The sequence below is a fragment of the Acinetobacter sp. TUM15064 genome, from assembly GCF_008980265.1.
Taxonomy (GTDB): domain Bacteria; phylum Pseudomonadota; class Gammaproteobacteria; order Pseudomonadales; family Moraxellaceae; genus Acinetobacter.
The window spans coordinates 57,672-173,014 of sequence record NZ_BKFU01000001.1 but is presented as its reverse complement, the minus strand read 5'-3'; the positions used below and the strand labels follow the sequence as shown (position 1 = coordinate 173,014).

Sequence of the window (115,343 nt, the reverse complement as noted above, 5' to 3'; positions counted from 1 at the left end):
CGTACGGACAAAACATCTGGAAACATTACGAAGGGATCAAATGATAGTACCTTACGTGATGCTTTTGTGTTTAGCAGTTCTAGTGTTGACTCGATGGTTGGGGATTTAGTTGTTTCTAAAACCAATGGTAAAACTCAAGTCTATTCAGGTGACTCAACGATCTATACCGTTCGTGTGACCAACACTGGGCCTGATACGTATACAGGAACCTTGCTGAAAGATGTAGTCGGGACAGGCTTAACCGCCACAGCTGTGGCCTGTAGTAGTACAGCTGCCAATAATAAATGTACCACTGCCCCAGCTCTCAGTGGTTTGGGCTCGATTGATACTGGAGCTTTAGCTGCTGGTGAATTCTATGAAATTTTAGTTACTGCACGTGTGGATGCGGCCGCAGGCAGTACAGTTACTAATACAGCGACAGTTGAACTGCCAACACTTGGTTCATCCACTGGTGTTAGTTGTACGACCTTAAATGCAAGCGGTATTACCCGTTCATTTAACTCCACCACAGGTGCATGTACAACAGCAGACCAAGATACCGTCCTTGCCTCTGCCGACCTAGAAGTTTCAAAAACATCAGACAAGACCACTTACAATACGGGCGATGTTGTTAAATATACGATTAAAGCTTGGAATAATGGTGCATTGGCAGTTACCGATGCGATATTAACAGATACTGTTCCTGCAAATATTGCGGGTTTAAGTTGGACATGTACCAAGTATGGCACGGCTGTTTGCCCAACAACTGCAAATATGGTCACTTCAGAAAGTAGCAATAGTTTAACTGCGAATGGGTTGAACCTGCCTGCAAATGGGAAAGATGTCAATTATTTAGAGTTCACCATAACAGGGTTGGCTTATAAAGTTGGGGCTGTAGCCAATACGGCATCTATTTCAACCACTGTTTTTGACCGAAACTCTGCTAACAACAGTGCAACTGCGAACATGACCATTACGCAGAATACGCCCATTACAACTGGAAACTCGCAAAATCAGTGTCTATCTAGTCAGGCTGTCAATCTTGTCTCGAATACCGCATTTACCAGCTACGATGCTGATAACACGTTGACCGCTAAGAGTTATGATCTGAAAACGGCGGGGACTAATCCAAGCATACTTCCCAATACGGTGATGTATGGCACAGGAGCAAATGGTGCTTTACAAGTAAAAGGTCGACTCAGTTGGTCTTATGGTAGCCCGCGTAGTAATACGACAGGTGTAACTATGCGAGTGCTGGTTGATGGCGTTATTTATGCAGTGTTGGTTACACCCGGTAAAAGTTCAAACACTACGGCAACTTTTAATGCCTTAAATGGAGCACAAGTTGCACAAGCAGAATATGCTTTGACGTCTTACCAAACCGATCCTGGATCAATTAATTTTACCATTACATTGCCAACGACAGTGACAAGTGTAAAAGTCGTGAGCACAGAGTTTCAGAGCTATGCCAGTTCTGGTGTTGCAGGGGATGATATTGGTATTGGTTTAAATGAAGTCAATGCCTGTTTAAAGCCAACATTTGAGATAAACAAAGTATCTGAAAATGGCACAGATAGCTTCAACTTTGGCTCTTTTACAAATTTGACCAATAGCAATGCTGAAATCATTACCAGTGGTGAGGTGGTGACAACAGTGGTTGGAACGGCACAATCGGTACGCTTAAAGAAAAGTACATCTCCTGTCGAGCAAGGTTCTTTATTGGCTTATGCGACACCAAATACCGCAATTAGTTTTGCTGAATCTGCCTCAACGCTATATTCGCTCAAGACGGTAGAGTGTACGGATACGAATACAGCTGTTTCGGGCAATAGTACAGGTAATTTGGGTAGTTTAAGTGGGTTGACTCAAACGATTCCAGCAGCGAATGTGAAATTTGCGTCCAAGTTTGTTTGTCGTGTGACCAACAGCAAAAATGCTGGCTATGTATTCTCTGGACGAGTGTTTAATGACAATAGCGGAACGACCTCAGATACATCTAAGGCTTATAACGCTGTTGTAGATACAGGTGAAGTGGGCATAGCGGGTAGTGTGGTTGAGTTGCAAGACTGCAGTACCAAAACGGTTCTAGCCTCGACTACAACGAATGCAAATGGCGATTTTAAAATCCAAACATTACAAGATGTCTTTTCTGGAGGTAGTAATGTTTGTCTTGTACAACGTAATGTGACAGGTTTTGACTCGGTAAGTTCTGCAAAAGCAAGCACGGTCACAGCGACCGCTGATAGCAGCAATGATCAGTTCACTATTCCTAAAGCGAATAATGTCACCAGTTATGACGGCTTCTTATTTGGGGATGCCGAGTTGCAGTTAGTTCTCACCCAAAATGGACAAAAAACCATTGTGGCGGGAGATGTTGTGGATTATCCACACGAGTTAACTGCTAAGAGTGTGATGAATGTTCAAACGCTAACGGAAACTAAAGAACAACAGCCCGCTAATAATCAGCCTTGGCAGAGTTTGGTTTATGTGGATAGCAACTGTAATGGGCAGTTAGATCAAGGCGAGAGTTTGCTTGCGAGCCGAACGATGAAAGCCAATGAAAAAGTCTGTTTGATTCAGCGTGTGATTTCTCCGACAACAGCTCAAGGAGGAGATCGTTTCATTGCTAGCTTTAAAGTGAACGCAAAAGCCTCTTATACTGCAGCAACGCTGAAGGAAACGAATAGTGTTAATGATATTACGACGATTGGAACGGCTGGCTTAAACATCAGTAAACTGGTTCGTAAAACGACAGCATGCCCAGCACCGAGTAATGAGACAACGCCATTTACAGTATCGAACCAAGCAGCAAAGGGGGATTATTTAGAATACCAAATCACCTATACCAATAATTCAAATAAAAATTTAGTTGATATTGTTTTAAAGGATAGTGTTCCAATTGGTACGGTCTATGGAACGATGTCTTGTACGGCATCTGGGTGTCAAACTCAGGAAAGTTCAGGGCAGTTAAAATGGACGATTCCAGGTGTGTTAGCACCGAAGCAAAAAGGACAAGTTGGTTTCTGTGTCAGGATTCCAAATTAGTTCATCTGAGCAGTGAAAAGCCCCTTTTCTGAGTAAGATAAAGGGGCTTTTTTTTATCCATCCGTCTTGATATTTTTTCAGTGGTATTTATGCGTATTTGTTTGAAAAATATATTAAATGGAAGATTTGATGTGAATGATTTTAAGACAGGTATTGCTCCTATTTTATGCAATAGAGTGGCACATAAAAAGCACAAATTCAGGCTAGAGTTACACATTTTGTATTTTTTTTATATATGTAAGTTTTTGTATCGCACAGCAATGTTGCCTTATGTAAACTCACTAAAAAAATAAATATTAATAAATAACAATAAGATAAATATTATTGTGTGACTGTATGTATCCCTTTGTATTTTATTAAGGAGAACCAGTTAACATTTTTTTTTAATAATGTATGGTTGTTTGTGTGTTTTTTGTTTAATATTGCATTGAGATTTGTTGCATTAATTTAAAAGAAAGTGATTAGTGTCACAAAAAATTCGCATTGGTTTGCAATGGATAAAATCATGTTAAACAAAAATTCTATGCTGAAAAAAATGACAATTGCTCTGATGTTTGTTGGAGTTGCAGCCAATGCGATGGCTGTAGCTGCAGCAACCAATAATGAGCCAGTCTCTATTCAGCTTAAAGCTTTCAAAAAAGTTGTCGATAACAAAGGGAATGCACAGTTTAAAGCTGCAGACTCGATTAAGCCGCAGGATGTCATTGAATATCGTGCGACTTATACCAACAACACCACAGGGAATATCAAAAGCTTAAAAGCAACATTGCCTATCCCTGCGGATACTCAATATTTGGGTTCAAGTTTACCTTCAGGTGCACTAGCAAGCACAGATGGGGTCAACTTTGCCGCAATGCCATTAAAGAAAAAAGTAGACGGCAAATTAGTCAATGTCCCATTGAAAGAATACCGCGCTCTACAGTGGCAAATTGCTGAACTACCTGCAAAGAAAGCCGTAACGGTTAGCGCGCAAGCCAAAGTAAATACTTCAAACGATTAATTTCTAAATTTCACACACATCATTCTGATGGAGTCGGGGGACTTTCATGTCTATGAATTTGAAAACAACAAAGCGAAATAACCTTTATTTGTCTATTGCGACAGTTCTAGGTGGCTTTGCTTTCTTCGCTACAGGTGCCACGCATGCAGCTGCACCTGCTGCGGGAACGAATATTAGTAACATTGCTACGGCATCGTATGTGGATGGCACATCGACTACACGTACAGTGACGTCAAATGAAGTAAAAACGACTGTATTACAAGTGGGTAGCTTCACACTTGAGCAGAACCGTACCGCAACTGCTAACCCGAATGGTGTAGTGACTTTATCGCACGTATTGACCAATACGGGTAACGGAACGGATGAATTCACGCTAAGTTTAGCGAATGTGACAGGGGATAATTTTGACTTCTCGAACATTGCTATTTATTTAGATGCGAATAAGGATGGTGTGCCAGACAATGGTACGAATTTGGCTGGGCAAAAAGTGACTTTAAATGCTGGTGAGTCTGTAGGCTTGGTGGTGGTTGGTACAACAGCCGCAACAGCTACAGCTGGCAATACGGGTCAATTAGAACTGTCTGCAGCAAGCACGTACATTACTGTCGTAGCAGACAAAACCAAAAAGAATACGGACACCGTAACGATTGTTTCAGGTGCGGTCATTCAAGTGACGAAGTCTGCCAATGTAACGGCAGTGGCACGTGGCGATACTGTAACGTATGAATTAACCTATAAAAACACGGGTAATGCAGACGCAACCAATTTAACTATTGAAGACGTTTTACCTACAGGTGTGACTTATGTTGCAGGTTCAGCACGTTGGAGCGGTCAGACTGCGGCATTGACCGATGCGACTGGTGATGAAGCGGCGGCAGCAGCGAAATACGAATTTACGAGCAATAAAGTGCAGTTGGTGCTTGCTTCTGTGGCGCGCAACAGTACGGGCAAATTAACCTTCCAAGTGACGGTAGATAGTACTGCTCCTGCAGGAAAAATTACCAACATTGCGACATTTGATCCAGATGGTCCAGGCACTGAGACTTCTCAACCAACTAACCCGTATGATGTCACTGTACAGTCTACTTATACAGGTACGATCAACGATAACGCGACCGATACTTATTCGGATGCACAAAAAGTATCTGGTAATACCGCTAAAGATGACTTGATCACTACAACAGCAGTACAAGGTTCTCCTGTTTTATTTGGTGCCTCAAGCTCTACAGAAGATATCTGGATTCACAATCTGGGTAACGTATCTGAAACCTATAACATTACAGTTAATAAATCTGCATTACCTGCGGGTTCTATTGTTGAGCTATTAAAATCAGATGGTAATACCCCATTAACTGATACTAATGGTGATGCAAGTGTGGATAGTGGTCCATTGGCATCTGGTGGTCATCTTGAAATCTCTGCACGTATTACTTTGCCAAATGGTTATACAGGCCCGATTACAGCACCTGGTCTAGATACAATCTTAACCATTACACCTGTACATGCCCCTGCATCTTCAGATACGGTGACTTTAAGAATTACCAATATCACAGCGTCAAAAGTCGATTTAAGTAACGGTAAAGGTAATAAAAACTATACTGAAGACGATACAGGCTTAACGGGTGAGGGTGCTTACGTTTCTGGTAATGTTGTAACTACCGTAACAACTAAACCTGGTGTGGCGGCTACGTTCCCTATTGCTGTAACAAATCATGGTTCAACATCAGATAACTATAATTTTGGTACTGAGCAAGCATTGCCATCTGGTTGGACAGTTGAATACTTTGTTGCGGACTCAAGTGGTGTATGTACATCAACTAAAGTAACCAACACAGGCGCAATTCAGCCAAATGCAACGGCTTATTTCTGTGCCAAAGTAACACCTTCAGCGGATGCGACTCCTACTAATAGCCAAGATATCGTCTTTACGATTAACTCTCCTGCGACAGGCTTAACCGACAAGATGAAAGATCACTTGACGGTAGAAGCAGTACGTGGACTGTCGTTCTTGGCCGACCAACAAGGTCAGGTAGCACCAGGTGGTACCATTGTTTATAAACACACTTTAACCAACAACGGTAACGTTGTGGAGGGTGTTTCTGGTGGTAGCACACTTCCGTTTACAGTTACGCATGATCCATCAAATACAGGCTTTGTAACTTCTGTTTATGTTGATAAAAACAATGACGGTATTGCAGATGCGAGTGAGTTGGTTACAGGTGCTGACCTTAATGCATGGTTAACGGCAACCAACGGTACAGATGGTCTTTCTCCAAAAGAAAGTATCAACATCTTGGTCAAAGTTGAAGCGCCAAGTAATGCAACAGCAGGTCAGGCCGACTTGTCGATCATTACGGTAACGCCGACAGGTGATCTCAATGGTACGGTAGCTCCAACAGCAGTTACTGTAACAGACAAGACCACAGTCAACATTGGTCAGGTACGTTTGGAAAAACTACAAGCACTTGATGCTGCTTGTGATGGTACGCCAGATGGTAGCTTTGGTACTTCGACTCTTCAGGCAAAACCAGGTGCTTGTATCATTTACCAAATTAAAGCGGTGAACGACGGTAACCAAGCAGTAACTGATGTTGAAATTACCGATGCAGTGCCAAGTTACACCACTTTGGGCTCAACGCCAGTTGCGGCTTTAGAACCTGTGTCAAAAGGGACAGTGACGAATACTACAAATAATTTGAAGTCTTCGAAATTTGCCTTGGCACCTTCTGAAACCGTGACGATGAAGTTCAGCGTCAAGGTCGATGGACAATAATTAAGCCATAACATTAATAACAACTTTTGTGGATAGGCATTTTTTCGTGCCTATCCCATTCACTTGCTTTTGCTCGGTATTGGGGTATTTTCGTGATTAAACGAGTTCAGCCGTTACAGAATCATAAGATCAAGCTTATTTTCTCAAGCTTAGCGACCGCTATGGCTTTGGTAAATCACGCTTATGCTGTGATGCCTGCTGCTGGGCAAAATATTACCAATACTGCGTATGCAAGTTTTGTACAAAGGGATGGTTTGATTGGTCAGGCCGTTTCAAATACTGTTCAAGTCACGATTACACCACAGTACGTGATTAGTCTGACTTCACCTACGCGACAAGAAATCAATGCGGGTGATAAAGTCATTTGGTTAAATACGTTAACCAACCATAGTAATGCGCAAGCCGAGATTTCAATTGATCCTACTTCGGTTGCAGAATTATCCAATATAAAAATATATGTCGACAGTAACCAAAATGGTGAGTTTGATCGTTCAGACTTATTGGTAACGGGGCATCTCACTTTAGAAAGTGGTCAAAAAGTTGACTTATGGGTCGTTGCAGACTCATCAACTAGTTTAAAAGACAGTCAAAACGTTGATCTGCCACTTCGTGCTTATGTCATTCAAGAGCCTACAGTAGTTGCTGATGCAGTGAATGGATTGGTGAGTTTCTTGCCACAGCTCATTGCAACCAAATCTGTAAATAAAAGCAGTTTTGAACCACAAGCTGGGCAGTCTTACGATTTAACTTATACCTTAAATATTAAAAATACCTCTGCACGTAATTCGGGTACAAAACCGATTGAGGTCGATGGACAGACCATCAATGCAGTGGTGTTATTAGATGATTTACCTGCCAACACCACGTTTAAATCGGCAAAAGCAAATAATTCCAATGCCTTGATTTTATATCCATTAGGGCAAGATAAATTTACCCAGCAGATTCCGAACGATAAATCACTCATCAATACCTTGGTGGTGGCTTATCCGCAGGCTTTAGCAGCCAATGCGACTGAAAGTGTCGAATTGGTTGTGACCATGAACTCGAATATTAGTCGTACCTCGATTTCCAATATCTTTAGTGTCGAGCATGGCTTAGTTTCAAATATTAAAAAAACGCTGTCGAATGAAGTCGTGACGACTGTGGGGGGAAGTTCTTCCATCAGTAATAACAGCAAAGATTATTCCAGTATTTTAGCAACAGGTAGTTTAAGCAAGCCGTTGTATATCGCAGCAAATAGTGCCATGTGTAATGCAACACGTAGCAGTGCCGATAAAGTTAAAATTAAAGTTCAGTCGACGAAAACGGGTGATATTGAATACGTACAAGGTATTGAAACAGGTATCAATACAGGCATATTTCGGTTCTCTTTAGCAACGCAGGAATCTGCAACTGCAATACAAAATGACCAAATTTTACAGACGGTTAAGCGCGATCAAGTGCTGGTGAGTTTAACTGATTGTTTAGATGAAAATGGTAATTCTACGGCCAGCATCAGTGATGTCGATACCAATGTGTTGATTGATCCATATGGTGTGGTTTTTGACGCGAAAACCAATCAACCTGTTGCGGGTGCAACCGTGACATTATTGGATGCCAATGGTAAGCCTGCTGACAATGTCGCTTATAAACTAGATGAAACGACAGGGGACAAAGTTGCTATTCCTGCAACGCAAGTCACCAATAGCGATGGTGAGTTTGTTTATCCTTATGTCGAGAATGGTACTTATAGTTTATATATCGACACTTCAACGATTGCGGGTGGAACCAGCTATAAATTTACCAGCGATAAAACGGTATATAACAATTTTAACAATCGCGTAGTTGATGCATCATGGTCTTATGGCGGAAACTTCACCTTAAAAACGGGTGATGCGGCACTTAATATTGATATCCCAATTGACCCTGTTGATATTGTGACGCCAATTAATGACAAACTGGTCATCAAGAAAGAAGTGGTGGGCGATAAAACGGCTGAAATTGGTGACTTTAAAGATTATATGGTAACGGTTGCCAATATGGGTGACTCAACGCTATATGATGTCGATATGAAAGATACTCTGCCACGTGGCTTTGTGTATGTATCAGGCACTACGCGTGTCAATGGTCAAAAGAGTAACGACCCACAGGGTGGCAAAGGTCCTTATTTAACTTTAGGTTTAGGGACACTGACACCGAAACAAGAAGCGAAGATTCAATACCGTGTATACATTGGCCCAAATGCTTTAAGTGGCGATGGGATTAACCGTGTTTATGCGCAGGACAATAAAAATACGACTTCAAATGAAGCACGTGCGGCGGTTAAGGTTACGCCTGGAGTATTTAGTCCAGATGGTTTTGTGGTGGGTAAAGTCTTTACTGACTGTAACCGCAACGGTGTGCAAGATGCAGGTGAGCTAGGTGTACCGGGCGTTCGTATTTACATGGAAGATGGGAACTTTGTGGTCACTGATCGTGAAGGGAAATATAACTTCTATGGCATTAAGCCCATTACGCATGTGCTGAAAGTCGACAATACCACTTTACCGAATAATGCTGAATTGGTACTGATTAGTAACCGTCAAGCCGGTGATCCTGCCAGCCGTTTTGTCGATTTAAAACGTGGCGAATTACACCGTGCCGATTTTGCGATTGCGGATACTGCGGGTGAATGTAGCCAAGCTTTGGCTACACAAATTGAGGCACGCCGTAGCAAAATTGATGCGCAACTGGATGCACTTGAACAAACTTTACGTCAGGACTTAACGGTAGATCCGCTCAGTAGTTATGTGACCGATGTTCAAGGTCAACCTGCAAGTGGTTGTATTAGTGCTTCTGGAGCTTCGGCAAACTGTAATATTGAATATAAAAAAGAACAGATTAAAGATGTGAAAACGGTTCAGCTTGAACCAGTTAAAGCGCCCGTAATTTTAGATTTAGAACAGGAATTACAACGTTCTGAATCGAACCAACTTGCCATTTTGAATCTAAAAGAACAACAAGTCTTGCCAGCCCAACAAGCCACCATTCAGGTGAAAGGGGCTTTAGGTACGGATATCCGTTTGTTTGTCAATGACGAGCAAATTTCGGAAAAACGCATTGGTAAAAAAGCCACCTATCAAGAGCATGGCGTTGCGGGTTTAGATTTTATTGGTGTGCCACTTACGGCAGGAAAAAATACGGTTTCTGTGCGTCAGTACGACAGCTTTGGCAATTTACGTGACCAACAGCAATTGACTGTGATTGCACCCGATGCAATGAGCCAATTGGCCACACAGTCTGTAGAGCAAGTGGTCTATGCCAATGGTAAGGACGTTTATCAAGTTGTAGTGAAGATTCTGGATCGTAATGGCACGCCTGTTGCAACGCGTACCCCTATCACTATAGAAACATCGGTAGGCACGATTCAGCTCAAAGATTTAGACCCTGATAAACCGGGTATTCAAGTTTTTGCAGAAGGCGGTTCTATTGTTGTTCCAGTACTCGCGCCATTGGAAGCGGGTTCAGGTGTGCTACGTATTCGTAGTGGTATTTATGAACAGACTGTACCTGTACATTTCTTGGCGGAACTGCGTCCAATGTTAGTTGCCGGGATTATCGAAGGTTCATTTGCACTGAATAAGTTCGACCCAAAAAATCTGTCGAAAAGCTCGACTCAAGATGGCTTTGAAGAAGAACTGAATGATTTATCCAGTTCAGGCGATGGTGAAACGGCCATTCGTGGTCGCGCCGCATTGTTCCTGAAAGGAAAAGTGCGTGGGGATTATTTACTGACTTTGGCTTATGACTCAAGCAAAGAAAATAATCAGCGCTTATTTCGTGATATTCGTCCAGATGAATATTATCCCGTGTATGGTGATGCATCTGCCAAAGGTTTTGATGCGCAATCTACCAGTAAACTTTATGTCCGTGTAGATAAAGGCCGCTCTTATGCGATGTATGGTGACTATGTTACACGTACAGAAAACGATGAAGGGCTTTCATTGGGTCAGTATAGCCGTTCATTGACAGGTCTGAAGTCTACTGCTGAAGGGGAGCGTTACCAAGTTTCTGGTTTTGCAGCTCGTACCAATGCAACGCAAATCGTGAATGAATTGCGCGCAATGGGGGTTTCTGGTCCGTACTCTTTGGGTATAGATAGTGATGATATTTTAGAAAATAGTGAAAAAGTGGAAGTGATAGTCCGTGATCGTAACAATCCTGGCTTGATTATTTCACAGCGCACATTAACCCGTTTTAGTGACTATGAAGTTGATACCTATACCAACAGTATTTACCTGACTTCACCTTTAAGCAGCATTGATGAGAACCTGAACCCTGTTTATTTACGTATCACGGTTGAGTCTGACCAAGGTGGTAAAGAATATACAGTTGCAGGTGTGAATGGTCGTTATAAGCTGAATGATAAAGTGACGGTGGGTGGTTCTTATGTGCAAAATGATGATCCAATGGATCAAGAGAAAATTGCCAGTGCCAATACCGTGATTCGTTGGAATGATAAAACTAAACTCATTGCGGAATATGCCTACTCTGATCACGATGCGTTAAACCTTGATCAATTAACCGATGTGAATGCATCAAATAGTACAGACAAATCTGGCGATGGCACCGCAGCTCGCGTTGAACTTGATTACAAAAATGACAAGGTTGATTTACGGGCTTACCATCAACAGGCGGATGAAAACTTCCGTAACGCCGCATCTTCGATTAGTTCAGGACGCAAAGAAAGCGCAGTGAAACTGAATGCACGTTTAGATCAATTTGGGATTTTACGTGTTGAAGCAGTACGGACTGAAGATATTGCCAACGAAGGTATTCGTTATGGCGTCAGTGCGTCAATTGAAAAAGCAATTAACCGCATAGTGAGCTTGGAACTGGGTACACGGTATTATAACGAATCGGCGAGTGCAGCGAGTGCTTCAACGCAAAGTGTTGAAACGCCGTATGACGGCACCACGGTTCGCGCTAAATTGAAAACAGCGCTCCCTTTTGATGGCTCAAGTGCTTTCTTAGAATATGAGCAAGATATCGCTGATAGTGACCGCCGTGTATTTGCTGTTGGTGGTGATGCTCAAGTCTATAAAAATATTCATGCCTATGCGCGCCATGAGTTCATTTCAAGTATTGGTGGATTATACGAACTCAATGACACGCAAAAACGTAATACGACTGTTTTTGGTTTAGACAGCGAATACATGCGTGATGGCTCAGTATTCAGTGAATACCGTGTACGTGATGGTATGAGTGCACGTGAAGCTGAAGCCGCGATGGGGGTGCGTAACCGTTGGCAGCTCAAAGAAGGCCTATTCTTTAATACCAGCTTTGAAAAAGTGAAAGTGTTTGAGGGTGAAAATAAAAATTCTTTAGAGTCAACTGCGGCAACCTTCGGCTTTGAACATCTGTCTAATCCACGCTGGAAAAATGTGGCACGCATAGAAGGGCGTTGGTCGAATCAAAGTGATAGTTATTTAAATACTTTAGGTACCGCGTACAAGTATTCAGACGAAGTGACTTTATTGGCTAAGAATGTACTGAACATTACCGACAATAAGTCTGCGGACTCTGGCGATCGCATCATTGATCGTGTTCAGGTTGGTGCTGCATATCGTGATTTGGCGACCAATCGTTTTGACTCATTGAGCAAAATTGAATATCGCTATGAAAAGAATGAAACAACGCTTGATGATCCGTATGAACGTAATGTTTATATCATGTCTCATCATATGAATTATCACCCAACACGTTCTATTCATTTATCAGGGCAATATGCTGTTAAATACCTCGATGAAACCTATGATCTTCTACAAACCAGTGGTATGACGCAAATGCTCAACAGCCGGTTTATGTATGACATTAATGAGCGTTGGGATGCAGGTGTCAATGCTGGAGTAATGTGGAATAGTGTTTCGGATGGAACCAAATATATGGCTGGAGTGGAAGTCGGTTATCTACTGGCAGCGAATCTTTGGGTTTCTGGGGGGTATAACTTTGTTGGCTATCAAGATAAAGATTTAATTGATAGTGATACAACGATGGATGGCGCATATTTCCGCTTCCGCTTCAAGTTTGACGAAAACTTATTTAATAAAAATAAAACCTCAGTCAATAAAGCTTTGGAGCCAAAATAATGTTGAGAGTCGCGACTAAGCATCTGTTATGGCTGACAGCAGTGGGTGTTGTGCTGACACATGCTAGCGAAGCCCCAGATCCTTCAACCTATCAGGCTTCGCAGCAGCAGGTGCATGTAGAATTACAAAGTGCATTTGGGCAAGCAACGGATATAAAAGAAAAATATCAGTTAGAAAAAGCGCGAGCGTGGCTGAGCTATGCTGACCATGCCTATAGTGCAAAAGCGAAACGTCAAAATATTGAATTGATTTACCAACAGGTCTTAGACATCTTATATGCAGATCCGCGTGCAAATTTAAGTGTAGAAACAGCAATACTGCCGTTTTCCCAAGTCATGCGTCATGATTTATGGACGCGCGCTGAACGTATCAAAGTACAAACGGGGTTTCAGTGTGCCTATAAAGAACTGGCACAAGCGGAAGTGAATTTGGTTTGGGCGGCTGCTGAGTACCGTCAATTGGGTTGGCGTCATTCGCGTGAGATTTTTGCCTCAGCAGAGCGTCTGATGGATCAAGCGATCTATTTGTCTGAGAACTGCGGTACGCTTTAAGTTTGGTCGGTATTATAACAAGACAAAACGCGAAGATTGCGGTGCATATTGGTATGGGGATTTGCATTTTATCACAATAAAAAAGGAGCCATTTTGGCTCCTTTTTTATTTAAATCTTTTCAATACGGCAATAATAAAAACCATCACCATGGTCAGGTGTCGGGAAAAGCTGACGACCGTGAATCTGCTCAATACCCCAATCTGCGTGAATTTTCACTTCTGTGGCATCTGCATGTTGTGCGAAGAAATGTTGCATCTGCTGTTCATTTTCAGCTTTTAAAATTGAACAGGTGATATACAACAAGGTGCCACCAACTTTCAGCTGTTTCCACATCTGTTCCAAGATCTGCTGTTGTAGTTCAACCGTTTGCTGGATGTCGGTAGATTGGCGCAGTAAACGAATATCAGGATGGCGACGCATCACTCCAATGGCTGAACATGGAGCATCTAAAACGATGCAATCTACAGGTTCAGATGTTTCCCAAGTCGTTGCGTCGGCCGCGAGAATTTCAACCTCGGTGAATTGGTTGAGCTCAAGCCGTTCTAGGTTTTCAGCCACACGGACTAACCGTTTAGCATCCTGATCAAGTGCGATGAGTTTCTTCGGTGTATATTTTTCCAGTAAGTGTGCTGTTTTGCCACCAGGTGCTGCACAAGCATCAACGACGAATTTGTCAGCTAAGTTGGGCAAAAGCGTTGCACAGAGCTGCGCATGTTCGTCTTGAACGGAAAAGCCACCATGCTCAAATCCTGGGAGTGCAGGAATCTGTACAGCTTGTTCTAAAACAATCCCTACTTCAGACAGCTGACAGGCATGAGCATCAATATCTTCTTCAGTCAAAATTTCGAGGTATTCTTCACGGCTGACCACGCGCTCATTGGTGCGTAAGGTTAGAGGTGCAACACCTTTTAAGTCACGGCAAAGCTGTTCAAGTGTGTCGACGCCCCAATCTTTTTTCAGGCGCTTAAATAGCCAGCTAGGTAAGCCATGTGCTTGTTCTAAGCTGTGTTGAAATTCAGATGTTTCACGTGAAACACGGCGAAGAATTGCATTGACAACACCACTTAAGGCTTGATAGCCGAGCTGTTTGACTGCAGTCACCGTTTCTGAAATTGCTGCATGGTCTGCAACACGGGTGCATAAAATCTGATACAGGCCTACATAGAGGCAGGTTTCAACTGTTTCATTGTTCAGCGGTTTGACCAAGAGTGGCAAAGTAATACTTTTTAAGCCGTACCATTGGCGCAATGTTCCGAGAACTAACTCATGAAAAAGTGCGCGATCACGATCGGCGACTTTAAGCAAATGCTGAGGAAGCACGCTTGCTAAAGACTGACCTTGTTGTACAGCTAAAAGTGTGCGAATCACTTGCGCACGTAGGTTTAGGTGAGACGTGCCGGGTTCAATTTTACTCATGCGAAAACTTGTCCTACCTGTAATTTTTGAGTTTGCTGGATTTGTACAGGGTTAAGCGTTTTACCCCCTGGCCATTGTAGTGCGGTTAAACACACCGCTCGTCCATCTCCACACACGACATGCACGCCTTGTTTGTCGATGGCTAAAATACTGCCAGCGGTTTGGTTTTGGGGGTTTTCTGTAGACAGTACTGAACCCCAAACGCGTAAATTATTATTTTCATCCAGTGCAATAAATGCCACAGGCCATGGGTTAAAGGCACGAATATTACGGTCGACTTGCGCTGCAGTTAATGACCAATCAATATGCGCTTCTGCTTTTGACAACTTATGCGCATAAACTGTTAACGCTTCGTCTTGTACTTCACGTTGCTCTAAATGGTGCTGTAATGTGCTTTCAGAGGCCAACACTTTAACGATAGCTTCTGCCCCTTGAATCGCCAATTTGTCATGCAAGCTTGCAGATGTATCTGTGGCTTCAATTGAGCAGTAGGTTTTATACATCATATCGCCAGTATCCAATCCTGCCGCCATTTTCATAATGGTGACCCCAGTTTCTGCATCTCCAGTAGAAATTGCGCGTTGAATCGGGGCAGCACCGCGCCAGCGCGGCAGGAGCGAACCGTGAATATTGAGACAACCATATTTAGGCGTATCTAAAACCACTTGTGGCAAAATAAGACCATAGGCAGCTACGACCATCACATCGGCATTTAAGGCTTTGAGTTCAGCCTGAGCCGCCAAACCCTCTTCCGTTGAAGACTTAAAGTGCAGTGGTTGATAGACAGGAATTTGATGCGCTAAAGCCAGCTGCTTCACGGCTGAGGCAGTCAGTTTTTGCCCACGACCTGCTTTACGGTCAGGTTGTGTATAGACCGCGACAATCTCATGTTCTGTTTTTAGCAACGCGTCTAAGGCTACAGCCGCAAATTCGGGCGTGCCTGCGAAGATGATTTTCAATAAAGACTCGAAAAAAATGACAAGATTAGATCAATTATAACAAAACTGGAGCAGTTACTGATTTTACCATTATAAAAAGCTGACTAAGACCGTCTAAATGAATGATGTATTAATATTTTTATGAAGAAAAAAGTTGCGGGTATTCGGCACAGATCAAGGGGGGATTTGCATTTTATATAAATAAAACTCATGCAAAATTTAAAAATTATTCATAGAAGTTTTGTATTGAAAGGTCAGTGAACGGGTTATAGTAGCTTCAATATGCAATTGAATGTCAACTCATTGGTTAAAATGTAGTGTCTAGCCTAGATGCCTGATCTGTTTTCGGTCGAGATGCCTAGAAACGATATTGGGAAAGAATACGGAGATGCTATGTTTAACTGCTTGACACTCATCGAACTCAGATTTTAGCCAGAGTGAATGTGCACATTCATCTCAAGCACACTTTGTTGGAAAATATAATGCCTGACTATCGTTCAAAAACATCGACACACGGAAGAAATATGGCGGGTGCGCGTGGCTTATGGCGCGCAACGGGGATGAAAGACGAAGACTTTGGTAAGCCGATTATTGCAGTGGTTAACTCATTCACTCAATTTGTACCAGGTCACGTTCATCTTAAAGACTTAGGTCAACTGGTGGCTCGTCAAATTGAAGCGTCAGGTGGTGTAGCCAAAGAATTTAATACCATTGCGGTCGATGATGGGATTGCGATGGGACACGACGGCATGTTGTATTCATTGCCTTCACGTGACTTAATCGCAGACTCGGTGGAATACATGGTGAATGCACACTGCGCTGATGCCATGGTGTGCATTTCAAACTGTGACAAAATCACCCCGGGCATGTTGATGGCGTCTATGCGCCTAAATATTCCTGTGGTTTTCGTCTCTGGCGGACCAATGGAAGCGGGTAAAGTGAAAATTCGTGGCAATGAACACGCGATTGACCTTGTCGATGCCATGATTGTCGCAGCAGATGACAGCTTTACTGATGAAGAAGTAGCTGAGTATGAACGTTCAGCATGTCCGACCTGTGGTTCATGTTCAGGCATGTTCACTGCAAACTCAATGAACTGTTTAACTGAAGCTTTGGGTCTATCACTTCCAGGCAATGGTTCAACTTTAGCAACCCATGCGAATCGTAAAAAATTATTTGAAAAAGCGGGTCAGTTGATTGTTGAAATCACCAAACGTCATTACGAACAAAATGATTACAGCTTATTGCCACGCTCAATTGCGACTAAAGCTGCCTTTGAAAATGCCATGACCCTTGATATTTCAATGGGTGGTTCAACCAATACCGTTCTTCACTTATTGGCCGCTGCGAATGAAGCAGAAGTTGATTTTACCATGACAGATATTGACCGTCTGTCACGTAAAGTGCCTGTACTGTGTAAAGTTGCCCCTGCAAAACAAGATGTACACATGGAAGATGTACACCGTGCAGGTGGCATCATGTCGATTTTGGGCGAATTAGATCGTGCAGGATTGTTGGATACATCTGTACCGACCGTTCATGAAAAAACGCTAAAAGATGCTTTGGATAAGTGGGACATCATCCGTACGGAAGATGAAGAAGTGTATCAATTCTTCCGTTCAGCACCGGGCGGTGTACCGACGCAAACGGCATTTTCACAAGACCGTTACTACTCTCGTTTAGATGGTGACCGTGACAATGGCGTCATTCGTAATGTGGAACATGCTTTTTCTCAAGATGGTGGTTTGGCTGTCCTGTATGGAAATATTGCACTTGAAGGCTGTATTGTCAAAACAGCAGGTGTGGATGATTCCATTTTGAAATTCAACGGCACCGCACGTGTTTTTGAAAGCCAAGATGCTGCGGTAGAAGCGATTCTCGGTGGAAAAATCACTGCTGGCGATGTGGTAGTGATTCGTTACGAAGGTCCACGTGGTGGTCCGGGCATGCAGGAAATGTTGTATCCAACCAGTTACTTAAAGTCGAAAGGGCTTGGTAAGGATTGTGCTTTACTTACCGATGGTCGTTTCTCAGGTGGGTCATCGGGTCTATCTATTGGTCACGTGTCTCCTGAAGCAGCTGAAGGCGGTGCGATTGGCTTGGTTGAAGATGGCGACCGTATCGAGATTGATATTCCAAACCGTACCATTCACTTAGCTGTGGATGAGGCAACCATGGCTACGCGCCGTGAAGTGCAAGAAGCTAAAGGCTGGCAACCTGCTGAACAGCGTCCACGTAAAGTCTCTAAAGCCTTAAAAGCTTATGCGATGCATACCACCAGTGCGTCTAAAGGTGCGGTTCGTGAAATTTAATCGCTAGTCTTTGACTGATTAAAAAGAGCACTCCATTTGGGGTGCTTTTTTATTGATTGATGAAAATAGTACAGTCGCATTTTACATTACGATTTGCACTTTTATTGCGTAGACGAGGTTTTACTTTTGACGGCACAAAAGTAACAAAATGCCTTTGTTTCACTGTATGGCATCCCTGCCATACAGTGAAACAGCGACATCCATGTCGCTTCATCATGTGACTTGATTTGTGTAAAACAACAATAAATGGGTTCATGTAATACCTAGCGAGTCGCTTTCATGTGTAGCCTGCTTTCTATACAATAAAAACAGAAAAAATTGCCAAGACTGTAGAGCAATACGCAGCCATCGCTAAGGACAAATACAATGAGTAAAGACAATATCCGCGAACATTCAGCTCCTGTTTATGAGGGCATTGAAAATGCGCCTGCACGTTCCATGATGCGTGCAACAGGCTTTAAAGATTCCGACTTTACCCGTCCCTTTGTCGGTATTGCGTCTACGTGGGCCAATGTCACGCCGTGTAATATGCATATTAATGAACTGGCGCGTGAGGCTGAGAAAGGGGTCAATCAAGCTGGCGGCAAAGGCATTATTTTTAATACCATCACCATTTCAGATGGTATTTCTAACGGCACCGAAGGCATGAAGTATTCATTGCTGAGCCGTGAAATTATTGCTGATTCGATAGAAGCTGTGGTGGGGTGTCAAGCCTATGATGGGGTGATTGCCATTGGTGGTTGTGACAAAAATATGCCGGGTTGTATTATGGGCTTAGCCCGTTTAAATCGTCCAGGTTTGTTTGTTTATGGTGGGACAATCAAGCCGGGCGCAGGGCATACTGACATGATTTCTGTCTTTGAAGCAGTGGGTCAGCACGCCAAAGGTGAAATCAGTGCCATTCAAGTCAAACAGATTGAAGAAGTGGCGCTGCCGGGGCCAGGATCATGTGGCGGTATGTACACTGCAAACTCGATGGCTTCTGCGATTGAAGCCTTGGGCATGAGTTTGCCGGGTTCCTCTGCACAAGAAGCGGTTTCAGATGACAAAAGGATCGACTGTCAAAAAGCAGGTGAAGCGGTGATGAATTTGCTGCGCTTAGATTTGAAACCACGCGATATCATGACCAAAGCTGCATTTGAAAACTCGATTAAAGTGCTGATTGCCTTGGGGGGGTCGACCAATGGCGTGCTGCACTTACTGGCAATGGCACATACTGCTGGGGTTGAACTGAGTTTGGATGATTTTGTCCGTATCGGGCAAGATATTCCCGTAGTGGCCGATGTGCGCCCATCTGGTAAATATTTGATGTCTGAGCTGATTGCGATTGGGGGCATTCAACCGTTGATGAAACGCATGCTGGATGCTGGCATGCTCGATGGTTCATGTTTAACGGTAACGGGCAAGACCTTGGCAGAAAATTTGGCGGAGGTGGAAGATTACCCTGAAGGTCAGCAGATTATTTTACCCTTCGACGCGCCTATTAAAAAAGACTCTCACTTGGTGGTGCTTAAAGGTAACCTATCTCCAACAGGTGCTGTGGCTAAAATCACGGGTAAAGAAGGCCTGTACTTTGAAGGGCCAGCGCGTGTCTTTGAGGGTGAAATTGGCGCGATGCGCGGCATTTTAGACGGCGAAGTCCAAGCGGGTGAAGTGGTGGTGATTCGTGGAGAAGGGCCTAAAGGTGGGCCGGGTATGCCAGAAATGCTGAAACCGACCTCAGCGATTATTGGTAAAGGTCTCGGTAAATCTGTGGCCCTGATCACCGATGGTCGTTTCTCTGGCGGCAGTCATGGTTTTGTCATTGGTCATGTAACCCCAGAAGCCTATGAAGGTGGGCCAATTGGTTTGGTGCAAAATGGCGATAAAATCTCGATTAATGCAGAAACCCGCGAAATGACGTGGCATGTTTCGGCAGATGAGATCGCTGCGCGTCAAGCGGCTTGGGTGAAACCGCATCCGAATTATCGTTATGGGGCCTTGGCCAAGTTTGCAAAACTGACCACTGGCGCAGAAAAAGGCGCGGTAACTGATCTAAATTTAGATGTCTAATTGATCATTTTGCTGTGAATTGATATAAACCCTTGTAGTACTTTCAAGGGTTTAATGTAGAGGCTTTGCTCATGTCACTGTTGCGTCGATGGTTCGATCCGATTCGATCGCGTTGGTTTTACCAAAAACCGATTCGTCAAACGGTCGTATCTACAGAACAAGGCTTGAGTATTCATTTACGCCTCGACGATGTATACAGCTATTTAGCCGTTCAGCAGTTACCCCAAATTGAAGAAATTTTAGCGGATGAACTAAAACCATTGACGGTGGTCATTTCTCGTCAGGCTGCTGAACCGCCAAATCAGATGTCGGCATTGGAATGGCAGACCTATTGTTTAAATGATGCCAAAATTCTGTCGCGTCAGCACCGTTTTAGCTTTCATGAAACCCCGGAGCAACCCAGTATAGAGGCATTAAGCCAAGCAGAAACTATTTTGCGACTTACGCCGCTACGTGGGCAGGACTTTTTGTATTTGCTCGAAGACGTGTTTCATATGTTATGGCAAAAGCAAGAGGGGAAACTGCGGACTTTATATGCGATGGCCAGTCGTCATCATCAGGAGCAAAACTTTCCAGAACGTATTTTTAATGATGATGTGGTACTGGCGAGCTACTTTCAACTCGGTGACCGCCAATATCATGCTGTTGATGATCTACTACGTTTAACCCGTCGTTTAAAACAACAAAAACTATTTACCGATAATCCGATTTTCTTAATCAATCATATAGATTGGCGTGAGCATTTGATTAGTGATGCGGAAGAGTTAAATGAAATTCAGGCACTTGATCCTGAGTTGGATTTATACGTTGCACTTGAAGATCCGATTTCATGGTTATTGTTAGCTTATATCAAAGAAGAGCTGGCAGATTATTATAATATTCAGCTTAATGTTTACCCACTGAGTTATCATGGTCGAGACTGGTTTGACTGGAGTTTGGCAACGCGGTTGTCTAAGCGAACAGAAGTACAGTTCACGCCGTTTTGTCGCCCGACCCAAGTGGCAACTTTGGCGATGGCACAGTTATTTTATAGTGTGCCCGAAGAGCAACGTATTGATGCCATGTATCGGATATTGAAAACGGTTTGGACTCAAGGTAAGGATTTATCTTATAAAGCACATTTTGATCATTTGATGCAGGAGCTCGATATTACAGCGTTGAGTGTTGACAATGTAGAGACCAAGCTCAAAGAAAACGATATCTTGTGTGAAATGAAGTCTCAACCCGATTTTCCCGTGCTTGAACTGCGTGTTGATGGTCAGAGCTATGTCTTTAATAGTCTGTATCGGGTTTGGATGATTGAAAGTATTTTCAGTAACGTACTGGAAGACCAGTACAAAGCAGATAGTGCTGATGAACAGCAAGGTTAAACGGTTTATTGTGTTTAAGTTGGGTTCAAAGTGCGCTTGAACCTGCATGATAAAATTTATCTTAAAAATAAATACTTAGTTTGCTAATGCTGAAAACGTTTTCAGTTGTCTTGAGGGCATGCTTGTTTAATCTGTGTGAAGGCAAGGCCCCTACGATATAAGCAACATGCTTAATCTGGATCATTATTTTTCAGGCACTTGAATTCTTATTTATAAATTTAATGAGTGTTAACAGTTTAAATCATTGTTAAATTCTATTAATTAATATGTTTACAAATGAAAATGATTATAATTGAGATTCTTTCTGTTTGTTGATTGATGCTATGCGTTTTCATATTTCTTATCTGAGTTTGTCCATTCTTGCTGTAATGACCACGCCGACCTTTGCTCAGAGCGAGGTAGAGGAAACGACATCATCGAAGGTTTTGCCCACTTTACAATTTGAAGCTCAAAAACAAGATGCGAAAGACGCGTATGCGGCAAAAACTGCATCAGCTGTTTTGCGTTCAGATGCCCCACTTTTTGAAACGGCACAATCAATCAGCGTGATTAGTGCAAAACAACTCGAACAAAAACAAGCGAAAACACTGTCTGAAGCCTTGCAGGGTGTAGCAGGGGTCACTGCAGGACAGTATGGGCGTCGTGGCTGGGATGACTTTATTATTCGTGGACAAGTTTCCAGCGCGCAGACTTATGTCGATGGCTTGCGTATTCAAACTTCGGATAATGCCCTACGTTCAGAAGACATCACTGGCTTGCAGTCGATTGAAGTGGTGAAAGGGCCAACATCGACAGGTTTTGGCTTTGCCTTACCAGGTGGTTTAGTCAATTTAACCACTAAGCGTCCTGAGGCAAAGACTTCTTATCGTGGCAGTGTAAGCTATGGTAGTAATGCTTTGATTGATGGAACATTTGACATTAACTATGCACCAAATGACAGCGAAAAGGGTGCGTTTCGTGTAGTGGGTCATGCCTCTGATCAGGATGATCCAACAGATTATGTTTATTATAAAAATTATTATATTGCGCCCTCTTATAATTTTGATTTAGGCGAAAAAGATGAGTTGTCTGTGATAGCGAGCTATCAACATCGTGATTTTATTCGTCAGCAAGGGATTCCTTATAGTAATGGTGCTTATAAAAATTACTCACAGAGTTTGTTTTTTGGCGCGCCGAATTTAAGCAATACGGTTGATGTTTTGCGCTTAGGTTCGAACTATGCACATTATTTTGATAATGGCTGGACCTTTAAGCAAAATTTTGCAGTCACTAAAACCGATGCAGATAATAATCCTGTATTGGCGGGGAGTAATAACACATTACCCACCATCAAACGGACGGTGGAAAGACAGATTAAAGATGATGTAAATTTTGCATTAGATAATAATGTGTCACGTCATTTCGACTGGGGCAAAACCCAATATGATTTAATGATTGGTTTAGATATGATGCATGAGCGTAGTGACTATGAACGCCGTCGCAATAGTTTGTCATCTTTTAATGCCAATAATCCTGTTTACACTGCAATTCCAAAAGCAACAACAACAATTGCTCACCAAATTACCGACACCCAATATATGGGTGTATATCTACGTAATAATTTTAAAATTGATGATCATTGGATCTTGGGCTTATCAGGTCGTCATGACTGGACTCAAGTAGAGGTCGATGATCTTTTCAATGATACGAAATTAAAAAATTCAGATAATGCCTTTACGGGTAATGCATCTTTGATGTATCAGATTAATGATATGTTTGCCCCTTACGTGAGTTATGCAACCTCTTTCTTTCCTGTGAGTGATGCTGGTGCAGATGGTACGCTGCTGGACCCAGAAGAAGGGGAACAATATGAAGTTGGTGTGAAGTTCCAAGGGCTGAATCAAAGACTGCAAGGTTATGTAGCTTATTATGATTTAACCCGTCAAAACGTAACCGAGACGGATACAACAGGTGATTATTCTGTACAAATTGGCGAGCAAAAGACCAAGGGTTATGAAACAGAGTTATCAGCAGCTTTAACTGATCAATGGAACCTGACCGCAACCTATAGTTATATTCCTACAGCCAAAATTACTGAAAGTGAAACCAGCAGTGATATTGGCAAGCGAATTAACCATGTGCCTAAAAATGCGGCCTCTTTATCAACTCAATATTTCTTTGGTGGTGATCAACTGGGCTGGAATGTTGGTGCAGCTGCAACTTATCAGGGTGAGCGTACAGCGCAACGCGGGACTTATTATGTACCGTTATCGAGTTATACACTCTACGATGTCAGTGCAGGTTATGAAGCGAAAAATTGGGGCGCAAAATTCAGCGTAAAAAACCTGTTTGATAAAGAGTATTTAGTCGGAACCACGCCAAATGCACAATTGGTGAATTGGGGTGATCCACGTACTTTCCGCTTCAGCCTAAATTTCAAATACTAAGCAGAATCACAGCGCATCACATCTGGATTCAATAACAGTTGAGTCCAGAGCATGCTTTCCAGTAAGCCTCAATCTTTGATTGAGGCTTACTTCTAAAAACAGTGATATGACCCCGCATTCAAATTTTATAGCATGGCACTAAGTGTTTAGAGAGAATCGTCATGCTTGCTTTTGTTATTTTTGTTTTTGCTGTCGCAGGTATGATTAAAGGCACCATTGGATTGGGCTTGCCCGCCGTATCGATGGGACTTTTATCTTTGGTGATTAGCCCATTTCAAGCGGCAACTTTGCTCATAATCCCTTCCATGGTCACGAACGTTTGGCAATTGTTCGCAGAAGGGCGTGTACTGCGACTGCTACAGCGCTTTTGGCCCTTGTTGGTGGGCATGATCATCGGTTCAGTTTGGAGTGTTTTTCCTACGCTCGGACATGGCGAATTTCAAAGTGAAGCGTTGTTGGGCGGAATGCTGGCCATTTATGGTCTATATGGTTTGTTTGCCAAAAACATGCCCAACTTAGCCCCCTATGAAAAATATCTATCGCCGATCATGGGCTATTTGGGTGGTGCTTTGACAGTCGCGACAGGGGTGGTGGTGATTCCTGTGGTGCCGTATTTGCAGTCTTTGCATTTAAAGCGGGATGATTTGGTACAATCGCTTGGCCTTGCCTTTACCGTTTCAACTTTGTGTCTAGCTGCATATTTACATCTGAATCCTGTTGAAGATACCCCAATTGACTATCAATTGTCGTTGATCGCACTACTGCCTGCATTGCTCGGAATGTGGTTGGGCACTAAAATTCGCTACCGCATCCCTGAGCAAGCCTTTCGTAAGGTGTTTTTTGTGGGCTTAGTGCTATTTGGCAGTTATATGGTTTTACATCAATTGGGCTGGCTTTAATGCGCAATGAGTTGATCATGTTGGCTCAAGAGGAATTGACTAAAGCGTTGGTAATCTGCGGGGAGCTGATCAAAATACCGTGTCGCTAGCAGCAACTTGCGGTTGGCCCATTTGCCTAGTAGTTCAATCTGCTGAAAGTCATACTGCACGTTTAAACGCTGTGCTGCCCGTTTGGGAATAATGGCAATGCCGACGCCATTGGCAACGACTTGTGCGATTGCGGCAAAGTTCGGGACCCGTAGCCGATAGTGAATCTCATAGCCTAAGCGTTTGGCTTGAGCCTCGATTGACTGTTGTAGGGAATGGTATGGCATGAGGCCTACAAAAGGATGTTGCACTAATTCACCCAGTTCCAGTTGAACCACAGTGGCAAGTGCATGCTGATTTGGACAGATCAGCACCAACGGATCGTCAGCAAATTCTTGGGTTTCAAGTTGTCCTGCATCGAAAAAACTGGAAATCAGTCCCAACTTCGCCGTGCCTATGCTGAGGGCCTGAATAATGTCATTGGTTTCAGCTTCCTTTAATTCGATATGAAGTTTTGGATTTTCCATCAAATACTGTGGCAATAAATGGGGTAAGTACTCACTTTGCGCTGATGAGTTGCACCACAGAATAATGTTACTCGTTGCACTGTGGGCAAAGGGCAACATAGCCTGTTGTAATTGTTGCTGCTGTTGTAGCAAATGTTGTGCATGTTCAGCAAAAGTTTGTCCAGCAAGGGTCGCTTTTACCCCTGTTGCATGGCGGGTAAATAGACTGACTTCAAAATGGTGTTCTAATTTTTTAATCCGTTCACTGGCGGCCTGTAAAGAAATGGCGGAACGTTCCGCACCTTTGGTGAGACTGCCTGTACTCAGGATATTGATAAACAATTGCAGATCAAAAAAATCAAGGCGCATGGCAGGGTCAAAGCGGAAAATGTTGCTTTATCTTAGTCCTTTTTGCGTTTTGAGACATCCCTTTAGCAGAGTGGCATATGAAATTGAAGGTAGCGCATCCGACCAAAAAAAAGCAGCCCGAAGGCTGCGATCAAAAACGAATACTCAAAAATAAGGCCGATTAATCTTTTTGCCCTAAGCTGAAGAACCAGTTGAGGAACAAAGCTGCAAAGGTTGCAGTACCAATACCACCCAAGTTAATACTGCCAACTTGTAAGGCAAAATCACCCGTACCTAAAATGATGGTTACCGCAGCCACCATCAGGTTTTTGTTCTGTGAGAAATCAACTTTGTTTTCAATCCAGATTTTTGCACCCGCGATGGTAATCAAGCCAAAGACCACAATCGACGCACCGGTTAAAATTGCAGTCGGAATGGTATGGATAATCGCACCAAACTTTGGGGACAGACCCAAGAAAATGGCAAATACACCTGCGATGGCAAAAATGATGGTCGAATAAACTCGTGTGACTGCCATGACCCCGATGTTTTCACCATAGGTGGTCATGCCAGGAGCACCTACACCCCCTGCTAAAGTTGTTGCAATACCATCCGCAACAAATGCTTTACCAATCTGTGGATCAAGATTTTCACCTGTCATCGCACTTACAGCTTTAATGTGACCTAAGTTTTCCGCCACCAATATCAAAGCAATCGGTGCAATGATCATCATGGCATTGGCATTAAATTCAGGTGCATGGAAAGTCGGTAAACCAAACCAAGCGGCTTGTTGAATCGGGGCAAAATTAATCGCTGTGCCATAGCCCATGACATTGGTCACAATAAAGTAGACTAAATAAGACATTAACAGACCAATTAATAACAATAGGCGTTGCAATAAGCCACGAGTAAAGACTGCAATTGAGCCCATACATAACACGGTAACCAGTGCCATCCACATATTAAAGGTATTGCCAGCAACGCCTTTGACTGTAACAGGGGCAAGGTTTAGACCGATGATCATGACTACAGCACCTGTCACTACAGGTGGCATCAGTTTTTCAATCCACTTGGTACCTGTTGCCATAACCATAAAGCCAAACAATGTATAAAGTAGACCACAAGCGATGATCCCGCCACCCGCCATGGCTAAATTTGGATTGAGTGCGCCTGTGCCCGATGCAGTATAGCCCGTTGCAGCGATCACCACGCCAATAAAGGCAAAACTTGAACCCAAATAACTTGGAACACGACCACCCGTCATAATAAAGAACAAGATGGTACAAATCCCTGACATTAAGATGGCAAGATTAGGATCGAAACCCATTAAGAATGGTGCAAGAACTGTTGCACCAAACATAGCAAAGGCATGCTGAACACCTAAAATTGCACTTTGTGAAGCTGGAAGATATTCACTTGTGCCAACAGGGCGTGCATCTATGTTGCCTTCGTACGGGCGCCATTTGGGGAACCAATTGGACATTTTTTGAGCACTCTAAAGATAAATTGTGCACATCATACTCTTGTTTTTTAGAAGATTTAATCAGTGATACAAAAAATTGTTCAAACTAATCTTATGACTTTTCAGAACTTTTTACCGCATGGTAAAAGTTTTAATTTTTAAAAATAACGATAAATCAAGGCTTAATTGGTAATTTTTGCCAATTATTTATTCATAAATAATTATGATTAGATTGATAAATTTTTTTAACAGGTTTGACCATGCGGTCAATAAAAAAGCACACCATAGTGATGTGCTGTAAATTAAACAGGCTTAAAATTTTAACCAGTATTTCGTAATCCAGCCGCAATGCCTGCAATACTGACCATCAGAGCATGGTCTACAGGTGTATTGGTTTCTTGGCTACTTTCTAAGTAACGGCGACGACGTTTCATTAACTCTGCCTGAAGCAAATGTAGCGGCAATAAATACGGCTTACGTACACGCATGGACTGGTCTAAAACTTCGTTACTGCTCAGTAGTTTCGATTCACCTTTAAGTGCTAACAGGGTTTGCACTGCATATTTTAAACGTTGACGCAGATGTTCCCCAAGCACTTTCAAATCTTCATCATTGGTCAGGTGTGATTCATAATACAGCGCCACATGACCATCCGATTTTGAGAGCACCATTTCCAACATATCAATCAGGGTTTGGAAATACGGCCATGTCGCCAGCATTTCATCCAAGGTCGCTTTATGCCCTTGATCAATCACTTGGTTAATTGCAGCGCCTGTACCGAGCCAAGCTGGTAGCATCAAACGAATCTGTGTCCACGCAAATACCCACGGAATGGCACGTAAAGACTCAATGCCACCACTGACTTTACGTTTTGCCGGACGTGAGCCAAGCGGCAACATTTGTAGCTCTAGCTCTGGGGTGACTGTGCGTAAATACTTGACGAAGTGCGGGTTTTCTCGCACGGTTTGGCGATACACCTGCACCGACAAATCGGTCATGCTGTGCATCAACTCGCGCCACTCAGGTTTAGGAACAGGTGGTGGAAGTAAAGTGGCTTCTAAAGTAGCAGCGGTATAAATCTCTAAGTTTTGTAGTGCAATACCTTCTAGGCCAAACTTGAAGCGAATCATTTCGCCTTGTTCAGTGACTCGGATGGCACCTGAAATTGAGCCGGGTGGCTGTGAAAACAGGGCTTGTTGTGTTGGTGCACCGCCACGACTGATGGAACCGCCACGACCGTGGAAGAGGGTCAGTTGGACGTCATGCTTTTTCGCAACCGCAGTTAATTCTTCTTGCGCACGGTACTGTGCCCAATTGGCTGACATAAAGCCTGCATCTTTTGCCGAGTCCGAATAGCCAATCATCACTTCATGCTTGCCCTGAATATGCTGTTTATACCAATGCATATTGAATAGGGTATTCATCGTGCTTGCGGCGCCATCTAAGTCTTTTAATGTTTCAAACAAAGGCACCACACGCAGCGGATGTTGGATCCCTGCTTCTTTTTGCAAAAGTAGTACCGCCAGTACATCACTTGGGTACTCCGCCATCGAAATAATGTAGGCACCTAAACTTTCTTGAGGCTGCGCTGCCAAAGTGCGCATGGTGGCAAACACTTCTTGTACTTCGGGTTGTTCAATTAAGCTTTGTGTAGGCTCATTTAAATGTTTCGGCAACAGCGGACGTTTGCTTTGTAGTTCCTGCAATAAAAAATTTTGGCGCGCTTGTTCAGTCCACGTTTCAAAATTACCCAGACCCAGATATTCAGTAATCGCGGAAATCGCTTGGCGATGCCGTCCTGACTCTTGGCGAATGTCCAATTTCAGCAGTTCAATCCCGAAACAGTTCACCCGATGGATAAAATCGAGCAGTTTCCCATTGGCAATTTCAGGTAGATTGCTGGCAATTAAAGAGCGATAACACAGTAGTAAAGGCTGTAACAGTTCATCTTTAGCTTTAATGACACGGCTGTCATCGGCATCGGCACCGCGCAGTTTTTCTGCTAACCAATGGCGCGTAGCTTTTAGCCGTTCGCGAGTATCGCGTAAATATTCACGGTACGGTTCAGGATGGTCTTGACCCAAGGCTTGACGCAGTTCATCGCTACAGCTTTGAATCGAGAGTTCCCAACGTAAATCTTCAATGTCACGTAAGTACAGATCAGCTGCTTTCCAACGGGATAGCCACAGGACTTCTTGAGTAATATTGTGGGTTACATTTGGGTTGCCGTCACGGTCACCGCCCATCCATGAAGCGAAACGAACAGGTGCGACATGGAGAGGCAGACGTTGCCCACAGTGCTCAATCACCATGTCGTCCAGTTCACGCATGAACTTCGGTACGGCATTCCATAAGGTTTGCTCAATGGTGGTGAAGCCCCATTTTGCCTCATCCACAGGGGTTGGGCGATGTTGACGGATTTCATCGGTCTGCCATGCCGAACAGATCAATTGTTTTAAATCTTCAAGGACTGTTTGGCGCTCACGTGGGGTGAGTTTCTGCTGATCCATTTTAAAGAGAGCGTTATTGATACCATCATATTTTTGGATCAGGGTTCGGCGACTGACTTCTGTTGGATGAGCAGTCAGCACCAGTTCAATATTCAAATCACAGATTTGCTGAAATAGCGTATCAGTGGGAATGTCATTATTCTTGAATTTTTCAAAGAGGTGGTCGAGCGGATTGGGAGACGGGGTGTTTACATCAAATTCGCTTTGACGACGGCTACGTACAACGTGATATTGTTCAGCAATGTTGGCAAAATTCAAAAAGTGAGTAAAAGCACGAGTCAGTGGGAGAATTTCATCATCTTCAAGACTTAAAAAAAGTTGTTCGAGCTGTTTTTCAGCTTCAACTTGTCCGTCGCGAGCACCTTTGGATAAGGCACGAATTTGCTCGACCTGATTAAACAAATCTTGTCCAGCATGCTCCTTGAGGGTTTCACCCAACAAGTTGCCGAGTAATCGGACATCTTCACGTAGTGGAGCATCAATTTGTTGAATCATGATTATTATTCCCTCGTTGTTCTTAATTTGACTATACCCCGATTCGGTGACAATCCAAGTAGGGGCAGACAAAAGTAGGGGATTAATTGCTGAATTTAGAAACAAATGAAAGACTTATATCGCTGCTCTCTATTGATTCAATCACATGAATAAGTGACAAATCACTGAATTTGTTATTAAAAAATTCAAAGTCACTCTATTTGCTTTTCGTGTTTTTGTATCGGGTATCTGAATAAAAAAATGCTGATCGCTTCTTGAATGATTTGTTCACATTGTTCTGCACTAGGAACTTCGTTCATCCCCAATAGCATTTCTTGATGACGATAACCAAAGAGCAAAGACATTAATAAGGTGATGGCATCATTGACTTGTTCAAACTGAAGTACGCCTAGTGTTTGGGCCTGATGAAAAAATTGCTCCCAAATAGTCTGCATTTTAAGATGAGATGCTTTATAGAAGTTATGTAAAAGAGGATTTTGCTCTGCCGCTAGTTGTAATAACAAATGTTCCAGTTTAATTGCTTCGGGCAGGTTAATAATATACATCGACAGCGTACAGATTTGTTTGAGCATAGGTTGGAAGTCTTCTGCACATTGCAATTGAAATGAACGACCCAGCATCAGCTTTTCACAGGTTTCTTCTATGGCACAACTAAACAGGTTGGCTTTATCCTGAAAATGATTATATACCGTCAGTTTAGTGACATGGGCTTCTTTGGCAATCTGATCCATACTGGAGCCATGATAACCATGTTGTAAAAACAACTGACGTGCAACATTCAAAATCCGTTGCCGTTTTTCTAAATCCTTTGGACGTCCTGCTGAAGCTTGCACAAGTGATCCTAAAAAAAAGTTCAAAAAGTCATTTACATCTTAGTGTATCTTTAATTAGTGTACTATGCAGTATATTAATTAAAAAATAACCATGTTGCATCTGGATATTGTGCCTGATGAGCAGGTGATTTTGGAAGAAGAGCAGACTTCAATGAGCAGAATTCAGACCCTTGTGGCAAGTATGATGGTGGTGTGTAGTATCACCTTGTGGGGATGCAGCAAAGACACGGCTGAATCAGAACCCATCCCTCTAGTTATGGTGAGCCAACCGAATACCACTCATTTAGAACAAAAAAGTTATGCGGGTGAAGTACAGGCCCGCCAACAAACCGCACTGTCGTTTCGTGTTGGGGGGCAAGTTACAGAGCGATTGGTCGATGTGGGGGATCAAGTCAAAGTTGGACAAGTCTTAGCACGTTTAGATGTGCAAGATGCTCAGTTACAGTTAAATTCTGCCAAAGCCCAACTCGAGAGTGCACAAGCGGCTGAGAAAAATGCACAGGATGAACTTAACCGTTTTAAGCAATTATTACCCAGTAATGCGGTCAGTCGTTCACAGTACGACAGCGTTGAAAATCAATATAAAGCAGCACTGTCGAGCTTAAAACAAGCCCAAGCCAATTTTAATGTTACACAAAACCAAACCAGCTATAACCAACTGATTGCCAATAAAAATGGCGTGATTACCGAGCGAAATATTGAAATTGGGCAAGTGATTTCAGCAGGACAGCCCGCTTTTCAACTGGCGATTTCTGGTGATCGCGAAGTCGTGATCGGTGTCCCTGAACAAGCTATTCCTAAAATTACAGTGGGACAGGATGCCGTCGTTACGCTATGGTCTCAGCCCGATCAGCGTTTTGCAGCCTATGTACGTGAAATTTCCCCTGCCGCCGATCAGTCCCGAACCTTTAGTGTCAAAGTGGCGCTGCGTGAAGGGCAAAATGCGATTCAGTTGGGGCAAAGTGCACGTGTATTCTTTAGCTCCACCGAGAGTAATGTGCTGAGTGTGCCGTTAGCCAGTGTTTCAGCGAGTGGGAAAAATGCCTATGTCTGGGTGGTAAACAGCGATAACAGTATTCGTAAGGTGCCTGTGGTTGTTGGCGAGTATGGTCGCGATACGGTCACTATTCGCTCAGGGTTACAGCCAAAAGACTATGTGGTGGTGGGCGGAGTCCATTTACTACGTGAAAAACAGAAAATTAAACCGATTAGCCGTGATAACAAAGCGGTCCAGATTGCGGCAGGGAGTTAAGCATGAACTACAACCTGTCCGAATGGGCACTTAAAAATAAAGGTTTGATCCTCTATTTTATGTTGTTACTCGGGATCATTGGGGTGGTGTCTTATTCCAAACTTGCTCAAAGTGAAGACCCGCCTTTTACCTTTAAAGTCATGGTAGTGCAGACATACTGGCCTGGTGCAACTGCGCGTGAGGTATCGGAACAAGTCACAGATCGTATTGAAAAAGAACTGATGACCACGGGTAAATACGAACGTATTATGGCGTATTCACGACCTGGCGAGTCCATGGTCACTTTTGTAGCACGTGATGCCATGCGCTCGAGTGAAATACCTGATGTTTGGTATGATGTTCGTAAAAAAGTCAATGATATTAAGCATGAACTCCCAGATGGTGTTCAGGGTCCTTTCTTTAACGATGAGTTTGGTGACACTTTCGGTAATATCTATGTATTGACTGGTAAAGACTTTGACTATGCGGTGATGAAAGAATATGCCGATCGTTTGCAGTTACAACTACAACGTGTCAAAGATGTGGCTAAGGTGAACCTTGTTGGTTTACAAGACCAAAAAATTTGGATTGAAATTTCCAACACCAAAGCTGCGCAGTTAGGTATTCCCGTCACAGCTATTCAACAAGCGTTGCAACAGCAAAATACCATGGCCAGTGCAGGTTTCTTTGAAACGAAGTCTGACCGCATTCAACTGAGAGTCACAGGGCAGATTAAAAGCGTTGCAGAACTGCAACGTATGCCACTCTTGGTCAATGGAAAAACCATCCAGCTTAGTGACGTTGCTGATGTCTATCGAGGCTTTAGTGAGCCAGCTCAACCCCGTATGCGTTTTATGGGCGAAAATGGTATCGGAATTGCGGTCTCGATGCGCAAAGGTGGCGACATCTTGGCTTTGGGTAAAAACCTAGAGACTGAGTTTTCTAATCTGCAAAAAACCTTACCCCTTGGTATGGAGTTGAAAAAAGTTTCAGATCAGCCCGTTGCGGTGAAGCGCAGTGTCAACGAATTTATGAAAGTGCTTGCAGAAGCGGTCATTATTGTCCTGCTAGTGAGTTTCTTTTCACTGGGTTTCCGTACTGGGCTGGTGGTGGCATTCTCCATTCCACTGGTCTTAGCGATGACCTTTGCAGGCATGAATATTTTTGATGTTGGCTTGCATAAAATTTCGTTGGGGGCTTTGATTTTAGCACTGGGACTGTTGGTTGATGATGCCATTATTGCAGTCGAAATGATGGCCATTAAAATGGAGCAGGGCTATAGTCGACTACAAGCCGCAGGGCATGCGTGGCGAACCACGGCCTTCCCAATGCTGACGGGAACATTGATTACCGCTGCGGGCTTTTTGCCAATTGCAACAGCAGCCTCAAGTACAGGTGAATACACGCGTTCTATTTTCCAAGTGGTGACCATTGCTTTAATTGTGTCGTGGTTTGCGGCTGTATTGTTTGTACCTTATTTGGGCGACAAATTATTGCCTGATTTCAATAAGGATCTCATCCAAAAAGCACCGTGGTATAGCCGGTTGTGGGCACGATTGCGCAAGCAGCCTGAGCCACAGTCAACGGTGCATCATCCTGGTGAGCAGCATGATCCCTATCAAACCAAGTTCTATCAAGGTTTTCGTCGTTGGGTCAATCTGTGTGTGACTTATCGAAAAACGGTCATTGCGACAACGGTTGGGATCTTTGTGCTCTCGGTGCTCATGTTTAAATTGGTACCACAACAATTCTTCCCGCCTTCGAATCGCGCAGAAATTTTGGTCGATTTAAAACTCGAGGAAGGTGCATCTTTAACCGCAACTGAAAATGCAGTGAAAAAGGTCGAACAGTTCCTATCGAAGCAAAAGGGGATTGATAACTATGTGGCTTATGTGGGCACAGGTTCACCGCGCTTTTATTTACCGCTCGATCAGCAACTGCCACAGGCAAGTTTTGCACAGTTTGTAGTTTTGGCCTCTTCATTGGATGATCGAAATGAAATTCGCAAGTCTTTAGATACACAAATCCGTCAGTTACTGCCAGATGTTCGTACTCGTGTTTCTCTGCTTGAAAATGGGCCACCTGTTGGTTATCCAATCCAGTATCGGGTATCAGGTGAAGATTTGACACAGGTTCGTGCATGGGCGGACAAAGTAGCTGCGCTGATTGGCACAAACCCGAACACAACGAATGTACACCTTGACTGGGGTGAGCCAAGTAAGGTGATTAGCTTAGAGATTGATCAAGACCGTGCCCGCCAAATGGGGGTGTCTAGTTTAGATTTAGCCAATTTCTTGAACAGTTCTATTTCGGGTGCCACGATTAACCAATACCGTGAAAAGCGAGAACTGATTGAGATCCGCTTACGCGGAGACCAAGCGGAACGGGCTGAAGTAGAGTCCCTTTCCAGTCTGGCTATTCCAACCTCAAGTGGTGGCACAGTGCCACTCGCGCAAATTGCGAAAATTAATTATGGTTTTGAAGATGGATTGATCTGGCACCGTAACCGCTTACCGACCATTACGGTGCGTGCAGATATTCGGACCAAATTACAGCCTGCCACTGTAGTGGATGAAATGGCTGAACAGATGGATCAGCTGCGTGCAGAATTGCCAAATGGTTATTTGGTTGAAGTGGGTGGTACCGTGGAAGAGTCTGCACGTGGTGGTAAATCGGTTGCAGCGGGCATGCCTTTGTTCTTAGCCGTGGTCATGACCTTGCTGATGATTCAACTGCGCAGTATGTCGCGTGCGACAATTGTACTGCTTACCGCACCTTTAGGCTTAATTGGTGTGGTGCTATTCTTGCTGCTGTTCAATAAACCCTTTGGTTTTGTTGCAATGTTAGGCACTATTGCCCTGTCGGGGATGATTATGCGTAACTCGTTGATCTTGATTGATCAGATTGAGCAAGACATTCAAGCAGGGCATGAAACATGGGATGCGATCATTGATGCAACCGTGCGACGCTGTCGTCCGATTGTGCTGACGGCATTGGCGGCTGTCCTTGCCATGATTCCACTGTCCAGAAGTATTTTCTTTGGTCCCATGGCTGTTGCGATTATGGGTGGATTGATTGTAGCGACGCTATTAACCCTGTTCTTTTTACCTGCCTTGTATGCGCAGTGGTTTAAAGTAAAAAAAATTAGCCATAAGCTGTAAATTTATGCCAATATCAGGTGCGAAACATTGAAAATTTCAATATAGTAGCACCTGAAATTTATGGCATTTTTATAAAGCAGTTTTTGCTACACATTACAAAACGAACGATGTAGCAAATGGGGTTAAACGCATGATGCAAGACAATATTACCAAGTATCGCCGCTCTATAGCGATTTCTTATGTCTTCATGTTTTTAGCTTTGTTTACTGTGATTAGTGGCGCATTTTCATATTGGTATGCACGGAAAGTCACGCAGATTGATCACGCTGAGGTCTGGTTACAAGCCCAAGCCCTTTGGGTGATGCGTAATATTGTGATTTATAGCATCTTGGCTTTGTTTGCAGCATTGTGGTTTATTCCGCTCATGTTTTTCACTTGGGATAGCGCATTGTGGGTCACCGCATGTACTGTTGCAGGTGTCGTTTTTAGCTGTATTGCATTTCTTTTTCTTTTAAATGCATGGTTTAAAGGCTTCTCTAAATTTTTGAAAAATAAGGCTGTTTTCTAAACATACTGATTTTTTTTCAAACATCCCCTTGTAAAACTTGGTTTGACCCCCAATTTCAGACCACAGCCCAGTATTAAATAAATTCCGTGAGGAGCATCGCCAGACATGGCTAAACGTGATTATTATGAGGTTTTAGGTGTTGCTAAAACCGCTAGTGATGATGAAATTAAAAAAGCCTACCGTAAGTTGGCGATGAAATATCATCCAGATCGTAACCCTGATAATGCCGAAGCTGAAGAGAAGTTCAAAGAAGCTGCTGAAGCTTATGAAATTTTGTCGGATAGCGAAAAGCGCAGCATGTATGACCGTATGGGACATCAAGCCTTTGAAGGTGGTATGGGCGGCGGCGGTGGCTTCGGTGGTGGTTTCAGCGCAGAAGATATCTTTAGTCAATTTGGTGATATTTTCGGTGGCGCATTTGGTGGCGGCGGCGGTCGTGGTCAACAGCGTGCACGTCGTGGTTCTGACTTACGTTATGTAATGGAACTGACCTTGGAAGAAGCAGTAAAAGGAGTGAAGAAAACCATTACTTTTACTGCACCAGCACCGTGTGAAACGTGTGATGGCAAAGGTTCTAAAAACCCGAATGATGTTGAAACCTGTAAAACCTGTCATGGTGCAGGTCAGGTTCGCATGCAACAAGGTTTCTTCTCTGTACAGCAGACTTGTAGCACTTGTCGTGGTCAGGGCAAGATCATTAAAAACCCATGTAATACTTGTCATGGTTCAGGTGTTAAAGACCGTCAACAAACCCTTGAAGTGACGATTCCTGCGGGTGTCGACAATGGTGACCGCGTTCGTTTAACGGGTAAAGGTGAAGCGATTCGTGACGGTCAGTCAGGTGACTTGTACGTAGAAGTGGTCGTGCGTGAACACGAAATCTTCCAACGTGATGGTGCAGACCTGTATATGGATGTGCCTGTAAGCATTGCAGATGCTGCTTTGGGTAAAGAAATTGAAATCCCGACACTCGAAGGTCGCGTGAGTTTGAAAATTCCTGAAGGTACACAAACGGGTAAAATGTTCCGTTTACGTGGCAAAGGGGTTAAACCTGTACGTACCAGTATGCAAGGTGACTTACTCTGCCGTATCGTGATCGAAACGCCAGTCAACTTAACAGCACGTCAACGTGAGTTGTTAAAAGAGTTGCAAGAAACTCTGGATGGAGATGATCACAAATCATCACCGAAGAAAAAGTCTTTCTTTGACCGTCTGTTTGACTGATAAAACGTCATATCGGTTAAATAAGATTGAAAAGAGCGGGAAAATTTTCCCGCTTTTTTTATGTTACTGCACTTCTGTTGGAAGTTCAGGTTGATCAATCTGATCTACAGAGACGGTCTCTTCAACAGGTGTAACAGATGGTGCTTGTTGTTCAGTATTGACCTTTGGGTGTGTACTGGTGCTAATTTTGACTTGTGACAAACTTTCCAAAGTGTCGCCTGCTTGAACAGCAGGTTCAGCCTGAACATTTGCCAGACAGCCCCCAAACGCGATCGCTAGAAAAAGTACCTTTGCTTTCATTCTATTTTCCTCATTTTAAAGTTGTTTTTTAACGCGAACCTAGTCTGCGTAATATTGATTGCAAATTTGTGAAAATGACGAGAAATGATGTTTGAAAATAAAGCGATTTTTTCGATGAAAATGGCTAACAAAACTTAGTCTGGGCAATGAGTTTTGCTATAGTAAGAACAATTTTGAAGCTACATTAGGAATATATTATGTCAGCAGCTCCACGCATTGGTGTCTTGGGTGCAGGCGGTCGTATGGGTCGCATCCTTATTCAAGCGGTAAACGAAGCAGGCTATCAATTGGCTGCAGCCGTTGAACGTCCTGAAAGTTCATTGATTGGTGCAGATGCAGGTGAGCTTGCAGGAATTGGTAGCCTTGGGGTGAAGGTGGTGGGTAGCCTAGAAGCGGTAGTGAAAGAGTGTGATGTGGTGATTGATTTCACTGCACCAGTAGCGACTGTTCAGCATTTAAAAATTTGTCGTGAAGCGGGTGTAGCCATTGTGATTGGTACTACTGGCATGAATGACGAACAAAAAGCCTATTTGGATGACTCTGCGACTCAAACACCTGTGGTGTATGCAGCCAATTATTCTGTGGGTGTCAACGTTTCGATTAAACTGTTGGAATTGGCTTCTAAAGTCTTTGGTGACACGGTGGATATTGAAGTGATTGAAGCACATCACCGTCATAAAGTCGATGCGCCATCAGGCACAGCGCTGATGATGGGTGAAGCGATTGCTGGAGCTTTAGGGCGTGACTTGAAAACTGATGCAGTATACTGCCGTGAAGGTCATACAGGGCCTCGTGAGCGTCAAAGCATTGGCTTCCAAACTATTCGTGGTGGCGATATTGTCGGTGAACATACCGCGATGTTTATTGCAGATGGCGAGCGTGTTGAAATTACCCATAAAGCGACCAACCGAATGAACTTTGCTTCAGGTGCCGTACGCGCTGCGGCTTGGGTCATCGGGTGTGAAGCAGGTAAATATGATATGAAAGATGTGTTAGGTTTTAACGATATCCAAGTATAAAACCCGTTTCATTCGTAATAAAAACAAGATAAAAACGAAAATAAGACGAAGAATAGAATGAAAAAAGTCATGTATATGGCTTGTGTTGTTGCCCTAATGAGCACAGCACAAGCCAAGCCTATGGATCAAGCCAAACTGAGTATTCATAAAAATAATATTAAAGTTTGGACTTATCAAAATGCACAAAACCCCGTTTTTTTATATAAGGCTGAAACCACGTTTGATGTGCCGATTGAAAAAGCCGTTTCACTGATTTTGGATGTAGATCACGCAGTGAAATGGGTACCGTATATGGGCAGTGTCAAAGTTTTGTCCCGCGATGATAAAAAAGGTGAATTCCAGTTGTATATGGTGCTCGACTTTCCTTTTCCTTTAAAAGATCGCGACTTGGTGGTGCAAGGCAAAATGATCAAGGACAGTCAGGGGGTGATAAGTATTAAAAACAAAGCCATTGATAAAAATATTCTGAAAAATCCAGACTATGTACGCTTAAACCACTATGAGGGCGATTGGACTTTCCAAAAACTCGGACCAAACAAAGTGAGAGTTTCCACTTCGGGTTATGCCAATCCTGAAGGCTCGATTCCACTGAGTATCGTGAACATGTTCGTCCAACAGCAGCCTTATCAAATGCTACAGAAAATGAAAAAGCAATTGCAGGAACAGCGTGATCTGCCTGTGCAGTTACCTGTGGCTTTACGTTAGAACTGCTGAAAGCCTGCACTGCGGTACAGGCAATTGATTTTGATGGTGGTTTTATTCAGGCTGTTGGTAAGTAGTCAGTTGCTGTAAAGTCGACGCCTGAGGTAAATCTAGGTGCATTAAACTCAGCATGACATGCCCTTCACCAGCAAGTGAGATTGTGAAATGTTTGGCACTGCTTTGATCACATTGAAATTCTAAATGTTTCTTATTGGGTAAATTTATCTGCATTTGTCGTTCATCGTTCAACCGATATTCATAGGTTCGCTGTGTTGCTGTTTCCGTCAAGCTCGGCTGTAAACTTAAAAATTGGTAGTCATTTAAGTTCTGTGTTTTGAGAAACCCTTCAATGAGCGCTTTACAAATAAAGTGCTGTTGCTGTACTTGCTGTGAAACCTTTTGCGGTTGGCATGCAGATAAATTCAATACACAAAATAAAGAAATCATTATTTTTTTCATAAAGGCACCTATTGACGTTCGTTGACGGATGACAGGAGCATAATTCTGTGCGCATAATGGATACAGATACATAAAATTTAAAAAAATAGGTACAGATGCATGGCTTTTCAGTATCAGAGCTTGGCGACGCAGTTACTTGAGAAAATTCAAAATGCGGAATTACCCGCAGGACAGAAATTGCTGTCTTTGCGACAGTTTGCAACTTTACAAAAGGTCAGTCTAAATACTGCCAAAAGTTGTTATGAACTGCTCGAATCGCAGGGCTATATTCATGTAAAAAATAAATCAGGCTATTTTGTCAGCTATCAGAAAAAATCCAGTCCCTCTATTCCTGTGCCACAGCATCCAGACTTTCAGTCCCAAGAGCGTGAGATCTCAAATTTAGAACTGCAACTTGAAATTCAACAGTCTTCTATTAACAGTCGTCTCATTCATTTGGGTGCTATTCAGCTTTCGCCTAAACATGTGCCTGTAGAGGCACTCCGCCGTTCAATCCAACGTGCACTAAAGCATAGCCAACCTGAAGACTTTTTATATAGTGATAAGCAAGGTCATATTCGCCTAAGACAAGCTTTGTCGGAGCATTGGGCTGAAGATGGTTTTTACATTTCGCAGGATGATATTTACATCAGCAATGGCTGTATGCCTGCATTGTCGGTAATCATTCAAAACTTAAGCCAAGAAGGGGACAGCGTGATTGTCCCAACACCGAATTTTAATGGTCAGCTGCAAATGTTGGCTGGCTTAAAGCGAAAAATCATTGAAATTCCAGCCGATACTCAAGGTTTTGATTTGGAACGTTTAGAGCAAGTCATGCAAAGTTCAGGTGCAAAAGCATGTTTACTTACGGCCAATTATCAAAATCCCTTGGGATTTTGCCTAAGCAATGCAGAAAAAGAAAAAATTGCACAACTGGCTGCACGTTATCAATGCTATGTAATTGAAGATGATATTTATGGTGAATGTAGTTTCAGCTCGAGTCGTCCGCTGCCGATTAAATATTGGGATCAGCAGGGTTATGTGATTTTCTGTGGTTCGGTTTCCAAGTCACTTTCAACTGCGTATCGGGTAGGTTGGTTCTGTATTCCGCAGCGCTTAGCGCATTTGAAGGCTACTTTGCTGATGCAAAATATCACCGTGAATACACCTTTGCAGTTGGCACTGGCTGACCTGATTTATAGCCGTGCCTATCGCGAACATTTACAGCAGCTTAAACCGATTTTGAAACAGCAAGTTGAACAATATCGACACATGATCATGCATGCCTTTGACGGGGTAGAGTTACGGATCAATCAGCCCTTGGGAGGATATGCGCTATGGCTACAACTTCCCGAAAGTATTGATGGTTTAGACATGTACTATTTTGCGCAACAACATGGTATCAATATTGTGCCCGGAGAGGTTTTTGGAGAAGGGCAACGTTATAAAAACTGTATCCGTCTCAATGCTGGACATGAACTTTCGGTAGATATTCGGGAGGCCGTTAGCTTGTTGGCCGATTGGGTCAAAGCGCAAATTAATCGTTCGGTAGGGGTTAAACAAGCGGTCTAAAAAGCGCCTCTTTTGAGGCGCTCATCGTTTAAAAGTCGGCTTTGAGGACAATACGATAACGTGCTTGTCCTGAATGTAAACGTTCCAGCGCTTCATTTAACTGCGACATGGGATACAGTTCAATTTGTGGCGCAATATTTTTACGTGCAGCGAACTTGAGGAGTTGGCGTAATGCCGCAGGAGATCCTGTCGGTGAACCTGTGATAGATTTGGCTCCACCAATTAGACTACCCGCAGAAATTTGCATCGGTTCTAAGGGCAGTCCCAACATATGTACCGTACCATTCGGAGCAAGTGTGGCTAAATATGCTTGCCAATTGAGCGTGACATTCACCGTACTGAGCAACAGATCGAATTTGCCCCTTTGTGCTTTAAGTGCATCCACATCTCGGCTATTTACGACATGGTCTGCCCCCATAGCCTTGAGCTCTTCAGCTTTGTCTAAATTGGACGTGAATGCCGTAATTTCACAGCCCCATCCTTTCAGAAGCTTAATCGCCATATGGCCAAGCCCACCAATGCCAATCACACCAACATGGTGAATAGCTTGAATTTGGTGCTTTAAAATTGGATCAAAAACAGTAATCCCGCCACACAGCAAAGGCCCTGCTGACTCAGGGTCCAGATCTTCAGGTAAGGGAATAATCCACTGCCAACCTGCCCGAACTTTGTTGGCAAAACCACCTGCATGCCCTACGATGGTTGCTGTTGAACCGCCTGTACAGAGCACCTGCTGCCCCGACACGCATGGGTCACAGTGTTGACAACTTTCAGCGGTCCAACCGATACCTACGCGTTGCCCCAGTTTTAAGCCTTTGGCCTCTGAGCCTAAGCGAATGATAGTACCAATAATTTCATGGCCTGCAACCACAGGGTAGACCGATGAATTCCAGTCATTATTGATGACCGAAACATCAGAATGACACAGTCCACAATATTCCACCTGCACTTCAACTTGATGTGCTTGCAGTTCGCCTGCATCGAATTGATAGGGTTGTAAGGCCTCGCCTGCTTGCATCGCCGCATAGGCACGAATGGTGTTGTCAGTCATATTCGGTGTCCTTATTTATCGTTTGAGATGGTTTTATTTAAAATGACAGCCATTTTCATGATCATTGACCATGCCGACCGCTTGCATAAAGGCATAACAGGTGGTCGGGCCAACAAACTTGAAGCCCTGTTTTTTCAGTGCTTTTGACATGCTTTGGCTTTGAGGTGTTTGTGCAGGTGCTGTGCGGTAGTCAGGAACATCATTGTGGATGGCATGTTGCTCGACAAAGTTCCAGAGCCATTCCACAGGGTTGATGCCTTGTTGTTTCAGTGCAACCCATGCAATCGCATTGTCACGAATCGCAGTGAGTTTTCCGATATGCCGGATTAGCCCTGCGTCTTGGACTTTAGTGGCTAAGTCTGCTTCGCTAAAACTTGCAATTTGCTCGATGGGATGCTGGAAAAAATGGCGATGATAGTGTTCACGTTTTTTCAGGACGGTAATCCATGACAGCCCCGCTTGTTGACCTTCGAGGCAGAGCATCGCAAAGAGCTGCTTTTCATCATGTAGTGGTTTACCCCACTCATGATCATGGTAGTCGATGTAGAGCGGGTCTGAGGAGCACCATCCGCAGCGTTGAGTGGTCATCTGGAAATGCTCCTTTTTTATTTATAGGGTAAACGTTGCCCATTGATCGAGTTGATTATCCCAATAAAATAATTGGGCGTGTTCGAGCTCGGAGAAGTTAATCCAAACATCTTTTCCGGTCTTTTCTGCAAATCCAGTGCTGATTAAGAGTGCATCTTCAGTAATTTCCATGATCCAGCCTTGGTGGCTTTGTCCTGCCAAGATAATTTTTTGTTGATTGCCTGATTCAGCAAATTCGACCAGACGGTTGATCAACGCTTCTGACATGAAAAATTCCTAAAGTTAACGTAAATAAGGATAGGGATTTACTGCACCACGACCTTTGCCTTGTAAATACAGTCCATAATGTAAATGTGGGGCGGTGTATCGTGCATTGCCTGTGTTGCCAACATAGCCAATCACATCGCCTTTTTTAACATAGTCTCCGACCTTTAAACCACGTTTATGATCATCAAGGTGAGCATAATAATGCCATGTGCCAGCGGGTCCCATAATCCAAACCACTTTACCACCCAAATTGTTATTACGTAAGTCCGCGACTAGGCCTTCTGTGGCGGAAAAAACTTTGGTTCCCTTTGGTGCCAAAATGTCGATGCCTTCATGCGTTCGTCCACTGCTGCGTGAGGCACCCCAAGTGTCTTTGAGCGCATGACGTTTGATGCCCTGAACTGGTACCGGGAATTGTTGGGCTAAACGCATATTTTTAAGCTGCTGAACTTGAGCTGCGGGTAATTGGCTACCGCTGGGCACAGGGGGGGTGGTACGACAAGCAGCAAGTAAAAGGAGAAGAATACTTAGACTGCTCATGGCAGAAATGCGAGGCAAACAATAACGCACGAACAATCCTTTCTTATCTCTGTGATCTCATTTTAAAGTGATCTCATTTTAAGTTTTATCATCAATCAAATTGATGACATCACTATGTCACAGTTGAATTGCTGAGATCAATTTTTTCATGGCGGTTGGGATGCCCATTTCTGTGACATTTTGTACATCGAACCACATGCCTGCCAGTTCAATACTTAAATGTTCGAGTTGATCGGCATCGACTTCAAAGCAAAGTGCTTCCAGTTGCCAAGTGAAATGGGTGAAACTATGCGAAATTTCAGCGCGTTGCGAGACTTGTTTTAATCCTAGACTTTGGCACAGTTGCGTGAGTGCATCACAGTTTTCAAAAATAGGTAAACACCATAAACCGCCCCACAGTCCACTATTGGGGCGTTGTTGCCACAGCCATTGATTGTGATGACGCAGCACCAATACTTGAGCCGACTTTATTGGGACAGCTTTTTTGGGTTTTTTAAAGGGTAATTCCGTTTCTAGCCCTTGTGCATGGGCTTTACAGTGTTGCTGCATGGGACAGTAGAGGCACAACGGTTTTTTCGGTGTACAGACGGTTGCCCCCAAATCCATGATGGCTTGGGTGTAGTCATGGTTACGTTCATTTGGGCAAAGTTCGTCAGCCAGTTGCCACATGCTACGCTCATGCGCGGGTTTACTCAGGTCGTCATCAATAGCAAAAAAACGTGCGAGAACGCGCTTTACATTACCATCCATAATGACGCCGTACTGACGTAAACCCAAAGACATCAGTGCCCCTGCGGTAGAGGGTCCAATACCGGGCAGTTCAATCCATCCTTCCAAGGTTTGAGGAAAAGCACCATGGCGTGCCACAATACTAGCCGCTTTATGCAGATTACGCGCGCGTGCGTAGTAGCCGAGACCTGCCCAGTAAGGTGCGACCTCATCCCATGATGCTGTCCCTAAAGTTTCAACCGTTGGGAAGCGTTCGATAAAACGCTCGAAATATTGCAGTACGGTTTTGACTTGGGTCTGTTGTAGCATAATTTCAGACACCCAAACTTTGTAGGGGTCATCGGCCACTTGCCATGGTAGGTCATGTCGACCATGAACATCGAACCAAGTCAGTAACGCATCTGAAAAAGAGAAAGGAGACATCTGAAGCACAAACAAAAAATTCGACTTAGTATAACGGAATGTCTTTTATACGCAGGTATTTTGCCTATAAAAAATGGCGCCGAAGCGCCATTGATCAAATGAGCATTTAGTCGTGTGTCATGCCCCAGCGTGCATCGAGTTTGAGCTCTTGGTCTTTATAGCGTGGAATAATATGAATATGCAGGTGTTCAGACACATTTCCAAATATTTCACCATCATTAAACCCAATATGGAAACCTGACGGTTGATGGCGCAATTGGAGTTCATTACGTGCCAGTTCTAACAAAGACATTAAGCTCTTACGTTCTTTGTCAGTGATATCAAAGAATGAACTGATATGGCGTAGAGGGATAATGACGCAATGACCTTTAGAGAGCGCATTGGGTTCGGGTAAAATCACCCCAAACTCGTTTTTATCAAGCACATCAAATTCATCAAAATTACAATATTGGCATTGGGTCTCAGTCATTGTTATCTCCTCTAAAATCTAATTATCTATCTTACTGGATATGAGCAAGTGATATTTGCTTGCTCGTCTCTAGTTAAGCACTGAGATTGCGTTCTAGCAAGTCATACATTGCTTCAAGACCCTGTCTTTCGGCTTCAGGGTTATAGCCCAAGTCTACACCATTGGCTTTGGCACGTTCATCGGCTAACGGATTACTAAAGCCATGCTTCGCATCTTCAAAAATAATGACTTCATGATTTACTTTCGCTGCATGCATTTCTTCACGGAAGCTTGCAACATCATCCAAGGTGACCATGCTGTCTAACTCACCATGTAAAACTAAAATTTCACCTTGAATTTGACCTTCGACCGCAGGGGCTTTCGGTGCCAAAGTTGCATGGAAGGTTGCGACAGCTTTGAGTGGAGCACCAGAACGTGCCAAGTCTAAAACCACTTTACCACCATAACAAAAACCAATGGCCGCCAGTTGATCGGCATTCACTTCAGGCTGGGCTGCAAGCGTCTCTAAACCTGCTTGAGCACGGTTGACGATGGTGTCTGCATCGGCAAAAGTTTGCATCATCCATTCATAGGCTTGCTTGGCATCAGTGGTGACTTTTTTGTCGCCGTACATATCAATCGCCAGAGCAGCATAACCATGTTCAGCTAGTTCGCGAGCACGTTGTTCAGTATATTCATTTCGACCCCACCATTCGGGTGCAACAATGATTCCTGCATGGGGTGTTTGGCCATTGGGTGCTGCAAAATAACCGACTAAGCGTTGTCCATCTGCTGTGTTATATTGAATTTCCCGAGTTTGAATACTGATCGTCATGCTCAAATCCTGTTAGATAATATGTTCTGATTAAAGCATAAAAACTTTTACAAGGATTTGAAAAACAGCCTGATTTGTAGAAGAAATGTGAGAAATTATTTTTTAAATGCCATAACGAAAAAAGAAGGAAATCATTCCTTCTTTTTTGTCAGTGAAGCATTTAAGCTCCCTATACTTTGCCACGGGACAAGAAGCCGACAATAGCAAGTATGACTGCAATCACTAATAAAATAATTGCAAAGTCTTTCGATAAACCTGCGACACCACCAAAGCCAAGTAAACTTGCAATCAGTGCAATCACTGCAAAAATAATCGCCCAACGAAACATAGCTCTTCTCCATGGATGTTTTTATTGATTACTTATTGAGTATAAAAAGATCCTTCAAACTCACTGTGTTGCTTTTGTTTAAAAAATGTTCTGTTTTTATTTTAAGTTTATGAATATGATGTAAATCTTGAAAATGATCTGACGCTAAAAACTAAGCTGATGATCGGTTATAATAGGTCATTGAGTTTATTGGCAGCCCCCATGGCACACGAATTACGCCCAGAGTTTTGGAAGCATTATACCCTTGCTGAGTTACATCCAGCAGAGTGGGAGGCGCTGTGTGATGGTTGTGGTCTGTGTTGTTTGGTGAAACTTGAAGATGAGGAAAGTCAGGAAGTCGCCTATACCAAAGTGTCTTGTAAGCTGTTGGATTGCCAAACGGCCAGTTGTCGTGATTACCCCAACCGCAAGCAGCATGTACCCGATTGTATCCAGCTCACCCCCGAACTTTTAGACACGATTCATTGGTTACCACCGAGCTGTGCCTATCGTCGTTTACATGAAGGTAAAAATTTACCCAGATGGCACTATCTGAACACGGGTTCACGTGAGAGCATTCTAAAAGCCAAAAAGTCTGCGGCGGGACGCTGTATTTCTGAAGATGAGATCAATCAAGAAGAGATCGAAGACTATATTGTGCGTTGGGTTCGCTAGCGGAGAAAAGCGGCGTGAAATTGCATGAAAAGCTTGTGTCATTTACCTGAATTTGCCATAACATAAGCATTCGATGAACGCATTTAAGTCTTAGTCCTATGTCCGATAGCAATATTCCACTGCCTGAACGTTTACGCCCGCGTGATTTGTCTGAAATTATTGGGCAGGATCACTTATTGGGTGAGCAGGCACCGCTCCGTCAAATGATTGATCAAGGACATTTGCCATCTATTATTTTTTGGGGACCACCTGGGGTGGGGAAAACCACGATTGCTTTACTGTTGGCACAAGCGATCGACCGACCGTTTGTCAGTCTATCTGCACTCAATACGGGGGTCAAAGAACTCCGTGAGATCATTGCCGATGGCGGGGACTTAATGCCACCCGTGGTGTTTATTGACGAAATTCATCGTTTTAACAAATCACAGCAAGACGCGCTACTGAATGCTGTGGAGAAAGGCAAAATTACCCTCATTGGCGCCACCACAGAAAATCCATCTTTTGAAGTGAACAGCGCGCTACTGTCACGTTGTCAGGTCTATACCTTAAATGCACTCGATGCTGATGCGATTCAAACTTTATTATTACAAGCGATTAAGAACGACAAATTTTTAAAAGAGCGCTACATTCAGATCGAAGAATTTGAAGCTTTGGTGCAATTTGCCGCAGGTGATGCACGTAAGGCTTTGAATCTTATTGAGTTGATTGCAGGAACTTTCGAGCCAGACGTTGAAAATATCGTGACCAATGCAATGGTTGTCAAAGTTGCACAGCAAAATATTGCCCGTTATGACAAATCGGGTGAGCAGCACTATGATTTGGTGTCGGCTTTTATCAAGTCGATTCGTGGCAGTGACCCTGATGCTACTTTATATTGGATGGCACGCATGCTCAAAGGCGGAGAAGATCCCGTTTTTATTGCACGTCGTATGTTGATTGCTGCCTCTGAGGATATTGGCAACTCAAATCCGAATGCTTTACTTCTGGCGGGCGAATGCTTCCGCTCTGTTCAAGCTGTGGGTATGCCAGAGTGCCGAATTATTTTAGGGCAGTGTGCGGTGTATTTGGCGACCAGTGCAAAAAGTAATAGTACATATCTTGCAATCAATAAAGCCTTAGATTTGGCTGAAAAAACGGCAAATTTACCTGTGCCGTTGCATTTAAGAAATGCACCAACTAAGTTGATGAAAGAGCAGGGCTATGGTGTCGACTACTTGTATCCACACAACTATCCAGAGCATTTTGTGATGCAAGAGTATTTACCACCTGAACTGAAAGGCACCAAGCTATATGAGTCAGCACGCAATAAGCGTGAGGTTGAAGGAGAGCGCTTACAACAGCGACGTTGGCAACAACAGCAGCAACAACAGTAAACATAGCCCGATTGAAAGATCGGGCTTTTTTGTTGGAGTGGTTTATGTATGCGTTGTAGCCATGTGTAGGGATTTTTATATGCTCATGGCGTTAAACTACTCATCAATCGCAATGCAGTAGGTAAAACAGAGACCAGCAAGGCAATTGCCATCGTGATATTAAAGATAAAAGCAAACTGAGGTTTGATGAGATGCTGACGTAAGAAAAGTCCACTCACCGCCCAAATGCCAACGCAGGGAATCGAAACCAACATTAAAATCAGGGCGGCATAAATGATCTCGCTGACAGGAGGATTTAAAGCAAAATAAGTCGAGACTGTGCTGATAGCGATGATCCATGCTTTGGGATTGACCCACTGAAATAACGCACCTTGCAGAAAGCCCATGGAGGGTTTCTGCTCTAATTCGATGTTGAGTGGCCCACTAGATGCAATTTTCCATGCAAGCCAAAGAATATACATAAAACCAATAAAACCTAAAATAAATTGAAGCTGAGGCAGAGTAAGGAAAATTTGGTTCAATCCGATGCCAATGGTGAAGAGTTGTACGGCAACCCCAAAGGCAATGCCAAGAATGAGCGGTACAGTTTTATATATTCCAAATCGTGCACCAGACAGTATGACCAGTGCATTATTAGGGCCAGGTGTGCTTGTCATAACAATACAAAACAGCAGATAAGGTGCAAAGAGAGACATATTCATAATGGCTGAAAGGTCAAAATAAATATTATTTTATTGTTGATCTAGCACAATTTGATTGTATATTGATCTTTAAAAATGAATTTTATGCAATAAATGATTGAATTAGACCGCTTGGACCGAAAGATATTGTGTGAGCTTGAACGCGATGCACATTTAACCAATATTAAACTGGCAGAACGCGTGGGTTTGTCAGCCTCGGCCTGTTTACGACGCGTGCAAGAACTAGAAAAAATAGGCATTATTCGCGGATATAAAGCGGTGATTGACCGTTCGCTTTTGGGGATTGGTTTAACGGTTTATGTGACTATCGGGTTATCTTGTCACTCAAAAGAAAGTTTGGTTCAGTTTGAGGATGTGATTTCTGCTGCGGATGAAGTGACCGAGTGTCATACCATTACGGGCTCGGTTGAGTATTTACTTAGAGTGGAAGTGGCAGATATTAAAGCGTATAAAAAGTTCCATACGGATGTTTTGGGGACGATTCCTTGCATTACCTCCATCACCAGTTTTTTAGTGATGGAAACCACTAAAAATCAGTATACAAATATATAACGTGTCAATAGAACACCGAATGATCTAGCGAGGTTTTTCACATGAATCGCTATTCGCGAGTTGAACTCTTTCAGTCGTGCGTTGAATGTTGAAGTATTCTTGTCTGTTTGAGTGTACCGCGATAAAACGTTAGCTATCGGCCCTATATATGCGCCAAGTTGAAAGTGTTGGTTTAGGGTTGTAATAAGATGGCCCGATTAAAAAGAAAATGTCAGCCAGTAAATACGCTCCATATTCATTTCCTTAAATTTTTAACTCCTTTTTGCTGAGCCTTAGCGTTTTTAAGTTCAATTTTCGGTCTTTGTTTTGTTTCTGATGAAGCAAGGTTTGGTAAGAAAAAATCTTGCGATGCGATGTGCCCGACCACAGAACTTGTTCAATTTATATATGTAAAACAACTTTTGCTGTAAAAGCAGTCCATTTTTAATGCTGACGACTTCGTCTTGCACCACAGATAAAAGCAATGTTTTTATTTTTTTTTCGGGTGGTGGATGACATTAACCAGTATTAAATAAGATCTAGAGTTTAAAAAGAAAATGCCGGTCAGTTTCGGAACTGACTGGCATTCTGTTTAAAACGGGTTTTTCCTGAACAGAGTTCTGAGGGACATCAATTATTTAAAGTTACCTTCTAAAAACTGTTTTAGGCGTTCACTTTTCGGGTGAATCAAGACTTCTTTCGGGTCGCCTTGTTCTTCAATTTTACCTTGATCTAAAAATATAACATGGTTGGACACATGGCGTGCGAAGCCCATTTCATGGGTGACCACAATCATGGTTCGGCCTTCTTCAGCCAAACTTTGCATCACTTTCAACACCTCACCTACCAGCTCAGGGTCCAAAGCACTGGTTGGTTCATCAAACAACATCACCTCAGGCTCCATTGCCAAGGCACGAGCAATCGCGACACGCTGTTGCTGTCCACCAGATAGAAAAGAGGGGTATTTTGTTTCTACACTTTCTGCGAGCCCAACTTTTCTTAAATATTTACGAGCCCGTTCTTCCGCTTCACTCCGTTTTAAACCTAAAACATGAATGGGCCCTTCAACGATGTTTTCTAATACCGTCATATGTGACCATAAGTTGAAATGTTGAAACACCATCATCAGTTGGGTGCGCATTTTTTGTAGCTGTTTGGGATTTTTTGCTTTGAGATTGCCATTTTTATCCAAGCTCGTCTCTAACTGCTCACCATTGAGTTCAATGCTACCTTGGCTTGGCTGCTCTAGAAAATTGATGCAGCGAAGAAAGGTGCTTTTACCTGAACCCGAGGAACCAATAATACTAATCACATCGCCTGCATGTGCCTCAAGTGAAACCCCTTTTAAGACTTCATGATCGCCAAAGCTTTTACAAAGATCTCGAATCACCAGTTTTGCTGAATTTTCCATTTTTTCTCCTAATGATTCGATGGTTTTAAAAACGCCAGCCAGCGTTGTTCCAATTTACGAAAGATCCAAATGAGGATAAATGCCAGACAGGCATATAGCACAGCGGCAATGCCAAAGGCGTCAAAAGTGGCATAAGTGGCAGCATTAACATCCCGTGCAATTTTGAGAATATCAGGCACGGTTGCAGTGAAGGCAATGGTGGTTGCATGCAGCATCAAAATGACTTCATTGCCATAAAATGGCAGTGCTCGGCGTAGCATAGACGGAATAATAATGCGGGTATAGCGTTTCCACGGCGACATTCCAAAGGCTTTTGCCGCCTCAATTTCACCGTAGGGAATTGAACGTATTGCGCCAGCAAAAATCTCAGTGGTATAAGCCGCTGTATTGAGTGCAAACGCTAAAATGGTGCAATTAAGCCCTTCTCTAAAGAATTCATCGAGCCGTTCATGGGCATGGACAAATTCAAGGCTATAAATTCCCGTGTAAATAATCAGCAGTTGTACATAGAGGGGTGTACCACGAAATACATAGGTGTAAAACCAAACAGGAAGACGTAAAAAAGGATTTTCTGATACGCGGGCAACCGATAAAGGTACAGCTAAAACAAAGCCAATTGCAATAGAAAGCACCAACAACCATGCGGTCATGGCAACGCCAGTCATTTGAAAACCATCGGTCCACAGGTAGGACTGCCAATATTGTTGAATAATCTCAATCATAATTGTCCCTTTTTCACACCAGCAGAATAACGACGTTCCAGCCACATGAGTATTAAATTTGAAAGGGTGGTGATGGCCAAATAAATGACTGCCGCAACGATACTGAAATAGAACACTTGCATGCTGCTTCGACCTGCATCTTGGGTAATTTTGACAATGTCGGTCAAACCAATTAAGGACACCAAAGCGGTGGCTTTGATGAGGACTTGCCAGTTGTTACCAATGCCTGGTAAGGCAAAACGCATCATTTGTGGAAAGAGGACACGCCTGAAAACTTGAAATGGGGTCATGCCGTAGGCATATGCGGCTTCAAGTTGACCTTTGGGGACGGCTTGAAATGCACCACGAAAGGTTTCAGTAAAATAGGCCCCATAAATAAATGCCAAAGTAATCACCCCAGCCACGAAGGGATTGATATCAATTTGCTCCATCTGCAAAGATTCGGTAATGGAGTTCAGTCCAAGTTGCAGGCTATAGAATAACAACAACATGATCACCAGATCGGGAACACTACGAATGAGTGTGGTATAAACAGTCGCAACATAGCGTATGATTTTAATATGGGAGAGTTTGGCACTTGCACCAAACAATCCAATCATGATCGAAAGTACAAGGGATAACAATGCAAGCTGAATGGTCATCCAAGTGCCACTGAGTAATACGGGACCATAGCCAGACAAAAACATACTCAGTTTCTCCGAGTAAAAATATAATATTTTGTAAATCAGCTATATATAAAAAGTGTCGGTATTGAACCGACACTTTATAGGTTAATAAATGCTGAAGGAGAAGTATTTTTTCTCGAGTTTTTTATAGGTGCCGTCGGCAATAATTTCAGCTAAAGCCTTATCAATATTCTTTTTCAGATCGACGTCTTCTTTACGTAAGCCGATGGCAGCCCCTACACCGAGTGTTTTGGCATCGACCACATTATTGCCTGCAAAAGCAAAGCCTTTACCTTTTGCTGATTTCAGGAAACCACCATCAACCATAATTGCATCTTGTAATGTTGCATCTAGACGCCCAGAAACCATGTCTTGATAAAGCACATCTTGGTTTGGATAAGGAACCACATTCACACCTTTAGGTGCCCAATAAGCTTTTGCATAACTTTCTTGGATGGTCCCTTGTTGCACACCTACACGTTTTCCTTTCAAAGAAGCGGGTGTCGGAAGTAAAGGAGAGCCTTTTTTCGCGACCATGCGGGTTGGAGTATTATAAATTTTATTACTAAACGCGATTTGTTTTGAACGATCAGCCGTCACGGTCATGGATGATAAAATTCCATCAAATTTCTTGGCTTTGAGGGCAGGAATCATTCCATCAAAGGAGTTTTCTACCCAAACACATTTGGCTTTTAATTTGGCGCAAATAGCATTTCCCAAGTCGATGTCAAAACCGACCAGCTTATTGTCAGGGGTTTTATATTCAAAAGGAGCGTATGCGGATTCTGTACCAAAACGAATAGTTTTCCATTCTTTGGCTTGAACAGAGCCGCTCAACGCAGTGAGTACGAATGTGGTCGAAAGGAGTAATTTCTTTTGCCAGTTTTTCATTGTAAATATAGCCATCCGTAAAAAATCAAATCTAGAAAATAAGACGAAGATAGAACTTATCCTACTGATTACTTTTGAATAAAAGCAATATTTATACCAATTTTCCGATCGTTGGTGATGAGTTGATCTTTCGCCATGAGATAGGAGGAAATAAGCGTACTGTTTCGGTTGGAAAATTTTTATCTAAAGAACGTCCTGTTCATAAGTTTTTATCATATTCAAAAACATATCTGATACATAGCTGAAATATACCTGAAGTCTTGTGCGCTATGACGTACAGCGTTGTTGATTTTTTAGCAAATTTCGATGTCCACAAAGTGTATTCTGAGTGAAACGTGGTTTGAAAACGAGCAGACTATAGATGAAGTTTAAACAAAAAAACCGAGCGTTTAAGCTCGGTTTTTTTGAATCTGTAATAGATTAGATATCAGAAAGGTCGATACCTAAACGTGCAGCAACTTCTTCGTACGCTTCAACCACACCACCTAAACCTTGACGGAAACGGTCTTTGTCGAGTTTTTTCTTGGTTTCTTTGTCCCATAGACGGCAGCCGTCTGGAGAGAACTCATCACCAAGAACAATACGGTCGTGGAATACACCAAACTCAAGTTTGAAGTCCACAAGTAGCATGCCACCTTGGTCAAATAAGTTTTTAAGCACTTCGTTCACTTGGTAAGTGAGGACTTTCATTTGCTCAAGTTGCTCAGCAGTTGCCCAACCTAAAGCAATCGCTTGAGACTCATTCACCATTGGGTCGCCAAGAGCATCATCTTTGAAGAATAATTCAAAAGTCGGCGGAGTTAATTCCTTGCCTTCTTCTACACCTAAGCGACGGCATAAAGAACCTGCTGCATAGTTACGAATCACACATTCAACAGGGATCATGCTGAGTTTTTTCACTAAAACTTCTGTTGGTGAAAGAAGTTTTTCAAAGTGAGTCTCAATGCCAGCCGCAGCCAATTTATCCATGATAAAGGCGTTAAAACGGTTGTTCACCTTACCTTTTCGATCTAGTTGTTCGATCTTTTCACCATTGAATGCCGAAGCATCGTCACGAAAGACTAAAATCAGGTGGTCTGCACTGTCTGTTTCATAGACAGATTTCGCTTTACCAGTATAGAGCAAGGTTTGTTTTAACATGAGGGAACCTTTTTCAAAAAAAAATGCCTAGTACGACTAGGCTGGCCAATTTTGGTAAATCTGAGTTAACAATTCTGTGGCTTTTTCAGGCGCTGCAAAACTGTTATCGGCATTGAACACTGCAAGGTTATTGCTTGTACCGACAGCGGTTAGTCTTAACACATAGGTCTGTTGATCGACCTTAATGGTTGCTTCATAACCATTTTTGCCTTGGCCAACGATTTGATGGTTGAGACTGCTGAGGGTGGCAAGTGTGTATTGCCAAATTGTAGCAGAATTTCCTTCAACTTTGAGCAGCGGATTCTTATTTCCGTCAATAATCAATTGAGGGCGACCTACGGCTACAGCTACGGTTTCAGTTGATTCTGTTTGGTTGGTAATCTGAGTTGATTCTGGGCGAGGCATTGCGAAACGGTTACCACGCTTGTTTTCAAGTACTGGTGCGTGTTCTACAGCAAGTGCCTCAACCGTTGGAGCTGGATACAACGGCGTTGCAGGTCGAACCATTGAGCCTTCAGGGTATTTAAGAGGTTCCAAGCTTGCTGTTTCTTTATAGTCCAAACTACCGTTATTGACTGCAAGAGAACTACAACCCGCTAAACTGACGACTGAAAGTGCGAGGGTAAGACCTAAACGTAATTGCATATTAATGTGCTCTTTATTGAATGACACCCGCTTTTGTGAGTGCTTCACGGAGCGGTGTGCGATATTGTTCTGCAAGTGGTGTTAATGGTAAACGAATACCCGTTTCGATTAACTCCATTTCATGAAGTGCCCATTTCACAGGAATTGGGTTCGATTCGCAAAATAGAATTTCGTGTAGATTTGCAACTTGAGTATTTAAGCTTTCTGCCTTTTCAGCTTCACCTGCAAGTGCTGCTGCACAAACATCACTCATTTGTTTTGGTGCAACGTTTGCAGTCACAGAAATATTACCTTGAGCACCTGACAAGATCAGTTGGTAGGCTGTTGCATCGTCGCCTGAATACACAGTCATATCTTTGCCAGCAAGACCCTCAAGCAGAGCTTGACCACGAGCAACATCGCCTGTGGCATCTTTAATGCCTACAATTTGTGGGATATCTGCCAAACGAATAACGGTTTCATTTGTCATATCAACGCCAGTACGGCCTGGAACGTTATAAAGGATCTGAGGCAGATCAACCGCTTCTGCAATGGCTTTATAATGTTGGTATAAGCCTTCTTGAGTCGGTTTATTATAATACGGGGTAACAAGAAGGGCAGCATCTGCACCCAGTGCTTTGGCTTCTTTGGTCAACTCAATGGCTTCGCGAGTTGAGTTCGCACCAGTACCCGCAATAATCGGGATGCGTTTGTTTGCTACACGAATGATTTCTTTGATCACTTGTGTATGTTCTTTCATGCTTAGAGTAGACGCTTCACCCGTTGTACCGACAGCAACAATGCTATTTGTGCCTTGTGCGATGTGCCACTCAACGAGCTTCTCTAGACCCTTCCAATCTACGCTGCCATCTTCAAACATAGGGGTGACGATTGCGACAATTGAGCCTTGGATGGTCTGTGCTTGCTGAGTCATTTTAAAAAAATATCCTATTTGTCCATCCAGTTAGGCCAGAAAAACATAAGATTGGATGGGTACGTATTTTAATTTATAGCATTTTCAAAGCGCTGATGCATTGAATAATGCTTATGCAAATTATGAACGAACACAACATGAAGAACAATATGATTTAGTCAAAGTGTATAAAAACTTTATCTTTTGCTACAAAAATAAAGCCTGTTTAAATGCTGTACAAAGAACATGCTTTTCATCCAAAACCTGAAAATAGTATTTCGCAAGGCAGACGTGAGTCGTTTGGAGCCATCGAAAAGTGGTTTTTTAGATGAAAAAGAGGCCTAAAAGTCTATCAAACCTGATATTCCGTGTATAAAAGTCAGAATTTAAGACCTTTTAAAACTCATACAAGATGTAAATGTGATTTCTGCAAATCTGTTTGCTACAAAAGAATCATTGCTAAAAGGCAGTCTAATCATTCATTTCAGCTATCACTAAAAGGGGGAAACTTGCTTTTATTAAATCGGTGATATGCCTATTTTCAGCATTTTAGTCTAAATTTTTTCCTTATTTTTATTGTTTTTAAGACTATATCTGAACGGATGTTAATACAGGACTAATCCACTAATTTCAGCCATTTGTATGATTTCATTCCACCTTTTGATAGTTATTTCTCCGACCTTGCTCATAGATGATGGCGTTTTTGGAACGCTGATTGAACAAGGATTTCCCAATGCAAAAATCAGATAGGCAACATGCAATTGTCACGGTTGCGATTTGCTTCTTAATTGCAGTCATCGAAGGGCTGGATATTCAAGCAGCAGGTATTGCAGCCGCAGGCATTCGTGAATATTTCGGTTTGGATAGTTCACAGTTGGGGGTGTTTTTTAGTGCAGGGATTCTGGGTCTATTGCCCGGTGCACTGGTGGGCGGGCGTTTTGCTGACCGAATTGGCCGTAAAAAAGTGTTGATTGGTTCAGTGGCTATTTTTGCGGTCTTTACACTCTGTACGGTGTGGGTCAACAGCTTTAATAGTTTATTGCTGGTGCGGTTCTTGGCAGGTGCTGGTCTTGGTGCGGCGATGCCGATTTTAATTACCTTAGCCTCTGAGGCAGTTTCACTACAAAACCGCGGTCGTGCTGTTGGATTGATGTACTGCGGTATGCCTGTGGGTGCTGCCATTCTTTCATTGGTTGCAAGTACTGAGTTTGGTGCCAACTGGAAGAATATTTTCTATTTGGGTGGTTTATTACCGATTATTGTCATTCCTGTGATGATGTGGTTGTTGCCTGAGTCGAAGGAATTTTTAAAGACCCAAAACCCAGAATCTGCCACTGAGGCTGCACCTCAAGCCGCGTTTAAAGAGCTGTTGAACGCGGATAATTTATTTAGAACCTTATTTATTTGGGTGAGCTACTTTTTCACCCTGATGGTGGTGTACATCATGCTCAGTTGGTTGCCATCACTGTTTACTGAGTTAGGCTTTTCACGTAAGGAAGGTGCAACGGCGCAGTTCTACTTTATGCTAAGTGCGACAGTGGGGACCGTGATTTTAGGGATGCTAACAGACCGCTGGAAGAAAGCTTATGTCATCGTACTGATGTATGGCGGCATCTTGGCGGGATTATTGGCATTAAATGCGGCTTCTTCACTGAATCAAATGTATTTGGCCGCAGCATTGGTTGGTGCTTTTGTGATTGGCTGTCAGGGCGTATTGTATGCTTTTGGTGGAATTGTCTACCCAACTGAAGTACGTGGCACAGGTATTGGCGTCGCTTCTGCCGTAGGGCGGATTGGCGCAATGCTAGGGCCTGCAATTGCTGGAGCATTACTAAACGCAGGTTTCGGTGCAGCAGGAGTCATTTCAGCAGCGATTCCATGTATTGTGATTTCAGCGGTGATGATGTTGTTACTGACCCGTCGTATGAAGGGCGTATGACATCATCCATAAGCATGAGTTGGAAAATAGCCTGCTAGAAGCAGGTTTTTTTCATCAAAATGACAATGCTGCGTAGCGTACTTGTTGATTTGCTTCAATATCCATTGCACTCAAGGCTACAGTCATTTAATTTTGACCCGCGAGGATGAATACTGTTTTATAAATTAAGCTAAGCTTGGCCTTCGAGCACAGAACAAAAAGGACAGAGAAGAATGCAGAAGAATATGGCACTGATTGTGGTGGATGTACAAAATGGTTTTACCCCCGGCGGAAATCTAGCGGTGGCAGGATCAGATCAAATTATTCCTAAAATTAATCAGTTGGGCGCTTATTTTGACAATATTGTACTCACCCAAGATTGGCATCCAGAAAATCATATTTCTTTCGCAGAGAATCATCCTGAAAAGCAAGCTTTTCAAACCATTGAATTGGACTATGGCACACAAGTGCTGTGGCCACGCCACTGTGTACAAGGCACGCAGGATGCTGAATTACACCCTGATCTCGACCTTGCCAAAGCACAGTTGATCATCCGTAAAGGATGTCATGCACACATTGATAGTTATTCTGCTTTTTTAGAAGCGGATCACAAGACTCAAACCGGACTCGCAGGCTATTTAAGAGAGCGTGGGATTGATACGGTATTTATTGTTGGGATTGCAACAGACTTTTGCGTTGCGTGGACCGCAATAGATGCTGCGCAACTCGGTTTTCAAACTTATGTCATTGCAGATGCCACCAAAGGTATCGACTTACAGGGATCTTTACAGCATGCATGGCAAGACATGCTGGCGCAAGGCGTAAAACGTCTCTATTGCAAAGACATTGCACAACAATATGCACAAAGGATGCATTGATCCAATCGGGACTCTGTAATTATCAACATAGAAATCATAAGACATGCTGTAGGGAAAGGTCATGGGCACTTTTTTAAGATTTACCACTTGGATTCAAAAAACCTTTGCTTTGTGGGTCGTATTATTTGCAGGGATAGCACTTTTGAGTCCTGAAACCTTTGTCTGGATGAAAGCTTATATCACGTGGATGTTGGGCTTGATCATGTTTGGTATGGGCATGACCATGACGTTGAGCGACTTTAAAAGTGTGATGCAGAGTCCAAAAGCAGTTGCGATTGGGGTGGCTGCCCAGTTTGTGGTGATGCCAAGTGTGGCATATGTGTTATGTGTGTTGTTCCGCTTACCCGCTGAAATTGCCATAGGAGTCATTTTAGTGGGCTGTTGTCCAGGAGGGACGGCATCCAATGTGATTACTTACATGGCGAAAGGCAATACAGCTTTGTCTGTCGCATGTACCACGGTATCAACCTTATTGGCACCCGTGTTGACTCCCGCGATTTTCTATCTGCTGGCCAGCCAATGGATTGATATCAATGCATGGTCGATGCTGAGTTCAATTTTGCAAGTGGTCTTGTTCCCGATTATTTTAGGGCTGGTGGTACGTGCTGTATTGAAACATAAAGTTGAAAGCTATATTTCAGTGATGCCTTTAATTTCCGTGGTCGCAATTGTGTTGATTGTGGCAGCGATTATTGGTGGCTCAAAAGCACAAATTTTAGAATCGGGCTTACTGATTTTAGCTGTAGTCATCTTGCATAATGCTATTGGCTATTTACTGGGGTATGGGGCTGCACAGTTATTTCACTTGCCACATGCTGACTGTAAAGCGGTTTCGATTGAGGTGGGTATGCAAAATTCAGGTCTCGGCGTGGCTTTGGCGGCTGTGCATTTTGCTGCTTCTCCAATTACAGCGGTCCCCAGCGCCATCTTTAGTTTATGGCACAACATTTCAGGACCTATTTTAGCCAGCTATTGGGCAACAAAAGCAGACTCAATGCTCAATAAAAAAAAGTGAAAAAGAACATATTTTGGTTTAAATACTGTACGCTGTTCAAGCTTTAAGCATAAAGTCAGGATGAACTTTCTATTTGGGCTGTGATTGTAACTAAACTGTCATAAAGACTGCCTAACATCCCTGCCAAACACTTCATAACAGACTGTTTTAAACAGCATTGAGAGGGTATGGATAATTTTCAGCATTCATCGGTGACGTATTTCAACCGAGAGCTATCGTTATTTGAGTTTCATCAGCGGGTTTTAGCACAAGCATTAGATTTGAGTTTGCCTGTGCTAGAACGCTTAAATTTTTTAATTATTTTTTCACGTAATTTGGATGAGTTTTTTGAGATTCGTATTGCGGGTTTGATGAAACAACGCGATATGAATGCCATTGCCAGAACCCCTGATGCGCTCCCCACAGAAGTCGTACTACAAGACCTGTCTCAATCTATTCATACTGCGGTTCAAAAACAATTTGAAACGCTCAATCATTCGATTTTACCCGAGTTACAGGCTCACGGTATTCAATTCCTTCAGTTCCAAGACATCTTAGAAAAACATAAAACGTGGATTGCAGAATATTTTGCCAAAGAAATCCAACCTGTTTTAACCCCAATCAGTCTAGATCCGTCACATCCTTTTCCTCGTCTTGTGAATAAAAGTCTGAATTTCATTGTGAGTTTACAAGGTAAGGATGCTTTTGGGCGAAGCATTGAGATGGCAATTGTTCCTGCGCCACGTTCTTTGCCTCGCCTGATTTCGATGCCCAAAGCAGTTTCAGGCAGTGTAGACACGCAGATTTTCTTAACTGCGATGATTCAGCAGCACATCAGCGATTTGTTCCCAGGTATGAAAGCTACAGGCTGTTATGCCTTTCGTGTGACGCGTAATGCCGATTTGATTTTGTCGGAAGATGTTGACGATTTGGCGGTTGCGCTAAAAGATGAATTGTCTTCACGTCGCTTTGGGCGCGCGGTGCGTTTAGAAATTGAAGATGACTGTCCCGAAGCAGTGATTGATTATCTGCTCAAGGAGTTTGATTTAACTGAGCAGGAGCTTTATCGCATTGATGGGCCGATCAATCTTTCACGTCTTAGTACCAGTTGTGATCGACCTGAATTGAAACATCCAGTTTTTATTCCCGTTATTCCCAAAGTTTTGCGTAAACAAAAAAGTACCTTTGATACTTTAAAAGCACAGGATGTATTGTTGCATCATCCGTTTGATTCTTTTCAGCCTGTAATTGGCTTATTAAAAGAAGCTGCGAAAGATCCAAATGTGCTAGCGATTAAACAAACCCTTTACCGTAGTGGGCCCGACTCTGAAATTGTACAGGTCTTGGCAGAGGCAGCACGAAATGGCAAGGAAGTCACAGCAGTGATTGAGTTACGTGCGCGTTTTGATGAAGAATCGAATATTACTGTGGCCAATATTTTGCAGGAGGCGGGCGCGGTGGTGGTGTATGGCATTGTGGGCTATAAAACGCATGCCAAAATGATTTTGATTGTACGCCGTGAAAATGCTCAGTTGATTCGCTATGCTCATCTAGGCACAGGCAATTATCATGCGGGCAATGCCCGTATGTATACCGACTATGGGCTGATGACTACACAGCCTGATATTTGTGAAGATGTTCACCGCATGTTTCAAGAACTGACGGGGATGGGTAAGATGGCCAAGTTGAAGGCATTATTACATGCGCCTTTTACTTTACACAGTGAACTGTTAAAGCTGATTGAGCAAGAAATTGAGTTTGCACAAGCTGGTCAGGCCGCACGTATTATCATTAAGGTTAATGCTTTAACTGAACCGCAACTGATTGCTGCGTTGTATCGTGCGTCACAAGCTGGGGTGCGGGTTGATCTGATTATTCGTTCGATCTGCTGTTTGATTCCACAGGTCCAGGGTATGTCTGAGAATATCCGTGTACGTTCGATCGTGGGTCGTTTTCTTGAGCATACGCGAGTTTACTTTTTTGAACATGGCGGTGAGAAAAAGCTGTACTGCGCCAGTGCAGACTGGATGGGACGCAACTTATTTTCACGTGTGGAAACCTGCTTTCCAATATTAGATCGCACTTTGAAAAAACAAATTTATAAAGATGGGCTAATAAGCTACCTGAATGATTGTTTAAATGCTTGGGAGCTACAGGCCGATGGTCATTGGCTTAAAGTAGCCTGTACTGATCCAGAGCAGCGCTATAGTGCACAGCAACATTTGGTTGCCCAAAAGCAACTGAAAATTTGAGTTCGACAGAGAAAAAAAGCCTGACATGTGTCAGGCTTTTTTTCTGCTCGGACGTAATTAAGAGGCTTTAGATTGTTTTGCTTTTAGAATTTCAGTTCTTAAAGTTTGTGCCAATTCGGCAGACTCTGAACCCATACCATTGACCATAAAGGCATGACGGGTCAAGACATTGGTTGGATTCGGTAAATTGATCAATTGATAGCTTTCGGAAATGTCTTTCAATAATTCATTGCTTAAATGCACCGCACTTTCTTTGGCAGATAGTTGTTGCACTAAACGTTCAGATGCTTGAGTGGCAGACAGTTGCATTGCATCAACTGCAGTTGAAATACCACAACGTGTTTGCAAAACAAAGCGCTTTTCTTCGCGGTAACGTTTATATAAAACGTCAGACAATAGCTGGAACACACTGCTGATCATCATGAGACATGGCACGGCATTCGGCGTGTCGGTCGACATGGTGAGGGTTGCACCATGCTCATTAAATGACTGATGTGTGCTGACGTCTGAGCTGTTTAATTTAAAGTGCTTTAAGCAAAGCTCGGTACTTTTATTCAGAAAAATTTGGCACAAGTTAAAATACGGAATTGAGACCGTGGTATTGACTGAGTCCATCAATTGTTTTGGGTCATAGAATTGAATATTGAGTGCGACCGAATGGTTGTCCACGATCACAGGTTTTTGCTCTTTCGGCTTAGCACTGGTTTTGACTTGTTGCTGTGCTTGAGCAATCGCGACCGCAGCATGATGCTTTTCTTGTTCTAGTGTTTGCGTTAACACTTGAATTTCGTGTTTTAAGCGAGATTCATTATTGATCCGTGCTAAGTATTCAGTACGGCTTGGGCGAGCAATCGCACGATAAGCCAACCACAGTAAACCATGAATCGCCAAAGACAATAAAATTGCTAACCATTGCGTCCGCAGAATTTCGCCCATACTTGGTTTGATGAGTGTGATCTCGATACTACCCACTTTCTTTTCGTTTTGTAGCGCATCACGAACAAACACTTCACCATCTCGTGTTCGCACCTGACCACCAGTTGCCAGCACTTGATTATTGGCATCCAATATACGAATGGAAGCTACGCTTGGGTTGGTCGCATAGCGATCCACCAAAAGCGCGAGAGAAACCGTGTTGGCAGGTTCCAGTTCTGTAAGACTGTCTGTCACCAATTGAGAGGTCATCAGTTGACCTTGGCTGGCACGGTTTTCATTCAGTTGATGAGTCGTTGCCAATACCAATAAAAAGGTATGTAAAGCAAAACTTACAATTAATAGGCTAGCAAATAGCCCTTGTCTAGGCGCATTCAACGTAAACTTCCAAAGAAAATATATTCAATTTCGATTATGATTCTAACAATAGTCGTAGCTCAGACCCGAGTCAATTCATGCGAGAAATCATTCTTATTTCATTTTTAGGACCAGACCAGCCTAATCAGTTCACTCGATTAATGCAGGTATTGTCCACTCATTCACTACAAATTTTAGATGTTGGACAAGCAGTTATTCATAACCAATTGACCTTGGGTATAGTTGTTTCTTCAGATGACCAAACCGCAACAGCTTTGGCGATGAAAGAAATTCTAATTTTAGCACATGATATTGGTTTAACTGTACGTTTTAAACCAATCACTACAACTGAATACGACCAGTGGGTGAGCGAAGGTGGACGGACGCGCTATATAGTCACGGCTTTGGCGCCAGAGCTTGAGGCTGCACACTTACAAGCAGTTACAAATATTGTGTCCAACCAAGGTTTCAACATTGAAACTGTGACCCGTTTGTCAGGTCGTCCAGTCTTAAATGGCGAATTGGATGGGCCAAAGCGCGCTTGTGTCCAATTTGGTTTAAGCGGACAAATGCTGGATGCTGCAGCGATGCGTGCGGCTTGCTTACGCTTATCACATGAGTTGAATGTCGATGTCGCGGTTCAAGAAGACAATGCCTACCGCCGTAACCGACGTTTGGTCTGTTTTGATATGGACTCGACCTTAATCGAGCAAGAAGTGATTGATGAGTTAGCTATTGAAGCAGGTGTCGGCGCACAAGTAGCTGAAATTACAGAACGTGCCATGCAGGGTGAGTTGGACTTCCAACAAAGTTTCCGTGCACGTGTCGCACTGCTCAAAGGAATGGATGCTTCTGTTCTACCTAAGATTGCGGAACGCTTGACCGTTACAGAGGGTGCGGAACGTTTAATCTCAACTTTAAAAGCATTAGGTTACCGTACCGCGATTTTATCGGGTGGGTTCCAGTACTTTGCTGAGTATTTACAAGCGAAATTGGGCATTGATGAAGTGCATGCCAATATCCTAGATGTTGAAAATGGCGTAGTGACAGGTGAAGTGAAAGGCCACATTGTCGATGGTGCACGTAAAGCATTATTGCTACGTGAATTAGCTGAAAAGATGGGGATTTCGCTTGAACAAGCCATTGCTGTAGGCGATGGTGCAAACGATTTACCGATGCTGTCAATTGCGGGTTTAGGGGTCGCATTCCGAGCGAAACCATTGGTAAGACAAAACGCTAATCAAGCTATTTCAAGTGTTGGTTTAGATGGTGTTCTGTATTTATTGGGCGTGCATGATAAAGATTTGAATCGTGCCTAAAAGCATTTGTGAGGATAAAAAACGCAGCCCTTGAGCTGCGTTTTTTTGTTGCAAATTTAAGCAAAAAGCGATGAGTGGTCAGTGAAAAATGTTGATAAAAACAACGATCAACAGAATCGAAAAAAATATTTTTAACTGCTGAAATTAAGGGTTTTATTTTGTAATGACACGCCAAGACCGAGCATGTCTTTGTTTTGGAAAAGTTCAAATCTAAAAAAATGTAATGACAATATAATATGGCGACAAGGTATGTCGCATTCTAAAAATACAAGCCTTTTTTTCTTTTCAAAACTGCTCATAATGCATGCATAGAGTTTGAAAGCTACACAATCCATTAATTTTAAACGGTATAGGGGATGGGTTCAGCGCAGTTTATAGATCGCTTGAACTGATCTTAGACGGAGGTTTTTATGGTAACAGCGAATTTAGCTACCATCGTTGGCTTGAGTTTAGTCGCCGCTGCGTTGATTGCTGTTTTCTTTTCGCCTTATCGTCGCTGGTTGAGTTTTATGGTGGCGGGTATGGTGTTTTGGGGAATACTGGAAGTCATTCGCCTAGGTGTGCAAGCAGTCTTTGAAATGCCAATCACTTATAGCTACTTAACTGCTTTAACTTCAGCGATGCTTATTGTGACGATGTTACTTCTACGTGAAGACCGTCGTGCAGAACGTGCATTGGCGCAGCGCCGTTGTATTGAACATACACCTGTATATGAAGATGACCAACAGCAATGTTCTAGCCGCTAAGTCATAAGTACATACCGTACAAAAAGATGCCTAGGGCATCTTTTTTACGTTCTTACATGATTGTTATACAAAGCCTAGCAGTAAAAATGGCAACTTGTGGTAGGATTGGAAACAGTCAATTTATCAACAATTACAATAGGCTTACATGTCATGAAACTATCTTCAATTCCTGTGGTTAAACTTCCATTGGTTGATGTCAGCACGGATCCGCTGGATTTAATGGTTACAGGTCTGGCACTGCGTATGAAACAACTGGCACGCACTAGCCCAAAATTTATTGAATTGGTTCATGAGCGTCAGTTCCGTATTCAGATTGGTACGGATTTGGGTATGGCCCGCCAAATTATTGTCAATAATGGACAGATTGATACGGTTTCAGGTGATGCTGAAAAAGCCGATTTTATTTTACAGTTTGCGGACAGTGAGCAGGGTGTGAAAACTTTAATCAAAGGTGATCCAACCGCATTTATGACTGGCATGCAAAACGGCAGCATTAAAATGGAAGGTGATTTTGGTCTCTTGGTTTGGTTTAACCAAGTTGCAAAATTGGTTCCGCCAAAGCTACCAAAGCCTGTGAAAGCAAAAATTAAAGCCGCTCGAGCGTTTTTGAAGGAAAAAACGGGTAAGTAAGTTTTATTGAAAAATAATATATTTATCAATATGATTTCCCCCAAATTATGGGGGTAATTTTTTTCATGAAAACTTTTTTAACTGCAACATTAATGACAGCATCTTTAGCACTAACAGGTTGTGCGAGTATTATGTCTGGCTCAACGCAGACACTGACATTTAAGTCAGTTCCTGACACAGCAAATATTGTGATCACGAATAAACTGGGTGAGAAAATTCATACAGGCTCAACCCCTGCAACGGTCACTCTTAAACGTGGTAATGGGTATTTTAAACCCGCAAGTTATGACGTTACGTTTTCAAAAGAAGGCTATCAACAGAAAACCGTACATGTCACTGCAAAAATGAATGGTTGGTATATAGCTAATATCGTTTTTGGTGGATTAGTTGGCTTTTTGATTGTTGATCCTGCTACTGGTGCTATGTATAGCTTAAGCCCTAATGATGTGAATACACTTTTAGAGATTTCTAATACTGAAAGTAACAAGATGCAAAACAATCAAAATCTTACCGTTATGCTCATTGATGAAGTACCTAAGGATATGTTGGCGCGAGCACAATTCATCAAGCAAATTTAATCCTATCAAAAAGCCCTCAACTGAGGGCTTTTTGATACGTTGCTTTTTTATTCGACTTCTAAATTAAAAGTCACAGGGCCATCATTGACCAAATGTACTTTCATATCGGCGGCGAAAATACCTGTCTGTACAGTTTCAAACTGGGCCTTGGCATAGTCAACCAATTGTTCATATAAGGCTTGGGCATCATTTGGTGGCATAGCGGGTCCAAAGTCAGGACGCAAGCCCTTTTGCGTCTGCGCCATCAAGGTAAACTGAGAGACCAGTAAGATTCCACCACCTGCCTGACTCACGTTCCAACCCATTTTACCTTGTTCGTCATCGAAGAAACGATATTTTAAGATCTTATCGACCAGTTTCTTCCCTTTTTCAAAGGTATCGTCTTTTCCTATACCCAAGAAAACCAAGATACCGTGTTGAATTTCGCCAGTGGTTTCACCATTGACGACCACTTTGGCTTCGAGAACGCGTTGTAATAAGGCTCGCATGATTGATTTGATCTATCGCTTGATTATGCAAAGTGGAATTGTAGCAAACCTATATTGCCTGAGCAGATCATCAAGCATATTTTGCACATAAATGACTGAAGAATAGCGAATAAAGATCACACTATTCCATAAACCGATTAAATTTATGAAAATTATCCGTTTTAGCAATTTGTGTAATTTTTGTATCTTGGCTGACGCAGGAAAGGTAGGAATTTTAGTGAGATAGAAACGATGTTTAAGTTTTCTTTGTTAGTTGCAATGTTGGCAACTGCGACGGGTGTTACACAAGCAGCGACATTAACCAAAGATAATGGTGCACCAGTCGGAGACAATCAGAACTCAATAACTGCGGGCGAATACGGACCGACTTTACTGCAAGATGTTCAACTCGTTCAAAAACTGCAACGCTTTGGCCGAGAGCGTATTCCTGAGCGAGTCGTACATGCGCGTGGTACAGGGGCCTATGGTGAGTTTGTTGCAAGCAAAGATTTATCCGATTTAACCGTGGCTTCCATGTTTAAGGGAGGCACTAAAACCCCTGTATTTTTACGCTTTTCTACCGTCATTCATCCGAAAGGTTCACCAGAAACTTTACGTGATCCACATGGTTTTGGCTTGAAATTTTACACACAAGAGGGCAATTGGGATTTAGTGGGAAATAATCTTCCTGTGTTTTTTATTCGTGATGCCATCAAATTTCCAGACTTCATTCATGCCATGAAGCCAAGTCCTGTGTCAAATGTACAAGATGCCAATCGCGTATTCGACTTTCTACAAAGCCAACCTTGGTCAGTCAACATGTTGACCTATGTTTACTCAAATTTGGGTACACCTGTGAGCTACCGTAATCTGGATGGTTTTGGGGTACATGCCTTTAAGCTTTATAACGCTAAAGGTGAATATAAGTACGTGAAATTTAATTTCCGTACGAAGCAGGGGGTAAAAGGTATGAATCTGGAAGAAACGGCTGCAATGCAGGCGAAGGACTTCAACCATTTAACCAATGATTTGTATAACAATATCAATGCAGGTCATTTCCCGAAATGGGACTTGTATATTCAAGTGATTGATCCTAAAGACTTAAATAATTTTGATTTTAATCCATTGGATGCAACTAAAATTTGGCCAACTCATTTAGTTCCAGAATTCAAAGTTGGAACATTGACGCTGAATCGCATGCCAAAGAACTTCTTTAATGAAACGGAACAATCAGCTTTTGCACCAGGAAATTTAATCCCAGGTATCGAACCATCAGAAGACCGTTTGTTGCAAGGTCGCATTTTCTCTTATTCAGATACGCAAATGTATCGTTTGGGAGCAAACCATCAACAAATTCCTGTCAACCGTCCGCTTGTCGCTGTCCAAAATAACAATCAGGAAGGCGCGATGAATATGTCGCATCGTGATTCTGATGTGAACTATGAACCGAGTCGTGCCGAGCCTAAGTCCGCGGTATTACATGCCAAGGCTGTGAATACACCTCTGGGTGAAAAAGTGTTGCAACAGGCGATTCAAAAAGAACAGCCTTTTAAACAAGCTGGTGAGTTATACCGCTCTTATTCAACACAGGAAAAAAATGATTTGATTCGGAACCTTGCGGCCGACTTAGGTCAAGTCAAAGATCCAGAAACCAAAAATCTGATGTTGTCATATTTTTATAAAGCGGATGCAGATTATGGCAGACGTTTAACTGCGGCAACCAAAGGAAATCTTAAGCAAGTAGAAGCGAAAGCAGCATTGCTACAAGACTAATGGACACGTCTGAACAAAATTGGTGACTAGGGCGAGGACGTCACCTCCCAAAAGTCCTGTAAAACTCAGAACCTTTCCTGCAACCCTAGGGCGAGTTTTACAGGCATTGTATTTTTAACCGCTAAACAGTGGAAGATATGTCATGAAATTTCTATTTAACGGTTTAATGGTTGCAGTGCTCAGTCTAAGTACTTCGGTTGTCTATGCAGAACAAACGACTTCGACAGCATCCTTAGCGCAATCGCAACAAGCTTTAATAGATCTATTTTTTGCTGCAACTCGAACTGGCAATCAAGATGTGATGAGTGAATTTTTAAAGTATGGTTTTCCAGTCAATCAGAAAAACCACGCAGGTTTTACTGGGCTCATGATCGCCAGTTATTATGGTCATCAAGATGTCGTAACGCTGTTATTAATACATGGTGCTGACCGATGTTTACGCGATCACAAAGGCAATACGGCTCTTATGGGGGCAATATTTAAGTTGGAATGGTCGATTGCCAATCAGCTACGCCAAGTTGATTGTGATGTACAGGCCAAACAGACAGGTCAAAAAACAGTACGAGAATTTGCAAAAGTGATTGGTCAAGAACAACAGCTGGAAAAATGGATAGAAACAGAGTCTCAACAAAAGTAAAAAGCACATTTCACTTTGAACCTTGGTCGAATAGCACTAGTGAATTACTAAAACATGGCTATGCAGTTTAAAAAAATGTGCTTTAATGCAATAAGTTGCTAAAAACCGAAAATGATATGTCTGCCATCATCCAATCCTTATTAGATACTGATCTGTACAAATTTACGATGCTACAGGTGGTACTGCATAAGTTCCCTCAAGCACATAGTGTGTACCAGTTTCGTTGCCGTAATTTGGATGACACGGTTTATCCTTTGGTCGACATTCTGGATGATTTAAATCACCAATTAGATTTGCTTTGCCAACTGCGTTTTCAAGACGATGAACTGCAATATCTACGCGGTTTGCGCTTTATCAAAAGTGACTTTGTCGATTATTTAGAGTTGTTTCAACTCAAACGTCGTTTTATTGTGGCCAGTATTGATCACCAAGGTCGTTTAGATATTCGGATTGAAGGGCCGATGGTTCAAGCCATGATGTTTGAAATCTTTGTGCTTGCCATCGTCAATGAGTTGTATTTCCGTCGTATTCGGACAGATGAGGTCATGGCTGAGGGCGAACGTCGACTACAAGCTAAAGTGGCCTTATTAAAACACTATGAAACATCGCAAACCCCAAATGATCCCCCATTTTTAGTTTCTGATTTTGGTACACGTCGACGCTATAGTCTGGCGTGGCAAAAACATGTGATTGAAGTGTTTAATCAAGCTGCACCACATATTTTCCGTGGTACCAGTAACGTCTTAATTGCGAAGCAATTAGGTCTTACCCCGATTGGCACCATGGCGCATGAATTCCTACAAGCCTTCCAAGCGTTGGATGTACGTTTACGTAATTTCCAAAAATCAGCACTGGAAACGTGGGTACAAGAGTACCGCGGTGATTTAGGCATTGCTTTGACGGATGTGGTGGGGATGGATGCATTCTTACGTGATTTTGATCTGTACTTTGCCAAACTGTTCGATGGCTTGCGTCATGATAGTGGCGACCCGTATGAATGGGGCGATAAGGCCTATGCTCACTATAAAAAGCTGAAAATTGACAGTAAAACCAAAATGCTGACCTTTAGTGATGGACTGAATTTAGAGAAAGCGTGGGATTTACACAACTATTTCAAAGACCGTTTTCAAGTGAGTTTCGGGATAGGCACCAATTTGACCAATGACATGGGGCAAACGCCACTAAATATTGTGCTTAAACTAGTTGAATGTAATGGTCAGTCGGTTGCGAAAATTTCTGATAGTCCAGGTAAGACCATGACTGATAACGATACTTTTTTGGCCTATTTACGTCAAATTTTTGAGATTACTGAGGTATAAGTTTATATAACTCCAGTGTTTGTAATGCCAGAATTCATTTTGGCATTACGCTTTTTAAATGAGACAAATAGAGATATCTATAATTCTGCTAAAGGAATGCAAAAAATCAGAATAATTGTAAAAATGAGTTGTGCTAAGATCAAAGCATGACCTGAAAATATACGAAATAATATGACACATTCTGCCTTTAATTTTGGCTTACTGATAGAAGCAGAACAGTTGGTTCCGCATTTAGGCAATGAAAAACTACGCATCGTAGATTTAAGTCGCGCCTCGGTCTATGACCAGTTGCATATTCCACATGCTTTGCATTTAAAGCCAAAATTTTTAGTACGCCAAGACGAACAGGCTACGGGTTTACTACCCGATGCTGAGGGGCTACGAGAACTGATTTCTTATCTGAATATTTCACCCGAGCATCATGTGGTGGTTTACGATGATGAAGGTGGCGCATGGGCAGGGCGTTTGATTTGGAATTTACACTGCTTAGGTTTTGAAAATACTAGCCTGCTGAATGGTGGAATTCATGCATGGCTTGCAGCAGGATTGCCAACGACGTCTGAGGTGGAGCAGTTTGAATCTGTTAGTGCTTTGGTACAGGTCGATCAAGCCAAAATACAACAGTATCGAATTGAATATACTGAGTTATTAGAGAAAGTTCAAAGTAGTCAGGTCCAACTCTGGGACTGCCGAACAGAAGATGAATATACGGGTCTCCGCCTTGCAGCACGACGCGGTGGTCACATTCCAAATGCATTACATTTTGAATGGAGTACTGCACTTAACCGTGAAAATCATTTAAGATTGCACCCTTTAGAACGCACGCAGCAACGCTTAGAGCAATTGGGTTTTAACTTAAATGAACCTGTGGTGGTGTATTGTCAGTCACATCACCGTTCAGGACTGGCTTATATTTTAGGTCGTTTATTGGGTTGGAATATTCAGGCGTATGACGGTGCGTGGAGTGAATGGGGCAACCGCCTCGACAGTCCTATCATTACCGGAGAGATGCCGTCTTGAGCCTCACATCACGCTTAAAAAAACAAATTTTCATTCAGACACAACGTGTTGTACCGCAACATCAATTATCACGTGTCGTGGGTAAAGTTGCAGCCAGTGAAAACCCGATTGTGAAAAATGCAGTCATCACGGCTTTTAAAGCGCAGTACGGCATTGATATGTCGATTGCGGAGCAAAGTAATGCACTGAAGTTCAAATCTTTTAATGAGTTTTTTACCCGTGCATTAAAAGAGGGTGTGCGTGATATTGATACTGATGTGACCAGCATTGTGTCGCCTGCCGACGGGGCTATTTCGCAACTGGGTCCAATTGTAGAAGGTGATATTTTCCAAGCCAAAGGGCAGAAGTTTACCGTTGATAATTTGATTGCGGATCCGCAGTTGGCTGAACCGTTTAAAAATGGTCAGTTTGCAACAGTATATTTATCACCTAAAGATTATCATCGTGTGCATATGCCATTTGCAGGCACATTGACGGAAACGTTGTATGTACCGGGTGAATTGTTCTCGGTCAATCAAACGACTGCTGAAAATATTCCAGGCTTGTTTGCCCGCAATGAACGTATGGTCTGTTTATTTGATACAGAAATCGGTCGTATGGCCGTGGTTTTAGTCGGTGCCATGATTGTGGCGGGGATTGAAACCGTTGCAACTGGCAAGGTGAAACCTACGGGCCGTTTAGAGTTAAATCAGCATCAGCTGTTCTTGGATAAAGGTGCTGAACTGGGTCGCTTCTATTTGGGTTCAACCGCTGTGGTACTGTTTGAAAAAGACAAAATGACGTGGGATGCAGCCTTTAAAGCCAACTCGACTGTGGTGATGGGTGAAGCGATGGGACACACGCTTTAATCGTTTCAGCTCTCGGTCTCTGTCTTTGTTAAACGGAAGATGAGTGACAAAAAAGCACCGATATCGGTGCTTTTTTCATACTTTTGAAGAAAGGTTTATTCAGGATTATAGGTGCGTTCTTTGGGGAAAATCACTTTAAAAATAGAGCCTTGGTTTTCTTTAGATTCAATCTCTAAATGTGCTTGGTGCTGCATCAACACGTGTTTCACAATTGCGAGTCCTAAACCTGTGCCACCCGTTTGTCGACTACGTGCACTGTCGACCCGATAAAAACGTTCGGTTAAACGTGGTATATGTTTGGGATCAATACCGATACCTGTATCTTCCACCGTGAAATAAGCTTGTTCACCATTGTCGTGCCAGCCCATGGTCACGGTTCCACCTTTTGGTGTGTATTTGATGGCATTGGTAATCAGGTTACTAAACGCACTGGCCAACTCCATATCAGAACCGATCAAGTCGCAGTGACTGTCAATGTCAAGATTTAGCGTATGACCATAATCAATATTATAGGCATGTGCATCATCATAGAGTTGGTTCATCAAACTAGGCATATCAATGATTTGATTTTTTGCTATCTGCTTGTCGTTTTCTAAGCGTGACAATAACAGTAAATCATTCACCAAGGCATTCATACGTTTGGCTTGGGCTTGCATTTGGTCAAAAGCCCGCTTCCAACGTGGGTTGAGGTCTTCTTGGTCTGTAAAAGTTTCAATATAACCACTGAGTACTGTGAGTGGTGTGCGTAGTTCATGCGAAATGTTATCGACAAAGTCTTTACGCATTTGTTCAAGATTGTGCATGCGGGTCACGTCATAGGCGACCAGTAAGCGACTTTCACCCCCAAATCGAGTCATTTTGACCTGAACATAATGTTCATCAAAGCTGGATGACTTCATTTTTAAGCCGTCTGGTGCAGCATCAATATTATTGTAATAATCCACAAAATTCGGTTGGCGTAATAAAGTCAAAATATTGCGGCCACGATCATTTTGTTCAATGCCCAATAAACGCTCTGCGGCAGGGTTCCACCATTCAATTTGTTGCATGTCATCGACCAGTACCACTGCTTCTTGTAAAGCGACCAAGGATGACTGTGCTCGATCAATCAGTCCGACCATTTCCGCCTGTACGATTCGTTCTTGGCGCTGGGCACGGTAGACATTGAACAATAGTGCTCCCCAAATGCCCCCCAAGTTGGGTGGAACTTCATAGGGACGGTTAGAAATCCAGTCATTGACCAAATACAAAGAGCGCATTTGCAGAATAAAAAAAACGGCAAAGGCAACCGCGATACACGTCCAAAAATAACCAACGCCAAAGCCAATCAAGCTCGCAATCAGCAAGAAAAAGGCAAGCAGACGTAAGTCCTGTTTGGCAAAGCCCCATAAACTGCTGTATCGCGTTTTTTTATGTTCGCGTGCAAGTTCTGGGACTGGGTAGGGTTCATACATAAAAGAAAATTAACCTAGAGCGATATCCGCACGTGTAGAGAATCTATAACCTGTACCACGCACTGTTTGTACAAAGCGATCAGCAGCATAAGGCTCAAGCACTTTACGTAAACGACGAATATGTACGTCAATGGTACGGTCTTCAATATACACGTTTCCACCCCAAACTTGGTCAAGAAGTTGAGCACGGGTATAAGCACGCTCAGGATGGGTCATAAAGAACGCCAATAAACGGTATTCTGTTGGTCCCATATCTAGAATATGGTCACCGAAACTCACTCGTTGGCTGACAGGGTCTAAGATTAAGCCATTGGCATCAATTGATTTTTCACCACTGAGGGCATTGGCACGACGTAGAACTGCTTTAATTCGTGAAACTAATTCACGGGTCGAAAACGGTTTGGTCATGTAGTCATCTGCCCCAGCATCCAGACCTTGTACTTTATGGTCTTCTTCACCACGCGCCGTGAGCATAATCACTGGAATTTCAGAGAGATTTTCATCACGTTTCAGGCGGCGGCATAGATCTACACCGCTGACCCCGCCAGGCATCATCCAGTCGAGTAGGATCAATGCAGGACGCTGATCCACAATCATTTGGTGGGCTTGTTTTGCATCTTCTGCTTGTAAGCATTGAAAGCCTGCCATATCCAACGAGGTGTGAATCATTTCTCGAATGGGAAGTTCATCATCGACGATTAAAATGTAGTCATCTTTCACAACGCAATATCCTATTGTAGGTAACGGCAGGCCGTTTTAATTTTATGACAGGCTTATTACAAAGATTAATTATGACAGTATCATTGCAAAAAACAGACGATTGATGAAATTTGCAAAAAAATGTGACAAAAAATCGGCATATTTGATTAAAAAATTAATGGAAGTTTAATCTAAAATTTATTTAAAAGTGCAGATGGAATCCAAATTGAGCGTCTTAGATATCTAGTTTTGCACGTGTATTGGGGTCTGAAAAGGTTTCTAAGAGTGAAATAAAAACAATACGGCTTGAAGATAGAACCTCTTCAAAGGATTGTTTAAAGCCACTGACCACCCAGCGGATTGCAATTTGAGTCACATAACCATTCAAGCCTGTCGCAACCAGTGAAATTTCACGTTCAGAACGGTTAATTTGCGGCATCATCAGCATTACAAAGGCTTGAATCATTCGGTCAAAACGGGTCATGGTTTCATGAATGGTGGCTTGATTATGTAATTCTTGGACCAACATCGCGTCAATATAAATAATCCGTGCCATGCGGGGATTGTCTTTTAGTGTAGTGAGCAAAGCACGTAGTCCAGCATCAATCATTTTATGTGGATCAGATGAGGCTTGCATGATGGCTTGCATGACGTTGTGCTGTAACTCATCAATTAGTTTTAGAAAAATGGTTTGAAACAGTTGCTCACTTTTTTTAAACGATTCATAAAAATAACGTTCGGTGAGTTTGGCTTCATTACAAATATCTTTCACTGTTACAGCAAAAAAACCGTGCGTACCATAGGCTTCGATCCCTGCTTCAATCAGTTTTTCACGACGTAGCTGTTTACGCTCAGAAAGTGATAAGCCTTTGAATTGGCGTTCTTTGGTTTTATTGTGATCGCTGTTTTGTTGTATTTGTTCAGATGCAGTCATCAGGTTTCATCGCCCTATTAAAGCCAAGATTTGCTGTAGTTTAACAATAAACAAGGTCTGTACCTATGCGTAAGCAAAGATCTTTATTGGGTTTTCATGGACTTGACACTTTTAGCTATCAAATTTATGACAATTGATATTGTCAATTATAAAAAAAGCATCTACAGTCGATGTACAAAGATAAAGGATAAGCAAAATCTCATGAAGAATTTTAAGAATAAAGTCGCAGCCATTACAGGCGCTGGGTCGGGTATTGGACAACAATTGGCACTTTTATTGGCCAAGGCGGGCTGTCATGTGTCGTTGAGTGATGTCAATGAACAAGGGTTGGCGAAAACAGTTGAATTACTGCAAGGTAGCAATGTACGGGTTACCACGAAAAAATTAGATGTCTCTGACCGTTTGGCGATGAAAGCATGGGCTGAAGAAACGGTACAGAATCATGGTTCAGTGAATATGATTTTTAATAATGCAGGGGTGGCTCTGGGTTCAACGGTAGAAGGGGCATCCTATGAAGAGCTAGAATGGATTGTAGGGATCAACTTCTGGGGGGTGGTCTACGGTACCAAAGAATTTCTGCCGTTTATTAAGAAAACAGGCGATGGGCATATCATCAATATTTCAAGCTTGTTTGGTTTGACTGCTCAACCGACCCAGTCTGCCTACAATGCAACTAAATTTGCAGTACGTGGTTTTACCGAGTCGCTACGCCAAGAGCTGGACATGGAAAACTCTGGTGTGAGTGCTTTGTGTGTGCATCCGGGCGGGATTCGAACCAATATTGCCAATGCTGCCAAAGTGAATGACAGCTTGCGTAGTATCGGGATGAATCCAGACAAGTCTGCACAGACTTTCAATAAACTACTACGCTGCCCACCAGAAGAAGCGGCACGCCAGATTTTAGAGGCGGTGCAAAAAGATAAACGCCGATTATTGATTGGCAATGATGCGAAAACGCTAGATTTGATCCAGCGTATTTTACCGACGGGCTACCAAAAAGTGACCGCTTTTGCGACCAAATTAAGCCAAAGAAAGTCTTAATATCGTGATAAAAAAACCCGCCTTGGCGGGTTTTTTTATGCTTCATTTTTGATGGATATCTGAAAGAATGATGCGTGGCGTGCGTGTAAGCAAGGCAGCAGAAATCCTATTTTAGATGAGCGTTTCAATAGTCTTTTTCTTCCAGACCAATTGATAGTACAGTCCTTGCATAATGCATAAGCTGACAAAGGCCAGTGCATAAGCATACCAAATACCTTGTAGTCCCCACCATTCACTAAACATATAAGCACAGGGCACTTCGATCGCAATAATCGCCACGATATTGATGACCATCGGCATGGTGACTGTACCGCTAGCTCGCATGATGGAGGCAAAAATGGCGCTGGCACCAAAGAATAAAATCGACCACAGTACAATAAACAACAACTGTTGCCCCAACTCAACTACCGCATGGTCAGTGATAAAGAGTGCCATGAGATATTTGGAAAAGAGGTAGGCCAATACCACCAAGGAGCCTGTAATGATGATGTTCATGCTGAGCGCTGTACGCGTGACTTTGGCCAATAACTCGGACTTGCCCGCACCAATGGCTTGAGCACCAAAAATGGATGCGGCAATCGCAATTGAAAGTGCAGGAAATTGAATATAGTTTAGGACTTGGTTGACTGCGCCATAAGCAGCTGTTGCATCTGCGCCGTGACGGTTAACCAGACCAACAATTACAAGGCCTGCCACGGAAGTGGTGATCATTTGAATGCCAGTTGGAATCCCCAAACGCAGAATAATTTTACTCAGTTGACGGTCAAAGCGAATATGGCTGAGCATTTGTGCATCAAGTCTTAGAGGGTGCTGCTTATAGCCCAAATAGAAATATAAAAACACCAAAACAGAAACGAAACCTAAGGTTGTTGCAATGGCAGGTGCAACAATCCCGAGTTTGGGAAAACCAAAATAGCCAGCGATGAGGATCGGTGTGACACAAAGCCCAATCAAAATGGTCATGCCAGAGGCGATGAGTGGCGTGGTGCTGTCACCGACACCGCGTAAAATTGAGGTATAAATAATATAAATAAATAATAGTGGGCTTCCAGCCAACATCCATCGTACATAAGGCAAGGATAGGTGCATGACATTTTCATCTATGCCCAAAGCCGATAAAATTGGACGTGCGAAAACTACCCCTAAAAAGGCAATAAAACTGCCTCCAATCAAGGTCATGAATAGCGTAGATCCAACCACTGCACGAACTTTCTCAATATTTTGTGCGCCCCACGCTTGGCCGATGAGGACTGTAGAACCCGCAGAAAGACCAATCACGAATGCCATTAAGCAAAACAGAATGGGGAAGAAAACAGCAACTGCAGCAATCGCCTGTACCCCCATCATCTGTCCGACGAAAACAGTGTTGATGGTTCCAGACAGATTTTGCAGAATATTGGTCGCAATTAAAGGCATCAAGAAAATGAAAAAGGCTTTCCATAGCTTTTGTTGTTGCACCAATGGGTTGTGTGCTGACATAAGTCATCCTGAAGGTCATTTTTATTACATTTTTCAGTCTTACCCTAGCATAGTTCTGTGCTGAAAAACCGATGTATTTCAGTAAGCAAAGGCGAGTTTCGAATAGAGTGTGGCGGTCAAAAAATTAGACTTTCTGCAAAATTTCGGTCGCTTGTGCCAGCGTTTGGTCAGTCTTAGCAAAGCAAAAGCGAATCAGGCGTAGTGCTTCGGGTGCCTGCTGATAAAACACCGAAACAGGGATGCCAACAATGCCATGCTGCTCTGCCAGAAAGTGGCAAAATTCAACATCGCTTAAATCGGGCCGAATGTGGCTGTAGTCCACATTTTGAAAGTAAGTGCCTTGAGAAGGTAGCCATTGAAAGCGTGAGCCAGTTAAACCCTCAATAAAACGATCGCGTTTTGCTTGATAGAATCCCGCTAAGTTTTGAATATGTTCAGGATGTTGTTGCATATAATTGGCCAAAGCCAGTTGTACAGGGGTGACTCCGCAAAAGTTGGCAAACTGATAGACCTGTCGGAATAATTGCATCAGTGCTGGTGCGGCAACGCAGTAGCCAGTTTTCCAACCCGTTACATGAAAGGTTTTGCCAAAGGAACCCACCACCACACTGCGTTCACGCAGTTCAGGAAAAGACAGCGCTGAATAGTGACATTGACCATCAAATACTAGATGCTCATAAACTTCATCGGACAGCACTAAAATATTGGTGTCGCGAATCAGTTCAATCAGCGTCAACCAATCTTGCTGGCTCCAAATGGCGCCACTTGGATTATGTGGCGTGTTGATAATGATCAGTTTGGTTTTGGCTGTAATCGCGGATTTGACCTGCTCCCAATCCACCGAAAAATGTGGTGCATGCAGAGGGAGGTGAACGGCCTTACCCCCAACCAAAGCGACACTGGGTGCATAGCTGTCATAACTGGGGTCAAAAATGATGACTTCATCGCCCGCATGAACCACGGCTTGAATGGTGGCAAAAAGGCCAATGGTTGCACCTGGGGTGATGGTAATTTCAGTCATCGGGTCCAGCTGAATCTGATCGCGCTGTGCAAACTGCTGTGCCAGTTGTTCGCGTAATAACCAGACCCCATCGCCCGGAGCATATTGATTGAACCCACTTTGTGTGGCCTGTGCTAAAGCATCCAGCAGTTCAGAGGGGGCTTCGAAGTCTGGAAAACCTTGGGATAGATTTAGGGCATTTAAGCGCTGTGCCATGGCAGTCATGGTGCTGAAAATAGTGATGCCCTGTGCGGGTAGTTTGGATGTAGGTAATTGAAGCATAAATCTTTATAAGTATTTAAATATTCATCCAAAATAGCACAGTAGGCCACTTTTTCTTATGCAAATTTTGCATGTAGCTGCGGCTAAAAACCGACATTTGGGTGAATGGTTTTTACTAAAGTGTGCTTTTTACAAGAGTACTTCGACCACCGCACGAATAATTCCCAGTGCTAAACCAATAAATGCGCCCACCACCACGCCATTGACTCGAATCATGTGTAAGTCACCACCAACTTCATTTTCGATTTTGTCGATCATGACACTGGAGTCCCATTCGTGGATGCGTTCACTGATAAAACGAATCACTTTTTCACTGTATTGATCGCTTAGATTGACTGCAATGCCGCTTAAACGCTGATTGAGTAGATCTCGTACAGCTTGATTGGAGATGATATTTTCACCAATCTGTTGAATGGATACACGGATGTTGTGGGCAATGCCTGAGTCGGTTTTTTGTAGATCTTGTTTTATGGCATCACATAAAATGGCGACGGCACCACTAATAAAATTCAGTACTTGTGGACTATCCAATAGAGCATCTTTGATTTGGTTCAAGCGTTGGCTGGCTGTACTGTTGGCATCTGCCAGTTCGAGCATGAGTTCATGTCCCATCGCTTCAATTTTTTGACGCCATGGATGTTCTGGATCTGCCAGCATTGACTCTACTCGTTGAATGAGTGAGTCAATGGTTCTTTGCTGAACATCTATCCCAATCCAACTGGCTCCTTTGGCCAACTTCCAGACCCCGAGTTCTTTGAACAAGGTTTGAGTCAGCTCGCGACTTTGTTCAGGGTGTTGGGTCATCCAGTCATGTGCTAAATCGAGGCCGCGTTGTAATACATCCTGATGGAAATCATTTTCCAGTACGGCGCGTAGCATTTCACTGGCCAAATGATTAACTTGGGTATTACGCACCCATTGCACGCTATTACTTTGAATAAAACGGCCGATTTGTTCTTGCCCCACAAACTCAAATACTTTAGGCACGGTTTGTTGAATCACTTGGGTGATTTGTAAATTGTTTTGCGGGTTGGCGAGCCATTGACCCACTGCCAAAGACAGGTCGGTACTTTGTAAGCTTTTTTCCACCACTTGGGGTGAAAGAAAATTCTCTTGTACAAAACGCCCCATGGATTCAGCAATCCGTGCTTTGTTACGAGGGATGATTTCGGTGTGGTCGCGCAAAAACTTTGGAATGGGCATTTTCCCAAAAGGATTACGAAACAGCACAGTAATCGCATACCAATCTGCTAAACCACCGACCACACCTGCTTCAGCAGATAACATCAAAATATGAATGATCCACACTTTATCTGTCGGGACAAACTTAGCAACCACCATCAGCAAAAGCCATGTCACGACTGCAGTGATGAGAGCAATAGTGGCAAAGCGTTTACTGCGTTGTAGGTTAGAAGACGTCGTTTGTGTTTCATTCATAGGCGAACTCTATGTCTTACTTTGTTTTGGTTGTGGGCGCTGGCGTTGTGGGTTCAGGTGGTGGCAAAACCTCACCTGTTGGGCTTAGGCCATACTTTCCACCCAATGACTGTAAAATCAGCGTGGCGTCAAAGGCATCACTTGGTGCCGATTTTTGGTCTTTAAAGCATTGAATGCTGTATGACACTTGTACAGGATCAATGTTTACAAGACGTGGTGTGTCATAGAATGGGTCGGGCCAGAAACCTGGGTGGCGTGAGTAATAGCCGTAGGGATAATAAGGCATTGGGTTAGAGTAAACCACGGCCTGCCTTGGTGCTTGATTCTGATTGCTTGGGTCATTCAACACTTTAAAGAAGCGATAACCATTTTGTACGGTGGTTTGTGCGGCTTTAACCAACGTGATTTCTTCAGCTGTACCATGGCTCATATTGGGACGTGCTTGAAAGCTGATTCGGTAGGTTGAGCTATTTAAAGGTGTGTTACTAAAGCGCCCCAATTGGTCGAAGGTTAAGGGTTTTGAGGGGGTAGAGGCACAACCCACTAAACTCAGACTAGTGGCCAATGCGCAGGCAATTAAAATTTTTGTCATGAGGTAGACTCCTTAGCACAGAGGGAGAAACCGAACAGTTAAAAATGGCTGTTGGGTTGCGTCAAAAATTCCAGTTCTTCTTGGCTTGAGTTACGTCCAAGGATTTGATTACGATGAGGATAACGTCCAAAACGGTCAATAATGACTTTGTGACGTTGTTCAAAGTCGAGATTGATCGGATTACCCAAGTCTTGGAACAATTTTAAAGCATATTGATGAATAAGTTTTGATTCACTATGCATAAAAGGCATATATAAGAAACTGCGTTGCGTCGCTGATAATTCGATATCTAATTTAAGTGAAATCGCTTCTTGTGCCAAAGTCAAAGCCAGTGCATCTTGAGCAAAGGCCAAAGGGCTGTTGCGATACATATTTCTCGACAGTTGATCGAGTACAATAATTTCAGCCAAACGTCCTTCAGCGCTACTGCGCCAAGACCAGAGCTCAGCATGTATGGCTTGCTCATGAATGCTCTTAAATTTTTCTTCGATCAGGGCATCAAAGGCATCATTTTGGCTAAACCACCAAGTTTGGTGTTGAGGATCAAACCAAAAGTCTAAAATTTCTTGATAATTCATAAAGTTTACAATTCTTTAGCATTTATTCTTCAATAGAATCACACTTTTGACATGTCTAATAGCGTAACTTTGTGATAAATATTTTCCGAAAAATAGAACAGATGGTTTACTTGAAAATAGGACTGGGTGTAATGTGCCGAGTTAAAATCACGTTATACTGATTTAAACTGATGATTTTATTTTATTCGTCGTGGTCGTTGTTTCTTCCAAAAAGTGAGATTGTAATGGGTCAACCCGCATCTAAATCTACAGCTGTGTTACCGACTTGGTTCAATTCATCACTTTTGCAAGGGATGTTACGCGGAATTGAGCGTGAAAGTTTGCGTATGCAAAGTAATGGCTTTTTATCTCAAGCTGATCATCCCCAAGCTTTAGGTTCTGCACTGACTCACCCACACATCACGACAGATTATTCAGAAGCGTTATTAGAATTTATTACCCCACCACAGCCGACTATTACTGAGGCCTTGGATTATCTAAAAGATATCCATACGGTGGCACATCGACACTTGGAAAGCGGTGAAAAATTGTGGCCCTTGTCAATGCCTTGTATGTTGGATGACGATGACGAAAAAATCCGTCTCGCTCAATATGGCACATCTAATATTGGAAAGTTTAAAACCCTATACCGTCATGGTTTAGGAGTACGTTATGGTCGCCGTATGCAAACCATTTCAGGACTGCACTATAATTTGTCCTTTCCCGATCAGCTGTTTGAACAATTACAACAACATGAGACAGATGAAGCGCTGAAAGCCTTGTCTGCACAGGATTATCGCAGTCATCGTTATTTTGGTTTGATCCGCAACTTTATTCGTCTCACGCCATTGGTGATGTTCTTGGTCGGGGCAAGTCCATCGGTCTGCCAGTGCTTTATGACAGGGCGTGAACATCATTTGTTGCCATTGCTGCGCGGGACGTTATATTTACCCTATGCGACTGCTTTACGGATGGGGCGTTTTGGTTATCAAAACTCAGCACAAAAGCAGCTCGGGATTCATTACAACAATCTCGACGGTTATCTCGAAGGTCTACAAAAAGCAGTCAAAACGGCTTATGCGCCGTTTAGTCGCTTAGGCCTCAATGATGCGCAGGGCGAACCGATTCAAATTAATGATCATGTCCTGCAAATTGAAAATGAGTACTACAGTTTGGTGCGTCCAAAGCAAGTACCACAAGCAGGGGAAACACCGTCCCAAGCGCTAAGTAATCGAGGCGTTGGTTATGTCGAGCTTCGCGCGGTAGATATCAATCCGTATAGCCCGATTGGAATCAATGAAGATACCGCTGGTTTCTTAGAAGTGCTGGCACTGTATTGCTTACTGTTAGATAGCCCAGAACTTTTGTCCGCAGAGCAAGATCAAATCGAGAAAAACCAAGCGGAAGTGGTCAATCGTGGGCGCGCACCGAATGCCACAATTGCCGTGGGTGAGCAATCGTTCCCGATTGAAGCATGGAGTCAGTCTCATTTAGAGGCTATGCAAGAACTGGTTGTGTTGTTAGATCAGTGCTATGACACCACACTCTACAGTAAAGCAATGACAGTCATGCAACAGAGAGTGGCCGAAGTTGATGATACTTTGTCGGCGCAGATGATCGAAGATACTTTGGAAGCGGGTGGGACATGGGGCTTTGGTAGCCAAATGGCCGCACAACATGCATCAAGTTATGAGCGTCATCAGCTGAGTGCAGAGACATGGGCTTATTTTGATGATTTGGCTACGGTATCTTTACAACAGCAAGCACAATTAGAGCAAGACAGCCAACTGAGTTTTGAGAAGTATCTTGCACAATTTAGATAAAAAATTAAGAGGATTAACCATGCAATGGAGTTATCGCTTCGTGAGTGGTGTGTTGGTTTTAGCCAGTATTATTGGTATGGCGTTTGCCTTGTATTTAGAGCATGGCCCTGCACAGTTGAACCCTTGCCCACTCTGTGTGTTCCAGCGTGTGGGACTGATTGGACTTGGGTTAATTTCACTGATTGCCTTTTTACATAACCCGGCATCAAATGGTTTTAAACGTTTTTATACGTTTCTTGGTAGTGTATCGGTCTTATGGTCTGCAGGTGTGGCAGCACGTCATGTTTGGCTACAAAACTTACCACCTGATCAAGTACCGAGTTGTGGGCCAGGTCTGGATTATTGGTTAGACACCTTGCCTTTGCGTTCAGTGTTTGAACAGGTACTGACAGGTTCTGGTGAATGTGCACTTGTAGATTGGACGTTCTTGGGTCAGTCCTTACCTGTATGGTCTTTGGTGTTTTTTGTGGCACTGGCGTTGATTAGCTTGTGGCAGCTGTTCCGTAAATATCCGAACCACGCAAAGAAAAAATAATAAAGATAAAAAAGCCAACGTCATGTTGGCTTTTTTATGAGCTGTATGAGGGGCTTAGGTCAGCGCAATACCCTCAAAATCATCCAGCCCAACCATGTATTCATGCACCTGACCATATTCCGTTTCAGTTGGATTTGGATAGAACCAATGTACGATTTGCTCTGCCACACTGGCATGGGTATGCAGTTCAAAATGGTTTAAGCCATAGAAAATCGCTTTATGCGAATCAGGCACTTTCAATTGAAAGCGTGGATTCATGTGTTCGCCTAAAGCACTTTTTACACTAACTAGATAATCGCCAATCACATTCAGCGCGCGATATTTGCGCTTTTCAAATTCAATCGTACCTGCGATCAAGAATGTATTGATATGTGAGGGCAATGGAGCAGGTTTACGGTTGTCATCAACTTGACCAATACGTGCCTCATTGTGCTCCCAGTCGTCATCACGCACGCTGCCATGACGCAAGTCTAGAATGCCATTACTGCGAATATTGACGACATGCCCGATAATTTTGACAAATGGGAAACGCCCGAGTTTGTCTTGTAAATGAAAGCCAAAGCGTTCTAAAACTGCGCCATGGTGTGGAGAACCGATACAGACCATGTTTTCCACTACATGAATCCAGCTTTGCATGTTCTGTTTGCCATAGAACAGTGCGCTGCGTGAAACCAGTCCACCCATGCTGTGTCCAATCAGATCAATTGAGCTGATACGGGGGTTACGGTTGAGCAAGTCTTGTAAAGTATTAGAAAAGCTACGTCCATTGGCTGAAATACGACGCCCTGTGTTGTAGTTCAAATACAACATCGTGTTTTGGGCACGTTGTGCCAACAGCTTTTCCCCAATACCGCCATAACGCGCTGTACTCCAGTACAAATGATTCATGCATAGACCATGAACCATAATTACCACACGGCCAGATAACTCACCTTGTTGGACAGCGCCATAATGATCATACAGCACCATCGGTAGTGCCACAGGGTTATGGTATTTGAGTAAATAGTCACCCAAAACACCATTCAGCGCCCCAACTAAATAATGCAAGGTTGGGGTTAAGGGTTTATGGTGTAAATTGGGAAATTTTTCAATAATATGGCGTAAACTCGGTGCCAATAAATAACTACCGTAGTTTTGTAGGGTATTGAAAGAAAATTGGTAAAGCTTCTCAATGTAGCGGGTAGATAGAAACTTTTTTGAGCTGGCCTCGTTCATCCCGAACAAACTGATTAAAATTTCACGCTGAATGGCCTGAATTAAATCATGGACAACGTCGCCTAGGCGCGTGGTAAGCAGCTGAGCAACCCCTTCAAGCACATCGGCTTGGCTGGGAGGAGTACGATCCCATTTACAATAGGTCTCGTGCAGAGGCGTTAAACTTGGCATTTTTTCTACCCTTGAGTTTCTGTGTCGGCAGGGACTTTATTTTTTTCAACGATCACGGTATAAATTCTTAGCACTCTAGCTTATCTAATTCATCTCGAATAACTTTTACAATAGCGATGAATGTAAGGTTGATCTTATTTTTTTGTCTGACAATATTCGATACATACAAAAAAAATCAGTCAGTTAAAAGGATCTCCTTTGAGTGCACAATATAAATGATGATGTGGAAGAGTAAATTTACAGCATGAATATAATTTATTTACATGGCTTTCAAAGCAGTTCTTCATCAATAAAAGGTCAATTGCTGAAACACTACTGTGAAGCCCATTCAGGGTGGCAAGTACATTTACCTGACTTGAATATGCCTCCGCATTTGGCCTTGGAAAAATTAACGGCTTTGATTCAAGAGTTGGATCAAGTGGTGCTCGTGGGGAGCAGTTTAGGCGGTTTTTATGCGACACAATTGGTCGCGAAGTTGGCAGTCCCTGCTGTGCTGATTAACCCTGCTATGCAACCATGGCAATTGTTCAGAGATTTATTTGGTGTGGCTCAGTTGCCTTATAAGGTGAATGAACATTGGATGCTGGATGATGCACAGTTGGATTATCTTGAGCAGATCGAACTGCCATTTGTGCAAGATGCAGACAAAATTTTAGTGTTATTGCAACAAGGCGATGAAGTTTTGGATTATCGTGACGCAGAGCGCTATTATAATGGCGCAGCGCTTGTGATTTCGGAAACGAAAGGCAATCATGCGATGGAAGATTTCGCAGACAAAATACCGATGGCATTACAGTTTTTATCGGACTGCTTAAAATAAGGAAACAGTACAACGTGTCTCAATATACGGCCCAATCCCTTGAAGTATTATCTGGTTTAGATCCGGTACGTCGTCGTCCTGGCATGTATACCGATACCACACGCCCAAACCATTTGGCGCAAGAGGTTATTGATAATGCGGTCGATGAGGCACTTGCAGGTCATGCCAATAAAATTACTGTCACCGTTTATAAAGATGGTTCGCTGTCGGTGGAAGACAATGGTCGTGGTATGCCTGTCGATATTCACCCTGAATATGGTCAAAGCGGCATTGAAATCATTCTGACCAAACTGCATGCAGGGGGTAAATTCAGTACTGACAACTATCAGTTCTCAGGTGGTTTGCATGGTGTTGGAATTTCCGTGGTCAATGCGCTATCTAGCCGAGTTGAAGTGGAAGTTCAACGTCAGGGCAATCTTTACCAAATGGCGTTTGAGCAGGGGGAGCCGACTGCGCCCTTGGTGGTATTAGAAGGTAAAGCACCGAAGCGTGCAACAGGGACTTCTGTTCACTTTTGGCCTGAAGCCAAATATTTTGATTCACCGAAATTTGCCCTAAAAGCGTTGAAGCATAATTTAAAAGCCAAAGCCGTTTTGGCTGCAGGTTTACAAATCAATTATGTTGACCAAATCAATGATGAAAAAATTGTTTGGCAGTTTGAGAATGGCCTCGTCGATTATTTGATGGATGAAATAGAAGATCGTGAGATTCTGCCTCATCCAGCCTTTGTGGCTACAGGAGATGCCGAGCGTGCCAGTGCCGAATTTGCCATTTGCTGGAATGTTGATGGCGGTGAGTTGGTTCAAGAAAGTTATGTGAACTTGATTCCAACCGCGCAGGGCGGAACCCACGTGAATGGCCTACGTTCAGGCGTGACCGATGCAATGCGCGAGTTTTGTGAGCTTCGTAGCTTATTGCCAAGAAACATGAAGCTTTCTGCTGAAGATGTTTGGGATGGTGTGAACTATATTTTGTCGCTCAAGTTCCAAGAGCCACAGTTTTCAGGGCAAACCAAAGAACGTTTATCCAGTCGTGAAGCAGCAGGGATTGTCCAAAATATCGCCAAAGATGCTTTTGCACTGTGGTTAAACCAAAACTCCGATATTGCCATGCAGTTAGCGGAAATGGCGATCTCGAAAGCGGGTCGTCGTCTGAAAGCTGCGAAAAAGGTTGAACGTAAGAAGATTGTGGCAGGGCCAACATTACCCGGAAAACTGTCAGACTGTGTTGGACATACCTTAGAAGAGTCTGAACTGTTTATTGTGGAAGGGGATTCTGCGGGGGGGTCAGCTAAACAAGCACGCGATAAAAACTTCCAAGCCATCATGCCGATTCGTGGGAAAATCTTAAATACTTGGGAAGTCTCTTCCGATGAAGTCTTGGCTTCGCAAGAAGTACATAACATTGCGATTGCCATAGGAGTCGATCCGGGGTCGGATGATTTATCTGAACTACGTTATGGCAAGATCTGTATTTTGGCCGATGCTGACTCGGATGGTCTACACATTGCGACGTTGCTGTGTGCTTTGTTTGTGAAGCATTTTCCTGTCTTGGTTGAAGAAGGACATCTGTATGTGGCGATGCCACCGCTGTATCGAATTGATGATGCCAAAGATGTGCACTATGCCTTGGATGATGAAGAGCTGGAAAGCATTTTGAAAAAATGTAAAACCAAGAATCCACAAATTACCCGATTCAAAGGTTTGGGTGAAATGAATGCTAGCCAACTACGGGAAACTACACTGGATCCGAATACACGCCGTTTGGTGCAGTTGGACTTGGATGATAGTCATTTCACCGCAGGTTTATTGGATAAATTGCTGGCTAAAAAACGTTCGAGTGACCGTAAAGAGTGGTTAGAGCAAAAAGGCAATTTGGCAGAGCTAGTGGTTTAAATTTATTATAAGTGCATCAAAAGCCCGCATATTGAACTGCACCCCGAAAGTTGGACACATTTAGTCTAACTTAGAGGGTGCTTTTTTATGGGCATATTTAATCTTCGGGTGCGCCTAATTTGTGCACAAATCTTAAAATAAAAGGGCAATAGTGGGCAAGATGGATTGATTTGGAACAAATGTTGTATACAAGCTTGTATGCATAAAAACAACAAAATGAGGTAAATTTAGGGTGCGTAGTGTGATTTTTTGTTTTATTTAAGATATTGATAAATATTAAAAAATATGTGTTTTAAAGAATGTTGAAACCTTCATTTAGACCTGCTTGGCATAGAAATTGAATTGGCACCTATAGCGCTAATAACAATCATGCATTGAAAAATGCACCCTAAGTTTCAAGTTTGGAGAAAATGAGATGTTCCAACAAAAATTATTAACGAAGACATTCCTTGCAACTGCAATTATGGGGAGTATTGCTTTAACAGGTTGTTCAAAACCTGCAGATAAAGCGAGCACAGCAGCATCTGAACCTGTTGCCACAGCAGCGAGTGGTGACACCATTAAAGTCGGGATTTTACATTCACTTTCAGGCACGATGGCCATTTCTGAAACGTCTTTAAAAGATACGGCATTGATGACCATCAATGAAATCAATGCCAATGGCGGTGTACTCGGTAAGAAATTAGAACCTGTGGTGGTTGATCCTGCATCTGATTGGCCTTTATTTGCAGAAAAAGCACGTCAGCTGATTACCCAAGACAAAGTGGCAGTAATTTTTGGCGCATGGACATCCGTTTCTCGTAAGTCAGTTTTGCCCGTAGTAGAAGAGTTAAATGGTTTACTGTTCTATCCTGTGCAATATGAGGGGCAAGAACAGTCTAAAAACATTTTTTACACGGGCGCTGCGCCAAATCAACAAGCGATTCCTGCAGTGGAATACTTGATGAGTGAGGAAGGTGGCAAAGCTGAGCGTTTTGTTTTATTGGGCACAGACTATGTCTACCCACGTACCACCAATAAAATCTTACGTGCGTTTTTGAAGTCCAAAGGTGTGGCAGATGCTGACATCATGGAAGAGTACACACCCTTCGGTCATAGTAACTATCAAACTATTGTGAGCAATGTGAAGAAATTCGCTGCGGGTAAGAAAACAGCGGTGATTTCAACCATCAATGGCGACTCAAATGTGCCGTTCTACCGTGAATTGGGGAACCAAGGTATCAAAGCCTCTGACATTCCTGTCATGGCCTTCTCCGTGGGTGAAGAAGAACTCCGTGGTATTGATACCAAGCCATTGGTTGGACATTTGGCGGCGTGGAACTACTTCATGTCAGTGAAGAACCCAACCAACACCGAATTTGTCAATAAAATGAAGCAGTATGCAGTGGAATATAAACTGCCGAATGCAGACAAAATCGTGACCAATGATCCGATGGAAGCCACCTATGTGGGGATCAATATGTGGAAGCAAGCTGTTGAAAAAGCAGGAACGACCGATGTTGATAAGGTTCGTGAAGCAATGGCTGGTCAAGAGTTTAAAGCACCTTCTGGCTACACCTTAAAAATGGATGCAGAAAACCATCACTTACATAAACCAGTCATGATTGGTGAGATTCGCGCAGATGGTCAGTTTGATGTGGTCTACAAAACACCGAGTGTGATTAAAGCAGAGCCTTGGAGCCCATACATTCCTAAATAATTGTCTTAAGTACTGAGCCTATAGCTTCGGCTGTGGGCTCTTAAATAAAAACATCCCGATACGGGACTTTTTAAGCAACCTTAAGGGAATATTTTATGAATCCAAAGATTTTTTGTGTCGCGATACTCTGCTCAATGGCACAGCTCATGAGTAACAGTGTTTGGGCTGAAAATACTGAACCCACTTCTGCTACACAAAGTGCATCAGCATCTAATGACGCCATTCAACGTTTTGTTAAAGCAGAATTTGCAGAGCGTCGTGCCATGCTGAGCCAGTGGCCGGGCACGATTGAAGAGTTTGATCGTCTCGTTGCATTTATTGAAAATGATGAGTTATACAAAGACAGTGCAGGCACGACATATATTTTAAAAAATAATGAGAAATTATTGAGTTATCCCGATGAGCAAGTGATTGAAACTTGGCCGGGTGATTTATCTCAAGTGACGTTGGTCAATACTTTACGTAAAGCTTTAAACTTTGGTCAGGCACAAGCAAAATTAAAATCTGAAGACTTTTCTCAACGTTTAGAAGCGATTGATATTTTAGAAAATAACCTGTCTGAATTGAATATTGCACAGATTAATCAGCTCTATTTGAAAGAGCAAAATAACAAAGTCAAACAGCGCTTAGCACAGCTCAAAGCACGTTTAGATTTTGAAAATCCAGATGTGTTGGTACAGATTCAAGCAGCAAAAGTACTCGCTGAGTCAAATCGCCCCGATGTTTTAGCCTTAGTAGAACAAACCCTCACCCAGCCTAATCTGAATTCAGATCTCAAAGCTATTTTGGCGGATGGCAAAAGTCAGATTAAAACTCGCATCCAAGCCAGTGAATGGGCTGGACATGTATTTTCTGGTTTTAGTACGGCCAGCATTTTACTGCTAGCAGCACTCGGTTTAGCCATCACTTATGGCCTGCTTGGTGTGATTAATATGGCACATGGCGAATTGATTATGATTGGGGCTTATACCACCTATGTGGTGCAAAGCCTGTTTAAAACTTACTTAGGCGGTTATGTCGATTGGTATTTAATTGCAGCTATTCCTGCAGCCTTTGTGGTAAGTGCGTTGATTGGCATGTTGATTGAACGGACGGTAATTCGACCGTTATACGGTCGTCAGCTGGAAACGCTGTTGGCGACTTTTGGCGTCAGTCTGATTTTGATGCAATTGGTACGGATGATTTTTGGCGCGCAAAATGTCGAAGTCTCCAATATTTCATGGTTATCGGGCGGTATTGCGCTGAGTCCCAGTTTAATGCTGCCGTATAACCGGATTGCCATTATTGTATTTACGGTTGCGGTGCTACTGCTGTTGGTTTACCTGCTCAATAAAACACGCTTTGGTTTGTTTGTTCGTGCCGTGACGCAAAACCGCCAAATGGCACGAGCTGTAGGCATTCGTTCTAGTCGTATTGACATGATGGCTTTTGGACTGGGTTCAGGCCTAGCTGGTCTGGCAGGCTGTGCCTTAGCGCAAGTAGGTAATGTTGGGCCTGATTTAGGTCAGAATTATATCATTGATGCTTTCTTGGTCGTTGTTGTTGGTGGTGTAGGACAAGTCTGGGGAGCGGTACTGGCAGCACTCGGTTTGGGTATCAGTGGTACGATTCTTGAAATTGGCATGGGCGCTGTTCTTGCGAAAATTATTCTACTGGTTCTTGTGATTTTGTTTATTCAAAAACGTCCACAAGGTTTGTTTGCCATCAAAGGCCGTTTTGTGGAGTAAGCGCATGAAAATCACTTCTTTATTATCTGATAAACCTATCAGTGCAATGGCAATAGCGGCGTGTTTTGCTGTCATGTTATTGCTCCCATGGTTACATTTACTTCCTGCTGATTCGGCATTTTATCTTTCTGCGTATTGGGTCACCCTGATTGGTAAAATCATGTGCTTGGCTTTGGTGGCTTTGGCACTGGACTTGGTTTGGGGCTATGCAGGCATTTTAAGTTTAGGTCATGGCTTGTACTTTGCGCTGGGGGGGTATGCTTTCGGCATGTATCTGATGCGCCAATCTGCAGGGGATGCACTTCCTGACTTTATGCGTTTTTTAAGTTGGACTGAACTGCCATGGTATTGGGTGGGTACCAATCATTTCTTATGGGCTTTGGCCTTGGTGGTGTTGGTTCCTGGTATGGTGGCTTTCATCTTTGGTTTCTTTGCGTTTCGCTCCAAAATTAAAGGCGTGTATTTTTCGATTATTACTCAGGCTATGACTTTTGCGGCGGCACTGTTGTTCTTCCGCAATGAAACAGGCTTTGGTGGAAATAATGGTTTTACAGGCTTTAAAACCATTTTTGGCATGGACATTACCTCAGCATCTATGCGTGCCACACTCTGTTTTCTCACCGCTGTTGTGCTGCTGTTGTGCTTTGTGGGATTGCGTCATCTTATGAATAAACCTTATGGCCGTGTACTGGGAGCAATCCGTGACAGCGAAAATCGCTTACAGTATTTGGGCTACCGCACACTTTGGTACAAGCTATCTGCATGGGTGCTGTCGGCGGTCATTGCAGGTATTGCAGGGGCTTTATACGTTCCCCAAGCAGGTATTATTAACCCAAGTGAAATGAACCCCGTCAATTCGATTGAAATAGCGGTGTGGGTGGCTGCGGGTGGGCGTGGGACTTTGATTGGCCCAATTTTGGGTGCAGGGTTAATTAATGGCGTGAAAACCTATTTCACCGTGGCTTATCCAGAAGCATGGTTATTAATCTTGGGTGCTTTATTTATTGTGGTCACCATTTTCTTACCCAAAGGTGTCATTGGTCTGTTTGACCGTTTTAAAAAGGAGCGTAGCGAATGAGTGAGCTAATACAACCTCATGGTGGCCATGCTTCAGACGGCTATGGACGTCCCAAAGAACAAGGCGCTGACTTTAGCCACGGGATTGCACTGTACTTGGAAAAAGTCAGTGTTTGGTTTGATGCCTTTCGGGCCTTAAATGATCTGTCGCTGTACATCAAAGAAGGGGAGCTACGCTGTATCATTGGACCCAATGGAGCAGGTAAAACCACACTGATGGATGTGATTACAGGCAAAACCCGACCGACCGAAGGCTCAGCTTTTTTTGGGCAAAACTATGATTTGGCCAAGATGAGTACGGAGCAAATTGCAGAAGCAGGCATTGGTCGTAAATTTCAAAAACCAACGGTATTTGAAAATTTTACAGTGATGGAAAACTTGCTACTCGCGGCGCCAAAAGATAAGCGCGTCAAAAAAAGCTTCTTCAGTAAACTGGATCCAGATGCGCAGTTGGCTTTGGATGAGTCTTTGGCGCAAATTCGGCTAGAAGAGTGGGTACATAAACCTGCGGGGCTGTTGTCACATGGACAAAAGCAATGGTTGGAAATCGGCATGTTGCTTATGCAACGTCCTAAGCTGATTTTACTTGATGAACCTGTGGCAGGCATGACTGATGCCGAAACAGAACGCACGGCTGAGCTGTGTTTAGAGTTGAAGAAAAATCACACTTTGGTGGTGGTTGAACATGATATGAGCTTTATCGACACCATCAGTGAAAAAGTGACGGTACTGGCTCAAGGGTCGATTTTAGCTGAAGGCACATTGGCAGAGGTACAGGCCAATGAAGATGTGATTGAGAAATACTTAGGACGTTAAGGAGCCGACCATGTTAGAAGTCAAAGACGTCAATCAGTTTTACGGTGGCAGTCATATTTTAAGAGATGTTTCATTTCAGGCCCCTGTGGGAGAGTGCTCGGTGGTGTTGGGGCGGAATGGTGTTGGAAAAACCACCTTACTGAAATGTCTGATGGGGATTTTACCGATCAAGTCGGGCCAAATTTTACTTGATGGTAAGGACATCTCGAAGATGAATCCTGAACAACGTGTTCGTGCAGGTTTGGCTTACGTGCCACAAGGCCGTGATATTTTTTCGACCCTAACTGTTGAAGAAAATATCCTGATTGGCATGGCCAAGTTTAAGGGGGCTAAAACCCGAAAAGTACCTGAACATTTGTATGAAATATTCCCCGTATTAGATGAAATGAAACATCGTCGTGGTGGAGATTTATCGGGTGGACAGCAGCAGCAATTGGCGATTGCGCGTGCTTTAGCGTCAGAACCGCGGGTGTTAATATTGGATGAACCCACAGAAGGCATTCAACCTTCTATTATCAAAGACATTGGCCGAGTGATTCGTAAACTGGCGGATGGTGGTGAGATGGCGGTGGTTTTGGTTGAGCAGTTTTATGACTTTGCCGAAGAATTGGCTGATACATATACCGTTATGGCCCGTGGGCAAGTGATTGCACAAGGGGCAGGCAGTGAAATGCCTGCAAAAGGTATTCGAGAATTGGTGGCGATTTAAGTCTCGTTATTTTCCCCTCTGTTGAACAAGTGACGAAAAGCCTCCCTGCTAAAGGGGAGGTTAGTACATTGAATGTTAGATATGGATCTTATTCTACTTTTAGAAATACACCGTTTGCTGAAACATTGTGCCCAAAACCACAGCTCATGGTATTGGTTTCGCTGACACGGATGGTATGTCCTATTTTGGGATCGAAGGCAAACTTTAAATTAATTTTACAGTCATCGACCTGATATTGCGCTTGAGTTCGATTGAACGGCATGGTGGTTTCAAACTCACCCATATTGGGTCCATAGATGAGACTGCGTATTCCCATATAAAGACCATTAAATTCAATTTGATATACATGCTTAAGCGGTTTTACCTCAATCTGATTCCACTGCCCAAAGCCTGCATACTGTACATATTTGCCCGCTAGTGTTGCTGATTTTTTAGGCGGTGGTAGTTGCTTTAAATTAAATTGACTAGATTTAGACTTAGCATCATGCAAAAACCACGCTCTAGCCCAAAGCGGTTTTCCCAACTTGCTATAACTTAAACCGACATTGTTGTTGGCAATTTCGACATCACGTTCAGTAAGGGATACACCACTTTCGGGTTGATTCATTAAACAAAAAGAAGACCACGTCGCTTGATACTGAAATTGCTCTAACGCTTTTTGATATTGTTTTTGATCATAAAATTTCTTACCAGCATTGGCAGAGATTTTGACTTTGGCGCAACCTTGGCGAAGTTCTTGTTCAAAGGTCTCATCTGCTGAAGCGAGTGTGCTTACAGTCAAAAGTCCAATCAAGAATGGATACTTGAGCATGATTTGATCCCATTTTCGTTATGCTTTGAATAGAACATAGGGAGCTATTCAAAGTAAAGGGACAATATTTAGGGGTTTCCCGACTCTTCGATAAAGAGAGGTGATGGAAACTGAAAAATATCACAATTATGTCCAGTCCCAATTCGATCAATAACGGCAAAATCACTAGGAGATTCCAGTGTTAAAAGTGGATGGTGCCATGTCCCTATATGATAATTCACACCCTGCGAACCATCTGTAATAAAAGCCTGTAATTTACAAATATCAGGTTGATCCGTATCCAAACTTGGCGCAACCAACACTAGAAATTTTTGACCGTGCATCGGGATGAACGCTTGAGAGCCTTTGGGGTGACGTTCCAACATTGAAATTTCAACAGGAAGTGTAGTGGTCTGGATATTTCGAAAGATACTAATACCAACTTTTGCATGGCCCATAATTTCAGTTTCAGCCAAGGCATGATAGCGCTCAGTGTGTGCATCATTAATATGGAAAAAATCATGCCCTCGGCAGCTAATCACATCACCAAACTCGGCAAAATTTTCATTGCTAATCGGTTGAATCAAAATATGATGGGGCATGGGTTTCTTCCAAATGAAAACTGTATTTTCAAAATTGATGCATATATGAAAATATAGCAGCATAAATCTAAAATAATAATTGAGCTAATCATGTCAATTTGAATATAAATTAGACAATTTTACCCCATAGGCGAATGCGACTAATACCACCGTCGGGAATCATATTGACACGAATATGGGACACTTTGTTCTGTGTTAAAATTTCATTGGCATAACAATGGATATGATCCATTTGCATGGTTTTCGCCTCTAATAAAAAGGGCCAAAACATACTTTGTGGAATCAGTTGTGGGTCGGTAGCATCTTCAATATAAATGGCTTGAACTGAAACTTCAGCTGGGTAATTGCCTTTAAAATGTGCAGTGTCAATTTCAATTTTTTCAATAGAGCCTGCTTGCCCCAAGGCTAAAATACACCAGTCAAAACCAGGTGCCCGACGACGTTTAGTTTCCCAGCCATCGCCCATATTGATCCCTCTACCAGGATTAATTAAATTACGGGGATGTCCAAAATGGGCATCACTATATGCAATGACGCGTCCTCCATTTTCCAATGCCAACAGATCTAATATTTGATTGTGGTCGGTAATTTGGGTTTGCACATCACCATAAACACGAAGACGCGCGATGCCACCATCAGGATAAATGTTTAAACGAATATGGGTATACACCATTTCAGTTTTAACCTCAAAAATATGGTGCTGGCTAGGTCCCAATATACTGTTTGGTAAAATTTGGTGCCATTCCACATCTTCAAAGTTACCCTTTGGTGCATAACAGGCTTCAATAGCCGCGGAAGCAGGATAATTGCCAGTAAAGAATGTCGTGTCGATATCAAAAGCTTTAATTTTTCCTGCGACTCCAAGTTTGACTATGGCCCAGTCGTAACCTGCATGGCGCTTACGCCGTGTTTCCCAACCATCCATCCATTTTCCGTGATCGTCAAATTTCTCCTCCACAAAAACTGGAGCGTTAAATTGCAACATGCGTTTGGCTTCAGCAAAAAAATCATCCGAGCATTCAATCACTTCAGCCCCAATACGCAGATCTGCCAGATTGGTCAATTGTTGTATATTCGTAGGAAGCTCAAAGCTAGGTGCAAATAAGGTTGCCATGAAATAGGTCCGTGTTTAGGGTCATCAATAGGTGATTTTTCGTTTTAAAAATAAAGAAATTTATCTGCCAATTTTACGAAAATGAAATTACTTTCTTTCCTTTATATAGCACAGCTTATGCCAACTTTTGATGGACATAAATGAAGGGCTCAAAGATGGCATGGTTTTCGCTTTTTCAATCTGAATGATACAAATTTGAAAATGAGGAACAGATGGAAATTGCAATTATTGGTGCAGGGATGGGTGGTTTAACGACAGGAATCGCATTGAAGAAATTTGGGCATCGAGTCACCATTTATGAGCAAACAGAGCATATTTTACCTGTAGGTGCAGCCATTTCATTGTGGTCAAATGGTGTGAAGTGCCTGAATTATTTGGGCTTAACCCACCAAGTCGCACGCCTAGGTGGGCAGATGGACCATTTGGCTTATGTTGATGGTTTAACGGGGGATGTCATGACCCAGTTCAGCTTGTATCCTTTGATTGAAGAGGTTGGACAGCGACCGTATCCTGTTTCGCGTGCCGAACTACAAAACATGTTGATGGATGAATTTGGGCGTCAGGATATCAAGCTCGGTAAAAAAATGCTGTCTTTAGCAGAGCACAATGATATGGTCACAGTTCGCTTTGCAGATGGAACAGAAATCCAAACAGAATTATTGGTTGGAGCAGATGGAACTCACTCTTTGACTCGAGCGTATGTTCTTGGTGATCAAGTTCAACGCCGTTACGCTGGTTACGTCAACTGGAATGGTTTAGTTGAAATATCTAGTGATTTAGCACCAGCAGATCAATGGACGACATTTGTTGGCGAAGGGAAGCGTGCTTCACTTATGCCAGTTTCTGACAATCGCTTCTATTTCTTTTTTGATGTGCCTCTACCAGTTGGTTTGGAAAATGATCGAAATCAATATAAAAAAAAGTTGAAAGAGTATTTTCAAAATTGGTGTGCGCCTGTGCAAAGCCTCATTGATGCAATGAATGAACAACAGACTAATCGTGTCGAAATTCATGATATTGAGCCATTTATTGACTTCTATAAAGGTCGTGTGGTGATCGTCGGAGATGCAGCACATAGTACAACGCCTGATATTGGGCAAGGCGGTTGTCAGGCGATGGAGGATGCCATTTATTTGGCACGCGCACTACAAATTAATACTTTGGGCTTACAAGACTCGTTACGTCGTTATCAAAATAAACGCAACGAACGCACAGGAGAAATGGTGCTACGCGCACGTAAACGTTGTGATGTGACCCATATGAAAGATGAAAGTGTAACCCAGGCATGGTATGAGGACTTACGTACTGAGCAAGGCCCTCATATCATGAAGGGAATTATTAGTAATATTGTGGGTAATCCGCTGGATTAGGAGATATTTTTTGTGGCGTATTTAAGCTCGGAGTAAAGGACCACTGTCCTTTGCGTTTTTGTGAAAATTACTCATACAAATTGATTGAGCAGTTGGATTTCAGACGCGTTAAGCTAATGGAAAGTAACAACAATAAGAGCAGCCATATGGACACATTATTATTAAGTATTCAACCCAATGCTTTAGAAATGCTGATTTTAGAGTCGACTGCTGTGCAAGATGTATTGGATTCGCAACAGCTTGAATCACGTCTACTTTTAGGCTCAAACTGGAAGATCTTACAAACGTTGTTGCAGGGGAGTTTTAAGTCTGGAACTTCCTTACTGGCTTTGAGTGTACAAGCTGAACATCATTTATCGGAACGTCAGAAACAACTCACAGAGGTGCGCTATAACACGGCAGTTCGTGTAGTTGAAGTCGAAGAAGCATTAGGGAAACTCGATATTGATGACTTTAAAAAGCATATGCAAACTACTTGTTTAAAGCGCCTAGAGCAGGAACATGGGATTCGGACTGAGTCGATAGAACTGCAATTTGCGGAGTTGAGCTTGCTGTTTGCTCAACTCAAAAATTTTTATGAACAAGCAGCAAAGCATAATTACGCTGTGATCAGTGTAACCAGTGACAATTTAACGCCAATCTCACTGATTTAACATCAATTGCATCAGTACTAGATCACGCCATTGGCCAAATTTTTGTCCCACTTGTGGCATATAGCCTGTTTGTACGAAGCCGAATTTTTCGTGTAATGCAATTGATGCAAGATTGGCATGGTCAATTCCTGCAACCATGACATGCATTTGTTGCATTTTTGCTTGTTCAATCAAATAGGCTAAAAGTTGTTTACCTAAACCCTGACGTGCATAGTTGGGTGAAATATAAATAGAATGCTCAACGGTAAAACGATAGCCTGAAAAATTACGGAAAGTGGCATAGTCTGCAAATCCTGCAATCACCTTTTTCTCTTGGTCTTCCATTACACAAAATGGAAATTGCTGATTTTTAAAGTGTTGTAACTGTTTTTGAAAATGCGCTAAATCATATGCATGTTCATTCCACGTTGCCATACCATGTAGAACTTCAGCATTGTAAATATTTTGAATGGCAGGCAGATCGTGTTCAGTAGCAGGACGGATGTTAAAAGACATGGAAGGCTGAGTCGTTGTATTGGAGCTTTATCATGCTGCTTTTACATAAAAAAAAGCAAGACAGAAGTCTTGCTTTTGGATATTCACAAAAGTGAATTAGAAGTGGTATTTGATTAATGCACTAACGTCATTTTGGTCTAAACCTTTGATGCCGTATTTGTTGTTCCATACAGAGTGTTCAACACCCACATAAAGACGTGTATCTGGAGAAATGTGTTTACCAACATTCCATTTCCATTGTGTTGTCCAGTTTAATTCACTTGCATGACCTGCATTTTCACCTGTTGACCAGTCAAGGAAGCCATCAACAAGGAAATCTTCAGAACCTAATTTCACTGGAATACCATAGACAGCAGTCATTTGGTAGTCATCAGTTGTTCCTTTCTCATTATCCGCTTTATAGAAGTTCAACTGTGCATATTGGAAATAAGGAATAGCAAGATCAAAACCAATACCATAGAGGTAGTTGTTGAAGTCTGCACCTGAGTAGTTCGAGCTATTTGCTTCCCATGTTCCCGCAATTAAAATATCTTTAATTGGACCAGCTTCTAGTTTAGTTCCTGTAACAGCACTTAAGCTTAGGCGAGGCGAAAGCTCGAAATATGTGCTGTTTTCGAAATCATTGTGAGCACGGTCAGCGAAGCCGAAAAAGTCACCATATTTCAATTTAGCTGTATATTCGACAGTAGCCGTTGTTTGCTGGTTATTGTCATCCATATTTACAGGATGCGCATAGTTTTCACCGTATAAAGCAGTGAGGCTAAAGTCTTGCCAGATCGGCGCAGCTTGAGAAATTGCCGCAGCAGAAGATAATGCTACGAAAGCAGCAATTTGAGTCAGTTTCATGAATATTCCCCAAAAAATCGGATACAAGGATACCGATTATTAAGCAAAAATAAAGCCAAATTTGACGAACGTGATGGAGATGGATCATAAAAAAAGGTTATTTATTACACTTTTTTTACCAAATGGTTTAGTGGTGGGCTTCCTGAAGTATTTTATTTTTAGTGACAGACTTTCTTTTTGAAGAAGGAAGATGATTGAATAATAAATTTAATAATATCGCCATGATACAGGTCGAACTGATCCCAGAATGGAACAGGGTTTGCACCCATTTGGGGAAGTTTATAAAGAAAGAATAATCTATGATTGGAATCATGCCTGCTGCAATTGAAGTTGCAACAATAATTAGATTTTTTTGCTCATTATAGTCAACTTTAGCCAATGTTCGGATGCCACTAGCAGCTACTGTTCCAAATAAAACTAAACCTGCCCCACCTAAAACTGGGAATGGAATAGCCGCAATCAAGCGCCCCATAATCGGCAATAACCCCAAGATCACTAAAATGCCACCACCTGCAGCCACTACAAATCGGCTTTTAATTCCTGTAATGGCAACCAGACCGACGTTTTGCGCAAAAGCACTTTGCATAAAGGAACCTAAAATGGGTGCTGCCGCACTCGATAGCATATCTGCACGTAAACCTGCTGCAATGCGCTCAGCATCAACCTTCGTTCCAACAATTTCACCTACTGCAATAATGTCGGCAGTGGTTTCCGTCATAATGACTAAAGTCACAATCAGCATTGAAAGAATTGCGGTGAATTCAAAAACAGGAAGCCCAAAAGCAAAAACACTCGGGGCTTGAATCCAAGCACCATTGGTGATGTGGCTAAAGTCACCAAAACCTAGAATATAGGCAATGCATGTACCTAAAATGATTGATACTAGAATTGACAACCGGCGCATGGTCGGGCTTTGAAGCATATTCAGTCCAATCACGATTGCTAAAGTTAGGAGAGCCAAACTGATATTTTCAATACTTCCCCAGTTCGGCGCCGTTTTATTGCCACCCATCATCCAACGGACAGCGACAGGCAGGAGGGATAAACCAATGATGGTGATGACGGAACCTGTGACGACAGGGGGAAAAAAGCGAATAATTTTGGAAAAATAAGGGGCTAAGAAAAAGCCAATCAATGATGCAACGATGACTGCACCATAAACTGCGGGCAGCCCTCCACCTGTAGTGACAATCGCCACCATGGTAGCGACCCCTGCAAAAGAAACGCCTTGCACCAAAGGAAGTTGCGCCCCAATGTACTTCACCCCTATGGTTTGTAAAATAGTGGCTAAACCGCCGACAAACAACGCCGCAGCAATGAGTAAACCAATCTGTGTCGCGTTTAAGCCTGCTGCAGTACCAATAATCAGTGGGGGTGCAACAATTCCACCATACATAGTGAGTACATGTTGCAAACCGTAAGCCACACTTTTAGTCGCCCCCAAATACTCATGTTCTGGAGAGAGGCTTTTATTGAGTTTTGTCATGTTGTTTTTCCCCATATTCTGTTGGTTTGTGTTGTGCTTAGCTTCCACGGTAAGTGGAATAAGCAAAAGGGCTGATCAGCAGAGGAATGTGATAGTGTTGCTCGGTATTTTGGATATAAAAATGAATCACAGCTTTGGGGAAAAATGTTTCAAGGCCTTGTTTTTCGAAATAATCCTTTGTATTGAACTCAAGTGCATACTCTCCAGAAATGAGTGCTTCTAAGCCAAAATCTGCTGCTTGAATACGACCATCTATATTGGTTTGTGCACAAGCCAATAATTCGCCAACATGATTGAATAATTTCACATCGACCTGAGTTGCAGGTTGACCTAAAGCAGTATCTAAAATATGGGTGCTGATCATGCGGTAAGCTCCTGTGTAAGGCGAAGGATAGCAATTTCAGATAACTGCTGTTTGACGATGCGTTGTTCCGTTTCAGGGTCGTTTTTTAGTCGATAGTTCAGTGCCGTTAAAATATCATTCACATTTAAACCTGACGCCTTGATTAAGAAGATGTAGCCATATTTTTTTTCATAAGCGATGTTGGCGGTGAGCAATGCCTGTTGAGTCTCTTTATTGGTTTGGAGTTGGGCCTGTTCACGTTCTGAAAAAGCTTGTTCGGTTGGGCTAAGTTCAGTTTTGGCTCGCTTCTCTCCAATCCTTGGATGCATATCTAGAGCAGATTGAACCTCGTCCCATGTCCATGTCTGGCTAAGTTGAGCTGCGTAATCAAGTACCTTTTGTATAGATGAAAAGGGGCGGGCTGCAATAATGGCTTGCCCCCAACTTTGAATAGGCACGCAGTGTTTTAATCGGTTTTCGAGTTCGGCAGGGGGGGATTGATTAAATTCGTTCAGATGCACTATTTTGACCTGATGTTTAAAAAGAATAGCTAAAACTTTGCAATATCAGTGCCAAATACAGACAAATTTACACCCCAAAATAGCTAAATAAACGCCCAAAAGAGGCTCCTATTTACATGATGCTTCACATATTGGGGGCATGATGTTGATACCAATGTTCAGCAATCTCTGAGCGACGACAGATCCAAACTTTTTCATGGCTCTGAACGTAATCGAGAAAGCGTTGTAAGGCTTTAAAGCGACCCGGACGACCGAGAAGACGGCAGTGCATACCAATCGACATCATTTTCGGACTGCTTTCACCTTCGTTATACAACACATCAAAACTGTCCTTTAAATATTGGAAAAAATGTTCTCCTGTACTAAAGCCACCTGCGGAACTGAACTTCATATCATTGCATTCAAGTGTATAGGGAATAATCAGATGCGGACGTGTGGTGCCATCGGTTTGCGTTAATGTGGTCCAAAACGGTAAATCGTCGCCATAGTAGTCCGAGTCATATTGAATCTGTGGAAACGCTGCGAGCAATTGACGTGTATTGGGGCTGTCTCGGCCCGTATACCAGCCGATGGGAGTTTGACCCAATAATGTTTCAAGTACGCTCAAGGCCTGATCCATATGTTGATACTCGGTTTCAATATCGACATTTTGATAGTGCAACCAACGTTGTCCATGAGAGACCACATCGTATTGGGCTTGTTTGATTGCTTCGACAATAGGTGGATTACGTGCCAGTGCCATACCTACCCCAAAGATGGTCATCGGGAGTCCACGTTTTTGAAACTCCGCATGGATGCGCCAAAAACCTGCTCGTGAGCCATATTCATACATGGAATCCATGGAGCGATGCTGAGCAGGAAAACTCGCTGCACCGACCAACTCAGATAGGAACTGCTCAGAACCAGCATCACCATGCTCAACATGGTTTTCAGCCCCTTCTTCATAGTTCAAAACAAACTGTAGTGCAATGCGTGCTTGATTGGGCCAGTGAGCGTGTGGTGGGGTTCCTGCATAGCCAATTAGGTCACGTGAATAGGCAGAAGTTTGAATAGAATCAATGAGTTCTTGGCCACGTAAGTAAGTGCTTGTCACAATAAGTATCCTTTTCATATTTTTTTTAAAATATCACTTGCATAATTTTGAGTTAGGCCCGATATTCAAAGTAGAAGGACACAGATCTGCAGACTCAAAAGTGTTCATCATTCAATCAGGGGAGGTTGCTTTCCAATAGAAATTGAAGATGGTCGTATGCTGTTAAAACAGTAAGCTACAAGTGTGCCAAGATAAAAAAGTTTTGCACAGAAAAGAGTCAAATAAAGAGAGGATGTTATTTTATGAACATAGAAATCCGTACAGATAAAAACATTCAAAATAGTGACCGTTTAATTAGTTATGTACGTGCAGAGCTCAATCAAGAATTCCAACGTCACAGTGAACGTATTACCCATTTTTCAGTGCATCTGAGTGATGCCAATAGCCATAAAGGCGGAGATGACGACATTCAATGTATGATTGAAGCTCGTCCTGCAGGTTTAAAACCCGTGGTTGTAAATCATAAAGGTCATAATGTCGATACGGCGATTCATGGTGCGATTGATCGCCTCAAACGTAGCCTAGAACATACCTTTGAAAGGAATGATAAACCACGTGCTGGGCAACCTGTTTATGCAGATCAGGATGATGGCCTAGAGGATGAGGAAGAATAAACCTCACGGAATTTTAAAAAGCCCCAGATTTGGGGCTTTTTTCATGTTTGGCACTCACTTTTATCCAACATTACGGATAACAAATGTTCCGTTTATTCGGCATAATAGAATAAAACTGAATTGAAGAGCGTCCTCTCCATGTTAACCGCGCAACAACAAGCTTTCGTGCAAGCACTTGAAGAATTAGATCTTCAGCAAGTTCAACGTTTATTAGCAGATGGATTAAATCCAAATTTTATTGACTCTGAAAAAGGACCTGTGATTTCAGTTTGGTCAGATGGCTTATTTAAATGGTGGGAAGCAATTTGCGAAGCGTATGAAGCGGGTACACCTTTATCAGAACAAGAAAAGCAAGATAGCCTAGCGGTACATTTAGAGATTTTAGAACAGTTAATTCAAGCAAAAGCGAATTTACATTTGTGGGATACAGAGGAAATTTATGGCCCACTTTGGGATGCTGCAAGTGCTGCATGTGCGCCCGCAGTCAAACGCTTATTGGATGAGAAAGTCGATCCAAACACCAAAGATGAAGATGGTTTGACTATTTTATCTTCGATTAGCGATTTGTTCTTTGATTGTGAATTTGATGAAATTAACTGGGCCGAAGCATTAGCTGAAGAAAAGCAAACTTTAGAGTTGCTTCGTCAGCACGGTGCAAAAATGTCAAAAGAATTAGCCTAAACAGCGAGAAAATCATGATGAAATTAAAACATTTGGGTTTATGTGTCACAGCTGGATTCAGTATGAATGCGATGGCTGCAGATTTTTCCTTTGACCGCCCTGGCTCGGGTATGGGCACTGGCATTACGCCTGTGGGTCAGTTGGCATGGGAGCAGGGCTTAGCCAATGCAAATTATGTTGAGTCCACCACTGCCGATGGGGAAAAAGTAAAAACCACCAACTTAAATGCAGATATGTTGTTCCGCACAGGTCTAGCAAAAAACATCGAATTACAATTGGGTTGGGCAGGTCCGTCGTGGCAGCAAGTGAAAGTGGCGGGTAACAAGTCTGAAACAGATGGTTTGGGTGATGTCAGTGTGGGTGTAAAAGCGGCTATTCCACTGGATGATGAACGTTTGAGTATGGCCGTATTAGCTGAAGCGGTTATTGCTACAGGCAATGATGGTTTCACCAATGAAGATGATATTTATAGCCTGACTTCTGCTGTGTCTTATGATTATAGCGATCTTGTGACAACATCTATCACCATGCGTTATGAAGTTCAAAATAGTGATTGGGCAATTTCTGCAATTCCGACACTCGAGTACCAATTTACCGATAAACTCAGTGGCTTCTCTGAATTGGTTTACCGTAAAGCAGAAAGCCAAGACAATGAATATGCGCTGGGTACAGGTTTAATGTATGCGGTCAATCAGCGGATGCAACTGGATGCAAGTGTTGGCGTTGACTTAGATGGTTCAGATAAAAGCTATTACTCAGCCCTTGGCATTTCATACTTATTTTAATTAGAAAAAGAAAACATTATGGAAAAGCATCTTCATCTGGAACAGGGGAAGAACGGAAGAACGTGGTATCTGGTGCTATCAGTATTGATTATCAATCTGTGTATTTGGGCCAGTATTCTAAACGTTCATGCAGAAACTCCACTGCTTTCAGCCAAGGATGCGTTTCCATTTACAGTGGAGTCCACAACTGAGCATAGCGCTCAGCTGCATTGGGATATCCCTGAACACTATTATATCTATCAGCACAAATTTGAAGTGAAACAGGCAGGACAGGTGCTTAAGTTAGAGCTACCTCCAGCCCATGATTTATATGATGAAAATTATGGGCATACCCAAGTTTATTATCAACACGTACAATTTGATTTAAATACACAAGCTTCGCAAACCTATCAGGTGACTTGGCAGGGTTGTGCCAAAGATCGTATTTGCTATCCACCGCAAACCATTGAATTTAAAACTGATGTTAATGGCTTGATCAGCCTGCAAGATCAGGCCAGTGGTTCAAAACGGCTGTTAGATTTGGCAGCACAGTCGAATACTCAAGCGCAGTCCTTAGAGACAAATGTGACATCTGAACAAGTAACATTAAGCGCTGATGATTCCGCAGCCCAAGACCAAATGTGGTCAGAGGAATTGGCTAAGAGCTCGTTGGCTTATGGCTTATTGCTGTTCTTTGGGCTCGGCATCCTACTCGCGTTTACACCGTGTTCTTTACCCATGTTACCGATTTTAACTTCTCTCATTATACGAGACAGTAAAGGTCTTAAAGCATGGATGATTGCTTTGGTCTTTGTCTGCAGCATGGCGATGGTTTATGCCATTTTGGGGTTGGTTGCATCCTCCGCAGGTTTGAATTTTCAGCGTTGGTTGCAGCAGCCTTCAACCCTCATTGCCTTTAGCCTGCTTTTTGTCTTATTCGCGTTAAATTTATTTGGACTATTTGAGCTTAAACTGCCTCAAGTGCTGGTCAATAAACTTGATCATATTCAGTCCATGCAAAAAGGGGGCAGTCTGCTCAGTGCGGGAATCATGGGTATGATTTCTGCCTTGTTGGTTGGCCCTTGTATGACAGCCCCTTTGGCTGGTGCTTTATTGTTCATTTCACAAACGCAAAGCCAGTGGCAAGGTGCAGTTTTATTGTTCACTTTAGGCTTTGGGATGGGAACGCCACTTCTGCTTGCCAGTATATTGGGGGCTAAAATCTTGCCACGTGCAGGGTTATGGATGAATCAAATTCGGGTGTTATTTGCTTTTATTATGTTGGCTTTGGCGCTGTATTTTATTCGCCCAATGCTTTCTGAGACATGGATGCAACTGCTAAGTTTAGTCCTAGGCTTAAGCTTTATTGGTTATGTGTTATATCGTTTAATGTGGAATAAAACCCAGTTACGTGTGTTATATATCGTGGCGTTGCTGATTGGCGGGTCTTATATTAGCTATAGCCAATATCAACAGAGTCAACGTTTTTTTGAGTCAACAGTGACAGACTCTGCGCATTGGCATGTCGCAAGTACGGCGGCAGAGTTTCAGCAGTTATTAGCACAAGCACCGAAAGGCCAAAAAATCGTGATTGATGTCTATGCGGATTGGTGTATTGCCTGTCAGCCGATTGAACACCGTATTTTAAAATCTGCCACAGTACAACAGGCACTTGCGCCGTATTATTTAATTAAACTGGATTTGAGTCATTATGATGCAACCCATCAAGTGCTGTTAAACCAGTGGGATATTTTAGGGCCACCCACCTATTTATTTTTAGATGCCTCACAACAAGAAATTCGCGGTTTACGTTTAACAGGTGCATTTACTGAGGCTGAACTTTTAGCTCAATTACAACGTTTTTAAACCTGAGGGAGAAGGGTGATGCAACGTTTATATATTGCCAATAAAAACTCCTCCAGTTGGTCAATGCGAGCGTGGTTGGTTTTAACCGCATTTAACATCGACTTTGAAGAGGTACTTGTTCGCTTTGATGCGACAAACCCCAGTTTTAAAGAGCAACTATCCCATATTCATGCCAATGCTCAAGTACCTGTTTTAGATGTAGGAGAATTTAGAATTTGGGACTCTTTAGCGATTTGTGAATATTTGGCTGAGCAACATCCAGACTTAGCACTTTGGCCAAGAGCTAAAGCCTTAAGAGCGCAAGCACGAAGCATCAGTGGTGAAATGCACAGTAGTTTTATGGCACTGCGTGAATTGTGCCCAATGAATCTTCAGATGCAATACAGCACAGCCGAAGGTCAAGCACTTTGGAAGAAGCATGCGGCATTAAGAGCAGATGTTGCGCGGATTGAACACATTTGGGCTAAACGTGCAGACGCGCATGCTTTTTTATTTGGCAATTTCTGTATAGCCGATGCCTTTTATGCACCTGTGGTGATGCGTCTCAAGAGTTATGCATTGCCCGTATCTGAGCAAAGCCAGCAGTATATGCAACAGATAATCAAGCATCCTGCTGTCAGTGCTTGGATCCATTCTGGATTAGAAGAAGCTGTCTAATGACGTGGAATATGAGGGTTATCACGACATTTGGACTCGTATTCAATTTCAGAAGCACCGATTTCAAAATAGCATTTAATTTGATTCCGTCCTCCGGCTTTCGCTGCATAAAGTGCTTTGTCAGCTTGGTTTAATAATTGTTGGGGTTTTAATTTATGTGCAGATAGGGCAATACCGAAACTGGCGGTGATACGAATTGAACGTCCATCTTCATTTTCAATAACCAAAGATTCAATGGCTGCCCGACAACGTTCTGCAATACGGCGCGCACGATGTTGCGAAGAACGCTTTAAGATTAATATAAACTCTTCGCCACCATAGCGACCTACGATATCCTGTTCACGTAAATGCTCACTCAATTTTTGACCGACTGCAATTAAAACTGCATCTCCCATATGGTGTCCGAACTGATCATTGATATTTTTAAACAGATCGAGATCTAGTAGCACAATTGCATAAGGAGAATGTTTCTCATGACCTAAGTTTTCTAAGTTTTGGCTAATACTGCGTCGGTTAAGCGTGTTGGTGAGGGGATCAATCTGACTTAAACTTTGGATCTGTTGTTCACGATGACGCCACTGGCTAAGTAAAATTTCAAATAAAATTAAGCAAGTGATTAAGATCGGAGTAATGAAATACAACATCGAAAATAACCAGAAGCCATTAAGAAAAAGCTTCCCATCAATGATAAAAAGAGGGGAGTAAGGGACAACGTCAATAAAACTCAGATATCCTGAAAAAACTAAAAAACTCGTGGCAGGAATTAGCATCATATAAATAATTTTGCGTTTAAACAGCACTAAACCCAGCGTCAGTAAACAAATGTAGGCAATCATGGTCATTGGGCTTAAAACCCCAACAAAATAGCTGTCTTGGCAAAGTGAAATCACAAAGATACCGATGGCGACATAAGGTAAAAAGCGTTGCACCCATGCGCGATCCTGTAAAGCATAGCAGGGGTAAATCAGCCCTAAGAGCACCAAACAAAAAATAGAATTCAGCACAAATTGAATGCGAACAAACTCGATATTGACCACCTGCCAGTATTGAGGGTTCATTAGAATAAACGTATCCCAGCCTAGCCAAGCAATATGGATGGTACAGGCTAAAATAAGCATCAGAATACATTTTTTCAATGTACTCCAATTCATAATGACTTCCTCTTCAAGTAGATAGCGAGAAAGTTTATTTTTCGTTAATTTTTTAGAGGCAACGGCTAGTGAATTCATTCAATATTCTTATCCTTTTATTTTCGTATTATTTTTTAATTTAAATATCATTATCATTAATTTTAAAATTGAAATACAAGATAGCACCTAAAATCATAGTAAAAACATCCCTACAAAAAGGGAAAAGTGTTCTATTTTTGAAACATAGTGTTTTACTGAAGTGCATTATTCTGGTAGGGCAATTCTTTTAATATGCTCCTATTAAAGAAAGATTAGTCTGGAATATCCCATGAAAGTTTTACACATTGATTCAAGTATTATGTCTGATGCTTCTGTGTCTCGTCAGTTAAGCCAAGCCATTGTGTCGCAACTTATAGAAAAGCATCCTCAAGCCCAAGTTGAGTATTTGGATTTGGCGACACAACCAATTCCACATTTGGATGCGGAAATCTTGATGGGGCAAAATGCAGAGCAATCGGCTTTAGGTGAACGCATTATTCAACAGTACCTCGATGCAGATGTCGTGGTGATTGGCGCAGCAATGTATAACTTCGGGATTACTTCAACATTAAAAGCATGGATTGACCGCATTAGTGTTGCTGGTCGTACTTTTAAATATACAGAAAATGGTCCTGTAGGTTTGGCTGGTGACAAAAAAGCATATATCGCCAGTAGTCGTGGTGGTGTTTATGGCGACAACAGCCCTGTTGATTTCCAAGAAGGTTTTTTGAAAACAGTGTTTAACTTTACTGGTGTGACAGATGTTGAAATCATTCGTGCAGAGGGTGTGAATATGGGGCCAGAGTTGAAAGATCAAGCCATTACAGCGGCATTGGCACAGGTAAAAACCATCTAATCACAATAAAAAGCAGTTTCATGATTCCTCACTCGGTCAGCCTTAGGCTGACCTTTTTTTCTTGAACTAATGATATCTAGTCTTGGTCGAGTGATTGAGCAAAAGTGGCAATATCGTCCAAGGCCATTTTGGCTTCGGGAAACCATGCATTAAACATTTGGAAGTTATGCCACATGCCCGTGTAGAGTTTAAAGGTCACGTCCACACCGGCTTTTGTTGCTTTATCTCTAAACCGTTGTGCATCATCTAACAGAATTTCTTTTGAACCGACTTGCACGAGAGTCGGAGGCAGATCGGATAAATCATCAAATAATGGAGAGACAAGTGGGTCAGCAGAATCAATTTGCTTGGGTAGATAGTACTCGATGCCTGTTTCAAGGGCTTCAATGGATAACAGCGCATCTAACTGGCGGTTATAGCGAATAGATTCACTGGTTAAACTTAAGTCCAAGAAAGGCGAGAGTAGAATGAGTCCACTAACCTGTGAGAGTTGTTCATCGCGAATACGCAGTGCTAAAGCCAATGCTAGATTTGCACCACAAGAATCGCCAGATAAAATAATGTCTTTGGCTTGTATCCCTTGTGCTAATAAAACTTGGTATACATCTAATAGTGCATCAATGGCCTCAGGATAAGGATGCTCAGGTGACAAAGGATAATCCAGATGGATCACCTGCATGTGCGTGCTTGCAGCAAGGTCTGAGACAAATGCGCGGTGGGTATTCATTGAACCTAAAAAGAAAGCCCCGCCATGAATGTGCAAAATGAGCTGAGTGGCCTCGGTTTCAGCTTTCAGTTCTTCCGCACGCAAGCCTGCAAGACGCAGAGGGCGGATTTGAACGGATTTATTGAGTGGGAATGCACGACACATTTGTTCAATGAGAAAACGCTGACTACTGGGAGAGAGGCTAAATCGACTCGGGGTTCGAATCGTGGTTTTTAAAAACTGCTCTGTAATAATTTGTTTCCATGGATCGGCAATCTTCATAGTTATTCCATTTTATTATTTGTTTTACCTTGAGTTTGTGTATTTACCAACATAATTTACAAGGTTACACTAATTAGTCACATTGAAAAATTGAAAAATTGTTGTGACTTTTTAATAATGATAGTCGTCTATACTAGACTAGGGAAATGACAAAAAATGAAAAAAATTGCACTTGCATTAAGCGTACTGGGATTGGCCGCTCTAACTCACGCAGCAGATCCACTTAATGGCACAGTTTGGAAAACGATTGATGACAAAACGAAGCAACCGCGTGCGGTTGTGAAATTCACTGAGCAGAAAAATGGAACTTTAACTGGCAGTATTCAAAGCATTTTGACACCTGGTGAAGAAAATGCATGTACGAAATGTGAAGGTCCGTATAAAAACAAATCATTGAAAGGTTTGACAATCGTACATGGTCTAAAAAATGTCGGTGGTACAAAATACGATGATGGTAAAATTTTGGATCCGAAAAATGGTAAAACTTACAGCTTAAAAGGTGAGTTAACTTCGGGGGGTAAAAAGCTTGAACTCCGTGGTTATCTTGGCGTTGCTGCTTTAGGTCGTAACCAAACATGGATTCGTGTGAATTAATATATAGTCTAAAAAAGCCGAGCAATTGCTCGGCTTTTTTGTTTTTGTTATGCCTTTAAGGCGCGAATCGCATCTTCATCGAAACCCACAACGAAACCATTTGCTGTCGCAATGAAAGGGCGCTTAATCAGGCTGTGGTGAGTGGTGAGTGCATCAATCAACCCTTGCTCTGAAGCTAAAGCGGTCTGTTGTTCTGCTTCGGTCAGTTTACGCCAAGTGGTGCCTTTTTTATTCAGAACGAGATCAGCACCTAGTTGATCCAGCCATGTTTTTACGGTTATAGCATCAATCCCTTGCTTTTTATAATCATGAAATTCATAGGCCAAACCTAATTCACTCAGTAGGTCGAATGCTTTCTTCATCGAGTTACAATTTTTAATGCCATAAACCTTCAACATGGGAAACCCTTTTGCTTTTAATCTGGGTTTAGAGTAGCTGAAAAAAGAGGATGGCTCTAGTGCCGTGTTTTAATCTGAAAACGTCATGTGTTTGTCATAAAAGGTATTTAAAATAGAAATCAAGAAGAAGAGAATTGTTAAAATGCTAATCTAAGAATAATAATTAAAAAAGAAGAGACTAAAAAAGAGAAAACCCGCATTTAATCATCCTGATCATGCGGGTCTCATTACAACGTCCATTGTCACATCCTTGAGAGCAAACTAAAACTATAGCTTGTTCAATTTCATCCTACGGCTTCCTGTCCTTGTGCTGTCATCCTGACATCGTCCCTTTGCCGTGGAAACATAATGCACTGATTGATTGATCAGAAAAAGACTCAAAAAACGGCAGATAATGTAAGTTAAAAACCCATACTCAGTAAACACTTGTTCACTGAGTATGGGTGAAAAGTGGATATTTCACTAGATTTGATAGTCAATAATAACGGGTGCATGATCGCTAAACCAAGTCTCTTTATAGACCCAAGCATTGACTGTACGGGCTTTCCAGTCAGGGGAGCAAGCTTGATAGTCAATCCGCCAACCCACATTTTTGGCACGGGCTTGCCCACGGTTTGACCACCATGAATAAAGTTCTGCTTCTTGACGAACTTCACGGAAAGTATCGACATAGCCAAGTTCATCATAAATGTGATCAAGCCAAGCACGCTCATGCGGTAAACAGCCTGAGGCTTTTTGATTGCCTGACCAGTTTTTAATGTCGATGCGTTTATGCACGATGTTGTAGTCACCACAGACAATCACGGACTTATTTTCTTCACGCCATTGTTTCAAAATTTGTTTGTATTCTTCTAAAAAGTGATCTTTACGTACTTGTGCTTCTTCGCCAGAAGAACCCGAGGGTAAATAGAGTGAACAAATATGTGCGGTTTGGCCTAAACCTAAGTCAAATTCAGCGGAAATAAAGCGACCTTGAGAATCGGCCAATTCAAAACCAAGCCCATCCGTGACTGAAACAAAGGGTAGACGGCTATAAATGGCAGTGCCTGCATAACCTGGACGTTCGGCAGGGAACAGGTGGGTATGCCAACCTTCAGGTTTAAATTTATCCGTCCATTGTTCGTGAGTGATACGAGATTCTTGCATGCAAATCACATCAGCATCTGATGTGGAGATCCAATCAAAAATTCCTTTTTTTTCTGCAGAACGTAGACCATTTACGTTAATTGAAACCACACGTAAAATTTTTTGATCACTTGGATAGCTACTCTTTGGTATCATGCGCAAGTCTTACCTCAATTTGAAAATTCGGAGCACCGCATGACAACGCAAGCGACATTTAACCCTCAAGCTTTTATCGAACTCGCATTATCACGTGGCGTGCTTAAATTTGGTGAGTTTACTTTAAAATCGGGTCGTGTGAGTCCTTATTTTTTTAATGCAGGTCTACTCAATGACGGCGAAGCCTTGTCTCTCTTGGCTTCTGGCTATGCAACCAAACTGACAGAATGCAACAATGTTGAGGTGGTTTTTGGTCCTGCATATAAAGGAATTCCTTTTGTTGCAGCGACAGCTGTGGCGTTGTCGCAAAACCATGGTGTGAGTGTGCCTTGGGGGTTTAACCGTAAAGAAGCCAAAGATCATGGTGAAGGCGGGGTCTTGGTTGGTGCATCTGTTGCAGGCAAAAAAGTCTGGATTATTGACGATGTGATTACTGCGGGCACAGCGATCCGTGAAGTGGTCACCATTTTGAAAAATGCAGGTGCGCAGATTGCAGGCGTGTTAGTGGCATTAGACCGTCAAGAAAAAGGTCAAGGTGATTTGTCTGCGATCCAAGAAGTGCAAAAAGAGTTGGAAATTCCTGTACATGCATTGGTGACCATGAAAGATTTGATGAATTATTTAGAGGCTAAAGGTGAGACTGAAGCGTTAGCCAAAATGGAAGCCTACCGTGTGAAATATGGCGTCTGAACGTTGAAATAAAAAAAGGAAGCTACTGCTTCCTTTTTTTATTCGCTCTCTTTTTCGGTTGATGTTTGGCTATGCGCACCTTCCCAGCCAATCATCGCAGTTTTACGTGTTGTTCCCCACATATAGCCACCACGTTGCCCTGAAGACAGAATGACCCGATGGCAGGGAATTAAAAAGGCAACAGGATTGCTACCAATTGCTGTTCCGACCGCTCGCGAGGCACGCTCTTGCCCAATCTCTTGGGCAATATGTGCATAACTGCTGAGCCGTCCCATGGGGATTTTAAGCAGACTTTGCCAAACCTTGAGCTGAAAGTCGGTACCTTTCAGATGCAGTTTAATCTCTGATAGGCTGTTTTGATCTTGCTGAAAAATTGCGAGCGCTTTACGTTGTAATTCATCCTGATCTTCAATAAATGTCGCGCGTGGGAACTGTGTTTTTAGATAGATCAATGCATCTTGATTTGTTTCGGTAAAGGCCATATGGCAAATGCCTTTAGGGGTTGAGGCAATCATGACTGAGCCAAAAATGGTTTCGGCAAAGCTATAGTGAATGTGGAGTGCTTCACCGCCATGTTTGTATTCTGCGGGCGTCATACCTTCGATTTGAACAAATAAATCATGCAATCTGCTGGTACTAGAAAGGCCCGTGTCAAAGGTTGCTGCAAAAATATTATGTTCTGTGTGGTTTTTCAAAACAGACTTGGCATATTCCACACTAATATACTGCAAAAATTTCTTTGGACTGACGCCTGCCCATTCGGTAAATATGCGTTGAAAATGTGTAGGACTTAAATGTACGT

Annotated in this window: 102 protein-coding genes (2 of these 102 cut by a window edge); 53 read left to right on the top strand and 49 right to left on the bottom strand. The window is 42.8% G+C overall.

Annotated features, from left to right (window positions below; translation table 11 throughout):
* From GBI16_RS00750 to GBI16_RS00730, 5 genes are all read left to right on the top strand, one after another.
* On the top strand, positions 1-3,024 hold the 3' portion of the coding sequence (locus tag GBI16_RS00750) for a DUF11 domain-containing protein (protein WP_151706323.1). Its footprint begins 882 nt before the window's first position; only the last 3,024 of its 3,906 coding nucleotides appear in the window; the start codon falls outside the window, past its left edge; the stop codon is at positions 3,022-3,024.
* A gap of 505 nt (positions 3,025-3,529) precedes the next feature.
* Positions 3,530-4,024: a hypothetical protein gene (locus tag GBI16_RS00745; RefSeq protein WP_086210375.1), complete on the top strand. Its 495-nt coding sequence runs from the start codon at positions 3,530-3,532 to the stop codon at positions 4,022-4,024.
* A gap of 46 nt (positions 4,025-4,070) precedes the next feature.
* Complete coding sequence (locus tag GBI16_RS00740) at positions 4,071-6,797, top strand: DUF11 domain-containing protein (protein WP_151706322.1); 2,727 nt, start codon at positions 4,071-4,073, stop codon at positions 6,795-6,797.
* 92 nt (positions 6,798-6,889) lie between these two features.
* Positions 6,890-12,904: an SdrD B-like domain-containing protein gene (locus GBI16_RS00735; protein ID WP_228267787.1), complete on the top strand. Its 6,015-nt coding sequence runs from the start codon at positions 6,890-6,892 to the stop codon at positions 12,902-12,904.
* Positions 12,904-13,455 carry a hypothetical protein gene (locus tag GBI16_RS00730; protein ID WP_086210373.1) on the top strand — a complete coding sequence of 184 codons (552 nt, stop codon included), beginning with the start codon at positions 12,904-12,906 and terminating at the stop codon, positions 13,453-13,455. The genes GBI16_RS00735 and GBI16_RS00730 overlap by 1 nt, the downstream gene beginning before the upstream one ends.
* Positions 13,456-13,564: 109 nt before the next feature.
* Here GBI16_RS00730 and rsmB read toward each other — a convergent pair whose 3' ends face one another.
* On the bottom strand, positions 13,565-14,872 hold the full coding sequence (rsmB, locus tag GBI16_RS00725; protein WP_086210372.1) for a 16S rRNA (cytosine(967)-C(5))-methyltransferase RsmB: 1,308 nt from the start codon (positions 14,870-14,872) through the stop codon (positions 13,565-13,567).
* Positions 14,869-15,831, bottom strand: a complete 963-nt coding sequence (fmt, locus tag GBI16_RS00720) for a methionyl-tRNA formyltransferase (RefSeq protein WP_086210371.1) — start codon at positions 15,829-15,831, stop codon at positions 14,869-14,871. Before fmt ends, rsmB begins: the two co-directional genes overlap by 4 nt.
* Before the next feature lie 461 nt (positions 15,832-16,292).
* Between fmt and ilvD (GBI16_RS00715) the strand changes: the two genes are divergently transcribed.
* From ilvD (GBI16_RS00715) to GBI16_RS00695, 5 genes are all read left to right on the top strand, one after another.
* The gene (gene ilvD / locus GBI16_RS00715; protein WP_086210370.1) at positions 16,293-18,122 is read left to right on the top strand and encodes a dihydroxy-acid dehydratase; all 1,830 of its coding nucleotides are present in this window, start codon (positions 16,293-16,295) and stop codon (positions 18,120-18,122) included.
* 366 nt (positions 18,123-18,488) lie between these two features.
* Positions 18,489-20,174, top strand: a complete 1,686-nt coding sequence (gene ilvD / locus GBI16_RS00710) for a dihydroxy-acid dehydratase (RefSeq protein WP_086210369.1) — start codon at positions 18,489-18,491, stop codon at positions 20,172-20,174.
* 71 nt (positions 20,175-20,245) lie between these two features.
* The gene (locus GBI16_RS00705) at positions 20,246-21,544 is read left to right on the top strand and encodes a hypothetical protein (RefSeq protein WP_086210368.1); all 1,299 of its coding nucleotides are present in this window, start codon (positions 20,246-20,248) and stop codon (positions 21,542-21,544) included.
* A 323-nt stretch (positions 21,545-21,867) separates the two neighbouring features.
* Positions 21,868-23,970, top strand: a complete 2,103-nt coding sequence (locus tag GBI16_RS00700; protein WP_086210367.1) for a TonB-dependent siderophore receptor — start codon at positions 21,868-21,870, stop codon at positions 23,968-23,970.
* 161 nt (positions 23,971-24,131) lie between these two features.
* Positions 24,132-24,869 carry a sulfite exporter TauE/SafE family protein gene (locus GBI16_RS00695; protein WP_086210366.1) on the top strand — a complete coding sequence of 246 codons (738 nt, stop codon included), beginning with the start codon at positions 24,132-24,134 and terminating at the stop codon, positions 24,867-24,869.
* On the opposite strand, the gene GBI16_RS00690 is transcribed toward GBI16_RS00695, so the two are convergent.
* The 4 genes from GBI16_RS00690 to GBI16_RS00675 form a co-directional block, all read right to left on the bottom strand.
* The gene (locus GBI16_RS00690; protein ID WP_086210365.1) at positions 24,866-25,771 is read right to left on the bottom strand and encodes a LysR family transcriptional regulator; all 906 of its coding nucleotides are present in this window, start codon (positions 25,769-25,771) and stop codon (positions 24,866-24,868) included. The genes GBI16_RS00695 and GBI16_RS00690 overlap by 4 nt on opposite strands.
* A 160-nt stretch (positions 25,772-25,931) precedes the next feature.
* Positions 25,932-27,233 (bottom strand): solute carrier family 23 protein, encoded by a 1,302-nt coding sequence (locus tag GBI16_RS00685; RefSeq protein ID WP_086210364.1) that lies wholly within the window; start codon positions 27,231-27,233, stop codon positions 25,932-25,934.
* Positions 27,234-27,532: 299 nt separating this feature from the next.
* A complete protein-coding gene (ppc, locus tag GBI16_RS00680) occupies positions 27,533-30,217 on the bottom strand; it encodes a phosphoenolpyruvate carboxylase (RefSeq protein WP_086210363.1) in 2,685 nt (894 codons plus the stop codon).
* 191 nt (positions 30,218-30,408) lie between these two features.
* Positions 30,409-31,050, bottom strand: coding sequence for a TetR/AcrR family transcriptional regulator (locus GBI16_RS00675; RefSeq protein WP_086210362.1), 642 nt, complete (start codon positions 31,048-31,050; stop codon positions 30,409-30,411).
* A gap of 151 nt (positions 31,051-31,201) precedes the next feature.
* On the opposite strand from GBI16_RS00675, the gene GBI16_RS00670 reads away from it, so the two are divergent.
* From GBI16_RS00670 to dnaJ, 4 genes are all read left to right on the top strand, one after another.
* The gene (locus GBI16_RS00670; RefSeq protein WP_086210386.1) at positions 31,202-32,302 is read left to right on the top strand and encodes an efflux RND transporter periplasmic adaptor subunit; all 1,101 of its coding nucleotides are present in this window, start codon (positions 31,202-31,204) and stop codon (positions 32,300-32,302) included.
* A 2-nt stretch (positions 32,303-32,304) separates the two neighbouring features.
* Entirely contained in the window at positions 32,305-35,442 is a 3,138-nt protein-coding gene (locus tag GBI16_RS00665) for an efflux RND transporter permease subunit (protein ID WP_086210361.1), read from the top strand.
* 130 nt (positions 35,443-35,572) lie between these two features.
* Positions 35,573-35,950, top strand: a complete 378-nt coding sequence (locus tag GBI16_RS00660; RefSeq protein ID WP_086210360.1) for a hypothetical protein — start codon at positions 35,573-35,575, stop codon at positions 35,948-35,950.
* Positions 35,951-36,055: 105 nt separating this feature from the next.
* Positions 36,056-37,174: a molecular chaperone DnaJ gene (gene dnaJ, locus GBI16_RS00655; RefSeq protein WP_086210359.1), complete on the top strand. Its 1,119-nt coding sequence runs from the start codon at positions 36,056-36,058 to the stop codon at positions 37,172-37,174.
* A 63-nt stretch (positions 37,175-37,237) separates the two neighbouring features.
* On the opposite strand, the gene GBI16_RS00650 is transcribed toward dnaJ, so the two are convergent.
* Entirely contained in the window at positions 37,238-37,474 is a 237-nt protein-coding gene (locus tag GBI16_RS00650; RefSeq protein WP_086210358.1) for a hypothetical protein, read from the bottom strand.
* A gap of 197 nt (positions 37,475-37,671) precedes the next feature.
* Between GBI16_RS00650 and dapB the strand changes: the two genes are divergently transcribed.
* Both dapB and GBI16_RS00640 read left to right on the top strand, forming a co-directional pair.
* Positions 37,672-38,493, top strand: a complete 822-nt coding sequence (gene dapB, locus GBI16_RS00645) for a 4-hydroxy-tetrahydrodipicolinate reductase (RefSeq protein ID WP_151706321.1) — start codon at positions 37,672-37,674, stop codon at positions 38,491-38,493.
* 57 nt (positions 38,494-38,550) lie between these two features.
* On the top strand, positions 38,551-39,198 hold the full coding sequence (locus GBI16_RS00640; protein WP_086210356.1) for an START domain-containing protein: 648 nt from the start codon (positions 38,551-38,553) through the stop codon (positions 39,196-39,198).
* 51 nt (positions 39,199-39,249) lie between these two features.
* On the opposite strand, the gene GBI16_RS00635 is transcribed toward GBI16_RS00640, so the two are convergent.
* Entirely contained in the window at positions 39,250-39,654 is a 405-nt protein-coding gene (locus GBI16_RS00635; protein WP_119063349.1) for a hypothetical protein, read from the bottom strand.
* Between the two features lie 99 nt (positions 39,655-39,753).
* On the opposite strand from GBI16_RS00635, the gene GBI16_RS00630 reads away from it, so the two are divergent.
* Positions 39,754-41,205 carry a PLP-dependent aminotransferase family protein gene (locus tag GBI16_RS00630; protein ID WP_151706320.1) on the top strand — a complete coding sequence of 484 codons (1,452 nt, stop codon included), beginning with the start codon at positions 39,754-39,756 and terminating at the stop codon, positions 41,203-41,205.
* Positions 41,206-41,233: 28 nt separating this feature from the next.
* On the opposite strand, the gene GBI16_RS00625 is transcribed toward GBI16_RS00630, so the two are convergent.
* From GBI16_RS00625 to GBI16_RS00590, 8 genes are all read right to left on the bottom strand, one after another.
* Positions 41,234-42,256: an NAD(P)-dependent alcohol dehydrogenase gene (locus tag GBI16_RS00625; protein ID WP_086210353.1), complete on the bottom strand. Its 1,023-nt coding sequence runs from the start codon at positions 42,254-42,256 to the stop codon at positions 41,234-41,236.
* A gap of 33 nt (positions 42,257-42,289) precedes the next feature.
* Positions 42,290-42,844: a DNA-3-methyladenine glycosylase I gene (locus tag GBI16_RS00620; protein ID WP_151706319.1), complete on the bottom strand. Its 555-nt coding sequence runs from the start codon at positions 42,842-42,844 to the stop codon at positions 42,290-42,292.
* A 21-nt stretch (positions 42,845-42,865) separates the two neighbouring features.
* The gene (locus GBI16_RS00615) at positions 42,866-43,111 is read right to left on the bottom strand and encodes a hypothetical protein (RefSeq protein ID WP_086210351.1); all 246 of its coding nucleotides are present in this window, start codon (positions 43,109-43,111) and stop codon (positions 42,866-42,868) included.
* Between the two features lie 15 nt (positions 43,112-43,126).
* On the bottom strand, positions 43,127-43,651 hold the full coding sequence (locus GBI16_RS00610; RefSeq protein ID WP_086210385.1) for a M23 family metallopeptidase: 525 nt from the start codon (positions 43,649-43,651) through the stop codon (positions 43,127-43,129).
* Between the two features lie 117 nt (positions 43,652-43,768).
* Positions 43,769-44,803 carry an A/G-specific adenine glycosylase gene (mutY, locus tag GBI16_RS00605; RefSeq protein WP_086210350.1) on the bottom strand — a complete coding sequence of 345 codons (1,035 nt, stop codon included), beginning with the start codon at positions 44,801-44,803 and terminating at the stop codon, positions 43,769-43,771.
* A gap of 106 nt (positions 44,804-44,909) precedes the next feature.
* Positions 44,910-45,272, bottom strand: a complete 363-nt coding sequence (locus tag GBI16_RS00600) for an HIT family protein (protein ID WP_086210349.1) — start codon at positions 45,270-45,272, stop codon at positions 44,910-44,912.
* Positions 45,273-45,345: 73 nt separating this feature from the next.
* Positions 45,346-46,086 (bottom strand): dienelactone hydrolase family protein, encoded by a 741-nt coding sequence (locus GBI16_RS00595; protein WP_086210348.1) that lies wholly within the window; start codon positions 46,084-46,086, stop codon positions 45,346-45,348.
* 169 nt (positions 46,087-46,255) lie between these two features.
* Complete coding sequence (locus tag GBI16_RS00590) at positions 46,256-46,414, bottom strand: DUF1328 domain-containing protein (protein ID WP_004647174.1); 159 nt, start codon at positions 46,412-46,414, stop codon at positions 46,256-46,258.
* A gap of 201 nt (positions 46,415-46,615) precedes the next feature.
* On the opposite strand from GBI16_RS00590, the gene GBI16_RS00585 reads away from it, so the two are divergent.
* Together GBI16_RS00585 and GBI16_RS00580 are read left to right on the top strand one after the other, a co-directional pair.
* Complete coding sequence (locus GBI16_RS00585) at positions 46,616-47,068, top strand: YcgN family cysteine cluster protein (RefSeq protein WP_110974705.1); 453 nt, start codon at positions 46,616-46,618, stop codon at positions 47,066-47,068.
* A 98-nt stretch (positions 47,069-47,166) separates the two neighbouring features.
* Positions 47,167-48,441, top strand: coding sequence for a replication-associated recombination protein A (locus GBI16_RS00580; protein WP_086210346.1), 1,275 nt, complete (start codon positions 47,167-47,169; stop codon positions 48,439-48,441).
* Between the two features lie 83 nt (positions 48,442-48,524).
* Here GBI16_RS00580 and GBI16_RS00575 read toward each other — a convergent pair whose 3' ends face one another.
* Positions 48,525-49,142, bottom strand: coding sequence for a LysE family translocator (locus GBI16_RS00575; RefSeq protein WP_086210345.1), 618 nt, complete (start codon positions 49,140-49,142; stop codon positions 48,525-48,527).
* A 93-nt stretch (positions 49,143-49,235) separates the two neighbouring features.
* On the opposite strand from GBI16_RS00575, the gene GBI16_RS00570 reads away from it, so the two are divergent.
* A complete protein-coding gene (locus GBI16_RS00570; RefSeq protein ID WP_151706318.1) occupies positions 49,236-49,694 on the top strand; it encodes an Lrp/AsnC family transcriptional regulator in 459 nt (152 codons plus the stop codon).
* A gap of 613 nt (positions 49,695-50,307) precedes the next feature.
* On the opposite strand, the gene GBI16_RS00565 is transcribed toward GBI16_RS00570, so the two are convergent.
* From GBI16_RS00565 to dapA, 7 genes are all read right to left on the bottom strand, one after another.
* Positions 50,308-51,084 (bottom strand): ABC transporter ATP-binding protein, encoded by a 777-nt coding sequence (locus tag GBI16_RS00565; RefSeq protein ID WP_151706317.1) that lies wholly within the window; start codon positions 51,082-51,084, stop codon positions 50,308-50,310.
* An 8-nt stretch (positions 51,085-51,092) separates the two neighbouring features.
* Positions 51,093-51,806, bottom strand: coding sequence for an ABC transporter permease (locus GBI16_RS00560; protein ID WP_086210342.1), 714 nt, complete (start codon positions 51,804-51,806; stop codon positions 51,093-51,095).
* Positions 51,803-52,492 carry an ABC transporter permease gene (locus GBI16_RS00555; RefSeq protein WP_086210341.1) on the bottom strand — a complete coding sequence of 230 codons (690 nt, stop codon included), beginning with the start codon at positions 52,490-52,492 and terminating at the stop codon, positions 51,803-51,805. The genes GBI16_RS00560 and GBI16_RS00555 overlap by 4 nt, the downstream gene beginning before the upstream one ends.
* 84 nt (positions 52,493-52,576) lie before the next feature.
* Positions 52,577-53,362: an ABC transporter substrate-binding protein gene (locus GBI16_RS00550; protein ID WP_086210340.1), complete on the bottom strand. Its 786-nt coding sequence runs from the start codon at positions 53,360-53,362 to the stop codon at positions 52,577-52,579.
* A gap of 420 nt (positions 53,363-53,782) precedes the next feature.
* Positions 53,783-54,502, bottom strand: a complete 720-nt coding sequence (gene purC / locus GBI16_RS00545; protein ID WP_004691818.1) for a phosphoribosylaminoimidazolesuccinocarboxamide synthase — start codon at positions 54,500-54,502, stop codon at positions 53,783-53,785.
* Positions 54,503-54,538: 36 nt separating this feature from the next.
* The gene (locus GBI16_RS00540; RefSeq protein WP_086210339.1) at positions 54,539-55,147 is read right to left on the bottom strand and encodes a lipoprotein-34 precursor (NlpB); all 609 of its coding nucleotides are present in this window, start codon (positions 55,145-55,147) and stop codon (positions 54,539-54,541) included.
* A gap of 13 nt (positions 55,148-55,160) precedes the next feature.
* Complete coding sequence (dapA, locus tag GBI16_RS00535) at positions 55,161-56,060, bottom strand: 4-hydroxy-tetrahydrodipicolinate synthase (protein WP_086210338.1); 900 nt, start codon at positions 56,058-56,060, stop codon at positions 55,161-55,163.
* Positions 56,061-56,772: 712 nt separating this feature from the next.
* Here dapA and mhpT point away from each other — a divergent pair.
* The 4 genes from mhpT (at position 56,773) to ppk1 (ending at position 62,081) form a co-directional block, all read left to right on the top strand.
* The gene (gene mhpT / locus GBI16_RS00530) at positions 56,773-57,978 is read left to right on the top strand and encodes a 3-(3-hydroxy-phenyl)propionate transporter MhpT (RefSeq protein WP_110974699.1); all 1,206 of its coding nucleotides are present in this window, start codon (positions 56,773-56,775) and stop codon (positions 57,976-57,978) included.
* Between the two features lie 212 nt (positions 57,979-58,190).
* Positions 58,191-58,835: a bifunctional nicotinamidase/pyrazinamidase gene (pncA, locus tag GBI16_RS00525; protein ID WP_151706316.1), complete on the top strand. Its 645-nt coding sequence runs from the start codon at positions 58,191-58,193 to the stop codon at positions 58,833-58,835.
* 61 nt (positions 58,836-58,896) lie between these two features.
* Positions 58,897-59,850 (top strand): bile acid:sodium symporter family protein, encoded by a 954-nt coding sequence (locus GBI16_RS00520; protein WP_151706315.1) that lies wholly within the window; start codon positions 58,897-58,899, stop codon positions 59,848-59,850.
* 167 nt (positions 59,851-60,017) lie between these two features.
* On the top strand, positions 60,018-62,081 hold the full coding sequence (ppk1, locus tag GBI16_RS00515) for a polyphosphate kinase 1 (protein WP_110974696.1): 2,064 nt from the start codon (positions 60,018-60,020) through the stop codon (positions 62,079-62,081).
* 57 nt (positions 62,082-62,138) lie between these two features.
* Here ppk1 and GBI16_RS00510 read toward each other — a convergent pair whose 3' ends face one another.
* Positions 62,139-63,392 (bottom strand): hypothetical protein, encoded by a 1,254-nt coding sequence (locus GBI16_RS00510; RefSeq protein ID WP_151706314.1) that lies wholly within the window; start codon positions 63,390-63,392, stop codon positions 62,139-62,141.
* A 77-nt stretch (positions 63,393-63,469) separates the two neighbouring features.
* Here GBI16_RS00510 and serB point away from each other — a divergent pair, with 77 nt between their 5' ends.
* From serB to GBI16_RS00490, 4 genes are all read left to right on the top strand, one after another.
* Positions 63,470-64,690, top strand: coding sequence for a phosphoserine phosphatase SerB (serB, locus tag GBI16_RS00505; protein ID WP_086210332.1), 1,221 nt, complete (start codon positions 63,470-63,472; stop codon positions 64,688-64,690).
* 410 nt (positions 64,691-65,100) lie between these two features.
* A complete protein-coding gene (gene aciT / locus GBI16_RS00500) occupies positions 65,101-65,436 on the top strand; it encodes a ciprofloxacin tolerance protein AciT (protein ID WP_004691806.1) in 336 nt (111 codons plus the stop codon).
* 150 nt (positions 65,437-65,586) lie between these two features.
* Entirely contained in the window at positions 65,587-66,066 is a 480-nt protein-coding gene (locus tag GBI16_RS00495) for an SCP2 sterol-binding domain-containing protein (RefSeq protein WP_004691804.1), read from the top strand.
* A 65-nt stretch (positions 66,067-66,131) separates the two neighbouring features.
* Positions 66,132-66,644 (top strand): hypothetical protein, encoded by a 513-nt coding sequence (locus GBI16_RS00490; RefSeq protein WP_086210384.1) that lies wholly within the window; start codon positions 66,132-66,134, stop codon positions 66,642-66,644.
* Positions 66,645-66,691: 47 nt separating this feature from the next.
* On the opposite strand, the gene dtd is transcribed toward GBI16_RS00490, so the two are convergent.
* Positions 66,692-67,132: a D-aminoacyl-tRNA deacylase gene (gene dtd, locus GBI16_RS00485; protein WP_086210331.1), complete on the bottom strand. Its 441-nt coding sequence runs from the start codon at positions 67,130-67,132 to the stop codon at positions 66,692-66,694.
* A gap of 231 nt (positions 67,133-67,363) precedes the next feature.
* Between dtd and GBI16_RS00480 the strand changes: the two genes are divergently transcribed.
* From GBI16_RS00480 to asd, 5 genes are all read left to right on the top strand, one after another.
* Positions 67,364-68,884 carry a catalase gene (locus GBI16_RS00480; protein WP_086210330.1) on the top strand — a complete coding sequence of 507 codons (1,521 nt, stop codon included), beginning with the start codon at positions 67,364-67,366 and terminating at the stop codon, positions 68,882-68,884.
* Positions 68,885-69,026: 142 nt separating this feature from the next.
* Entirely contained in the window at positions 69,027-69,521 is a 495-nt protein-coding gene (locus tag GBI16_RS00475; RefSeq protein ID WP_086210329.1) for an ankyrin repeat domain-containing protein, read from the top strand.
* Positions 69,522-69,637: 116 nt separating this feature from the next.
* Complete coding sequence (gene pncB, locus GBI16_RS00470) at positions 69,638-70,840, top strand: nicotinate phosphoribosyltransferase (RefSeq protein WP_086210328.1); 1,203 nt, start codon at positions 69,638-69,640, stop codon at positions 70,838-70,840.
* A gap of 171 nt (positions 70,841-71,011) precedes the next feature.
* Entirely contained in the window at positions 71,012-71,860 is an 849-nt protein-coding gene (locus tag GBI16_RS00465) for a sulfurtransferase (RefSeq protein ID WP_086210327.1), read from the top strand.
* A complete protein-coding gene (gene asd, locus GBI16_RS00460) occupies positions 71,857-72,708 on the top strand; it encodes an archaetidylserine decarboxylase (protein ID WP_086210326.1) in 852 nt (283 codons plus the stop codon). Before GBI16_RS00465 ends, asd begins: the two co-directional genes overlap by 4 nt.
* 95 nt (positions 72,709-72,803) lie before the next feature.
* On the opposite strand, the gene phoR is transcribed toward asd, so the two are convergent.
* From phoR to GBI16_RS00445, 3 genes are all read right to left on the bottom strand, one after another.
* Positions 72,804-74,162 (bottom strand): phosphate regulon sensor histidine kinase PhoR, encoded by a 1,359-nt coding sequence (phoR, locus tag GBI16_RS00455; protein WP_086210325.1) that lies wholly within the window; start codon positions 74,160-74,162, stop codon positions 72,804-72,806.
* A gap of 9 nt (positions 74,163-74,171) precedes the next feature.
* Positions 74,172-74,882 carry a phosphate regulon transcriptional regulator PhoB gene (gene phoB, locus GBI16_RS00450; RefSeq protein ID WP_086210324.1) on the bottom strand — a complete coding sequence of 237 codons (711 nt, stop codon included), beginning with the start codon at positions 74,880-74,882 and terminating at the stop codon, positions 74,172-74,174.
* Positions 74,883-75,096: 214 nt separating this feature from the next.
* Entirely contained in the window at positions 75,097-75,795 is a 699-nt protein-coding gene (locus tag GBI16_RS00445) for a TetR/AcrR family transcriptional regulator (protein ID WP_086210323.1), read from the bottom strand.
* Positions 75,796-75,996: 201 nt separating this feature from the next.
* Here GBI16_RS00445 and GBI16_RS00440 point away from each other — a divergent pair, with 201 nt between their 5' ends.
* Positions 75,997-76,836, top strand: coding sequence for an SDR family oxidoreductase (locus GBI16_RS00440; protein WP_086210322.1), 840 nt, complete (start codon positions 75,997-75,999; stop codon positions 76,834-76,836).
* Between the two features lie 111 nt (positions 76,837-76,947).
* Here the strand turns inward: GBI16_RS00440 and GBI16_RS00435 are convergent, their stop codons facing one another.
* The 5 genes from GBI16_RS00435 to GBI16_RS00415 all read right to left on the bottom strand — a co-directional run bounded on the left by GBI16_RS00435 (position 76,948) and on the right by GBI16_RS00415 (position 82,204).
* Positions 76,948-78,315: an MATE family efflux transporter gene (locus tag GBI16_RS00435; protein WP_119063330.1), complete on the bottom strand. Its 1,368-nt coding sequence runs from the start codon at positions 78,313-78,315 to the stop codon at positions 76,948-76,950.
* Positions 78,316-78,439: 124 nt separating this feature from the next.
* A complete protein-coding gene (locus tag GBI16_RS00430) occupies positions 78,440-79,597 on the bottom strand; it encodes a methionine aminotransferase (protein WP_151706313.1) in 1,158 nt (385 codons plus the stop codon).
* 129 nt (positions 79,598-79,726) lie between these two features.
* Positions 79,727-81,034, bottom strand: a complete 1,308-nt coding sequence (locus GBI16_RS00425) for a DUF445 domain-containing protein (protein WP_151706312.1) — start codon at positions 81,032-81,034, stop codon at positions 79,727-79,729.
* Positions 81,035-81,050: 16 nt separating this feature from the next.
* Positions 81,051-81,626 (bottom strand): CC0125/CC1285 family lipoprotein, encoded by a 576-nt coding sequence (locus tag GBI16_RS00420; protein ID WP_086210318.1) that lies wholly within the window; start codon positions 81,624-81,626, stop codon positions 81,051-81,053.
* A gap of 38 nt (positions 81,627-81,664) precedes the next feature.
* Entirely contained in the window at positions 81,665-82,204 is a 540-nt protein-coding gene (locus GBI16_RS00415) for a DUF924 family protein (RefSeq protein ID WP_151706311.1), read from the bottom strand.
* A gap of 224 nt (positions 82,205-82,428) precedes the next feature.
* Here GBI16_RS00415 and gshA point away from each other — a divergent pair, with 224 nt between their 5' ends.
* Together gshA and GBI16_RS00405 are read left to right on the top strand one after the other, a co-directional pair.
* Positions 82,429-84,006 (top strand): glutamate--cysteine ligase, encoded by a 1,578-nt coding sequence (gshA, locus tag GBI16_RS00410; RefSeq protein WP_151706310.1) that lies wholly within the window; start codon positions 82,429-82,431, stop codon positions 84,004-84,006.
* Between the two features lie 19 nt (positions 84,007-84,025).
* Entirely contained in the window at positions 84,026-84,541 is a 516-nt protein-coding gene (locus GBI16_RS00405) for a disulfide bond formation protein B (protein ID WP_086210315.1), read from the top strand.
* 54 nt (positions 84,542-84,595) lie between these two features.
* On the opposite strand, the gene GBI16_RS00400 is transcribed toward GBI16_RS00405, so the two are convergent.
* Entirely contained in the window at positions 84,596-85,927 is a 1,332-nt protein-coding gene (locus GBI16_RS00400; RefSeq protein ID WP_086210314.1) for a hypothetical protein, read from the bottom strand.
* 244 nt (positions 85,928-86,171) lie between these two features.
* Between GBI16_RS00400 and GBI16_RS00395 the strand changes: the two genes are divergently transcribed.
* The 7 genes from GBI16_RS00395 (at position 86,172) to urtE (ending at position 94,670) form a co-directional block, all read left to right on the top strand.
* Complete coding sequence (locus GBI16_RS00395; protein ID WP_151706309.1) at positions 86,172-86,747, top strand: YqiA/YcfP family alpha/beta fold hydrolase; 576 nt, start codon at positions 86,172-86,174, stop codon at positions 86,745-86,747.
* Between the two features lie 14 nt (positions 86,748-86,761).
* A complete protein-coding gene (parE, locus tag GBI16_RS00390) occupies positions 86,762-88,642 on the top strand; it encodes a DNA topoisomerase IV subunit B (RefSeq protein WP_086210312.1) in 1,881 nt (626 codons plus the stop codon).
* A gap of 415 nt (positions 88,643-89,057) precedes the next feature.
* A complete protein-coding gene (gene urtA, locus GBI16_RS00385; RefSeq protein ID WP_110974597.1) occupies positions 89,058-90,341 on the top strand; it encodes an urea ABC transporter substrate-binding protein in 1,284 nt (427 codons plus the stop codon).
* A gap of 95 nt (positions 90,342-90,436) precedes the next feature.
* Positions 90,437-92,068, top strand: coding sequence for an urea ABC transporter permease subunit UrtB (gene urtB / locus GBI16_RS00380; RefSeq protein WP_151706308.1), 1,632 nt, complete (start codon positions 90,437-90,439; stop codon positions 92,066-92,068).
* 4 nt (positions 92,069-92,072) lie between these two features.
* Positions 92,073-93,146 carry an urea ABC transporter permease subunit UrtC gene (gene urtC / locus GBI16_RS00375; RefSeq protein WP_151706307.1) on the top strand — a complete coding sequence of 358 codons (1,074 nt, stop codon included), beginning with the start codon at positions 92,073-92,075 and terminating at the stop codon, positions 93,144-93,146.
* Positions 93,143-93,961 carry an urea ABC transporter ATP-binding protein UrtD gene (gene urtD, locus GBI16_RS00370; protein WP_086210297.1) on the top strand — a complete coding sequence of 273 codons (819 nt, stop codon included), beginning with the start codon at positions 93,143-93,145 and terminating at the stop codon, positions 93,959-93,961. Before urtC ends, urtD begins: the two co-directional genes overlap by 4 nt.
* Positions 93,962-93,971: 10 nt before the next feature.
* Positions 93,972-94,670: an urea ABC transporter ATP-binding subunit UrtE gene (gene urtE, locus GBI16_RS00365; protein WP_086210296.1), complete on the top strand. Its 699-nt coding sequence runs from the start codon at positions 93,972-93,974 to the stop codon at positions 94,668-94,670.
* Between the two features lie 88 nt (positions 94,671-94,758).
* Here urtE and GBI16_RS00360 read toward each other — a convergent pair whose 3' ends face one another.
* From GBI16_RS00360 to alc, 3 genes are all read right to left on the bottom strand, one after another.
* Positions 94,759-95,481: a hypothetical protein gene (locus GBI16_RS00360; protein ID WP_086210295.1), complete on the bottom strand. Its 723-nt coding sequence runs from the start codon at positions 95,479-95,481 to the stop codon at positions 94,759-94,761.
* A 68-nt stretch (positions 95,482-95,549) separates the two neighbouring features.
* Positions 95,550-96,062: an ureidoglycolate lyase gene (locus GBI16_RS00355; RefSeq protein WP_086210294.1), complete on the bottom strand. Its 513-nt coding sequence runs from the start codon at positions 96,060-96,062 to the stop codon at positions 95,550-95,552.
* A 109-nt stretch (positions 96,063-96,171) separates the two neighbouring features.
* Positions 96,172-97,176: an allantoicase gene (alc, locus tag GBI16_RS00350; protein WP_151706306.1), complete on the bottom strand. Its 1,005-nt coding sequence runs from the start codon at positions 97,174-97,176 to the stop codon at positions 96,172-96,174.
* A 212-nt stretch (positions 97,177-97,388) separates the two neighbouring features.
* Here alc and hpxO point away from each other — a divergent pair, with 212 nt between their 5' ends.
* Both hpxO and GBI16_RS00340 read left to right on the top strand, forming a co-directional pair.
* The gene (hpxO, locus tag GBI16_RS00345) at positions 97,389-98,546 is read left to right on the top strand and encodes an FAD-dependent urate hydroxylase HpxO (protein WP_151706305.1); all 1,158 of its coding nucleotides are present in this window, start codon (positions 97,389-97,391) and stop codon (positions 98,544-98,546) included.
* A gap of 146 nt (positions 98,547-98,692) precedes the next feature.
* Positions 98,693-99,199, top strand: coding sequence for a DUF1877 family protein (locus GBI16_RS00340; protein ID WP_110974604.1), 507 nt, complete (start codon positions 98,693-98,695; stop codon positions 99,197-99,199).
* Here GBI16_RS00340 and GBI16_RS00335 read toward each other — a convergent pair.
* The 6 genes from GBI16_RS00335 to puuE all read right to left on the bottom strand — a co-directional run bounded on the left by GBI16_RS00335 (position 99,188) and on the right by puuE (position 103,983).
* Positions 99,188-99,694 (bottom strand): GNAT family N-acetyltransferase, encoded by a 507-nt coding sequence (locus tag GBI16_RS00335; protein ID WP_151706304.1) that lies wholly within the window; start codon positions 99,692-99,694, stop codon positions 99,188-99,190. The genes GBI16_RS00340 and GBI16_RS00335 overlap by 12 nt on opposite strands.
* A 96-nt stretch (positions 99,695-99,790) precedes the next feature.
* Positions 99,791-100,540 (bottom strand): outer membrane protein OmpK, encoded by a 750-nt coding sequence (locus tag GBI16_RS00330; protein WP_119063318.1) that lies wholly within the window; start codon positions 100,538-100,540, stop codon positions 99,791-99,793.
* 127 nt (positions 100,541-100,667) lie between these two features.
* Positions 100,668-102,026, bottom strand: a complete 1,359-nt coding sequence (locus GBI16_RS00325; RefSeq protein ID WP_151706303.1) for a nucleobase:cation symporter-2 family protein — start codon at positions 102,024-102,026, stop codon at positions 100,668-100,670.
* A 37-nt stretch (positions 102,027-102,063) separates the two neighbouring features.
* Complete coding sequence (uraH, locus tag GBI16_RS00320) at positions 102,064-102,390, bottom strand: hydroxyisourate hydrolase (RefSeq protein ID WP_086210287.1); 327 nt, start codon at positions 102,388-102,390, stop codon at positions 102,064-102,066.
* On the bottom strand, positions 102,387-102,890 hold the full coding sequence (gene uraD, locus GBI16_RS00315; protein WP_086210286.1) for a 2-oxo-4-hydroxy-4-carboxy-5-ureidoimidazoline decarboxylase: 504 nt from the start codon (positions 102,888-102,890) through the stop codon (positions 102,387-102,389). Before uraD ends, uraH begins: the two co-directional genes overlap by 4 nt.
* 124 nt (positions 102,891-103,014) lie before the next feature.
* Positions 103,015-103,983, bottom strand: coding sequence for an allantoinase PuuE (gene puuE / locus GBI16_RS00310; protein ID WP_119063315.1), 969 nt, complete (start codon positions 103,981-103,983; stop codon positions 103,015-103,017).
* Positions 103,984-104,225: 242 nt separating this feature from the next.
* On the opposite strand from puuE, the gene GBI16_RS00305 reads away from it, so the two are divergent.
* From GBI16_RS00305 to GBI16_RS00285, 5 genes are all read left to right on the top strand, one after another.
* The gene (locus tag GBI16_RS00305; RefSeq protein WP_086210284.1) at positions 104,226-104,597 is read left to right on the top strand and encodes an HPF/RaiA family ribosome-associated protein; all 372 of its coding nucleotides are present in this window, start codon (positions 104,226-104,228) and stop codon (positions 104,595-104,597) included.
* A gap of 138 nt (positions 104,598-104,735) precedes the next feature.
* Positions 104,736-105,278, top strand: a complete 543-nt coding sequence (locus GBI16_RS00300) for a hypothetical protein (protein WP_086210283.1) — start codon at positions 104,736-104,738, stop codon at positions 105,276-105,278.
* A 14-nt stretch (positions 105,279-105,292) separates the two neighbouring features.
* Positions 105,293-106,063 carry a transporter gene (locus GBI16_RS00295; RefSeq protein ID WP_119063314.1) on the top strand — a complete coding sequence of 257 codons (771 nt, stop codon included), beginning with the start codon at positions 105,293-105,295 and terminating at the stop codon, positions 106,061-106,063.
* Positions 106,064-106,081: 18 nt separating this feature from the next.
* Complete coding sequence (dsbD, locus tag GBI16_RS00290; protein ID WP_151706302.1) at positions 106,082-107,908, top strand: protein-disulfide reductase DsbD; 1,827 nt, start codon at positions 106,082-106,084, stop codon at positions 107,906-107,908.
* A gap of 18 nt (positions 107,909-107,926) precedes the next feature.
* Positions 107,927-108,565 (top strand): glutathione S-transferase family protein, encoded by a 639-nt coding sequence (locus tag GBI16_RS00285; RefSeq protein ID WP_119063312.1) that lies wholly within the window; start codon positions 107,927-107,929, stop codon positions 108,563-108,565.
* Here GBI16_RS00285 and GBI16_RS00280 read toward each other — a convergent pair.
* A complete protein-coding gene (locus GBI16_RS00280; protein ID WP_162900248.1) occupies positions 108,562-109,794 on the bottom strand; it encodes a GGDEF domain-containing protein in 1,233 nt (410 codons plus the stop codon). The genes GBI16_RS00285 and GBI16_RS00280 overlap by 4 nt on opposite strands.
* A gap of 229 nt (positions 109,795-110,023) precedes the next feature.
* On the opposite strand from GBI16_RS00280, the gene GBI16_RS00275 reads away from it, so the two are divergent.
* Positions 110,024-110,590 carry an FMN-dependent NADH-azoreductase gene (locus GBI16_RS00275; RefSeq protein ID WP_119063311.1) on the top strand — a complete coding sequence of 189 codons (567 nt, stop codon included), beginning with the start codon at positions 110,024-110,026 and terminating at the stop codon, positions 110,588-110,590.
* Between the two features lie 76 nt (positions 110,591-110,666).
* Here GBI16_RS00275 and GBI16_RS00270 read toward each other — a convergent pair whose 3' ends face one another.
* Positions 110,667-111,578, bottom strand: coding sequence for an alpha/beta hydrolase (locus GBI16_RS00270; protein WP_119063310.1), 912 nt, complete (start codon positions 111,576-111,578; stop codon positions 110,667-110,669).
* 156 nt (positions 111,579-111,734) lie between these two features.
* Between GBI16_RS00270 and GBI16_RS00265 the strand changes: the two genes are divergently transcribed.
* The gene (locus GBI16_RS00265; RefSeq protein ID WP_086210277.1) at positions 111,735-112,172 is read left to right on the top strand and encodes a DUF2147 domain-containing protein; all 438 of its coding nucleotides are present in this window, start codon (positions 111,735-111,737) and stop codon (positions 112,170-112,172) included.
* A gap of 47 nt (positions 112,173-112,219) precedes the next feature.
* On the opposite strand, the gene GBI16_RS00260 is transcribed toward GBI16_RS00265, so the two are convergent.
* Together GBI16_RS00260 and GBI16_RS00255 are read right to left on the bottom strand one after the other, a co-directional pair.
* Entirely contained in the window at positions 112,220-112,570 is a 351-nt protein-coding gene (locus GBI16_RS00260) for a Spx/MgsR family RNA polymerase-binding regulatory protein (protein WP_119063309.1), read from the bottom strand.
* Positions 112,571-113,032: 462 nt separating this feature from the next.
* Positions 113,033-113,851: an exodeoxyribonuclease III gene (locus tag GBI16_RS00255; RefSeq protein WP_110974615.1), complete on the bottom strand. Its 819-nt coding sequence runs from the start codon at positions 113,849-113,851 to the stop codon at positions 113,033-113,035.
* Positions 113,852-113,890: 39 nt separating this feature from the next.
* Between GBI16_RS00255 and pyrE the strand changes: the two genes are divergently transcribed.
* Positions 113,891-114,541: an orotate phosphoribosyltransferase gene (gene pyrE, locus GBI16_RS00250; protein WP_086210274.1), complete on the top strand. Its 651-nt coding sequence runs from the start codon at positions 113,891-113,893 to the stop codon at positions 114,539-114,541.
* A 38-nt stretch (positions 114,542-114,579) separates the two neighbouring features.
* On the opposite strand, the gene GBI16_RS00245 is transcribed toward pyrE, so the two are convergent.
* Positions 114,580-115,343: the 3' portion of a methylated-DNA--[protein]-cysteine S-methyltransferase gene (locus tag GBI16_RS00245; RefSeq protein ID WP_151706301.1), read on the bottom strand. Its footprint extends 97 nt past the window's final position; the window shows 764 of its 861 coding nt (coding positions 98-861); its start codon lies beyond the right edge, outside the window — the gene reads right to left on this strand; it ends in the stop codon at positions 114,580-114,582.

Excerpts from the sequence above, each read along its gene's own strand:
- GBI16_RS00275 (WP_119063311.1), top strand. The coding sequence starts at position 110,024 with ATGAAAGTTTTACACATTGATTCAAGTATTATGTCTGATGCTTCTGTG.
- GBI16_RS00295 (WP_119063314.1), top strand. The coding sequence starts at position 105,293 with ATGATGAAATTAAAACATTTGGGTTTATGTGTCACAGCTGGATTCAGT.
- mutY (WP_086210350.1), bottom strand. The coding sequence starts at position 44,803 with ATGTCTCCTTTCTCTTTTTCAGATGCGTTACTGACTTGGTTCGATGTT.
- GBI16_RS00555 (WP_086210341.1), bottom strand. The coding sequence starts at position 52,492 with ATGTTTTTGTCTGGCTATGGTCCCGTATTACTCAGTGGCACTTGGATG.
- GBI16_RS00440 (WP_086210322.1), top strand. The coding sequence starts at position 75,997 with ATGAAGAATTTTAAGAATAAAGTCGCAGCCATTACAGGCGCTGGGTCG.
- hpxO (WP_151706305.1), top strand. The coding sequence starts at position 97,389 with ATGGAAATTGCAATTATTGGTGCAGGGATGGGTGGTTTAACGACAGGA.
- GBI16_RS00260 (WP_119063309.1), bottom strand. The coding sequence starts at position 112,570 with ATGTTGAAGGTTTATGGCATTAAAAATTGTAACTCGATGAAGAAAGCA.
- aciT (WP_004691806.1), top strand. The coding sequence starts at position 65,101 with ATGGTAACAGCGAATTTAGCTACCATCGTTGGCTTGAGTTTAGTCGCC.
- GBI16_RS00480 (WP_086210330.1), top strand. The coding sequence starts at position 67,364 with ATGTTTAAGTTTTCTTTGTTAGTTGCAATGTTGGCAACTGCGACGGGT.
- GBI16_RS00435 (WP_119063330.1), bottom strand. The coding sequence starts at position 78,315 with ATGTCAGCACACAACCCATTGGTGCAACAACAAAAGCTATGGAAAGCC.
- rsmB (WP_086210372.1), bottom strand. The coding sequence starts at position 14,872 with ATGAGTAAAATTGAACCCGGCACGTCTCACCTAAACCTACGTGCGCAA.
- GBI16_RS00620 (WP_151706319.1), bottom strand. The coding sequence starts at position 42,844 with ATGACCACTCAACGCTGCGGATGGTGCTCCTCAGACCCGCTCTACATC.
- phoR (WP_086210325.1), bottom strand. The coding sequence starts at position 74,162 with ATGTATGAACCCTACCCAGTCCCAGAACTTGCACGCGAACATAAAAAA.
- GBI16_RS00610 (WP_086210385.1), bottom strand. The coding sequence starts at position 43,651 with ATGAGCAGTCTAAGTATTCTTCTCCTTTTACTTGCTGCTTGTCGTACC.
- GBI16_RS00340 (WP_110974604.1), top strand. The coding sequence starts at position 98,693 with ATGGACACATTATTATTAAGTATTCAACCCAATGCTTTAGAAATGCTG.
- GBI16_RS00660 (WP_086210360.1), top strand. The coding sequence starts at position 35,573 with ATGATGCAAGACAATATTACCAAGTATCGCCGCTCTATAGCGATTTCT.
- GBI16_RS00690 (WP_086210365.1), bottom strand. The coding sequence starts at position 25,771 with ATGCGCCTTGATTTTTTTGATCTGCAATTGTTTATCAATATCCTGAGT.
- ilvD (WP_086210370.1), top strand. The coding sequence starts at position 16,293 with ATGCCTGACTATCGTTCAAAAACATCGACACACGGAAGAAATATGGCG.
- GBI16_RS00695 (WP_086210366.1), top strand. The coding sequence starts at position 24,132 with ATGCTTGCTTTTGTTATTTTTGTTTTTGCTGTCGCAGGTATGATTAAA.
- GBI16_RS00425 (WP_151706312.1), bottom strand. The coding sequence starts at position 81,034 with ATGAATGAAACACAAACGACGTCTTCTAACCTACAACGCAGTAAACGC.
- GBI16_RS00285 (WP_119063312.1), top strand. The coding sequence starts at position 107,927 with ATGCAACGTTTATATATTGCCAATAAAAACTCCTCCAGTTGGTCAATG.
- GBI16_RS00490 (WP_086210384.1), top strand. The coding sequence starts at position 66,132 with ATGAAAACTTTTTTAACTGCAACATTAATGACAGCATCTTTAGCACTA.
- GBI16_RS00650 (WP_086210358.1), bottom strand. The coding sequence starts at position 37,474 with ATGAAAGCAAAGGTACTTTTTCTAGCGATCGCGTTTGGGGGCTGTCTG.
- dtd (WP_086210331.1), bottom strand. The coding sequence starts at position 67,132 with ATGCGAGCCTTATTACAACGCGTTCTCGAAGCCAAAGTGGTCGTCAAT.
- GBI16_RS00355 (WP_086210294.1), bottom strand. The coding sequence starts at position 96,062 with ATGCCCCATCATATTTTGATTCAACCGATTAGCAATGAAAATTTTGCC.
- GBI16_RS00565 (WP_151706317.1), bottom strand. The coding sequence starts at position 51,084 with ATGGAAAATTCAGCAAAACTGGTGATTCGAGATCTTTGTAAAAGCTTT.
- purC (WP_004691818.1), bottom strand. The coding sequence starts at position 54,502 with ATGTTAAAACAAACCTTGCTCTATACTGGTAAAGCGAAATCTGTCTAT.
- urtC (WP_151706307.1), top strand. The coding sequence starts at position 92,073 with ATGAAAATCACTTCTTTATTATCTGATAAACCTATCAGTGCAATGGCA.
- GBI16_RS00420 (WP_086210318.1), bottom strand. The coding sequence starts at position 81,626 with ATGACAAAAATTTTAATTGCCTGCGCATTGGCCACTAGTCTGAGTTTA.
- GBI16_RS00600 (WP_086210349.1), bottom strand. The coding sequence starts at position 45,272 with ATGACTGAGACCCAATGCCAATATTGTAATTTTGATGAATTTGATGTG.
- GBI16_RS00360 (WP_086210295.1), bottom strand. The coding sequence starts at position 95,481 with ATGCTCAAGTATCCATTCTTGATTGGACTTTTGACTGTAAGCACACTC.
- dsbD (WP_151706302.1), top strand. The coding sequence starts at position 106,082 with ATGGAAAAGCATCTTCATCTGGAACAGGGGAAGAACGGAAGAACGTGG.
- GBI16_RS00415 (WP_151706311.1), bottom strand. The coding sequence starts at position 82,204 with ATGAATTATCAAGAAATTTTAGACTTTTGGTTTGATCCTCAACACCAA.
- GBI16_RS00580 (WP_086210346.1), top strand. The coding sequence starts at position 47,167 with ATGTCCGATAGCAATATTCCACTGCCTGAACGTTTACGCCCGCGTGAT.
- GBI16_RS00630 (WP_151706320.1), top strand. The coding sequence starts at position 39,754 with ATGGCTTTTCAGTATCAGAGCTTGGCGACGCAGTTACTTGAGAAAATT.
- dapA (WP_086210338.1), bottom strand. The coding sequence starts at position 56,060 with ATGACTCAGCAAGCACAGACCATCCAAGGCTCAATTGTCGCAATCGTC.
- GBI16_RS00465 (WP_086210327.1), top strand. The coding sequence starts at position 71,012 with ATGACACATTCTGCCTTTAATTTTGGCTTACTGATAGAAGCAGAACAG.
- GBI16_RS00615 (WP_086210351.1), bottom strand. The coding sequence starts at position 43,111 with ATGTCAGAAGCGTTGATCAACCGTCTGGTCGAATTTGCTGAATCAGGC.
- GBI16_RS00270 (WP_119063310.1), bottom strand. The coding sequence starts at position 111,578 with ATGAAGATTGCCGATCCATGGAAACAAATTATTACAGAGCAGTTTTTA.
- GBI16_RS00395 (WP_151706309.1), top strand. The coding sequence starts at position 86,172 with ATGAATATAATTTATTTACATGGCTTTCAAAGCAGTTCTTCATCAATA.
- urtA (WP_110974597.1), top strand. The coding sequence starts at position 89,058 with ATGTTCCAACAAAAATTATTAACGAAGACATTCCTTGCAACTGCAATT.
- GBI16_RS00335 (WP_151706304.1), bottom strand. The coding sequence starts at position 99,694 with ATGTCTTTTAACATCCGTCCTGCTACTGAACACGATCTGCCTGCCATT.
- GBI16_RS00405 (WP_086210315.1), top strand. The coding sequence starts at position 84,026 with ATGCAATGGAGTTATCGCTTCGTGAGTGGTGTGTTGGTTTTAGCCAGT.
- GBI16_RS00625 (WP_086210353.1), bottom strand. The coding sequence starts at position 42,256 with ATGACTGACAACACCATTCGTGCCTATGCGGCGATGCAAGCAGGCGAG.
- GBI16_RS00640 (WP_086210356.1), top strand. The coding sequence starts at position 38,551 with ATGAAAAAAGTCATGTATATGGCTTGTGTTGTTGCCCTAATGAGCACA.
- GBI16_RS00300 (WP_086210283.1), top strand. The coding sequence starts at position 104,736 with ATGTTAACCGCGCAACAACAAGCTTTCGTGCAAGCACTTGAAGAATTA.
- ppk1 (WP_110974696.1), top strand. The coding sequence starts at position 60,018 with ATGGATAATTTTCAGCATTCATCGGTGACGTATTTCAACCGAGAGCTA.
- GBI16_RS00400 (WP_086210314.1), bottom strand. The coding sequence starts at position 85,927 with ATGCCAAGTTTAACGCCTCTGCACGAGACCTATTGTAAATGGGATCGT.
- GBI16_RS00255 (WP_110974615.1), bottom strand. The coding sequence starts at position 113,851 with ATGATACCAAAGAGTAGCTATCCAAGTGATCAAAAAATTTTACGTGTG.
- urtB (WP_151706308.1), top strand. The coding sequence starts at position 90,437 with ATGAATCCAAAGATTTTTTGTGTCGCGATACTCTGCTCAATGGCACAG.
- GBI16_RS00665 (WP_086210361.1), top strand. The coding sequence starts at position 32,305 with ATGAACTACAACCTGTCCGAATGGGCACTTAAAAATAAAGGTTTGATC.
- ppc (WP_086210363.1), bottom strand. The coding sequence starts at position 30,217 with ATGATTCAACAAATTGATGCTCCACTACGTGAAGATGTCCGATTACTC.
- GBI16_RS00445 (WP_086210323.1), bottom strand. The coding sequence starts at position 75,795 with ATGACTGCATCTGAACAAATACAACAAAACAGCGATCACAATAAAACC.
- GBI16_RS00330 (WP_119063318.1), bottom strand. The coding sequence starts at position 100,540 with ATGAAACTGACTCAAATTGCTGCTTTCGTAGCATTATCTTCTGCTGCG.
- ilvD (WP_086210369.1), top strand. The coding sequence starts at position 18,489 with ATGAGTAAAGACAATATCCGCGAACATTCAGCTCCTGTTTATGAGGGC.
- GBI16_RS00705 (WP_086210368.1), top strand. The coding sequence starts at position 20,246 with ATGTCACTGTTGCGTCGATGGTTCGATCCGATTCGATCGCGTTGGTTT.
- GBI16_RS00595 (WP_086210348.1), bottom strand. The coding sequence starts at position 46,086 with ATGACGATCAGTATTCAAACTCGGGAAATTCAATATAACACAGCAGAT.
- pyrE (WP_086210274.1), top strand. The coding sequence starts at position 113,891 with ATGACAACGCAAGCGACATTTAACCCTCAAGCTTTTATCGAACTCGCA.
- GBI16_RS00280 (WP_162900248.1), bottom strand. The coding sequence starts at position 109,794 with ATGAATTCACTAGCCGTTGCCTCTAAAAAATTAACGAAAAATAAACTT.
- GBI16_RS00550 (WP_086210340.1), bottom strand. The coding sequence starts at position 53,362 with ATGAAAAACTGGCAAAAGAAATTACTCCTTTCGACCACATTCGTACTC.
- GBI16_RS00730 (WP_086210373.1), top strand. The coding sequence starts at position 12,904 with ATGTTGAGAGTCGCGACTAAGCATCTGTTATGGCTGACAGCAGTGGGT.
- GBI16_RS00475 (WP_086210329.1), top strand. The coding sequence starts at position 69,027 with ATGAAATTTCTATTTAACGGTTTAATGGTTGCAGTGCTCAGTCTAAGT.
- GBI16_RS00635 (WP_119063349.1), bottom strand. The coding sequence starts at position 39,654 with ATGAAAAAAATAATGATTTCTTTATTTTGTGTATTGAATTTATCTGCA.
- urtE (WP_086210296.1), top strand. The coding sequence starts at position 93,972 with ATGTTAGAAGTCAAAGACGTCAATCAGTTTTACGGTGGCAGTCATATT.
- pncB (WP_086210328.1), top strand. The coding sequence starts at position 69,638 with ATGTCTGCCATCATCCAATCCTTATTAGATACTGATCTGTACAAATTT.
- GBI16_RS00740 (WP_151706322.1), top strand. The coding sequence starts at position 4,071 with ATGTCTATGAATTTGAAAACAACAAAGCGAAATAACCTTTATTTGTCT.
- GBI16_RS00575 (WP_086210345.1), bottom strand. The coding sequence starts at position 49,142 with ATGAATATGTCTCTCTTTGCACCTTATCTGCTGTTTTGTATTGTTATG.
- GBI16_RS00560 (WP_086210342.1), bottom strand. The coding sequence starts at position 51,806 with ATGATTGAGATTATTCAACAATATTGGCAGTCCTACCTGTGGACCGAT.
- GBI16_RS00265 (WP_086210277.1), top strand. The coding sequence starts at position 111,735 with ATGAAAAAAATTGCACTTGCATTAAGCGTACTGGGATTGGCCGCTCTA.
- uraH (WP_086210287.1), bottom strand. The coding sequence starts at position 102,390 with ATGATCAGCACCCATATTTTAGATACTGCTTTAGGTCAACCTGCAACT.
- GBI16_RS00540 (WP_086210339.1), bottom strand. The coding sequence starts at position 55,147 with ATGCAATTACGTTTAGGTCTTACCCTCGCACTTTCAGTCGTCAGTTTA.
- GBI16_RS00305 (WP_086210284.1), top strand. The coding sequence starts at position 104,226 with ATGAACATAGAAATCCGTACAGATAAAAACATTCAAAATAGTGACCGT.
- GBI16_RS00670 (WP_086210386.1), top strand. The coding sequence starts at position 31,202 with ATGAGCAGAATTCAGACCCTTGTGGCAAGTATGATGGTGGTGTGTAGT.
- GBI16_RS00520 (WP_151706315.1), top strand. The coding sequence starts at position 58,897 with ATGGGCACTTTTTTAAGATTTACCACTTGGATTCAAAAAACCTTTGCT.
- serB (WP_086210332.1), top strand. The coding sequence starts at position 63,470 with ATGCGAGAAATCATTCTTATTTCATTTTTAGGACCAGACCAGCCTAAT.
- alc (WP_151706306.1), bottom strand. The coding sequence starts at position 97,176 with ATGGCAACCTTATTTGCACCTAGCTTTGAGCTTCCTACGAATATACAA.
- GBI16_RS00585 (WP_110974705.1), top strand. The coding sequence starts at position 46,616 with ATGGCACACGAATTACGCCCAGAGTTTTGGAAGCATTATACCCTTGCT.
- GBI16_RS00590 (WP_004647174.1), bottom strand. The coding sequence starts at position 46,414 with ATGTTTCGTTGGGCGATTATTTTTGCAGTGATTGCACTGATTGCAAGT.
- GBI16_RS00745 (WP_086210375.1), top strand. The coding sequence starts at position 3,530 with ATGTTAAACAAAAATTCTATGCTGAAAAAAATGACAATTGCTCTGATG.
- GBI16_RS00325 (WP_151706303.1), bottom strand. The coding sequence starts at position 102,026 with ATGACAAAACTCAATAAAAGCCTCTCTCCAGAACATGAGTATTTGGGG.
- pncA (WP_151706316.1), top strand. The coding sequence starts at position 58,191 with ATGCAGAAGAATATGGCACTGATTGTGGTGGATGTACAAAATGGTTTT.
- GBI16_RS00700 (WP_086210367.1), top strand. The coding sequence starts at position 21,868 with ATGCGTTTTCATATTTCTTATCTGAGTTTGTCCATTCTTGCTGTAATG.
- GBI16_RS00685 (WP_086210364.1), bottom strand. The coding sequence starts at position 27,233 with ATGTCCAATTGGTTCCCCAAATGGCGCCCGTACGAAGGCAACATAGAT.
- dnaJ (WP_086210359.1), top strand. The coding sequence starts at position 36,056 with ATGGCTAAACGTGATTATTATGAGGTTTTAGGTGTTGCTAAAACCGCT.
- dapB (WP_151706321.1), top strand. The coding sequence starts at position 37,672 with ATGTCAGCAGCTCCACGCATTGGTGTCTTGGGTGCAGGCGGTCGTATG.
- gshA (WP_151706310.1), top strand. The coding sequence starts at position 82,429 with ATGGGTCAACCCGCATCTAAATCTACAGCTGTGTTACCGACTTGGTTC.
- GBI16_RS00430 (WP_151706313.1), bottom strand. The coding sequence starts at position 79,597 with ATGCTTCAATTACCTACATCCAAACTACCCGCACAGGGCATCACTATT.
- mhpT (WP_110974699.1), top strand. The coding sequence starts at position 56,773 with ATGCAAAAATCAGATAGGCAACATGCAATTGTCACGGTTGCGATTTGC.
- GBI16_RS00495 (WP_004691804.1), top strand. The coding sequence starts at position 65,587 with ATGAAACTATCTTCAATTCCTGTGGTTAAACTTCCATTGGTTGATGTC.
- urtD (WP_086210297.1), top strand. The coding sequence starts at position 93,143 with ATGAGTGAGCTAATACAACCTCATGGTGGCCATGCTTCAGACGGCTAT.
- GBI16_RS00570 (WP_151706318.1), top strand. The coding sequence starts at position 49,236 with ATGATTGAATTAGACCGCTTGGACCGAAAGATATTGTGTGAGCTTGAA.